General features: G+C 57.3%; 117 protein-coding genes, 3 pseudogenes and 1 riboswitch (2 of these 121 running past the window's edge). Of the genes and pseudogenes, 69 read left to right on the forward strand and 51 right to left on the reverse strand.

Translation table 11 applies throughout. From position 1 onward, the window contains the following. Positions 1 to 830, forward strand: the end of a protein-coding gene (locus ICA16_RS10475; protein ID WP_210700564.1) for a potassium transporter Kup. The gene continues 1,072 nt to the left of window position 1, outside the view; the window shows 830 of its 1,902 coding nt (coding positions 1,073-1,902); its start codon lies beyond the left edge, outside the window; its stop codon occupies positions 828 to 830. Positions 831 to 1,162: 332 nt separating this feature from the next. On the opposite strand, the gene ICA16_RS10480 is transcribed toward ICA16_RS10475, so the two are convergent. Continuing rightward, positions 1,163 to 1,612, reverse strand: a complete 450-nt coding sequence (locus ICA16_RS10480; protein ID WP_228734164.1) for a low affinity iron permease family protein — start codon at positions 1,610 to 1,612, stop codon at positions 1,163 to 1,165. 431 nt (positions 1,613 to 2,043) lie between these two features. Between ICA16_RS10480 and ICA16_RS10485 the strand changes: the two genes are divergently transcribed. The 9 genes from ICA16_RS10485 (at position 2,044) to ICA16_RS10525 (ending at position 7,294) form a co-directional block, all read left to right on the forward strand. Next, complete coding sequence (locus tag ICA16_RS10485) at positions 2,044 to 2,292, forward strand: hypothetical protein (protein ID WP_210700565.1); 249 nt, start codon at positions 2,044 to 2,046, stop codon at positions 2,290 to 2,292. 13 nt (positions 2,293 to 2,305) lie between these two features. Then, positions 2,306 to 2,812, forward strand: coding sequence for a CinA family protein (locus ICA16_RS10490; protein ID WP_210700566.1), 507 nt, complete (start codon positions 2,306 to 2,308; stop codon positions 2,810 to 2,812). After that, the gene (locus ICA16_RS10495; protein WP_210700567.1) at positions 2,812 to 3,330 is read left to right on the forward strand and encodes a hypothetical protein; all 519 of its coding nucleotides are present in this window, start codon (positions 2,812 to 2,814) and stop codon (positions 3,328 to 3,330) included. The genes ICA16_RS10490 and ICA16_RS10495 overlap by 1 nt, the downstream gene beginning before the upstream one ends. A gap of 7 nt (positions 3,331 to 3,337) precedes the next feature. After that, positions 3,338 to 3,784, forward strand: a complete 447-nt coding sequence (locus ICA16_RS10500) for a DUF421 domain-containing protein (protein ID WP_210700568.1) — start codon at positions 3,338 to 3,340, stop codon at positions 3,782 to 3,784. Positions 3,785 to 3,874: 90 nt separating this feature from the next. Next, the gene (locus ICA16_RS10505; protein WP_210700569.1) at positions 3,875 to 4,102 is read left to right on the forward strand and encodes a PLD nuclease N-terminal domain-containing protein; all 228 of its coding nucleotides are present in this window, start codon (positions 3,875 to 3,877) and stop codon (positions 4,100 to 4,102) included. A 132-nt stretch (positions 4,103 to 4,234) separates the two neighbouring features. Continuing rightward, positions 4,235 to 5,119, forward strand: coding sequence for a manganese catalase family protein (locus ICA16_RS10510; RefSeq protein WP_210700791.1), 885 nt, complete (start codon positions 4,235 to 4,237; stop codon positions 5,117 to 5,119). Between the two features lie 220 nt (positions 5,120 to 5,339). After that, positions 5,340 to 6,269 (forward strand): ZIP family metal transporter, encoded by a 930-nt coding sequence (locus ICA16_RS10515; protein ID WP_210700570.1) that lies wholly within the window; start codon positions 5,340 to 5,342, stop codon positions 6,267 to 6,269. Between the two features lie 152 nt (positions 6,270 to 6,421). Next, complete coding sequence (locus ICA16_RS10520) at positions 6,422 to 6,922, forward strand: YciE/YciF ferroxidase family protein (protein ID WP_210700571.1); 501 nt, start codon at positions 6,422 to 6,424, stop codon at positions 6,920 to 6,922. A 138-nt stretch (positions 6,923 to 7,060) separates the two neighbouring features. Continuing rightward, the gene (locus ICA16_RS10525; RefSeq protein ID WP_210700572.1) at positions 7,061 to 7,294 is read left to right on the forward strand and encodes a DUF2934 domain-containing protein; all 234 of its coding nucleotides are present in this window, start codon (positions 7,061 to 7,063) and stop codon (positions 7,292 to 7,294) included. A 162-nt stretch (positions 7,295 to 7,456) separates the two neighbouring features. Here the strand turns inward: ICA16_RS10525 and ICA16_RS10530 are convergent, their stop codons facing one another. Continuing rightward, the gene (locus ICA16_RS10530; protein ID WP_210700573.1) at positions 7,457 to 8,680 is read right to left on the reverse strand and encodes a zinc-dependent alcohol dehydrogenase; all 1,224 of its coding nucleotides are present in this window, start codon (positions 8,678 to 8,680) and stop codon (positions 7,457 to 7,459) included. Between the two features lie 187 nt (positions 8,681 to 8,867). Here ICA16_RS10530 and ICA16_RS10535 point away from each other — a divergent pair, with 187 nt between their 5' ends. Further along, complete coding sequence (locus tag ICA16_RS10535; RefSeq protein WP_210700792.1) at positions 8,868 to 9,569, forward strand: glycosyltransferase family 2 protein; 702 nt, start codon at positions 8,868 to 8,870, stop codon at positions 9,567 to 9,569. 61 nt (positions 9,570 to 9,630) lie between these two features. After that, entirely contained in the window at positions 9,631 to 9,843 is a 213-nt protein-coding gene (locus ICA16_RS10540) for a hypothetical protein (protein WP_414704741.1), read from the forward strand. Here the strand turns inward: ICA16_RS10540 and ICA16_RS10545 are convergent. Continuing rightward, positions 9,840 to 10,091, reverse strand: coding sequence for a YgjV family protein (locus ICA16_RS10545; protein ID WP_210700575.1), 252 nt, complete (start codon positions 10,089 to 10,091; stop codon positions 9,840 to 9,842). The two genes, ICA16_RS10540 and ICA16_RS10545, sit on opposite strands and share 4 nt — an antisense overlap. A gap of 371 nt (positions 10,092 to 10,462) precedes the next feature. Between ICA16_RS10545 and ICA16_RS10550 the strand changes: the two genes are divergently transcribed. From ICA16_RS10550 to ICA16_RS10565, 4 genes are all read left to right on the forward strand, one after another. Then, on the forward strand, positions 10,463 to 10,906 hold the full coding sequence (locus ICA16_RS10550) for a DNA methylase (RefSeq protein WP_210700576.1): 444 nt from the start codon (positions 10,463 to 10,465) through the stop codon (positions 10,904 to 10,906). Between the two features lie 45 nt (positions 10,907 to 10,951). Then, entirely contained in the window at positions 10,952 to 11,782 is an 831-nt protein-coding gene (locus tag ICA16_RS10555; RefSeq protein WP_210700577.1) for an alpha/beta fold hydrolase, read from the forward strand. A 152-nt stretch (positions 11,783 to 11,934) separates the two neighbouring features. Then, entirely contained in the window at positions 11,935 to 12,159 is a 225-nt protein-coding gene (locus ICA16_RS10560; RefSeq protein ID WP_210700578.1) for a DUF2188 domain-containing protein, read from the forward strand. Between the two features lie 651 nt (positions 12,160 to 12,810). Further along, complete coding sequence (locus ICA16_RS10565) at positions 12,811 to 13,053, forward strand: hypothetical protein (RefSeq protein WP_210700579.1); 243 nt, start codon at positions 12,811 to 12,813, stop codon at positions 13,051 to 13,053. A 362-nt stretch (positions 13,054 to 13,415) separates the two neighbouring features. Here ICA16_RS10565 and ICA16_RS10570 read toward each other — a convergent pair whose 3' ends face one another. Further along, the gene (locus ICA16_RS10570) at positions 13,416 to 14,192 is read right to left on the reverse strand and encodes an OBAP family protein (protein ID WP_210700580.1); all 777 of its coding nucleotides are present in this window, start codon (positions 14,190 to 14,192) and stop codon (positions 13,416 to 13,418) included. Between the two features lie 309 nt (positions 14,193 to 14,501). Here ICA16_RS10570 and ICA16_RS10575 point away from each other — a divergent pair, with 309 nt between their 5' ends. Together ICA16_RS10575 and ICA16_RS10580 are read left to right on the forward strand one after the other, a co-directional pair. Next, positions 14,502 to 14,735, forward strand: coding sequence for a hypothetical protein (locus tag ICA16_RS10575; RefSeq protein ID WP_210700581.1), 234 nt, complete (start codon positions 14,502 to 14,504; stop codon positions 14,733 to 14,735). A gap of 89 nt (positions 14,736 to 14,824) precedes the next feature. After that, a complete protein-coding gene (locus ICA16_RS10580) occupies positions 14,825 to 15,082 on the forward strand; it encodes a DUF1652 domain-containing protein (protein WP_210700582.1) in 258 nt (85 codons plus the stop codon). 250 nt (positions 15,083 to 15,332) lie between these two features. Here ICA16_RS10580 and ICA16_RS10585 read toward each other — a convergent pair whose 3' ends face one another. The 6 genes from ICA16_RS10585 to ICA16_RS10610 all read right to left on the reverse strand — a co-directional run bounded on the left by ICA16_RS10585 (position 15,333) and on the right by ICA16_RS10610 (position 18,317). Then, positions 15,333 to 16,457, reverse strand: a complete 1,125-nt coding sequence (locus tag ICA16_RS10585) for a sensor histidine kinase (RefSeq protein ID WP_210700583.1) — start codon at positions 16,455 to 16,457, stop codon at positions 15,333 to 15,335. 179 nt (positions 16,458 to 16,636) lie between these two features. After that, positions 16,637 to 16,852, reverse strand: a complete 216-nt coding sequence (locus tag ICA16_RS10590) for a hypothetical protein (protein WP_210700806.1) — start codon at positions 16,850 to 16,852, stop codon at positions 16,637 to 16,639. Then, the gene (locus tag ICA16_RS10595; protein WP_093543617.1) at positions 16,789 to 16,920 is read right to left on the reverse strand and encodes a DUF2256 domain-containing protein; all 132 of its coding nucleotides are present in this window, start codon (positions 16,918 to 16,920) and stop codon (positions 16,789 to 16,791) included. The genes ICA16_RS10590 and ICA16_RS10595 overlap by 64 nt, the downstream gene beginning before the upstream one ends. A gap of 114 nt (positions 16,921 to 17,034) precedes the next feature. Then, positions 17,035 to 17,574, reverse strand: a complete 540-nt coding sequence (locus ICA16_RS10600) for an SH3 domain-containing protein (protein WP_210700584.1) — start codon at positions 17,572 to 17,574, stop codon at positions 17,035 to 17,037. A 60-nt stretch (positions 17,575 to 17,634) separates the two neighbouring features. After that, positions 17,635 to 18,111 carry a hypothetical protein gene (locus tag ICA16_RS10605; protein WP_210700585.1) on the reverse strand — a complete coding sequence of 159 codons (477 nt, stop codon included), beginning with the start codon at positions 18,109 to 18,111 and terminating at the stop codon, positions 17,635 to 17,637. Beyond that, the gene (locus ICA16_RS10610) at positions 18,108 to 18,317 is read right to left on the reverse strand and encodes a hypothetical protein (RefSeq protein ID WP_210700586.1); all 210 of its coding nucleotides are present in this window, start codon (positions 18,315 to 18,317) and stop codon (positions 18,108 to 18,110) included. The genes ICA16_RS10605 and ICA16_RS10610 overlap by 4 nt, the downstream gene beginning before the upstream one ends. 402 nt (positions 18,318 to 18,719) lie before the next feature. On the opposite strand from ICA16_RS10610, the gene ICA16_RS10615 reads away from it, so the two are divergent. Further along, the gene (locus tag ICA16_RS10615) at positions 18,720 to 19,016 is read left to right on the forward strand and encodes a hypothetical protein (protein WP_228734165.1); all 297 of its coding nucleotides are present in this window, start codon (positions 18,720 to 18,722) and stop codon (positions 19,014 to 19,016) included. Positions 19,017 to 19,687: 671 nt separating this feature from the next. Here the strand turns inward: ICA16_RS10615 and ICA16_RS10620 are convergent. From ICA16_RS10620 to ICA16_RS10630, 3 genes and pseudogenes are all read right to left on the reverse strand, one after another. Next, positions 19,688 to 20,296 (reverse strand): annotated as a pseudogene (locus tag ICA16_RS10620) (histidine phosphatase family protein); the annotation flags it as partial. A gap of 146 nt (positions 20,297 to 20,442) precedes the next feature. Then, complete coding sequence (locus tag ICA16_RS10625) at positions 20,443 to 21,033, reverse strand: hypothetical protein (protein WP_228734166.1); 591 nt, start codon at positions 21,031 to 21,033, stop codon at positions 20,443 to 20,445. A gap of 146 nt (positions 21,034 to 21,179) precedes the next feature. Further along, positions 21,180 to 21,647, reverse strand: a complete 468-nt coding sequence (locus tag ICA16_RS10630) for a transcriptional regulator (RefSeq protein ID WP_210700587.1) — start codon at positions 21,645 to 21,647, stop codon at positions 21,180 to 21,182. Between the two features lie 304 nt (positions 21,648 to 21,951). Here ICA16_RS10630 and ICA16_RS10635 point away from each other — a divergent pair, with 304 nt between their 5' ends. From ICA16_RS10635 to ICA16_RS28175, 5 genes are all read left to right on the forward strand, one after another. Further along, positions 21,952 to 22,506, forward strand: coding sequence for a hypothetical protein (locus tag ICA16_RS10635; protein WP_215731823.1), 555 nt, complete (start codon positions 21,952 to 21,954; stop codon positions 22,504 to 22,506). A 220-nt stretch (positions 22,507 to 22,726) separates the two neighbouring features. Further along, positions 22,727 to 23,128: a hypothetical protein gene (locus ICA16_RS10640; protein ID WP_210700589.1), complete on the forward strand. Its 402-nt coding sequence runs from the start codon at positions 22,727 to 22,729 to the stop codon at positions 23,126 to 23,128. An 83-nt stretch (positions 23,129 to 23,211) separates the two neighbouring features. Continuing rightward, a complete protein-coding gene (locus ICA16_RS10645; RefSeq protein WP_210700590.1) occupies positions 23,212 to 23,676 on the forward strand; it encodes a 3'-5' exonuclease family protein in 465 nt (154 codons plus the stop codon). Positions 23,677 to 23,917: 241 nt separating this feature from the next. Next, complete coding sequence (locus tag ICA16_RS10650; protein ID WP_210700591.1) at positions 23,918 to 24,532, forward strand: hypothetical protein; 615 nt, start codon at positions 23,918 to 23,920, stop codon at positions 24,530 to 24,532. A gap of 475 nt (positions 24,533 to 25,007) precedes the next feature. Then, positions 25,008 to 25,223 carry a hypothetical protein gene (locus ICA16_RS28175; protein ID WP_228734167.1) on the forward strand — a complete coding sequence of 72 codons (216 nt, stop codon included), beginning with the start codon at positions 25,008 to 25,010 and terminating at the stop codon, positions 25,221 to 25,223. 75 nt (positions 25,224 to 25,298) lie between these two features. Here the strand turns inward: ICA16_RS28175 and ICA16_RS10655 are convergent, their stop codons facing one another. Then, positions 25,299 to 25,649 carry a hypothetical protein gene (locus tag ICA16_RS10655; protein WP_210700592.1) on the reverse strand — a complete coding sequence of 117 codons (351 nt, stop codon included), beginning with the start codon at positions 25,647 to 25,649 and terminating at the stop codon, positions 25,299 to 25,301. 144 nt (positions 25,650 to 25,793) lie between these two features. Next, on the reverse strand, positions 25,794 to 26,345 hold the full coding sequence (locus ICA16_RS10660) for a hypothetical protein (RefSeq protein ID WP_210700593.1): 552 nt from the start codon (positions 26,343 to 26,345) through the stop codon (positions 25,794 to 25,796). A gap of 669 nt (positions 26,346 to 27,014) precedes the next feature. Between ICA16_RS10660 and ICA16_RS10665 the strand changes: the two genes are divergently transcribed. The 5 genes and pseudogenes from ICA16_RS10665 to ICA16_RS10690 all read left to right on the forward strand — a co-directional run. After that, positions 27,015 to 28,448: an integrase gene (locus tag ICA16_RS10665; RefSeq protein WP_210700594.1), complete on the forward strand. Its 1,434-nt coding sequence runs from the start codon at positions 27,015 to 27,017 to the stop codon at positions 28,446 to 28,448. Then, positions 28,448 to 30,367, forward strand: coding sequence for a hypothetical protein (locus tag ICA16_RS28180; RefSeq protein WP_228734168.1), 1,920 nt, complete (start codon positions 28,448 to 28,450; stop codon positions 30,365 to 30,367). The genes ICA16_RS10665 and ICA16_RS28180 overlap by 1 nt, the downstream gene beginning before the upstream one ends. Then, entirely contained in the window at positions 30,367 to 32,325 is a 1,959-nt protein-coding gene (locus ICA16_RS28185) for a hypothetical protein (RefSeq protein ID WP_228734169.1), read from the forward strand. Before ICA16_RS28180 ends, ICA16_RS28185 begins: the two co-directional genes overlap by 1 nt. Beyond that, positions 32,322 to 32,720, forward strand: coding sequence for a hypothetical protein (locus tag ICA16_RS10685; protein ID WP_210700596.1), 399 nt, complete (start codon positions 32,322 to 32,324; stop codon positions 32,718 to 32,720). The genes ICA16_RS28185 and ICA16_RS10685 overlap by 4 nt, the downstream gene beginning before the upstream one ends. Positions 32,721 to 33,159: 439 nt before the next feature. Beyond that, a pseudogene (locus ICA16_RS10690) lies at positions 33,160 to 33,918 on the forward strand (cation:proton antiporter); the annotation flags it as partial. A gap of 47 nt (positions 33,919 to 33,965) precedes the next feature. Here the strand turns inward: ICA16_RS10690 and ICA16_RS10695 are convergent. Both ICA16_RS10695 and ICA16_RS10700 read right to left on the reverse strand, forming a co-directional pair. After that, the gene (locus ICA16_RS10695; protein WP_210700597.1) at positions 33,966 to 35,246 is read right to left on the reverse strand and encodes an amidase; all 1,281 of its coding nucleotides are present in this window, start codon (positions 35,244 to 35,246) and stop codon (positions 33,966 to 33,968) included. Between the two features lie 58 nt (positions 35,247 to 35,304). Beyond that, the gene (locus ICA16_RS10700; RefSeq protein WP_210700598.1) at positions 35,305 to 35,718 is read right to left on the reverse strand and encodes a VOC family protein; all 414 of its coding nucleotides are present in this window, start codon (positions 35,716 to 35,718) and stop codon (positions 35,305 to 35,307) included. Positions 35,719 to 35,830: 112 nt separating this feature from the next. On the opposite strand from ICA16_RS10700, the gene ICA16_RS10705 reads away from it, so the two are divergent. Continuing rightward, complete coding sequence (locus ICA16_RS10705) at positions 35,831 to 36,697, forward strand: LysR family transcriptional regulator (protein WP_210700599.1); 867 nt, start codon at positions 35,831 to 35,833, stop codon at positions 36,695 to 36,697. 5 nt (positions 36,698 to 36,702) lie between these two features. Here the strand turns inward: ICA16_RS10705 and ICA16_RS10710 are convergent, their stop codons facing one another. After that, a complete protein-coding gene (locus tag ICA16_RS10710) occupies positions 36,703 to 37,584 on the reverse strand; it encodes a formate/nitrite transporter family protein (protein WP_150601944.1) in 882 nt (293 codons plus the stop codon). Positions 37,585 to 37,806: 222 nt separating this feature from the next. Further along, positions 37,807 to 38,214, reverse strand: coding sequence for an acyl-CoA thioesterase (locus ICA16_RS10715; RefSeq protein WP_150601945.1), 408 nt, complete (start codon positions 38,212 to 38,214; stop codon positions 37,807 to 37,809). 197 nt (positions 38,215 to 38,411) lie between these two features. Continuing rightward, positions 38,412 to 38,510, forward strand: a riboswitch (S-adenosyl-L-homocysteine riboswitch). A 23-nt stretch (positions 38,511 to 38,533) separates the two neighbouring features. Here ICA16_RS10715 and ahcY point away from each other — a divergent pair. The 4 genes from ahcY (at position 38,534) to ICA16_RS10735 (ending at position 44,084) form a co-directional block, all read left to right on the forward strand. After that, entirely contained in the window at positions 38,534 to 39,943 is a 1,410-nt protein-coding gene (gene ahcY / locus ICA16_RS10720; protein ID WP_150601946.1) for an adenosylhomocysteinase, read from the forward strand. A gap of 191 nt (positions 39,944 to 40,134) precedes the next feature. Then, positions 40,135 to 40,980, forward strand: a complete 846-nt coding sequence (gene metF, locus ICA16_RS10725) for a methylenetetrahydrofolate reductase [NAD(P)H] (RefSeq protein ID WP_150593620.1) — start codon at positions 40,135 to 40,137, stop codon at positions 40,978 to 40,980. A gap of 186 nt (positions 40,981 to 41,166) precedes the next feature. After that, positions 41,167 to 41,979, forward strand: a complete 813-nt coding sequence (locus ICA16_RS10730; RefSeq protein ID WP_210700600.1) for a substrate-binding periplasmic protein — start codon at positions 41,167 to 41,169, stop codon at positions 41,977 to 41,979. Positions 41,980 to 42,200: 221 nt separating this feature from the next. Then, entirely contained in the window at positions 42,201 to 44,084 is a 1,884-nt protein-coding gene (locus ICA16_RS10735) for an RNA helicase RhlE2 (RefSeq protein ID WP_210700601.1), read from the forward strand. A 232-nt stretch (positions 44,085 to 44,316) separates the two neighbouring features. On the opposite strand, the gene ICA16_RS10740 is transcribed toward ICA16_RS10735, so the two are convergent. The 3 genes from ICA16_RS10740 to ICA16_RS10750 all read right to left on the reverse strand — a co-directional run bounded on the left by ICA16_RS10740 (position 44,317) and on the right by ICA16_RS10750 (position 47,580). Continuing rightward, positions 44,317 to 44,895, reverse strand: a complete 579-nt coding sequence (locus tag ICA16_RS10740; RefSeq protein WP_414704740.1) for a YceI family protein — start codon at positions 44,893 to 44,895, stop codon at positions 44,317 to 44,319. 32 nt (positions 44,896 to 44,927) lie between these two features. Further along, positions 44,928 to 45,479 carry a cytochrome b gene (locus tag ICA16_RS10745; RefSeq protein WP_150597553.1) on the reverse strand — a complete coding sequence of 184 codons (552 nt, stop codon included), beginning with the start codon at positions 45,477 to 45,479 and terminating at the stop codon, positions 44,928 to 44,930. A 340-nt stretch (positions 45,480 to 45,819) separates the two neighbouring features. Further along, the gene (locus ICA16_RS10750) at positions 45,820 to 47,580 is read right to left on the reverse strand and encodes a flavin monoamine oxidase family protein (protein ID WP_150601949.1); all 1,761 of its coding nucleotides are present in this window, start codon (positions 47,578 to 47,580) and stop codon (positions 45,820 to 45,822) included. Positions 47,581 to 47,801: 221 nt separating this feature from the next. Here ICA16_RS10750 and ICA16_RS10755 point away from each other — a divergent pair, with 221 nt between their 5' ends. Together ICA16_RS10755 and ICA16_RS10760 are read left to right on the forward strand one after the other, a co-directional pair. Next, positions 47,802 to 49,208: an adenosylmethionine--8-amino-7-oxononanoate transaminase gene (locus ICA16_RS10755; protein WP_150617821.1), complete on the forward strand. Its 1,407-nt coding sequence runs from the start codon at positions 47,802 to 47,804 to the stop codon at positions 49,206 to 49,208. A gap of 144 nt (positions 49,209 to 49,352) precedes the next feature. Continuing rightward, the gene (locus ICA16_RS10760; protein WP_150601951.1) at positions 49,353 to 50,072 is read left to right on the forward strand and encodes a 16S rRNA (uracil(1498)-N(3))-methyltransferase; all 720 of its coding nucleotides are present in this window, start codon (positions 49,353 to 49,355) and stop codon (positions 50,070 to 50,072) included. A 93-nt stretch (positions 50,073 to 50,165) separates the two neighbouring features. On the opposite strand, the gene trhA is transcribed toward ICA16_RS10760, so the two are convergent. After that, positions 50,166 to 50,783: a PAQR family membrane homeostasis protein TrhA gene (gene trhA, locus ICA16_RS10765; protein WP_150601952.1), complete on the reverse strand. Its 618-nt coding sequence runs from the start codon at positions 50,781 to 50,783 to the stop codon at positions 50,166 to 50,168. Between the two features lie 214 nt (positions 50,784 to 50,997). On the opposite strand from trhA, the gene ICA16_RS10770 reads away from it, so the two are divergent. After that, on the forward strand, positions 50,998 to 51,912 hold the full coding sequence (locus ICA16_RS10770; protein ID WP_150617823.1) for a LysR family transcriptional regulator: 915 nt from the start codon (positions 50,998 to 51,000) through the stop codon (positions 51,910 to 51,912). A gap of 138 nt (positions 51,913 to 52,050) precedes the next feature. On the opposite strand, the gene madM is transcribed toward ICA16_RS10770, so the two are convergent. From madM to pilG, 16 genes are all read right to left on the reverse strand, one after another. Next, positions 52,051 to 52,815 (reverse strand): malonate transporter subunit MadM, encoded by a 765-nt coding sequence (gene madM, locus ICA16_RS10775; protein ID WP_210700603.1) that lies wholly within the window; start codon positions 52,813 to 52,815, stop codon positions 52,051 to 52,053. Positions 52,816 to 52,820: 5 nt separating this feature from the next. Continuing rightward, positions 52,821 to 53,213, reverse strand: coding sequence for a malonate transporter subunit MadL (gene madL / locus ICA16_RS10780; RefSeq protein WP_150617825.1), 393 nt, complete (start codon positions 53,211 to 53,213; stop codon positions 52,821 to 52,823). A 64-nt stretch (positions 53,214 to 53,277) separates the two neighbouring features. Continuing rightward, positions 53,278 to 54,198, reverse strand: coding sequence for a malonate decarboxylase subunit epsilon (gene mdcH, locus ICA16_RS10785; RefSeq protein WP_210700604.1), 921 nt, complete (start codon positions 54,196 to 54,198; stop codon positions 53,278 to 53,280). Then, on the reverse strand, positions 54,195 to 54,815 hold the full coding sequence (locus ICA16_RS10790) for a malonate decarboxylase holo-ACP synthase (RefSeq protein ID WP_210700605.1): 621 nt from the start codon (positions 54,813 to 54,815) through the stop codon (positions 54,195 to 54,197). Before ICA16_RS10790 ends, mdcH begins: the two co-directional genes overlap by 4 nt. After that, on the reverse strand, positions 54,809 to 55,594 hold the full coding sequence (mdcE, locus tag ICA16_RS10795; protein ID WP_210700606.1) for a biotin-independent malonate decarboxylase subunit gamma: 786 nt from the start codon (positions 55,592 to 55,594) through the stop codon (positions 54,809 to 54,811). Before mdcE ends, ICA16_RS10790 begins: the two co-directional genes overlap by 7 nt. Next, positions 55,591 to 56,442, reverse strand: a complete 852-nt coding sequence (locus tag ICA16_RS10800) for a biotin-independent malonate decarboxylase subunit beta (RefSeq protein WP_210553477.1) — start codon at positions 56,440 to 56,442, stop codon at positions 55,591 to 55,593. Before ICA16_RS10800 ends, mdcE begins: the two co-directional genes overlap by 4 nt. Beyond that, on the reverse strand, positions 56,435 to 56,734 hold the full coding sequence (locus ICA16_RS10805) for a malonate decarboxylase subunit delta (RefSeq protein WP_150601960.1): 300 nt from the start codon (positions 56,732 to 56,734) through the stop codon (positions 56,435 to 56,437). The genes ICA16_RS10800 and ICA16_RS10805 overlap by 8 nt, the downstream gene beginning before the upstream one ends. Continuing rightward, complete coding sequence (locus ICA16_RS10810) at positions 56,734 to 57,606, reverse strand: triphosphoribosyl-dephospho-CoA synthase (RefSeq protein ID WP_150617830.1); 873 nt, start codon at positions 57,604 to 57,606, stop codon at positions 56,734 to 56,736. Before ICA16_RS10810 ends, ICA16_RS10805 begins: the two co-directional genes overlap by 1 nt. Then, a complete protein-coding gene (gene mdcA, locus ICA16_RS10815; RefSeq protein ID WP_150601962.1) occupies positions 57,606 to 59,276 on the reverse strand; it encodes a malonate decarboxylase subunit alpha in 1,671 nt (556 codons plus the stop codon). The genes ICA16_RS10810 and mdcA overlap by 1 nt, the downstream gene beginning before the upstream one ends. A gap of 112 nt (positions 59,277 to 59,388) precedes the next feature. Beyond that, the gene (locus tag ICA16_RS10820) at positions 59,389 to 59,709 is read right to left on the reverse strand and encodes a DUF6124 family protein (RefSeq protein WP_210700607.1); all 321 of its coding nucleotides are present in this window, start codon (positions 59,707 to 59,709) and stop codon (positions 59,389 to 59,391) included. A 660-nt stretch (positions 59,710 to 60,369) separates the two neighbouring features. Then, on the reverse strand, positions 60,370 to 60,840 hold the full coding sequence (locus ICA16_RS10825) for a chemotaxis protein CheW (protein WP_210553476.1): 471 nt from the start codon (positions 60,838 to 60,840) through the stop codon (positions 60,370 to 60,372). Further along, positions 60,833 to 66,745, reverse strand: a complete 5,913-nt coding sequence (locus ICA16_RS10830) for a hybrid sensor histidine kinase/response regulator (RefSeq protein ID WP_210700608.1) — start codon at positions 66,743 to 66,745, stop codon at positions 60,833 to 60,835. Before ICA16_RS10830 ends, ICA16_RS10825 begins: the two co-directional genes overlap by 8 nt. Positions 66,746 to 66,756: 11 nt before the next feature. Then, positions 66,757 to 68,817, reverse strand: a complete 2,061-nt coding sequence (locus tag ICA16_RS10835; RefSeq protein WP_150617834.1) for a methyl-accepting chemotaxis protein — start codon at positions 68,815 to 68,817, stop codon at positions 66,757 to 66,759. Between the two features lie 275 nt (positions 68,818 to 69,092). Then, positions 69,093 to 69,632 (reverse strand): chemotaxis protein CheW, encoded by a 540-nt coding sequence (locus tag ICA16_RS10840; RefSeq protein WP_150601967.1) that lies wholly within the window; start codon positions 69,630 to 69,632, stop codon positions 69,093 to 69,095. 10 nt (positions 69,633 to 69,642) lie between these two features. After that, on the reverse strand, positions 69,643 to 70,008 hold the full coding sequence (gene pilH / locus ICA16_RS10845; protein ID WP_150601968.1) for a twitching motility response regulator PilH: 366 nt from the start codon (positions 70,006 to 70,008) through the stop codon (positions 69,643 to 69,645). Positions 70,009 to 70,068: 60 nt separating this feature from the next. Beyond that, positions 70,069 to 70,473 (reverse strand): twitching motility response regulator PilG, encoded by a 405-nt coding sequence (gene pilG, locus ICA16_RS10850; protein WP_116028398.1) that lies wholly within the window; start codon positions 70,471 to 70,473, stop codon positions 70,069 to 70,071. A gap of 225 nt (positions 70,474 to 70,698) precedes the next feature. On the opposite strand from pilG, the gene gshB reads away from it, so the two are divergent. From gshB to ICA16_RS10885, 7 genes are all read left to right on the forward strand, one after another. Further along, complete coding sequence (gene gshB, locus ICA16_RS10855; protein ID WP_150617836.1) at positions 70,699 to 71,670, forward strand: glutathione synthase; 972 nt, start codon at positions 70,699 to 70,701, stop codon at positions 71,668 to 71,670. A 107-nt stretch (positions 71,671 to 71,777) separates the two neighbouring features. Continuing rightward, complete coding sequence (locus ICA16_RS10860) at positions 71,778 to 72,677, forward strand: energy transducer TonB (RefSeq protein WP_150601970.1); 900 nt, start codon at positions 71,778 to 71,780, stop codon at positions 72,675 to 72,677. A 135-nt stretch (positions 72,678 to 72,812) separates the two neighbouring features. Beyond that, positions 72,813 to 73,385, forward strand: a complete 573-nt coding sequence (locus ICA16_RS10865) for a YqgE/AlgH family protein (RefSeq protein WP_150617864.1) — start codon at positions 72,813 to 72,815, stop codon at positions 73,383 to 73,385. After that, positions 73,385 to 73,822: a Holliday junction resolvase RuvX gene (gene ruvX / locus ICA16_RS10870; RefSeq protein ID WP_042561537.1), complete on the forward strand. Its 438-nt coding sequence runs from the start codon at positions 73,385 to 73,387 to the stop codon at positions 73,820 to 73,822. The genes ICA16_RS10865 and ruvX overlap by 1 nt, the downstream gene beginning before the upstream one ends. 82 nt (positions 73,823 to 73,904) lie before the next feature. After that, entirely contained in the window at positions 73,905 to 74,411 is a 507-nt protein-coding gene (gene pyrR, locus ICA16_RS10875; protein WP_210700609.1) for a bifunctional pyr operon transcriptional regulator/uracil phosphoribosyltransferase PyrR, read from the forward strand. A gap of 27 nt (positions 74,412 to 74,438) precedes the next feature. Beyond that, positions 74,439 to 75,443, forward strand: coding sequence for an aspartate carbamoyltransferase catalytic subunit (locus ICA16_RS10880; RefSeq protein ID WP_007913665.1), 1,005 nt, complete (start codon positions 74,439 to 74,441; stop codon positions 75,441 to 75,443). Further along, entirely contained in the window at positions 75,440 to 76,711 is a 1,272-nt protein-coding gene (locus ICA16_RS10885; protein WP_150601973.1) for a dihydroorotase, read from the forward strand. The genes ICA16_RS10880 and ICA16_RS10885 overlap by 4 nt, the downstream gene beginning before the upstream one ends. Positions 76,712 to 76,895: 184 nt before the next feature. On the opposite strand, the gene ICA16_RS10890 is transcribed toward ICA16_RS10885, so the two are convergent. Further along, positions 76,896 to 77,330 carry an NINE protein gene (locus tag ICA16_RS10890; protein WP_150601974.1) on the reverse strand — a complete coding sequence of 145 codons (435 nt, stop codon included), beginning with the start codon at positions 77,328 to 77,330 and terminating at the stop codon, positions 76,896 to 76,898. Positions 77,331 to 77,578: 248 nt separating this feature from the next. Between ICA16_RS10890 and ICA16_RS10895 the strand changes: the two genes are divergently transcribed. After that, positions 77,579 to 78,196 carry a C40 family peptidase gene (locus tag ICA16_RS10895; RefSeq protein WP_150617838.1) on the forward strand — a complete coding sequence of 206 codons (618 nt, stop codon included), beginning with the start codon at positions 77,579 to 77,581 and terminating at the stop codon, positions 78,194 to 78,196. 112 nt (positions 78,197 to 78,308) lie between these two features. Here ICA16_RS10895 and ICA16_RS10900 read toward each other — a convergent pair whose 3' ends face one another. Next, on the reverse strand, positions 78,309 to 79,343 hold the full coding sequence (locus tag ICA16_RS10900) for a type IV pilus twitching motility protein PilT (RefSeq protein ID WP_007953348.1): 1,035 nt from the start codon (positions 79,341 to 79,343) through the stop codon (positions 78,309 to 78,311). Positions 79,344 to 79,399: 56 nt separating this feature from the next. On the opposite strand from ICA16_RS10900, the gene ICA16_RS10905 reads away from it, so the two are divergent. The 11 genes from ICA16_RS10905 (at position 79,400) to ICA16_RS10955 (ending at position 87,114) form a co-directional block, all read left to right on the forward strand. Continuing rightward, entirely contained in the window at positions 79,400 to 80,086 is a 687-nt protein-coding gene (locus ICA16_RS10905) for a YggS family pyridoxal phosphate-dependent enzyme (protein ID WP_210700610.1), read from the forward strand. A 23-nt stretch (positions 80,087 to 80,109) separates the two neighbouring features. Beyond that, complete coding sequence (gene proC / locus ICA16_RS10910) at positions 80,110 to 80,928, forward strand: pyrroline-5-carboxylate reductase (protein WP_210553469.1); 819 nt, start codon at positions 80,110 to 80,112, stop codon at positions 80,926 to 80,928. A 10-nt stretch (positions 80,929 to 80,938) separates the two neighbouring features. Then, entirely contained in the window at positions 80,939 to 81,529 is a 591-nt protein-coding gene (locus ICA16_RS10915) for a YggT family protein (RefSeq protein WP_042561545.1), read from the forward strand. After that, the gene (locus ICA16_RS10920) at positions 81,526 to 81,816 is read left to right on the forward strand and encodes a DUF167 domain-containing protein (RefSeq protein WP_103304308.1); all 291 of its coding nucleotides are present in this window, start codon (positions 81,526 to 81,528) and stop codon (positions 81,814 to 81,816) included. Before ICA16_RS10915 ends, ICA16_RS10920 begins: the two co-directional genes overlap by 4 nt. A gap of 247 nt (positions 81,817 to 82,063) precedes the next feature. Next, entirely contained in the window at positions 82,064 to 83,203 is a 1,140-nt protein-coding gene (gene metX, locus ICA16_RS10925; RefSeq protein ID WP_150601979.1) for a homoserine O-succinyltransferase MetX, read from the forward strand. 7 nt (positions 83,204 to 83,210) lie between these two features. Beyond that, complete coding sequence (metW, locus tag ICA16_RS10930; RefSeq protein ID WP_210700611.1) at positions 83,211 to 83,831, forward strand: methionine biosynthesis protein MetW; 621 nt, start codon at positions 83,211 to 83,213, stop codon at positions 83,829 to 83,831. 18 nt (positions 83,832 to 83,849) lie between these two features. Further along, positions 83,850 to 84,284: a DUF4426 domain-containing protein gene (locus tag ICA16_RS10935; protein ID WP_210700612.1), complete on the forward strand. Its 435-nt coding sequence runs from the start codon at positions 83,850 to 83,852 to the stop codon at positions 84,282 to 84,284. Continuing rightward, positions 84,281 to 84,877 (forward strand): RdgB/HAM1 family non-canonical purine NTP pyrophosphatase, encoded by a 597-nt coding sequence (rdgB, locus tag ICA16_RS10940; protein WP_042561550.1) that lies wholly within the window; start codon positions 84,281 to 84,283, stop codon positions 84,875 to 84,877. The genes ICA16_RS10935 and rdgB overlap by 4 nt, the downstream gene beginning before the upstream one ends. Continuing rightward, complete coding sequence (gene hemW, locus ICA16_RS10945) at positions 84,874 to 86,079, forward strand: radical SAM family heme chaperone HemW (protein ID WP_228734170.1); 1,206 nt, start codon at positions 84,874 to 84,876, stop codon at positions 86,077 to 86,079. The genes rdgB and hemW overlap by 4 nt, the downstream gene beginning before the upstream one ends. Before the next feature lie 35 nt (positions 86,080 to 86,114). After that, on the forward strand, positions 86,115 to 86,438 hold the full coding sequence (locus tag ICA16_RS10950; RefSeq protein ID WP_150593591.1) for a DUF3392 domain-containing protein: 324 nt from the start codon (positions 86,115 to 86,117) through the stop codon (positions 86,436 to 86,438). Between the two features lie 130 nt (positions 86,439 to 86,568). Further along, complete coding sequence (locus ICA16_RS10955) at positions 86,569 to 87,114, forward strand: RNA 2'-phosphotransferase (RefSeq protein ID WP_150601983.1); 546 nt, start codon at positions 86,569 to 86,571, stop codon at positions 87,112 to 87,114. Between the two features lie 111 nt (positions 87,115 to 87,225). On the opposite strand, the gene trmB is transcribed toward ICA16_RS10955, so the two are convergent. The 4 genes from trmB to ICA16_RS10975 all read right to left on the reverse strand — a co-directional run bounded on the left by trmB (position 87,226) and on the right by ICA16_RS10975 (position 89,611). Beyond that, positions 87,226 to 87,951, reverse strand: coding sequence for a tRNA (guanosine(46)-N7)-methyltransferase TrmB (gene trmB / locus ICA16_RS10960; RefSeq protein WP_210700613.1), 726 nt, complete (start codon positions 87,949 to 87,951; stop codon positions 87,226 to 87,228). Positions 87,952 to 87,959: 8 nt separating this feature from the next. Continuing rightward, entirely contained in the window at positions 87,960 to 88,754 is a 795-nt protein-coding gene (locus tag ICA16_RS10965; RefSeq protein ID WP_150601984.1) for a thiazole synthase, read from the reverse strand. Positions 88,755 to 88,814: 60 nt separating this feature from the next. Then, positions 88,815 to 89,015 carry a sulfur carrier protein ThiS gene (gene thiS, locus ICA16_RS10970; RefSeq protein WP_210553466.1) on the reverse strand — a complete coding sequence of 67 codons (201 nt, stop codon included), beginning with the start codon at positions 89,013 to 89,015 and terminating at the stop codon, positions 88,815 to 88,817. 224 nt (positions 89,016 to 89,239) lie between these two features. Continuing rightward, positions 89,240 to 89,611, reverse strand: coding sequence for a DUF423 domain-containing protein (locus ICA16_RS10975; RefSeq protein WP_210700614.1), 372 nt, complete (start codon positions 89,609 to 89,611; stop codon positions 89,240 to 89,242). A gap of 74 nt (positions 89,612 to 89,685) precedes the next feature. On the opposite strand from ICA16_RS10975, the gene mtgA reads away from it, so the two are divergent. Next, the gene (gene mtgA / locus ICA16_RS10980; protein ID WP_150601986.1) at positions 89,686 to 90,408 is read left to right on the forward strand and encodes a monofunctional biosynthetic peptidoglycan transglycosylase; all 723 of its coding nucleotides are present in this window, start codon (positions 89,686 to 89,688) and stop codon (positions 90,406 to 90,408) included. Between the two features lie 151 nt (positions 90,409 to 90,559). Here mtgA and rpoH read toward each other — a convergent pair whose 3' ends face one another. The 4 genes from rpoH to ftsY all read right to left on the reverse strand — a co-directional run bounded on the left by rpoH (position 90,560) and on the right by ftsY (position 94,679). After that, the gene (gene rpoH, locus ICA16_RS10985; protein WP_042561557.1) at positions 90,560 to 91,414 is read right to left on the reverse strand and encodes an RNA polymerase sigma factor RpoH; all 855 of its coding nucleotides are present in this window, start codon (positions 91,412 to 91,414) and stop codon (positions 90,560 to 90,562) included. A gap of 114 nt (positions 91,415 to 91,528) precedes the next feature. Next, positions 91,529 to 92,554: a permease-like cell division protein FtsX gene (gene ftsX, locus ICA16_RS10990; protein WP_042561558.1), complete on the reverse strand. Its 1,026-nt coding sequence runs from the start codon at positions 92,552 to 92,554 to the stop codon at positions 91,529 to 91,531. Next, positions 92,551 to 93,222 carry a cell division ATP-binding protein FtsE gene (ftsE, locus tag ICA16_RS10995; protein WP_150601987.1) on the reverse strand — a complete coding sequence of 224 codons (672 nt, stop codon included), beginning with the start codon at positions 93,220 to 93,222 and terminating at the stop codon, positions 92,551 to 92,553. Before ftsE ends, ftsX begins: the two co-directional genes overlap by 4 nt. Next, positions 93,219 to 94,679: a signal recognition particle-docking protein FtsY gene (ftsY, locus tag ICA16_RS11000; RefSeq protein WP_210700615.1), complete on the reverse strand. Its 1,461-nt coding sequence runs from the start codon at positions 94,677 to 94,679 to the stop codon at positions 93,219 to 93,221. The genes ftsE and ftsY overlap by 4 nt, the downstream gene beginning before the upstream one ends. Between ftsY and ICA16_RS11005 the strand changes: the two genes are divergently transcribed. From ICA16_RS11005 to ICA16_RS11045, 9 genes and pseudogenes are all read left to right on the forward strand, one after another. Then, positions 94,678 to 94,872 carry a hypothetical protein gene (locus tag ICA16_RS11005; protein WP_150601989.1) on the forward strand — a complete coding sequence of 65 codons (195 nt, stop codon included), beginning with the start codon at positions 94,678 to 94,680 and terminating at the stop codon, positions 94,870 to 94,872. The genes ftsY and ICA16_RS11005 overlap by 2 nt on opposite strands. A 152-nt stretch (positions 94,873 to 95,024) precedes the next feature. After that, positions 95,025 to 96,380 carry a M16 family metallopeptidase gene (locus ICA16_RS11010; RefSeq protein ID WP_115147105.1) on the forward strand — a complete coding sequence of 452 codons (1,356 nt, stop codon included), beginning with the start codon at positions 95,025 to 95,027 and terminating at the stop codon, positions 96,378 to 96,380. After that, positions 96,373 to 97,863 carry a M16 family metallopeptidase gene (locus tag ICA16_RS11015; protein ID WP_150601990.1) on the forward strand — a complete coding sequence of 497 codons (1,491 nt, stop codon included), beginning with the start codon at positions 96,373 to 96,375 and terminating at the stop codon, positions 97,861 to 97,863. Before ICA16_RS11010 ends, ICA16_RS11015 begins: the two co-directional genes overlap by 8 nt. Beyond that, a complete protein-coding gene (rsmD, locus tag ICA16_RS11020) occupies positions 97,863 to 98,462 on the forward strand; it encodes a 16S rRNA (guanine(966)-N(2))-methyltransferase RsmD (RefSeq protein WP_150601991.1) in 600 nt (199 codons plus the stop codon). Before ICA16_RS11015 ends, rsmD begins: the two co-directional genes overlap by 1 nt. Before the next feature lie 111 nt (positions 98,463 to 98,573). Beyond that, complete coding sequence (locus tag ICA16_RS11025) at positions 98,574 to 99,914, forward strand: M16 family metallopeptidase (protein ID WP_210700616.1); 1,341 nt, start codon at positions 98,574 to 98,576, stop codon at positions 99,912 to 99,914. Further along, entirely contained in the window at positions 99,911 to 101,410 is a 1,500-nt protein-coding gene (locus tag ICA16_RS11030) for a M16 family metallopeptidase (protein ID WP_210553459.1), read from the forward strand. Before ICA16_RS11025 ends, ICA16_RS11030 begins: the two co-directional genes overlap by 4 nt. A gap of 851 nt (positions 101,411 to 102,261) precedes the next feature. Next, a pseudogene (locus ICA16_RS11035) lies at positions 102,262 to 103,560 on the forward strand (M16 family metallopeptidase); the annotation flags it as partial. Continuing rightward, positions 103,543 to 104,958 (forward strand): M16 family metallopeptidase, encoded by a 1,416-nt coding sequence (locus tag ICA16_RS11040; protein ID WP_210700797.1) that lies wholly within the window; start codon positions 103,543 to 103,545, stop codon positions 104,956 to 104,958. The pseudogene ICA16_RS11035 and the gene ICA16_RS11040, both read left to right, overlap by 18 nt. Before the next feature lie 185 nt (positions 104,959 to 105,143). Further along, the gene (locus ICA16_RS11045) at positions 105,144 to 106,157 is read left to right on the forward strand and encodes a hydrolase (protein ID WP_224450875.1); all 1,014 of its coding nucleotides are present in this window, start codon (positions 105,144 to 105,146) and stop codon (positions 106,155 to 106,157) included. Positions 106,158 to 106,218: 61 nt separating this feature from the next. Here the strand turns inward: ICA16_RS11045 and ICA16_RS11050 are convergent, their stop codons facing one another. After that, positions 106,219 to 107,073, reverse strand: coding sequence for a sulfurtransferase (locus tag ICA16_RS11050; protein WP_210700617.1), 855 nt, complete (start codon positions 107,071 to 107,073; stop codon positions 106,219 to 106,221). A gap of 30 nt (positions 107,074 to 107,103) precedes the next feature. Further along, positions 107,104 to 107,775: a TetR/AcrR family transcriptional regulator gene (locus ICA16_RS11055; protein WP_042561566.1), complete on the reverse strand. Its 672-nt coding sequence runs from the start codon at positions 107,773 to 107,775 to the stop codon at positions 107,104 to 107,106. A gap of 147 nt (positions 107,776 to 107,922) precedes the next feature. Here ICA16_RS11055 and ICA16_RS11060 point away from each other — a divergent pair, with 147 nt between their 5' ends. The 3 genes from ICA16_RS11060 to ICA16_RS11070 all read left to right on the forward strand — a co-directional run. After that, positions 107,923 to 109,353: a coniferyl aldehyde dehydrogenase gene (locus ICA16_RS11060; RefSeq protein WP_210700618.1), complete on the forward strand. Its 1,431-nt coding sequence runs from the start codon at positions 107,923 to 107,925 to the stop codon at positions 109,351 to 109,353. Positions 109,354 to 109,385: 32 nt separating this feature from the next. Next, complete coding sequence (locus tag ICA16_RS11065) at positions 109,386 to 109,931, forward strand: twin-arginine translocation pathway signal protein (protein ID WP_210700619.1); 546 nt, start codon at positions 109,386 to 109,388, stop codon at positions 109,929 to 109,931. Positions 109,932 to 110,022: 91 nt separating this feature from the next. After that, positions 110,023 to 111,575, forward strand: the 5' portion of a protein-coding gene (locus ICA16_RS11070) for a GMC family oxidoreductase (RefSeq protein WP_210700620.1). Its footprint extends 43 nt past the window's final position; only the first 1,553 of its 1,596 coding nucleotides appear in the window; the start codon lies at positions 110,023 to 110,025; its stop codon lies off the right edge, out of view.

Genomic DNA, 111,575 nt, shown 5'->3' on the forward strand with positions numbered 1-111,575 from the left:
TGGTCGGTGTAGTGCTGCTGGTGATCGGCTTTGAATCGTCCAGTGCTTTGGCTGCTGCCTATGGGGTCGCTGTGACGGGCACAATGCTGATCACCACTATCTTGTCCTCGGCTGTAGTGCTTCTCCTCTGGAAAACGCCGCGTTGGTTGGCCATCCCATTGCTGCTGGGCTTTCTGCTAGTAGACGGTCTGTATTTCGCGGCCAACGCGCCGAAGATTTTTCAGGGTGGTGCGTTCCCCGTGATAGCTGGCATCGGCCTGTTCATCTTGATGACCACCTGGAAGCGAGGGCGGAAGATTATCGTCGAGCGCTTGGACGAGACCGCACTTCCTCTGCCGTTGTTCATCAGCAGCATCCGTTCGCAGCCACCGCACCGGGTACAAGGGACAGCTGTGTTTTTGACGGCCAGATCTGATGCTGTTCCTCATGCGCTCTTGCACAACCTTCTGCATAACCAGGTACTGCACGAACAGGTGGTTTTGCTCACGGTGGTCTCTGAAGACAGCCCGCGTGTGACTGCTGATCGGCGCTTCGAGGTCGAGGCATACGGCGAGGGGTTTTTCCGAGTTAGCCTGCACTTCGGCTTTATTGAGGAGCCTGACGTGCCTGCAGCCCTTAGTCTTTGTCACTTGAGTGAGCTGAACTTCAGTCCGATGCGTACAACCTACTTCCTTAGCCGCGAGACGGTTATCCCGACCAAGCGTATCGGGATGGCTCGTTGGCGAGAGGGCTTGTTCGCTTTTTTGCTGAAGAACGCCAATAGCAACCTTAAATACTTCAACTTACCGCTGAACCGAGTGATCGAACTGGGTACGCAGGTGGAGATGTAGAGATGAACGAGGTCACTGTTCGGTTAGTAAACTGTCAGCCAAACTTACATTCTGCGCACCGGCGGCTCTAGGATCGCTGACCTCCTGCCGCAGTAACCAACCCGCAAATCAAGCTTGTCAAATCCTCTACAGCAACCGGTTTTCCAAGAGATGCATCAAAACGACCTTCCCCTTGGTATTGCGCACCCTCTATCGCGCCAAAGCTTGTAAGAACAATCGCCGGCAGCGTTGTGTAATCCGGCAGTTACGTAACGCCGCGAGGAATTCATGACCATTCATGTTCGGCAGTCCAATGTGACGTCAATGACCTCAGCATTTAACGGAGGAGGCTTTCACCTTTGCAGGCCTCCTGGATCGGATTCAGACGCTTTGGTTTGATGAGATGGTTGAACGGAAAGCACCTCGTTCGTGCGGGCTGTGTCGAGATTGACTTGATCATTTTCACCAAGAGAGCTGTACTTATCCCGGAGCTTTCGAAGGTCTTTTGACCCCATCTTCTCCAAGCACAACGTCGCATTTTGTGCGTCTTTAGTGGTTCGAATCAACTCGTCGATTTTGAGATGCAAAATGTCATTGTCACGGTTTTGCGTGTTCTGGATCAGAAAAACCATCAGGAAGGTGATGATGGTAGTCGACGTATTGATGATCAGCTGCCATGTATCGTTGTAGTGAAAGTACGGCCCCGTGAGCGCCCAAACTCCGATTAAAACGATGGCCAGTAAAAAGGTTTTCGAGCTGCCTGCCCAGTTGGACAGCGCTTGGCAGAAACGTGCGAATTTCATGATTGCGAACTCTCGTTGAAATCATGAAATAGACAACCCATGCGCTTGAAATACTTTATTACATTATGACCTTTCGTCGGATTCTCCTATCACGTGAATCAGCGTCATCACCTGAAAACCAGGAGAAGTTGGCGGCAGTTCTTCACCCCCCGTAACCTCGTTTGGCTCAAAGGGCCGACAAGGTTAAAACCATACAAGTCTTTGTACGCGATACCTTGACGAAGACCAGTGAGCAGTGAGCAGTGAACAGTGAACAGTGAACAGTGAGGATCTGGTAGGTCACCCGCCGCTACGTCTACGAGCGCAGGTCTTTCTCGCAGGGCTAGGCGCCTCCTCCTACTTTTTCGCTCCGGCATTTACTTTTCGTCAGACATTTTGAACCTAACTCGAAATCGGTCGCTCAACTGGAAAATGTTCGAGGGGTGAGCGAGATGAACGTTTTAAAGAACCAGCTGAAATTTGCACAAGAAACCAAATTACTCGCTTTGGATGCGTGGCATCGTGCCCTAGAAAATCTTGAACTGCGGAGTGAATGCCCAGACGCCTATCACGACGAGCTGCTGCGCCAAACGGATGAAATGGATCGCATGGGAATTCTGAACTGGGATGAATGGCGCGACCTGCGAAGGGAAGCAGACAAGGCGTACTTGCGTGCGGTCGCTGGAGACGATTACCACTGAGGTTATTCAGGCCATGTCCATTGCTAGCGACACTGTCCAGTACCTGCGTGACCACGCATTGGTGATCACAACAGCGGAGTCGTGTACGGCGGGCAAGATCGTCACGCTGTTATCCGAGGTAGAGGGTAGTGGTGAATTTATTGAATGTGGGTACGTCGTTTACTCGCCCCAAGCTAAAGAGCGTCTACTCCATGTCAGCCCTCAAACTATCGAAACCTTCAACCTCACCAGCGTCGAGGTGGCTAGAGAAATGGCTACGGGGGCCTTGCGAGATAGCACCGCAAATGTCGCAATCGCAACTACCGGTATACTGGGGCCGGACGATGTGGATGGCATCCCTGCAGGCACAATCTGTTTTGCTTGGGCGTTTCAGGCGGATGATGACTGCCATATCTTCAGTCATGAACACAGGTTCTTCGGAGGACGTTGTCAGGTGCAGGCAGAGGCGACGGAATATGCGTTGCAGTGGCTACCGCATTTTCATCGTCGTGCGCACGCTGGCGAGAAGGCTGAAGCCTGATGAACGAAGACTCCGATAACGCAGACCTGAGAAGCCGTGAACATCCGATTCGCGAGGATATGACCTACCAATTGAAAGTCTGGCGTTTCGAGCGCGTTGGCTGGTACGTATTGGTTTTAGTCGTTTTGATGGGCTTGATGGGTGTCTTTTCCAGAGGCCTGCTCAGTTCAAGAGATGTCCGCAGTGAGGACGGTAAAGTCAGAGTGGAATATGAAATGTTCCATCGCAATGGCTCGACAAATTCGATGAAAATCACTTTGCGTTCGACGCCAGATTCTCAGGCAGAGCTGGAGCTCGCGGGTCAGCTATTGGAGGGCTTCAGTATCGAAACCCTACAACCCGAACCTCTGCGCTCAAGAAGTTCTTCAAAGGGCATCAGGCTCTGGCTACAGACCGACCTTGATGGTCAAGCGACGCTATATATCACTCTGCGAGGGGATGGCCTTGGCTTCTACCGCAGTCAAGTCTCTTCACCGGGCACCAATGGCATAAAACTTGTGCAGTTCATTTTCCCTTAGGTGATTTATGGATTCGGTTTTGCGTGCTGGTGCGATGTATGTGGCCCTCATGGTGCTCTTCAAGATCGCTGGGCGGCGCTCCTTGGCGGAACTGACAACGTTCGATTTCATTCTGTTACTGATGATCGGTGAGGCGACTCAGCAAGCCCTACTGGGCGATGATTTTTCGCTCACTAATTCTGTGATCGTCATCGTCACACTTGTCGCCATCGATGTTGGCTTGTCCCTTCTCAAACAGCGCTCGCGGTGGATCTCACGACTGATTGATGGCGAGCCGACCATAATCGTCGAGAACGGAAAACTTCTCCACGAACGCCTGCGTCGTGCGCGTTTGCTAGAAGCGGATGTGATGGAGGCTGCACGTTCCAGCCAAGGCATTGAGACGCTGGAAGAGATCAAGTTCGCAATCCTAGAGCGCAACGGCAAGATCTCCGTCATTGCCCGAGAAGACTGAATCGCGTGAGTCAATATGGACTTGTGGAATTACTTGAACACCTCTGGACTCGGGGGGCCTAAGCATTATCAATCTGAGGAGGGCTTAACCATGTCGGAAGCTACCAGCTATTTTGCAATTGCCGTCGCGGTGATCATTTTACTCGTTGATCTGTGGGCTATCGTAAGCGTGTTTCGAAGCGACAAGGCGGTGGGAGTCAAAGCCGGTTGGGCTATCGGGCTCATCATCTTCCCAGTCATTGGTCTAATCGTTTGGGGTGTTGCGGGGCCTCGTGGGATCAAGGAAGGCCCCTCGTCGCCAGAACACAGCAAAGGTTAGTCACTATCCGTTTGTCGTTCGCGCTGAAGGTTTTTGAAATTAACCCTGGCGCACTTGATTCAGATGTTTGTGGGCTGGCATTCGGTCTATCACCGAGTGAACCGCAGCCCTTATTCGCCTGAGGAGAATGTCATGTTCCTACATAACAAACGACTTCAATACACCGTGCGGGTTGCCCAGCCAAATCCTGGCTTAGCTAATTTATTACTAGAGCAGTTTGGGGGAGCTCAGGGCGAGCTCGCAGCGGCTTCCCGCTACTTCACCCAAGCCTTGGCAGAAGATGATCCAGGCAGAAAAGATCTGCTTATGGATATCGCCACCGAGGAGCTCAGTCACCTTGAGATCGTCGGGTCGATCATCGTGATGTTGAACAAAGGCGCCAAGGGACGAATGGCCGAAGGTGTCGAGGAGGAAGGCGAGCTATACCGCGCCATCAACGGAGCTGGTAACGACTCTCACATCACGAGTCTGTTGTATGGCGCAGGAGCTCCTTTGACTAACTCGGCTGGCGTACCTTGGTCGGCAGCTTACGTCGATACCATCGGCGAACCCACAGCAGACATGCGCTCGAATATCGCCGCCGAGTCGAGAGCGAAGATTGTTTACGAACGTTTGATGAATGTCACCGACGATCCCGGTGTGAAAGAAGCCTTGGGATTTCTGATGACGCGTGAAATCGCCCACCAGTTGTCTTTCGAAAAAGCACTGCACGCCATCCAACCAAATTTCCCTCAGGGCAAACTGCCGGGCATGCCGGAGTTCACCAACGTCTACTTCAACATGTCACAGGGCGAAGGCAGCACTCGCGGCCCTTGGAACGAAGGGGACGATTGGAACTTCGTGGAAGATCCGACGCCAGCAGTGGATGGTGGAGATGGCACCGCCTCAGTGCAATTGAGCGCTGAGGACGAGGCGCTGCTGATGGATATGAAAGCCCGGACAATGTCCGACCCAGACAGCAACCCGATCACGGGTGCAGATTTAGGGGCCGGGGCACAAGGCGAACCACAACCTTGAGAAGTGACCGCACGCCCTCTGGCGTGCGGTTTTCCATGTGACTCGGAGGGATTCACACCATGGTTATCAAAAAAACTACCCATCAAAATCTAACCGTTCCTGAGATGTTCTACTCCACTTACGTCGCTTTTGAACGTGACGCCCAACGCGTATCCAGGCAGTTCCTGCTGTCGCTTTCCGTATCTACTGAAAAGTACGACTCGAAGAAATAGGAGGTAGCATGCCCGAGCCGTTGACCTCATCAGGCGCACCGCCTCGCTCCTGGTTCACCCGATTCTCAGGAACTGGATGGGGCGGGCGCGCCTTCTGGTCAATCTTAATTTGTGTAACATTTTTCCTACTCATCTGCGGGTATGGCGCCTTTGTCGGCGCTAACAAACAAAATCTGCACTTTGCTTTTCTCGGTGGCATGTCAGGTTTCGCGGCGACGGCCATGGGAGCTGTCATAGCGATTGCGTTACGAGACATCGCCGCCCGCACACAAGACACAATGCTGGGCTTCGCCGCCGGCATGATGCTGGCCGCCAGTTCATTCTCGCTCATTCTCCCAGGGATCGAAGCAGCTCAAGCTCTCTGCGGAAACCAGCTACTCGCAGCATGTGTAGTTGTGGCGGGATTGGGATTGGGCGTAGCGCTGATGGTTGGCCTTGATCGTTTCGTCCCTCACGAACACGAGAAAAGCGGACGCCGGGGGCCGGACGCCCAGCGTATCAATCGTGTTTGGTTGTTCGTGCTGGCAATCACCCTGCATAACCTACCGGAAGGCATGGCCATTGGAGTGAGCTTCGCCAACGGCGATATGAAGGTCGGACTGCCACTGACCACTGCCATTGCCATTCAAGACATTCCCGAAGGTCTGGCAGTTGCCTTGGCATTACGCGTAACAGGCATCTCTGCGCTCCGCGCGGCGCTTATCGCGGTGGGCTCGGGGTTGATGGAACCTATTGGCGCCATCGTCGGATTGGGCATTTCCAGCAGCTTCGCATTGGGCTATCCCATAGCCCTCGGCTTGGCAGCGGGAGCCATGATTTTTGTGGTGTCTCATGAGGTCATTCCGGAGACTCATCGCAATGGTCATGAGACCCCGGCGACCTTAGGACTGATGCTCGGATTTGGCGTGATGATGTTCCTCGATACCGCTTTGGGTTAGCGACAAGCCTTTTATCCGTAACCTTGAAAATTTTCGGAACACCTTTTAAATCAGGCTGGTCAGTTTTTATGCACGGCAAATTTTGCATGCATGTTGATCCAACGCGGACGCTTACCAGGCGCCGTTAATGCTGACCAGAAGGAAGTTTAGAAATGGCTAGAAAAACTGTCGAAGACTTGTTTATCCATGAACTCTCTGATGTTTACAGTGCGGAAAAGCAGATCACCAAAGCCTTGCCGCGCTTGGCGAAAGCGGCGACCAATCCATTGTTGGCTGATGCCTTTACCTCACACTTGGAAGAAACCCAAGGCCAGATTGAGCGCATCGATCAACTGGTCGAGCTGACCGGTATCAAGCTGAAGCGCATGAAGTGCGTGGCCATGGAGGGGCTCGTCGAAGAGTCGAAAGAGCTGCTGGAAGAAATCGACAAAGGCGCCGTACTCGACGCCGCACTAATCGGTGCGGCTCAAAAGGTGGAGCACTATGAAATTGCTGCCTACGGCACCCTCATAGCAATGGCAAAGCATCTAAAGCTCGACGACGCGGCTGCTTTATTAGCAGCAACACTTGCTGAAGAAAAAGGTGCGGACGAGAAGCTGTCCAAGATTGCCGAACAAGGTGGTAATCAAGCAGCGACCATGGAATCTAAATAAAGGGTATCAGCAAACGTGCTGGTCGACGAAAAGGTGAGGTTGCGTCGACCAGCCTGGATAGGGAAATTTTTATCAACCGCAGAGCCATGGTGCTGAATTTTGCTAATGAACTCCAGAACTGCCAAGCAGGAGGAAACGATGATTGATGAATCGTTAATTCGCGAAAGGGCGTACGCACTCTGGGTAAAAGATGCTTGCCCAGAGGATGCTGATCTTTTTTATTGGTTTCTTGCCCGAGAGCAGCTCGAAACAGTGCTCAGGCGAACTCCCTTCGAAGAAGATGGATGCAAAGGAAATAATGAATTTTTTAGTGAAAAAACCAAGTCCGAGAATCAAGTAAACTTACGTTCTAGGAAGCGAGAGTCGGCGTGAGGACAGGCTCAACCAAACTGATACAAACCATTCGATGTCATGTAAATCATGGTGTGGATTAAGCGGGTGCGGGCTACGGCCATTTTTGAAACTAACCATAAACGGAAAGGACGAGAACCCTCGATAAAATCCAGAGTTTCGTCCTTGATACGTAATTTCGGTCTAGGTAGTCAGAACACTTACGCTATCGTCGGTCTCCGGTTTAGATACATGATTAGATCCGGGAGTCAGAATCACCTTTCGGCAATCCTCCTCTTTTTTATCGAAAATTTTATATCCCTCGGCGGCCTGTTCCAGTGACATGCGATGGCTGATGATGACTTCCGGTGAAAGACGACCTGTTTCGATATGGTCGAGGAGCTCAGGTAGGAAGCGATGCACATGAGTCTGACCCATTTTGAAGGTCAGCCCCTTGTCAAATGCGTCTCCGAACAGGAAGCCATGGATGAACCCAGAATAGACGCCTGGTACGCTCACAACGCCTCCGCGTCTGACTGCAGCGATACACTGACGTAAAGCTTTACCGCTGCTTCCCTCAAGCTTGAGTGTCGCGAGAATGGTTTCCGTCGTACTACCTTTTGCTTCAAACCCAACCGCATCCACCACGCCATCAACTCCCCGCATTCCTTTGGTTTGCCGAATGATCGTATCTGCAGGATCGTCGTCCTCATCGAAGTTGATCGGAATTACACCATATGTTTTCTGCGCGTAAGCCAAGCGGTAAGGATGGTGATCGACCATAAAAATTTGGTCGGCACCGAGCATCCTTGCACACGCCGCGCTCAACAATCCGACGGGGCCTGCACCGTAGATGGCGATGCTTGAGCCGTTACCAATCCCTGCGTTCGTTACAGCCTGATAAGCAGTTGGAAGGATGTCTGAAAGGAAAAGAACCTTTTCATCCGACAGCGTCCCCGGCACTTTGAACGGCCCGGTGTTGGCTTTCGGTACGCGCACGTATTCGGCTTGCCCGCCAGCCACACCGCCATACATATGACTGAAGCCGAACAGCGCGGCTCCTGGTGGTATCGCCTTTTTATTTATGATCGCTCCGCGCCCCGTATTTGTTGTTTCGCAGGCCGCAAACAGATCCATCGCGCAGAAGAAACAGCTGCCGCAGGCGATTACAAAGGGAATTACCACGCGGTCGCCTGGTTGTACGGCGGTGACCGCTGAGCCTGCCTCTTCGACGATCCCCATGAACTCATGCCCGAAGATATCGCCATGCTCGACAGTTGGAATCTTTCCTCGATAGAGATGGAGGTCAGATCCGCATATCGCCGTCGCGGTAACTCGAAGAATGATGTCATCACTTTCCTCGATAACCGGATCGGGAACCGTGTCGACTTTGACGCTATGCGCGCCGTGATAGGTGAGTGCTCTCATAACGTCTTACCTACTTTAGCTGGATGGTAAGTGGGAGAGGAGGATCGAGGAAAGTAAGTTCACAGTGATATCGACGCAAATGACTAGCGGTCGCCTATGTTGGTACGTTCGTAATTTTTTAAACCTAATGGAGCGGAAGTGGGTCGACTGCAGGAGTCGGTAACTCAGGTAGTCGGAGGTGACGTTAATGATCGGTGTTGTCATACCTGCCCACAATGAAGAGCATCACATCTCTGCGTGTCTAACATCTGTTCTGTCCGCCGCTGCACATCCTGCATTGGCAGGCCAGCCAGTCTCCGTAGTCGTCGTTTTAGATGATTGCTCTGATCAGACCGGACAGATCGTTGCAGCACACGGTGTCAGCGGGATCGAGGTTTCTTTCCAGAACGTGGGCAAGGCGAGAGCAACCGGTGCAGATCATCTTCTGGCCGCTGGCGCGAAGTGGCTTGCCTTCACCGATGCTGACACCGTAGTCCCACATGATTGGCTGGCGCGTCAGATTGGGTTCAAAGCTGATGCAGTTTGTGGAACAGTCGAGGTGGATAGCTGGAATATCCATGGAGACCTGGTTCGCTCAAAGTACATGGAGCTTTACCAGTTCATCGAGAATCACCGGCACATCCACGGAGCTAACCTTGGCTTGAGTGCCGATGCCTATCGGAACGCAGGTGGGTTCCAGCATCTCACTGCACACGAAGATGTCCATTTGGTCGCTGACCTTAAGAGGATCGGTGCTCATATCGTTTGGACAGCAACGAATCCGGTCATCACCAGCGCCCGCAAGGATTACAAATGTCGTGGAGGGTTTGGAGAGTATCTGGTCAATCTGGGTGCCTCACTGGGATTGCCTGCACTTGATCCACAGCTTAGCGCCGGCGTCTCTCTTTAAAAAAGCGCCGTCTGCAGGAGGGAACAAGTTGGAGTACATCGATTACCTGCAATGGCCAGCCATGGTAGTGACGGTAGCCTCAGCCTGGTTCATCGGGTCGCAACGAGCGTACCGTCGCATGATCGCCTTTTGGGGATTTATCACCAGTAATGCGCTTTGGGTGATCTGGGGGCTTCACGCTGATGCCTATGCCCTGATACTTCTCGAGTGCATCCTTTTGGGGATGAATGCGCGTGGCTTCAAGAAGAATTTCGATGGTCAACGCCAGACCTAAGAGTGCTCTTTTTCTTTACCCTTCGAATTTTTCTTGAGCCCTCGAAGGTTCATCAGGAAAAGACAAACCTGTAATACGATCAATGCATACGCGCCTGCGTAAAATCCCCAAATCACCCACAAAACGTTGCTCACACTGAAGCATACAAATCCGATCATCCGCCGTCTTGGCCGCTGCGATCCGATTAGCCATGCGGCGAGAACGGTAACAACCATTGCTGGCCATTGAACCCAATCCAGATAAGCCAATTTATCCCCCGTTACAGTTCAGTGAAAAGATTCGATATCGATGTCACCCTATTCAATCGGGCTTTTGATGGTTGGATGAAGTTTTCGATTTGCCGAGAATGTAGCAAGGATGAAGATGACCATTGGGATGGGTTGTGACGACCACAGATATCAATGACCAGCCCTCGTGAAGCTTTAGGTTTGCTTCGTTGGCTGATAGCACTTCCATGACTTGGATTGTGTCGGAAATATGCATTTCGTCTATCTCAAATCGTAGGGGGTCAAATATTAGGCGTCGCACAAGAGGAAGGGTTCCTTTATTGGTGCCTCGCTCAGTTGGATCATTCGCGCTAGCGCCGGGTCTACATTGACATTATTTGAAGGTTGATCAAGTGAGCAAAATCATCAGCGCACATGACTTACAAATTGACCTTCAAAGTGCGAACGAACCCGGTTTCTTCAAATGGCTGATCGCCAGTTTCCTGATGGGCAAAAGAATCCAGGGGCCGATTGCCGCCAAGGCGTACCAGGTGATCGTCGTGAAACACCATCGAGATACGCCGCACAAATTGGCGAGTTGCACTCACCGCCAGTTGGTCATGATGCTTGGTGAGGCTCACTACGTCCGTTACGACGAGACCACCGCGTCGCGGTTATTGGCATTGGCTAACAAGATGAATGCTGAATATCACGGCAAGGTCAGCAACATCGTCGCGGCAAGCGCAGATCGTAAGGCCTTCGAAAAGCGGCTATCTGAATTTGAAGGGATTGGGCCGAAAACCATTGAGATTTTTATGAGGGAAGCAGCTGCATTGCTCTTCAGACCCTCCTGCTAACTCTTATCTACACTGCCTCCCAGTTGCGTGCAGCATGGAGAAATCATGGCAAACCACAGGCTAACCACGCAGGGCTTGCAGTTGAACGTTTCGATCTGCGGTCAGGGCTCGCCGCTGCTTTTGCTCAATGGTCTGGGTGGCTTGATTCGTACCTTCGATTCGCTGCGCGATGAACTGGACAACTTCATGACCATCACGCTGGACGTGCCAGGGGTCGGCAAGTCGCAAATGCCCCGTTGGCCCATTCGCCTGCCACGCCATGCCGACGTGATTGCAGAGATGCTCCAGCAATTGGGAATCGACCAGGTCGATGTGTTCGGGGTGAGTTGGGGAGGTGCATTGGCTCAAGAATTCGCTCTTCGTTACCCTAGCATGGTACGCAGGCTGATCCTCGCGGCAACCTCTCCCGGCCCAGTGCTGTTGATGAAGCCTGCTGACGTTATGGATTTTTTCCGTACGAGTAAAAACGCCAAAATGCGCGAGCAAGATAGCTCCCGCAATTCAATTCACACATTGCTGCGGTTCGGTGTGATGAAAGGCAGGCTCTCTGTTAATCCGCAAACCTACTATTTCCAGCTCGCAGCCTTGATCGGATGGACAAGCCTGCTTCGGTTGTCCCGGCTTCCTCAACGCACGCTGGTTCTTACCGGCGACCGCGATCCGTTAATACAGGCATACAACGCCCATATCCTGCGCCGCACAATTCGACGTTCAGAACTTCGCATTCTGAAGGGAGAGGGGCACTTCTTTGTGGTGACCAGCGCTAGCCGAACTGCCGTCTTGATCCGTGAATTTCTTAGCCGGCGGTATGAGGATGAAGAGATGGCACCGAGGTTCGCAAACCGAAACGCCAAGGCTAGCCTGGAGCGCACCTAGGTCAGTTAATCCGCTCGTTAACGTCGTTGTGGGGGGGGGGCGCACACGCAGTCGTAGGCAGCATTAGTTTCTTCGCCAATCCTTTCAAACTCTCCAGTTCGACGATGGTCAACCTTACTAGCTGTTGTCGATTAATCATGTCGAGGTGATCCATGGATAACTACCACATCACGAAAAAAGAAAACGCTTGGGAGCTTGTCAAAGAGGGCTCGCAACGTGCCTCCAAAACGGCCTCTACGAAAGCGGAAATCACTGAAATAGCCAGCGAGTTTTTGCAAGGTAAAACAGCCTCTTTGAAAATCCACAAAGAGGATGGGACGATTCAAGAGGAACGTACCTTTCCTCGTGCCGCTGACCCTAGGAAAACAAAAGGCTGAGTCGAATACTAAACAATGGGCGGCTGTGGAGAAGACTTTCGATCCTTATCAAGGACGTCAGTTTTATCAGGAGTTCGCTTTCCATTCCCGCCAGCGCATGTCTCACCACAGGAACTCTTCAATGGTAATTGCATGTCTAGGATGGGGATCTCTGATTTGGAAACCTGGAGTATTACCGCTCGCAAGCAAATGGTTTCTGGATGGGCCCGATTTGCCCATCGAATTTGCGCGGGTCGGCGATGGTGGAGAGCTCGCAACCGCGATCTGCGCGAATGCGCATCCATGCACCGTTCTCTGGGCAGTGTTGAATGTAAAAAACCTTGAGGAGGCATGCGAGGCCTTGCGTGTCCGAGAGCAAATTCCAGAGGACAGGGAGGATGGAATCGGTGTCTTTACCACCAGCAGCTCCCCAGTGGGAGTAATCGCCGAATGGGCACTCTTTCACCAATTGGACGCAGTCATTTGGACTGCACTACCGCCCAGATTCGAAGACATTGAAGGTTTGATCCCAACCGTTGATGACGCTGTTTCATATCTAGCTGGTTTGAGTGCAGATGCCCTGGAGCACGCGCGGGACTACATTAGGCGGGTGCCGGCTCAGATCGATACGTCCTATCGAAGGGAGATCAATTCAAGGCTTGGGTGGCATCAATGAGTGCACAAAGCCAAGCTCAAATCGGCGCCATCTTTGATCAGCTGTTGGCTCTGCGAGAGAGCGTCAACCTTCTTCAGCAGATGGAGGATGAAAGAGTAGGTACGCTTCGTGGCCACCAGACCGTGGATGTGGACGGCGCTTTCCTGTTGGTTTTTCAGAAGCTTCAAGACAACATCGCCGATATGGAGGAGGCTTTGGCCACCATTGCGGAAGCCACAGGCGATGCGCCGAAGTTCTAGCGGATGGTCATTGGGGCAAAATTACATGCCATAACGATCTTCCCTGACCAACCTAGCTTCATAAACCTATTGCGAGCTTAGCCAAATCTCCATTTTCTGCGGCCTACCTAACCCTGGAATGTTGGGTTCTCCCAGATTAAGGATCGCGAGCAATCTCTATCTTTGTTCCAAGGGTGGCAACCACTCAGCTAGCTATAAATCCCGTAAGCGCGTGGCAGTGGTCGCCATGGCCATCTCGTTGAACGTACACGGACGCAGCGCGAGAGCAGCCCCATCTATCACCCTAGACGGAACCTGTGACTGTTTTTTCTTGCAGTGCTGACTCGCGAAAAATCCAAAGGCTAGCCAGCCAGCTTGATGATTCAGTGCCGATGCTCATTGCCAGTCGGATCTTCGATTTGAATGACCTTTCCATTGCGCCAGGCATCAGCACCTGGGTCAATAGCAGGTACAGGGATGTCGGCCCGAGCTTCCTTTTTCTGGGTGCTATCGACGCCAAATCTTCTGTCCCGATCTGTCACCAGTCGCTGGTCGATCTGGCCATCAGAGGTGAACCCCATCATCAGTTGCGGAACGCCCAACGGTAGATCTTTGTTGAGGTCGGTGTGCCACGTATGCCAGGTCTTGCCATAGGTATGGATGAGCTTTTCCATAAGCGCATGTTCTGCAACGTCCGGAATGCCGGGAGCAATCAGTTGGCCCGACTTCACTTCATGAACATGGCTGTGCCAAAGCGCTCTTTCAGCGTTCGGCAATTTAGAAAATAGCTGCTCATCGATGATGTATTCCACCCCCATGAGCTTCGCATCCTTGCGATTTCCATCATAGATCACGCACTGGATCACCTGCTCATTGAGAATTGAGCAATAGTGATGAGCCTCCATTTGAGCGTCGGGATGGCCACTGTAAAAATGGAAACCATCCAGGTAGGCATTGAGTTCATTGATGGGCGGGCGCGATTGGAGTAGAGCGGCACCGGTATCCAGTGCGCGCGTAGTGGCTGTCTTTTCCTCACCCGGTGCAACGACATAGGACGGTGTAGTGTTAACGGCGCACGCAGTCAGCAAGCAGAGGCCGGTCAGAATCAAAGATGGTCTGAGAGCGGTGAAAAATATTCGCTGGCTATTACCTCTAATCATTGCGCAGATCTTCCTTCTCTTTAGCTTCCAGGCGTCGATAACAAACGACGACTGCCTTGGTTTCCGATGCCCATATACCTAGATAGAAAGCGCTTAAGGGCTTGCGTTCAAATCAATTGTCACTGCAGCCCCTTTTGGCGTGAGCCTCGCCCTGCTTGATCTTAAAGAGAAGGGACGGGTGTAGGTCTAGCTTCGACACCATAAGTCCTCAAGGGAAGCAATATGGAGATCGACTACCGCACGTCGTGTAAAGGGAAACCCTCAATGCGTACGGGCATCCATTGTTCATATCACTGTGGAGATTTGATCATGAACGACGACCCGAAGGTGCAGGCCTTTTCCACGTGGCATGAGTTGTTTGTGAACCCGGAAGCCCGAATGGGTGCGCAGGATCAATACGACGAATTACTGCGCTTAGCTGACAATTTTCGAGAGAAGGGAATCATCGGTACGCAAGAGAGGAAAATTTTAATACAGGTGGCCACGTTGGCTTATACGCGTTCTGTGGAAGATCTAAGTCGCGGAGATTTGTCGCCGGCTTAGGGACAACCTTCGAAACGAATTTAGATTTATAAGTTTTATCCTCATCTCAAATCGCTATGAGCGTAAGGATTAATGTTGAGGGATTTCACATGCTTTCACACTTAGAATTAAGACACATTATTGAGACAGCATTCCTGCCTGCTAAATGCATTTGCTCCATATTCGCGGACAATCGCATGACTGTTCAGTTGCTCGACGCCAGTACAGAAATGGAACAGCTTACGGTCGTCGGTTTAGAATCAACCAAGCTGATCAACAGCCGTGCAATCGCAACCTTGGTGACCGAGTTGAAAGAGGAGGCCAGAATCAGGCGCACCGCCCACTGCAAAACGTACACGCGAGCCTAATTCAGATTGTAAAGTAGCAGCGGTATGTCGCGCAGGATTGAATTCGCAGCGCTGATCTGCGCCTTCACGGCATCCTATGATTCCACAGCGGCTATGCACTGGCGCGATGGTGTACCGCCCTTGGAGGCGCCCCTGCTTGATTATCAACCCTTAACGGTGTCCATAATCCGGGCTGTGACCAAAGCTATCGATGGACAGCAAAGCAGATATATATATTCCCCTGGTCGGGCATAATTCTGAAAATTGACGATCAGCCAAGGGGCAATGTGACGCGGAAAAGCGTTCCTTTCTCCAACGTCGATTCGACCTCGATGGTTCCTCCATGGCCTTCTACAATCTGAGTCGCGATAAACAGTCCCAAGCCGAGCCCTGAAGATACTCCTTTATCATTACTGGAATGTCGGGAATAGCGACCCTCTGGATCGAAAAGCGTGGATAGCTCACTGGAGGGAATCGGTTCACCATGATTTTGCACGCTAAAAAACGTCCTGGTGCTTTCAACACCCAATGAGACATTGATAGGCTGCTGTGAATCGCCGTGGCGGACGGCGTTGCCAATGAGATTTGAGAAGGCTTGAGCGATGCGCTGGGGGTCGTAATGGCCCATTAGGGGGCCCGGCTTGTTGAAAAGGATTTTTGCGTTGGGATGGGCAATTGAGAGTTCATCGACGACAGATTTACAAATGGACGCGAGATCAGCGTTTTCCGGTCGTACCGGGATGCCGGTGCCAAGGTTGCAGCGTGCCAGGTCGAGCAGGTCATTCACCATTTGGTTGGCGTTTTGGGCACTGAGGGAAATCTGGGAAATTAATCTTTTCCCATGGCTACCCAATTCTTCACTCTGCCTCAGCAGATCGGCGCCCAGTGTCACAGCGCCTAATGGAGTGCGCAGATCGTGGCCCAATACACCTAGGACTGTCTTTCGCGTTTTCTCTGCCGCTATACAATAGGCGGTGACTGCCTCTACAAGCGCTTGATCTACAGCTTCGTTGAATTGAATCATGTCCTCAACTTGATGGTCTTCACCCGCGTACCCCCGAGCCAGCCAAAGTCTAAGTACACTCGAACGGAGGGCGCGATATTCGGAGACCATCTGATCAAGCGTGAAACCCGCCATAAGGCGAGTCTGCGCGTGAGCTTGGGCTGCGGAGACATCCTCAGGAGTGGCCTCCAGCTTTTGGGGTTCGACACCCTGTGGCAGCGGAGAATGCGTCCTCCGCATATCACTCGCTACATTCCTCAGAATGTACTCTGCATGATCCCTCAATCCACGCGAGTCCATCGGCGGCATCGGTGTATCTACGGATCTGGCAAATTGCTCCCAGGCTTGCAGAATAAGCTCAAGATTTTTGAGAATAAAATCTGAAAGTCGCATATTCATCCTATGAGGAGCTTTTGTAATCCAACGTAGCAGCTCGATAACATTGGCACACTGAATCAGATCAGCGGGTCTTCTTTGAGGCGATTACGCCGGCTAGGGGTGCAGCTCTTTCGTAGCCTGTAAGCTGCTCGGCACGAACCTGCGCTCCCCGTCATTCCATTTCGGAAGAATACTCAGCGGGAGCGCAGGGGGAAATAATGGCAAAAAGCCGTGACGGGTTTGCTATGATCTTTATAACGAATGATTTGCCATTTGAGAGTATGGGTTTGAACCTCTCGTAATGATTTCCTAGGTAATATCGATCCCTTTAGGGATTTTTGTTTGTTCAGCTTTTGCTGCGCCGGCAGCGCTCCGAGCAGTAGCGAACCTCCTCCCAGCAGCGTGCCCATTTCTTCCTCCACGTAAAGGGAAGGCCGCAGGTAAGGCAGATTTTTACGGGAAGTTCACTCTTTTTCACAGCAGCCCCAAGCTGATCTGCACCGCTGGTTTAGCCGATACCTTGCGGGGCCAAGAAGTAACCGGCGGTACGTAGTTGAAGGCCGTATACCCATGTGCCGTCATAGACATGGAATCAAACGCCGTAGCGTTTGTTTCCTCCAGAAGTGATGCAGTACCTACCCCCCCTCGGCCCTATACAGACGCTTCCAGAAGAGCAAGGGCAAGATGATCCATAACTTGAAGCCGGCCTAGGGATCTGCTGAGGCGTCGGTCGCGCTGTACGGACTGGTTCCGGCTTGGCAGTTGCGTAGCAGCTCGCTCCGTCACAAAGGCTTTTGGACGATAGCCATTTGGCTGGCTGGCCGTCCATGGTGATGCGAACCCAGTCATTTTTCTTTTCGAATACTTGTACCCTGTCGCCGCGCTTCAGGGTCGAGATGACTTTCCCTCCCGGCTGGTTCCGCAGGTTCAGCTTCTCCGCGTTTACGAACTGATCGACTGGAGGGTTTTGTGCTGGCGGGGCCGCTGGTAATGCAGCAGAAGCTAACGTGTTCGGCGTGGTCTGTTGGCTAAGCGGTGCTGTAGCCGGGGGGGTGTCTTTTTTCCCCATGGCCCAGAGGGCTGCGAACAGAATGAGGAGCGGGATAAACCATGACTGAGATTTTTTACGCATATCCGTTGCCCTCTTTCAGCTCGCCCCAGGGCGTCTGTTTTCCATAGTGCTGCAGTGTCGCTACTGCGAGCTTAGCCAAACCTCCAATTTGTGCAGCCTGCCAACCGTGAAGAGCTTGGGTTTTGCCGCGTCCAGTATCTCGAGTAGGCGATGTTTCTCTGATGGGGATGGGAACCACTCATTAATCACAACATTGCAGTGCTCGGACTCGCTCAGTGTCCACTTCGCGATCATGTCGGCGGTGGCTCGATAGTGATCCGCCATGTAAAGCTGCCGACCTTCTACAGACCAGCCAAGCCTCGCCATATGCTCAGTGACGTCAACGATGCCTTCGTCGCTGAAAAAACTGGTGGTGTCAGGATAGTGGATGCCCGCCAGCGACACCTTGGCAACCCCAGCCTCTCGATCAAAGTACGACAAGAAATGCCACCCACCTGTAGTGCTTCCAGCGTGCGGAAAGTTGATCGCAGCCTTGCCAGTGATGTAGTGCGTGCGGGAAACGCGTTTGAGATCAAAATCAAAGAGCGGCGGAGTCATGGGAGCTTTTTGAGGCGGGCCAAGCCCTGTTTTATGTGGCCTGCGTTCTCGCCGATTGTGTAAAGCGCGCCGCGAACGTTGTCGCCAACTTCCGTATGTCCTTGTGCTTCCACCTGGAGGGTTAGCTCCATGAGGGCAGCTTCAAGGGCTAGCTGGTTTTGGTACATCCTTTCCAGTACATCTGATAGCGAATACTCAGCATGCATTTGGCTCACCTCCATGTTCGGAACAACAGCATAGCAACAGGTGAAATTCAGAGTGGTATCGGCTCGCTGCACAAGTCTTGAGCTTGGTCGTTGACGCTGCCCGCATTGGCGGATCAATCGCAACTTTATTGCAGGCAAAAAAAAGCCCGCGATGGGGAGAGCGGGCTGCGAATCTAATAAGGAGCTGGCTCCACCGTACGCCGATGGATGTGAAAAAATTGTAATAGGTACTCGACTGCCTCTCTGTACGAAAATTGGGGCAAGCTTAGCGAAGTTATTCGGTAGGTTCCCCTCCAAGAAGCCAGCATTGACATTGCTAAGATCTAATTTCTCAAATTTGAAACTACTCTAGCCAGAGTCTGTAGCAGGACACGTTCCTCATCGGAAACGGAAGCTTGTCCCTTGCTATGGTGGCAAACAGCCGCTAATAGTGAAGAGGTGACTGATGAGGATATGAAGATGATTTTGAGATTCGTTGTTGTCCCCGCAATCCCAACAGAAACAGGATCGATGCGCAGCGGAGCCCGTTTCTACTGCAAAACCGCTACCACAGGTTTCAACATTTACGACAATGAAGAGAAGCTGCGTATGAAGACCCTCTATCAGGCACGTGCTGAAGCAGAGAGTGCTTGCGCAGAACTTAATCAGGATCGGCTGCAAAGCATGCTCTCAGGGCGGGATTCCATGCCTTCTATCTAGGTGAGGTTAATAAAGCTTTGCGATCCTTGGTTTGAAGCTGACAGTCTAGGTAGACCAAGGCTGCAGATACGGCTCGATTTTTAGCCGATGATTTATGGTCTTCTTCGTTCAACGCCGAGCACTCGGACTCAGGTTCTGGCCTTACGTAGAAGAGGTAGCAGAAACGCTGGCCGGCAAGCACAGAGCGCAGTCGGGAAACTGATTGGCGATTCGAAGATGGAGGCTGAAGGTGCTGGACATCAAGCAGATGGTCGCTGACTAAAACCTATGCCAATACACTGAATAGCGTCCACGTTCGTTAAAGAAAAAACCAGTCGCCGCTCTCGCGATTGGTGCTGCAGCGTTGATCTTGATAATCGCGTTTTTCGTCGTTGAACGTGGAGGAGGTGTCTCCAGCCAGGTGACACCTCCTGCTAACGTCCCTTCCCCTTGCACTTCCGCTACAGTTTTCTACAAGGAGAGTGCGAGGGTAATAAACCTGCAGCCTCTTTTGCCTCGAGCAGCCTTTGCTCAGCGTACATAGCCGGATCATCGTCTAGTTTGAGCGGGTAGCCTGCATCCGATAGGGCGTGAGCCCGCTCCTCAATCAGCAGGCGCTCGGGATCGCGAAACGCTTGGTAGGATCTGCCTGGTACGCGTTGAGTTACGCCAATTCGCAACTCCCCAGGACTTACTCTCCAGCCGGCATCATCTGGGTGCTTGGTAAGCTTGTAACCAGAGCAGTGAGGCACGTGATTAGTGATCTCGTACTCTCGCCATTCGGCCATAGCTTGACCGTCAATCTTCTGTGGCCTGTACTCAATCAGCCAAGCCACCGCATTGATGAGTTGCCCATGTGAAAACACGGCGATGTACTGGGCAGGATGCTCTGCAAGTCTAGCTAAGAAAGACTGAGCTCTAGATATCAAGTCCAGAAATGACTCGGCGCCTTCACCATCCGTGAACGCTGGATCTGACTTGGCCCAGTATCCCTCCACCCAAGCTCGTCTCTGGGCAACGGTCGTGTTGATACACCGTGCAGGTTCAAGGTAGGTGAACTCGTGAATGGGCCATATTTCAAACGGCACTGAAGGGAAAGCAGCCACTGTCTGCATTGCAGTTGCTTGCGCTCGGGAGAACGGCGAGGCAACGATCAGATCTGGGGCTTGAGCGAATGACCCTGCCACTTGGCGCGCTTGCTCGACCCCCTTTGGGGTAAGAGGGATGCTCGCGTGATCAAGGCTGGGTTCGCCTGCGTTGGCCGCGCTTTCTCCATGGCGGATCAGCCTGACGTGTTTCACTAATTGTGAGACTCGCATGGACTCGGACATTCCTTTCCTCCAGGTTTGGCTCAGGGCAGCAGGCGATTTATGGCCTGTGCCCTGTAAATCATTTTTTTGGCGGAGGCGGCGGCGGTGGAGATTTCGGAAGGTCTTTTCCGTGATCTTTAACGAAGCGCATTGGAGGGGGCGGTGGCGGAGGCGGTTTTTGATTGCTCATGCTGGGTTAGCTCCTGCTGGTGGGTGTAGAACGGAATAAATGACAACACCGAAAGAATCATCGTGAGCGTCACGTAATTTGACAACGAGACGAGTTTCGCACCACGCTTATCGTTGTTCACCGTGTTAACGGTCGCACCTTCAATGTAGTAGCTCAAAATGATCGTCTTGAAGTAGGTTTCCGCGTCATCGTCATTTTCACCGTGAACCGCAAAATGAGCCGTCGCATCGGCCCGATACCTTTCCAGCTCAGACAAGGTTGGAAGCCCTCTGTCGAAGTCGCGCAGTTGCCATGACGAGCGAAAATAATATGCTCCACAAAGCAGGCAAAAGACCGCAGATAGGTAAAAAATCCAAAATGAAACGCCTGCAAAACCGTCCTGAGAGCTGGGGGCTTTGCCCAGCATATAGGATAAAAATGAGAGCAGTACGCCTAGGATAGCAAGGGGAAGATTGAGCCTAGAAATGAGCTTTTCTTTACGCTCTAGCTCATAGAAATAGATCTTCTCGTAAAAAGTAAACCTTGCAGCGTAGTCCATGCGAGCTACCTTCTGGCCTGGGGTAGGGCCTCTCGCCGTGTCAGACATCGAGAGATTTTGATAGTGATTCAGCCTCACCCTTCCTAACGTAACTGTTCAGCCGTGGCTCGGCCATACCGGTGTGCATGAATGCAATTCAGCTTGGATCAGGTATTCCAATATTTTTGGACAGTGCTTCGCGCAACCCCTAGCTTTTCCGCGATTGTTTTCCTGTCGAAACCTCGCGCTTTCAAGGCTCGAATGTATTCCGCATTAAGCGGCTGCTTAGGCTTTCCCTGGGAGCGCTTGATGAGCTTTCCTTCACTGAATTGCTCCTCTACCAACTGCCACCCTCCGGACATCTCGAATTCCTTGATTCGCAGGGCAGTACGTTGCAAAGCCTCGGATGGAAGTTCGTCACCCTGCGCAGCAATGACGAGAGTGACCATAGTCAAAAGGTCGAGGCCTAGATAGTCAGCGATCTCGTCCAGTTTTTCCAACGTCGCGTTCGCTCGGGCCTGCTCAAGCCTCCCCACGTACGTTCTGTGCGTTGCCCCCGCCAACTCTTCGTAACTCAACCCCTGATGAGCACGAGCTCCACGCAATGCTCCTGCCAGCGCTTCTTTCAGATGCATGAGTCGGATCCTCAAAACTGAGGATAGAGCCACGGCAAGCGTGTTTCGATAAACAGACCATAGTGATATTATCGTGACATATGGTTTGTCAGGCGGTCGTTTGATCAAGGCAGCGCGATGTCTGGATTGATGATGGATTGGTCATGAGAGAAGCACCTAAGACACGGCCAGGGACGTCTCGATGGGCGACGTGCTCGTCAATTCCGGCGTTTATGGCCAGCTTAAGCCCGCCTGCAATAGTCACTGAACGACGTCTTGGCAAGAACCAGATCCACTTTTAAAGCAAAGGCAGGGATAGTGAGTGATGAAGTTCGATTGCGTTAAAGTTTCAGGAAAAGTTGACTACGTTCGATCTGTTGGTCGAATGAATGGGGGACATAAAGCTAAAGTCAGCATCGATGGTGCAGTTATCCCGAATTTGCAAGTGTCGAACAAGCTTTATGAAGAGTTGGAGGTCGGCGAGAGTGTAACTTTGTATGGCCTGTTTAAAAGAAACAATGACAAAGAAAAAAACACAGGCATCTTGTACGGCTTGGCGAAGCAGAACGGCGAGAAATCATTTGCAACCCAGTATAGATATCAAGTCCCGCTTTTCCTGACGGTCACTGCGGCCATCGCATTTTGCTTAACTTTCGTCGCCGGCTGGATAGCCTCGATATTTCCAGTGTTGTTTTTCTTCGGGGAAAATTCAGATTATATGTATACCACTACGGTATTTGCAGTAATTGAGTCGAGTTTGGTTGCCGCTTTTTTCCTGTGGAGGGCATTGGTTATGTTCAACGCTACGTCTGATCCTGAAGCTTGGGAAACTACCGAAGCTGCAGTGCTATCGAGTCGCTTCAGTAAGCTTCATAAATAATAATCCTGTACGTAGGGGACGGTTACACCTGCCCCGGCTTCGGACTCGCTGCGCCAGACTTTCCTTTCCATGCGAGTATCAGGCAAGCGGAGCGCGCAGGTGTGCAGGATGAGCGCCCAACGGGCTGAGACGCGGCGCAGCCGTGGCTCAGTTCTCGCCAGCCTTCCGCCGCAGGCGGCACGCCATAACCACTGCCCAGCTTTGTGAAAGGGAGGCTTAAATGAGCTGCGATTTACTCTGCGAGCGTGAAAGAACTAGGCGAAGGGTTCTGTGGGCGCTTGCCACCTTCCACCCTGGTGATCCCAACGCATCCGACCTCCTTGCCATTCTCGATGATCTCGACGACCAAGAGCGAAACGACACACTCTGTAGCGATAAACCACTCGAGCTCGTTGAGGTTCGTAATTCTGTCTCGGTAATGCGTCATAACTCCGGAATCGACATCATTTTGGAGCAGACTATTCCGCAACCCTGGAGAGAGCGTTTCCACCAAGCAAGCATCGGGTCGACCAGAGTTCCTGACGGCCCCTACGCCACAGACTGGGATAATTTTTTGGTTGAATGGGAGCGTGAGATGCAGCATTTGCAAGACCATCGACTTGCAAAGGCTGCTAACAGCTAGAACTGCTGGTTCGAGCGATGGCGGCGCAAGCACAAGCAGTCGGTGTAGCTTGGTAAAGTCGCACCCTCAAAACAGGAGCTGCAGTGGAACGGCCTTCTTTTTTTATCGATTTCGAAGCCTCAGGGATAGCCCCGGATAGCTATCCTATCGAAGTCGCCGTCGTGTCGAATAAGACCGTCTACCGTTCGTTGATAAAGCCGGCCCGCTACTGGACGCACTGGTCGTTCGATGCGCAAGACATGCACGGTCTCTCTCAAGATCAATTACATCAGGAAGGTGTTACCCCTAACGCCGTGGCGCAACAAATGAATCAGCTGTTTTCAGGGCAGATGCTTTGCAGCGACTCACCTCAAGACGGGTTTTGGCTAGATGTCCTCTACGAGGCAGCAGATCTGATACCTACCTTCGAGTTGAAGCCTTTGGAGGTGTTAGTGGGCCGGGAGGCGGCTAGTGATATTTATCGCCTACTGCCAACAACCAGGCACCACCGAGCTTTCCATGACGCGACTGCTTTGATGAACGCATGCCGTGCTTTTTTCGAAGCTTGAACAATGAGCACATTTAACTTTGGATGTGGCCTCCCTGCATCTTCAGGGTCGGCACCCTTGAGACTACTGAACACTAACCTATGATTGCGGTAAATGAGCGACCCCAGCATTCCAAAGAGCAGTGTCAATATATAAATAAAAGATTAAGCATGTATTGACAGCTAGTATTTTCAGATGCTTGCAAGTTGGCTTTTTTTGATTATGATGACTGAAAGGAAATGACCAACGAGCATTAGCTAGCATGAATTACACCGTGTACCCGGCGCAGGAAGTCGACATTTCCCTGACTGCGAGAGTTGTAATTGCAAACTTGGGAGATCATCTCCAGGCGTTTCTGAATGCAAATAATATTTCAAGCTGGGCGCCGGCGGATGATTACGTCCTAAGAGAGGACAGACTGGCTGATGTTTTGGTTTGTCTTGGTATGGCTAAAGGAATGAGTATTGCACAAATCAAATACCAAGCAAAAAAACTCCTAAAGTTAGTTAGGGCTTCTGGCAACCCGATGAAGCTGAGCTTTGCTTATAACCTTGTCGCGAATTGCCTCGGATATAAGACCTACCAATTTGCATACACGTGTCGTTCGATTGATCATTATGTCGAAAATCTGTGGCCCCTAGACATCATAGACAACGGGTATCTTTTCAATGAGGGTGAGCTATTGAAGTGGCCATCCTCATCGACTTCAGTGATGCTGCGGGAGAGGATGCAGTTCAATAAGCATCGGGATGATCTTTTTAACGATATTAAGCGGCGAAGTAAAAAAGAAAGGACGCAAAGGGAAAATGAATATTTACAGGTCAGAAGTAAAGCGTTGACGCGTAGAGCCACCCAGCCAATTGATCCTCGCGGGTAGCGGCTTGAGTCAGAGTGTGCCGTTTCGGCCTAGAATGAGCCCCAGCAACTTACCTGCTCCAGGCTGTAAGCTTGTAGCCCAAAAGCGATCATCCTTTCCCGGATTTAATCTGGATCAATCTTCACCCTTCCGCGAGGCTGGTCTGAAGCGCTTCCCAACTGTTCACATCTCCGATAAACGTCCGCTCCACGGCCTGCCCTAGTCAGGGCGTTTATACCTCAAAACACTTGCCCGTCGCGGCCTCATGTTTGATTCGTTAGAGATCAGTATGTGGGAGCTGCAGGCATTGTCAGAGAGGAGCTGATCTCGGAAACACGCAAGCGGAGCGCGCAGGCGTGCGGGATGGAAGCCCGAAGGGCCGAGAGGCAGGCGCTTGCGCCAAGGCTCGGTCTACGACAGCCCCTCCCCGAAGGGGCACGGCCCAACGCCAGGTCGATGGAGCAGAAGACCAAGACCATGCTGCGAGGATTTTCCGATGGGAATGACAGAAGATGACGATACAGTCTATTGCGACGTACAAATGCCCTTGGCGCAAGGCCGGGAGCTGCTCCAGCTAGTGAGCTCATTGAGGGAGTCAAAAGCGCATCCGACTTTAGACCAGGTTTTCGAGAGCATGCAGTACGAGCTGAGCACATCCATAGACATCATCGAAAATCCTCCCTCCTGGGGCCCATGGTGCAAGAAATCTTGATGCCCCTCCCTTACCACGAAACGTTCGACATCAGACCATACCAACCCATGGCAGCGTTTCAAAAGAGGTGGGCCATCAATATCCCAAGGTGTCCTTGGTCTGCTTGCAGGTTCCTAGGCGACCACGAACCTGACCAGTCAACATACGTGTCTGCATGGACTGATAGGCTTTCGTCGAGCCGTACTGCTTCTTCACGAGTTCGAGCTTGTTCTTCGCTTCGGTCATCTGAGTCACGCAGTCATTGATATCCCTCTTCGAGAGAGTCCGCGTGCCCGCCTGATTGGGCGTACCTTGGGGACGATTCTCGTACAGCTTCTGCACCTCGTTCAGGCTTGCCAGTGCAGCCGCCTCATCCGCATTGCTCGCTGCCCCCACTGCACCACACATCACCATCGCGACCATTCCTGCTACATACTGCTTGATCAATGGAATCTCCCTTTGTCATTGATGGGCTCTGCCCAAGTGCATGTGCAGTCAACCAGTGGCTAACGGCACATGGTCATTATCCCCCGCAAGGAGGGAATTAAGACATTGGTTTTGTCAGACTCAGGGAAGGCATCCTTACGGACATCAGAGCTCTGCATCCCATGCATCCATAGCCTCGCTCAGAGTCGAGTACCACTGGAGCTCAACGAGCTGTAGAGCATTCGCAATTTGCCTGCTGGTACTGCCGTCAACCCAACCTGGAAGGCTCTCCTGACCACAGGAGAAGAGACTGGCCGCCGCCACAGCGAAACAACCGGTACTCGTAGATTGAAGGCACACGTAGCGCACAGCAGCGCCACTATGGAGCCGACGCCAAGCCACCACCTCAATACAGTCCTGCAGTTCTACAAAGGCCTCAGCAGCGGGGCCAGCCTTCTGCCCCACCTCGTTCTCTGCCACAGGTTGGAATGGCCTGCTAGGCTTTCCTGGTTGGTGGACAAGGTGCTGCAACTGCTCGCGGGCCGCGATTACCTGATCTCGGAGTTCTTCAGGATCGATGGACATCCCGCCCTCCGGTGTCACCTTGAGGGTCTTCAAGGAGTTCGCCGCCCGAATGAACTCGCGTTCACGCGCTTTCTCACGCTCGGGGCGGCGGTCGGGGAATAGCCAGGCGGCGAGTCGTTGGAAAGTGATCATCAATAATCCGTAGGCAGCAATGGGATGAGCTGTTGTGAGCACAAAGGCTAACACTTCAATGCGGATGAAGGATTAATGGGTCTCATAACGACCAAGCGTGCGCGGTGGCTGTAGACCTCAGTTCGATGTGAAACACAGGCAGATCCCGCCACCGATTAGCGCACGCGCGGGAAAGCTGCAGTGAACCTGAATTATCAATCCTAACTCCTCCGTCATAGGAAAAATAAGCTCGCGTCTCCGACGCTCACTGGTCTATGCCACTAAGCCGCCTTAGGCCGAAACCGCGCAACCCTCCCGGATAGACAATCAATCCAGAAAAAATCTTCATAAATATTAGACATAAACCTTTTCTCATAAATTGACAATACATCTATTAACCCTGAATTCTTAGTTAACAACTATAGATTTTATTACCCCCTCGCGGACATTGAGCCCGCTCGAAGACAAGAAGACAACCACCTCAGAAAACTCCGCCAATCAACGTTACCAGAAGACAATAGTATTATATAAATACTTAATGAATATTGTCATACAGTTATATATTTTCTTAAAAAATCCTATTGCAAAGACCATTACGCGACGCTAGCCTTTTCAAATCACTTGAAACCTTAGCTACTCGCAGCGAGCACTCACTCGACTGCGCACCTTGTGTGTGGAGTTATGAATACTATGAGCAATGCAGGCCTCATCAGAATCGAAAACCGTGCTCCAAGTGGCAAACTTACAATTAAAAAGATCGCCAAGCTCAAACTACTTCAAGCAGTCGAATTGGAAGAGCGTGAGCCTACACACGAGAATTGCAGGATTCAAACAGTCCTGTCTTGCTGCTCAGACACTAAAACTCACGAGAGCTTTTTTCCACTCATGCCTATGGATAGTGTTGAAAAACCGATTTTCAACCACTTTCCATGCTTGCTGCAGGCGGATGGGTCTCCATGGGCACTTGGCAATCTTTACCTGCTCGATCTAGTGGCCACCGGCGCTACAGCCAGCCAGGCGACTGTAGAAAAGCATGCAATAGCTTTAAAAGACTTCTTTGGCATCATGTGGGATCTCGGCCTTAACTTTTTAAACTTTTCCCTAAGAAAGGCCAGAAGACCCACATACGCTTACTCGGACTATTATCGTGATATCATCAAAGAGTTCCCTAAAGAAGGACAAAAAGCCAATGCAATGATTCGAAAAATCATTGCATTCTATCGCTGGTTACTGCACAGAGGATTCGTCCCCGAGCAGGCTATGTGGAAGGAGTCAACAGGATACATACGCATCAAAAACAAAGCAGGTATGTCTTATGACAAGAAAATCACACGCACCGATCTGACGCTAAAAGTTATCAAAAACCTAGGTGCTAAAGCTCTCAGGGCGTATGACGAAATAGAGCAAAAAGCACTCATTGAGACACTGCTCCAGATCGACAATACGGAGATGACCCTAGGTTTTCTTCTCGCAATCCTTACGGGAGCTAGGCTTCAAACAGTATTCACGCTACAAGCTAGTGCTTTGGATGACTATGACGGAAGTGACTACCATCCAGTGGTGGTCGGCGAACGGGGATTCGCAGATAGTAAATTTCAGAAAAGATTTGCAATACTGATCCCTGGGTGGCTGGTGCTAGCCCTCAAAACATATCTTGCTTCCGAGAGATATGCAGCACGCAAGGATATATCCTTTTACTCGAAGACGAAGAGCACTTATATATTTTTGGCGAAAACCGGAGCACCGTATTACGCCAAGGGGGACGACACCTTCGCAAGTGACTATCGAAGTCAACGGCTAGGGAAATCCGTACAGGCTTTTATTTTCCAGCAATTAAATCCTGCGCTAGCGCAATCGGGCCATACATTTAAAGTTCGCTTCCACAACTTGCGCGCTTCCTTTGCTGAGAACGTAGTAATTGAAAATCTCCACCTTCTCAATGCTGGACGTATAACTTGGGCTGAACTGCTGAACATTGTCTGTGAGCGGCTCGCTCATGCGAGTACAGAAGAGACTGAAAACTATGTCAACAGTGTGCGCAAGAAACAAATCAAAGCTATAGCGCAAAGCCAATTCGAGTCTTATTTGGAGTCGCGGATCCGGAACACCTGGGGAGAATCTTAATGCCAGAACATGTTGCGTTCACTCCCCAAAAAATCGACCTAGATGAATGCAGTTATGACCAGTGCATGCGTTTACTTGACCAAACTCCTGTCGAATCATTACAGCTGTCATTTCGGGACGGTGCTAATACTCAACGATTGAATATCGGAGCATATTCATATCGTGTGAGATTAAAACCAAGACCATACACGCCAGCCCGCGTGGATCCCGCCACTATTTCATACAGTAGACTACAGGCATTATTAAACTGGGCCATCAGCATTGTAGAGCTGTTTTTCCGAATACTACGGCCAGCTTCTGTGTATGAGAGTTTTAATCGAACCAGCATGTTCTTGGACTGGAGTGACTCAAATGGTCACCCTAGAGCGCTAGATAGCATCGAGGAATATCACCTCGCACTGGTAAAATACTCTCGCCACCTTTGTTCGAAAGCTAGTCCTGAGCGGCGAAACACTCCACAACGCAACCTCTCTGTAGCAATGCAGTCCGCTGAGAAATTTTATCCAGAACATACCCTGAATATAAGTATAGGCATTCAACATCCTGGATACAGCAAAGAAGAAAAAATAAACACTGAAGTCCCTTCCGAGGATGAGTTATTCCCCACCCTTGCCGCTGCACGTGGGCTGTTTGACTCAATAAGTGAATTCTTGGGCGGATCACAACGTGTACCAGTCGCTCTGAAAGGAGCAGGACATATCTATTGGTTTACGTCCTGCTACTACCCTGTGATGTCAGAGACAGCCATTTTACATTACCAGACCAGTAAAACTCCGGGCAGGATTCTGACCTCGGTAAGACGGGATGTACTGAATCACCTTGGAGCAACGGGTGACGACGTTTCAGACGGATTCCGAACCGTATTTGACCATCTAACCGAAAGGGGCTGGATCCAAGATTCAGCAACCACTGATAAATTCATTTCCCTTGATAGAAAGCTGACCAAGAGGGAGCAACTGCAGCTATGCAAGGTTGCTCACGACTGTTTCCTTTTCATGTTCATTTTGTACACAGAAGGCAACGAGTCACCTGTGGGCACAATACCTTGGGATGCATCATCATCTGTCGATACAGTTATCCAAAGTTTCCGAACAATAAAATGGCGCAGCCATAGCGAGCTAGAATTGTCATTCGAGGCAAAATTTCTAGTTCACTTCCGAGCATATCTGAGAATCAGGGAAATCCTGGTTGACGGTCACCACTTCGGTTTTTTGTTTGGTACATTTGGTCGCAAAGACAGCCCGCTTCCCCTGGACAATGGATACTCATCAATCGTAGGAAGTCAGCTCAAGCGCCTAGTAGATCCCAATCTCATGTCTTTCGGATTTCGAGAGCTCCGGGCGTTCCACCACCATTATAAGACAACCAATCATGGTATCGATGTCGCAGCAGCAGATGCACAGCATACTCTGACCACGGCAATCACCAGTTATCAAGCAGGTAACACCGCAGAAAACATTGCCCAGGCTGGAGCCTTTTTCACCAGCTTGGGGTTAATGCTAGCAACTGTGGAGCAGGAGCGTGCAGCTCAAGCCACCCAAGCAGGATCATGTACTGGTCAACTTATACCTTCAAAGCAACTGGACGAAGACTCATTACAGCCAAATTGCCAAAACTTTCTCGGCTGCTTGTTCTGCGATAGCAATTTAACTCATTTTAACACGGAAGACGCACACAAACTGTTGAGCATGGCTTACATAATTGAGCAGCTCCGGCTCATACAGATCGCCCCAAAAGAGCATGGAAAAGTATTTGACCTAACGCTAAACAAAATCCACTGGATCATTGAAAAAATGGAAGCCAGTCCATCGCTAGCGCAAAAGATATCTGACATTCGGATTGATGTCTACGAACATGAAAATCTTACTCCCTACTGGCAAAACAAGCTAAGAATACTTTCCGAAATAGGGGTTCTGTAATGCCGTTCGCAAGGTTTTTCCTTACTGAGTATTTAGATACCGAGCACTCCCCTTGGTCTGCATTGGTTGAGGATTACGTTTATCCTTCGGATCATTTTGTGGTCGCGCATCTACCTAATGGTACACAAGTCGAATTTAGCGAGGATACCTGGCCAATTCAGGGGCGCGAGCGAGGAATATCCCAAAGAAAAGGCATTTACCTAGGGTACGCTGGAGAGCAAACCGATGTGGATTGGGGAACCAATATTAAGCAATCAAAGAGCATCCTACTTGCATTGCACAGACATGCCTTCAAATCGCCTGGTACACCACTAGGTGTCGATTCAATCAACAGGTACAACCTTGTCTTGCAAAAGACTCGGATGTACTGCTATCAACAAGAAATCTCTGTTTTCCAAGCCCTGTCGTCAGCCAAGCATGTGCAAGGCATCCACCAGCTATGCCTTGAAATGGCTAAAAGCAATGCAGCAGCACTTAAAGATTTGCTGCCGAAAATCTCAATGCTTCCTTTCCGGTATCTAGGCTTTAAGCCTGCGACTGCTCAGTTCAAACCAGCGTCAACGTCTAAAAACACTAAGAATGATCAAACACTGGTGATACCAACTGCCATCTACTTAGAACTGCTATTAGGTTACAAGAAAAAGATTGCTGACTACCTGGAGCATCGCGCTCAGTTACAAGATTTGGCTCAGCTAATATCATGGAATCACCGACCTGGAGAAACCTCTTCAGAAGCTCAGGGAGAAGCCTTTAAAATCGCCGCAGCACGCTACAACGTCACTGACTACTTAGATACCAACAACATTACTGACAAGAAAGAGCTTTTGGGTCATTTCGGCACCATCAATTACTGCGCTGCAATGTTAATTTACGCGTTTACGGGCATGAGGCGGTCTGAGCTTTACTCTTTGCGACTTAGCGCGCTTCGTAAAGACGTCAAGGCTGGAGTAGTAATTTCCAGAAGCCTATATGGATTTACCACCAAGCTGCACAAAAGAAGGAAATATGTATCATGGTATTCTTCCGCTGATATTGAGATGCCTTTCGCAGCAGCATCTCACGTCTGCAAAACAATCCTAACCTGTAATGAAATAATTCCTGACGATCAGTATGTCTTCATCTCAACCGCATATTTTCCATTCAGCAACACGTTACTGGATCCAACAACCATTAACTCGGAAGAACCGGTTGCCGGAAACTATGAACCCTCTCGTTTCCAACGGAGGCTTAGCACCCCGTTTATCAACATTGAAGATATGAAGGAACTGAAGAGTGTCGATCCTTTGCGCATTTGGGATGTATCCAGTGACATCCGCATCGGAAGCGCATGGCCACTCAGCATTCACCAATTGCGGCGGTCTACTGCGGTTTACGCGATCAGGAGCGGAATCGTCACGCTTCCAGCACTCAAGCTCATGCTTAAACACATAAGCATAGTCATGACTAAATACTATAGCGGAGGGTCTATTTACGCACCCGACATCCTCAAAGCCTTTAGCGGTAAAAAAGATAGCATGGTTGCTCTTTTTCAAGAATCAGAGCGTCACGTCGCAACTTGGCAATATACTAATGAGGTGGTTATGTCAGAAGAAACCTTGTATGGCGCTCATGGCGCCTGGGCTCAAATCCATGGCAAGAAAGCAATGCTGAAGCTGAGCTACGCAGAACGCTTCGAGGAAACACTCAAGCGGGTGAAAAAAGGTCAGTTGTCGTACCGCGCCACACCACTGGGCGGCTGCACGTCAAATAGTATTTGTACTAAACGGATCTCCGTTGATCTCCTCGGCTGCGATGGTTGCGCTTCTGCAGTCGTGATCAAGCCAAAACTCCTCAAGCTTATTGCCCTTCAGAACCTGACTGTAGATGCCTGCGCCCAAGGAAGTATGGAGCACACTGCAGAGCTTCAGACGCAGTATGAGCTGTCATCCTTCGCTACTCGCCTGGGGATCCAAGCATGACCGAACTGTGCGACCTAATCATCTTTTGGGATGCCTTAAATAGAATCCTGGCTGGCAAACCGCTGATCGTCACCAGAGACCTGCCCATCACCTATGACCTAGTCGCACTCGAGGCTGGAAGAACTAGGGGTTCGATCAGGGCTGATCGAGCCCAATTCGCCGCGCTCAGGCAAGCCATCAGGGACGCAGCGGCAGCGCAGAAGCCCCCACCAAAGAAAGCTTCCACTCGGCAAGAAAAGGAAAAACTCAAAGCTAAGAACCAGGAAATTGCCAACCTCAAAAATGAGTGCGACGAAGTTCGTAGCCGTGAGCTTATGCTTGTCCGATACATCGACGAGCTTGAAAGGGAGATTGTAAGGCTGCGTAAGCCTAGGTTGGTCAGTTCCATTGGCTGAGTCTCTTGGCAAAGTTTCCGGAGTACGAATGTTGGGATGCATGGTTGCCAACATTTGTTCTCCCGTCAGGAAGCTGGTAATGCCCCTTGTCTCGCAGTCGTCCAGTTCTAAGAAGGTTTAAAATCAACTTCGCATCGGGCAATTCATTACGTCCGGTCGCCGACATCATGTAAGTCCTATTCTGACTCACAGGCTCATTCCTGCTCTGGAACAGTGACCCGAGCCTTGGAACGCCGAGCTGCTAAAGCACTCGCAAAGCCCAATCCCATTGACCCTCATCCTCGTGTGCATAGGATCTCTCCCTATGTTCATGCTTGCGTGAAGCTTTCTGGGGCTGCCCTAACGTGAGCGCAAGGTAGCTGCCACGCTCCCATATAAAGAGTGTCTGTCCATATGGTTACATGTACGGCATAGGTTCTAGGTGTCCATATAGACCGTATCGCTGTTCAACGACGGGACCGCCGTCGTGGTGTTTACCGTGTTGCTGGGCATCGCCCAACTCGGCGAGACCCCGACCGTCAGTGCCACGGCCATGCTATTCGCCCACGAAGCCATTGGCGGCGTGGTGTTCGGTGGGCTGATCGGTTATCTGGTTTACCTGATGATCAAGAGCATCGAGCAGCACCAGATCGAAGTGATGCTGACCCTCGCGCTGGTCATCGGTGGTTCGGCGCTGGCCTCCGAACTGCACGTTTCCGCACCGATTGCGATGGTGGTTGCCGGCCTGATCATCGGCAACCTGGGGCGCAATCTGGCGATGAACGACATGACCCGCAAATACCTCGACGGTTTCTGGGAATTGCTCGACGACATGCTCAATGCGCTGCTGTTTGCGCTGATCGGCATGGAGCTGTTGCTGCTGCCATTCAACTGGCTGCACCTGGCGGCGGCGAGTTTACTGGCGGTGGCGATTCTGCTGTCGCGTCTGCTTACCGTGGCGCCGGCAATCCTGCTGCTGCGGCGCTGGCGCACAGTGCCGCGCGGCACGATCCGGGTGCTGACCTGGGGCGGTTTGCGCGGTGGGGTTTCGGTCGCACTGGCGCTGTCGCTGCCACTGGGCGAGCAGCGTGACTTGCTGCTGAGCATCACCTACATCGTGGTGTTGTCGTCGATTCTGATACAGGGCCTGACCATTGGCCGGGTTGTCCGTGGCGTAACGGGCAAGCAAGAAGTCAGCGCTGAAAACTCGGCACACTGACGCATCACACGGCGCCGTCGTGGAGCTACCTCCACGACGGCGCCCCTTCAATTAGCCCGCAGCACCGCATCAACCTCTTGCGCAGCACGCAATAGCCTGCTGTCGTCTCTAAACCCTCCAATCATTTGCAGGCCAACGGGTAACGCCCCGGCATTGCGCACGAGCGGAATGTTGATTTGCGGCAAGCCAAACGCCATCCAGAACTTGCTGAAATCGGAAGGCCCGGTGGCTTCAAGGCCCAGCGGGGCGACGATGCCACAACTCGCCCCCAGGACAGCGTCGAAAGGCTGGAATATCGGTTCCAGAAAAACGGCCAACTTTGCCAGACGCTTCTTTGCCGCTGACTCTTGCTCCCAGGTTGTCAAACTGGCGCGTTCGATCATGGCTAACAGTTCTTCACTGAGTTTGTCCGGATGCATTTGCAGTTCTTTGGACAGTGATCGGGCGCCCTCGCAATCGTTTATCAGCAGATGGTCATCAAATACGGCCGCAAACTCCTCAGGCAGCAACACCTCGCTCACCTGATGTCCGGCTAAGCGGAGCTCTTCAACCGCAGTTTCCAGAGATCTGGCCACGTCTTCGTCCACCTGATCCCAACGCGCCGTACGACAGAAGCCGAACGAGCATAAATTGCGTTCATGAGCACGCTGCGGGAAACCAGGAATCAAGACCTGAGCCATCAGCTCCAGATCACGAACAGACCTGCCATACCAACCCACCGTGTCAAAGCTCGGCGCTAACGGTTTGACCCCCTCCAGAGAAACCAGTCCATACGAAGGCTTGAAGGCATACAGTCCGCAATAGGCCGCCGGTTTGATCAATGAGCCAGCGGTCTGAGTCCCCAACGCGAGCGGGAAAAACCCGGCCGCCATCCCCGCTGCCGACCCGGCACTCGAACTGCCGGGGGTTCTGCCAAGATCATGCGGATTGCGGGTTGGGCCGGTATGCATGTAAGCGAATTCGGTTGTATGAGTCTTGCCCATGATGACTGCCCCGGCCTGGCGCAGCAGCGCAACGACGTGGGCGTCACGCGAGGGACGGTTTTGCTCATAGATCGGCGAGTAAAAACGGGTGGGATGATCGACCGTGTCATACACGTCTTTGATTCCCACGGGCACACCTGCCAAGAGGCCTTTCGCGCTACCGTTTTTTAATTGGCAAGCCTGACTGCGCACCGCGTCCGGCTCGAACGAAACAAAGGCATTTATGCTGCGCTCGCGCGCTTCGACACATTCAAGAAAGTGCTCGGCTACTGCCTCTGCGCTCACGACATCCGCACGAACCATTTCAGAAATGGCGGTAGCATCCGTTTGATTAAAATTGTGCATATCGCTCCTTGGACTTCCCGTCGAAAGGCACTTGAGGGAAGTGCGCTTTGTGGAAGTTTCAAGTTGCATAAACTGACTGCAAATCAGTGAAGCCTTTTATCTCGATAGGGTTTCCGGCGGGGTCCAGGAAGAACATGGTCGCTTGCTCGCCAGGCTCTCCTGGAAAACGAATGGTGGGTGAAAGAACAAATTTCACCTGGCCTTCGATCAAACGGTCCTTCAAGGCAACCCAGTCCGACATCTTCAATATCACCCCAAGGTGGGGCATCGGCACGTTGTGTTCGCCTACTTTCCCGGTATTGGTTACTGCAAAGGGTTCGCCCAGATGCAACGACAATTGATGCCCGAAAAAATTGAAATCAACCCAGGTCTCAGTGCTGCGCCCTTCCTCACATCCCAGCAAATCACCATAGAACTGGCGGGAAATCTGCAAATCGCGGACGTGAAAAGCGAGATGAAAAATCGACTGCATCGGTAGCTCCTGAACATCGCCGGAAAGTGGAAATAACGGTCAGGGTTGAAGACTGTGCGATTTCCATCAAAAGAGATAGCATGTAATTTTTTCGCTATCGAAAGTATTTCTTATGGATACGCGTTATCTGAAGAGCCTCATCACCGTCGTGGAATGCGGCTCCATCGCCCATGCCGCGCGCGCCGAAGGGTTGACGGCAGCAGCGGTCAGTCAGCGAATTCTCGCGCTGGAACGGCAACTCGGTTTTGAACTGCTGTCTCGCGTCGGGCACGCAGCCAAGCCGAGCCAGGCCTGTCTGGGTTTATTGCCCAGGGCTAAACGCATCGTTCGCGAGATTGAATTGCTGGCGGGAGATGCCGACGTGGGAGGGCTTACGGGGCAGTTGCGAATAGGCGCTATCTCTACTGTGCTGACCGGTCTGCTTCCCGGCGCATTGCGCGCACTGACCGAGCTGGCGCCGGGGCTGACGCCGGTCATCGTGCCGGGAACATCGCGATCGTTGTATCAAGCGCTGCTCTCTGGAGAAGTCGACGCGGCCATCCTGGTAGTTCCACCGTTCGAATTACCCAAAGCCCTGCGGGCGGTATCACTTCGCAAGGAGCCCCTGGTTTTTCTGTCGAAGGAAAAACTCTCGGACAGCATCCCGGCTCAACTGATGACCCAACCGTACATCCGCTACGATCCTGATTCGTGGGGCGGACGGCATGCCGAACATTACCTGGCGGACAACGGCTTGCTGCCGACGCCGCTAGTCGATCTGGATGCACTGGAGACCATTGCCATGCTCGTGACTGAAGGGCTTGGCGTGAGCCTTGTGCCTTATTGGTCTGGCTTCGAACACTGGGGCCACAAGTGTGTGGTGACCCCGGTTGGCAATGATCGCTATGACCGAGAGATTGCCCTGATCAGCCACGTTCAGACTGACCGGCCCAAGATGATGAGCGCTTTGTCCAAAGTGCTTTCACCAGCACAAGCCTGACGGACTCAATCTGGCTTGGACTCGGCTTGATCTTCCTCAGGGCCAGTGGATTTCGGTGTTCCGCTTTCGCTGCGGATCTGCGCATGGCTGATCAGGGCGAAGATAAAACTGCCGCCGATGATATTGCCGGCCAACGTCGGCCCCGCAAACACCGCCCAGAAATCGCTCCACGGCAACTCGCCAGCAAACACCAGATAGGACACCTCCGCCGAACCGACGACGATGTGAGTGAAGTCGCCGAGCGCCATGAAGTAGGTGATGAGGATGATGATCCACATCTTCGCGCTCTCCATCGACGGGATCATCCAGACCATGGTCGCGATCATCCAGCCGGAGACAATGCCTTTGGCGAACATCTGGCTGGCGCTGTGTTCCATCACCTTGCGACCGATTTCGAGGAAGGCGTGGTCGGTCTTGGCGTCGAAGATCGGCAGCTCCAGCATCACGTAAGCCACCAGAATCGTGCCGCACAGGTTGCCGACCAGCACCACCGTCCAGAGTCGGATGAGCCGTCCGAAATTCAGTAGCGTCGGTTTGGTCATGACCGGCAGCACGGCGGTCAGGGTGTTTTCGGTGAACAGTTGCTGGCGGGCGAGGATCACTGCGAGAAAGCCTGCGCAGTAGCCGAAACTGGCAATCACCTTGAATTCGTCGCCGTCGGGCAACCGCGAAGTGAGCAGGCCCATGCCCATCAGCGAAAGGCCCATGGTCAGGCCTGCAGCAAGTGCCGACCACCATAGCGCAGCGATACTGCGTTCAAGTTCCTGATCGCCTTGGGAGCGGATGATTTCATGCAGAACCGCCGCGCGGGGCGGCTGGTTTTTCTCGACTTCGTGTTGCTCTTTGGCCGAGAGGTCGGGGGTCTTGCCGTCGGTGGGCGTGGTCATGGTGTGGGAACCGGTGGGGAGTGTCGTTTACCTACGACATTCGCACCATGAAATACGTTCTGTAGGCGCCGAGCAAATCTTTGGGCGTACGCAGAAAATGTAGGAGCTGCCGAAAGCTGCGATCTTTTGATTTTGATTTTTCAAAAGCAAGATCAAAAGATCGCAGCCTTCGGCAGCTCCTACAGGGTCAGCGTTATGCCTGCGAAGGTAGCGCCGCGGATCTCAATCAGCGATCGCCGCGTCGTCCTGAAACTGGTCTTTGACGTATTTGATCTCGGTCCGCCCGTGCGGTGCCGGCAGGCCGTCTTCACCGAGGTTTACGAAAACCATCTTCTCGACAGTCAGAATGCTCTTGCGGGTGATCTTGTTGCGCACTTCGCAGGTCAGGGTGATGGAGGTGCGGCCGAACTCGGTGGCAGTGATGCCCAATTCAATGATGTCGCCCTGGCGCGAGGCGCTGACGAAGTTGATTTCGGAAATGTACTTGGTCACCACGCGCTGATTGCCCAACTGGACGATGGCATAGATCGCTGCTTCTTCGTCGATCCAGCGCAACAGACTGCCGCCGAACAGCGTGCCGTTGGGGTTGAGGTCTTCGGGTTTTACCCATTTGCGGGTGTGGAAATTCATGTTCACTCCTGAGCGTTTGCCGAAAGATGGGCGGTATCTTGGCAGACCGAGCGGTCATGCTCCATGAGCCTTCTACTATGGTCGCGATTGGCGATCTTCATTTGGCCGACAGAAAGCCTTTGGAAGATCAGTCTAGACGGCTATAATCGCCACCGTTTCAAAACGGTAACTTCCACTTGCTACCGTTTTCCCGCCACCTGTCCGAGGGGCGCTGCAGCAGGTTCAACCTGTCAGGCTCGGATGGGGCGTTGACTGGCCTAGGCCGGACACTAAACGCACAACGGCGCCCATTCGCATACATTACGAATGGAGGCTCTTCATGAGCGCTGTTATCACGCCTGCAGATTTTAACGATTACAAAGTTGCCGATATGTCCCTGGCTGCCTGGGGCCGTCGCGAAACCATCATCGCCGAATCGGAAATGCCGGCTCTGATGGGTCTGCGTCGCAAGTACTCCGGCGAACAGCCGTTGAAAGGCGCGAAGATCCTCGGCTGCATCCACATGACCATTCAGACTGCCGTGCTGATCGAAACCCTGGTTGCCCTGGGTGCCGAAGTACGCTGGTCGTCCTGCAACATTTTCTCGACTCAGGATCAGGCTGCTGCCGCTATCGCTGCTGCCGGTATCCCGGTTTTCGCCTGGAAAGGCGAAACTGAAGAAGAGTACGAGTGGTGCCTGGAGCAGACCATCCTGAAGGATGGCCAGCCATGGGACGCCAACATGATCCTCGACGACGGCGGCGACCTGACTCAACTGCTGCACGACAAGTACCCACAAGTACTGGATCGCGTTCACGGCGTGACCGAAGAAACCACCACTGGCGTACACCGTCTGCTGGACATGCTGGCCAAAGGCACGCTGAAAATCCCGGCCATCAACGTCAACGACTCGGTGACCAAGTCCAAGAACGACAACAAGTACGGCTGCCGTCACAGCCTGAACGACGCAATCAAGCGTGGTACCGACCACCTGCTGTCCGGCAAGCAAGCGCTGGTCATCGGTTACGGTGACGTGGGCAAGGGCTCGGCCCAGTCCCTGCGTCAGGAAGGCATGATCGTTAAAGTTTCCGAAGTTGACCCGATCTGCGCCATGCAGGCCTGCATGGACGGTTTCGAACTGGTTTCGCCGTTCATCGACGGTATCAACGACGGTTCCGAAGCAAGCATCGACAAAGCGCTGCTGGGCAAGATCGACCTGATCGTGACCACCACCGGTAACGTCAACGTTTGCGACGCCAACATGCTCAAAGCTCTGAAGAAGCGCGCTGTTGTCTGCAACATCGGCCACTTCGACAACGAAATCGACACCGCTTTCATGCGCAAGAACTGGGCATGGGAAGAAGTGAAGCCACAGGTACACAAGATCCACCGTACCGGCGCTGCCAAATTCGACCCACAGAACGACGACTACCTGATCCTGCTGGCCGAAGGCCGTCTGGTGAACCTGGGCAACGCTACCGGTCACCCGAGCCGCATCATGGACGGTTCGTTCGCCAACCAGGTTCTGGCACAGATCTTCCTGTTCGACCAGAAGTACGCCGACCTGTCGCCAGCCCAGAAAGCCGAGCGCCTGACCGTTGAAGTACTGCCGAAGAAACTCGACGAAGAAGTGGCCCTGGAAATGGTTCGCGGCTTCGGCGGCGTGGTCACTCAACTGACCAAGCAACAGGCTGACTACATCGGCGTTACCGTCGAAGGCCCGTTCAAGCCGCACGCTTACCGCTACTAAGATAAGAGCAGCTGCGAGCTTTAAGCTTCAAGCGGCAAGCGAGGTCAAAAGCCGGACTTGCCGTGCAAAGCGTGAAGCTCTGCCCCTATTTCAAAACAGTGTCAGGCAGCAGGCTCCAGGCACAAGAGACAAGCGCACCTCCGCTTCTCTTGTAGCTTGAAGCTTGCAGCTTGTAGCTGGAGGTTTCCTCCATGTCCCAAGACCGTCGCTACAGCTTCGAGTTCTTCCCGACCAAGACCGATGCTGGGCATGAAAAGCTGCTCAACGTTGCCCGTCATTTGGCAACGTACAATCCCGATTTCTTCTCCTGCACCTATGGCGCTGGTGGTTCGACGCGTGATCGCACCCTCAACACCGTTTTGCAACTGGAAAGCGAAGTCAAAGTACCGGCCGCACCGCACCTGTCGTGCGTCGGCGACAGCAAGGACGACCTGCGCGGCCTGCTGAACGAGTACAAGGCTGCCGGCATCAAGCGCATCGTTGCCCTGCGTGGCGACTTGCCGTCCGGCATGGGCATGACCAGCGGTGAGCTGCGTCACGCCAATGAACTGGTTGAATTCATTCGTGAAGAAACCGGTGACCATTTCCACATCGAAGTCGCCGCTTACCCGGAGATGCATCCGCAAGCGCGCAATTACGAAGACGATCTCGCCAACTTCGTGCGCAAGGCCCGCGCCGGCGCCGACAGCGCGATCACCCAGTACTTCTTCAACGCCGACAGCTACTTTTACTTTGTCGACCGTTTGCAGGCGCTGGGCGTGGATATTCCGGTGGTACCGGGGATCATGCCGATCACCAACTACAGCAAACTCGCGCGCTTCTCCGATGCCTGCGGTGCGGAAATCCCGCGCTGGATTCGCAAGCAGCTGGAAGCCTATGGCGATGACACTCAAAGCATTCAGCGCTTTGGTGAGCAAGTCGTCAGCGAGATGTGCGAACGCCTGTTGCAGGGCGGCGCACCGGGGCTGCATTTCTATTCCATGAACCAGGCTGAACCTAGCCTGGCGATCTGGAATAACCTGAAGTTGCCGCGCTGAAGCAGCTACAAGCTGAAAGCTACAAGCCAGATCAAAAGATCGCAGCCTTCGGCAGCTCCTACATTGGGATTTAGTTCACCCTGTAGGAGCTGCCGAAGGCTGCGATCTTTTGCTTTTAAAGGCCCGAGACAGAGCTTGTGCAGGCAGTTTCTGGCTCTTTGTGGTTTCTCGTCGTAATCTCAAGCCATGCCTTTGATCACACAGTTATTCGCCGTGCTGGTTTTTGCTTGCCTGAGCTTCGCCGCTCGAGGCGAGAAGCTGCGTATTGTCACCGAGCCATGGGCGCCTTACGTCTATGAAGAGAACGGCAAAAACCTCGGGCTGGATTACGAAACCACCGCCATTGTGTTCAAGCGCCTGGGCATAGAAGTCGAATGGCAGTTCCTGCCTTGGAAACGCTGCCTGTCGATGCTGGAAACCGGCCAGGCCGACGGTGCGCTGGATATTTTTCACAGCGCCGAGCGCGACGCCACCCTGCTCTACCCCAGCGAGCCGCTGTCGGATGTCGAGTTCGTGATGTTCTACGCCAACGACCGACCACACCCGTTCAACAAACTCGACGACCTCAAAGGCCTGACCATCGGCACTTCACCGGGTTATCTGTACAGCCCCGACTTCAGCGAATCGACCCTGTTTACCCGCGAGCCCGCGCCGACCCACGAAGCCAACTTCGGCAAACTAGTGCGCGGACGTATCGATTTGCTGATCACTGATCGCCGCGTGGGTCAGCATTTGCTGGATCAGTTGAATATTCGCGATCTGATCAGTGAAAACCCCATGATTATCAGCCGCCAGAGCCAGTTTTTAGCAGTTCGGCGCAATGCCGGGATGGATTTGCTGGCGCAACGCTTCGGCGCCGAACTCAAGCGCTTCAAGCGCGAACCGGCCTACGCCGAGCTGAGCGCACGCTATGGCGCAGCCCCTGGCCAGACGGCGCCATTGAGTAAAGTGTCGGCGGACAGCAAAACCGTTGAGCAGCAGGAAAGCAGCGCGCAGTGATTGCTCTGTTATACTCCGGCGTTCCCGCCAGGCTCACGCCCGGACGCCCGGAACCTTAACAGGCCTCTCGACCCGCTACAGCGCAGCTTCCAGCCAGCGCGAGCACTCCAGACGTGTCTTTGGAACCGCAGCAGGACCGGACGGGATTGCGTCCTCTTAAACGTGATTCGCGCCAGGCAAGATTCCCATTGGGCCAAGCCCTAACTAAAACAGGATTACTCATGTCCTTTGCTTCCCTCGGTCTCTCCGAGGCTTTAGTCCGCGCCATCGAAGATGCGGGCTATACCGAGCCTACTCCGGTGCAACAGCGGGCTATTCCCGCCGTGTTGCAAGGTCGCGACCTGATGGTTGCGGCACAGACAGGTACTGGTAAAACCGGCGGTTTCGCCCTTCCGATCCTGGAGCGGTTGTTCCCCAACGGTCACCCGGACAAATCCCAGCGTCACGGCCCGCGCCAACCGCGCGTACTGGTCCTGACCCCGACCCGCGAACTCGCGGCCCAGGTTCACGAGAGCTTCAAGATCTACGCCCGTGACCTGAAATTCGTCAGCGCCTGCATCTTCGGTGGCGTTGGCACGAACCCGCAGGTTCAGGCCATGGCCCGTGGTGTCGACGTGCTGGTCGCTTGCCCGGGTCGTTTGCTCGACCTGTGCGGCCAGGGCAGCGTCGATCTGTCCCACGTTGAAATCCTCGTCCTCGACGAAGCCGACCGCATGCTCGACATGGGTTTCGTGCACGACGTGAAGAAAGTCCTCGCACGCCTGCCGTCCAAGCGTCAGAACCTGCTGTTTTCGGCGACGTTCTCCAAAGACATCACCGACCTTGCCGGCAAGCTGCTGCACAACCCGGAACGCATCGAAGTCACGCCGCCGAACACCACGGTCGAGCGCATCGAACAGCGCGTATTCCGTCTGCCGGCCAGCCACAAGCGTGCGCTGCTGGCGCACCTGATCACCGCCGGCGCGTGGGAACAGGTGCTGGTGTTCACCCGTACCAAGCACGGCGCCAACCGTCTGGCCGAGTACCTCGACAAGCACGGTCTGCCGGCTGTCGCGATTCACGGCAACAAGAGCCAGAACGCTCGCACCAAAGCCCTGGCCGACTTCAAGGCTGGCGAAGTGCGCATTCTGGTAGCTACCGACATCGCCGCGCGCGGTCTGGACATCGACCAGTTGCCACACGTGGTCAACTTCGAACTGCCGAACGTCGATGAAGACTACGTGCACCGTATCGGCCGTACTGGCCGTGCCGGTCGTTCGGGTGAGGCGATCTCGCTGGTCGCTCCGGACGAAGAAAAACTGCTGAAAAGCATCGAGCGCATGACCAAGCAGAAAATCGCCGACGGCGACCTGATGGGCTTCGACTCGAGCACCATTGAAGCCGAGAAGCCGGAAGTGCGTGAGCGTCCGGACGTGCGCAACCCGCGCAACCCTCGTGGCCCGCGCGGCGACGGTCCGAATGGCGGCGGCGGTGGCGGCGGTCGTAAAGACAAAGGCAAGGAAAAGAGCAAGGAAAAGCCAGCCGGCGAACGCGGCGAGCGTCCAGCCCGTCAGCAAAAGCCTCGCGAAGGCACTCCGGCCCGTGACCAGCGCCCGAGCCAGCCGCCACGCGCTGCGTCTGATCGCGCCCCGGACGAGTTCCTCGACGACGATGTGGATAACTTCGGTAACCGCGTTGACTACGTGCCAAAGCCAGCCCCTGCCGGCGGTCGCGGCCGTCGTCCAGGCGCACCGGCTCAGGGCGCAGGCGCAGGTTCAGGCGCATCACGCGGCGGTCAGTCGCAAGGTCGCCAGAACGCTCCGCGCAACACCAACGGCTCGAGCACCGGCACCCCGCCAGCCAAGCGTAGCGGTCCACGTAATGGTGCACCACGTGACGGTCAGTCGGGTCGTCGCGACGACTCTTCCTCGTCCTCGCGCAACCGCCGCCCGGCCCGTGACGATCAGCCTCGTAGCGAGCCAGCCGTGCAGGCCCCGCGCAGCAATGGCCCGAAGATCATGCACAAGGAATCGAAAGCCGACCGCTTCCCGACTCCTGAGCAGCTCGATCAACTGCCAAGCCGCCCACGTGGCGAAAAACCGGCCTTGCTGACGCGCAATCGCTGATTTGATGCCGCAATGAAAAATGCCCCGGTTCGCAAGAGCCGGGGCATTTTTTATGGAAAAACACACCCGCACCTGTAGGAGCTGCCGAAGGCTGCGATCTTTTGATGTTGGAAAAGCCAAAGTCAAAAGATCGCAGCCTTCGGCAGCTCCTACAGGGGATGTATGTGTGGCAGGCAATAAAAAACGCCCCCGGCCTTTCAACCGGGGGCGTTTTTGTGTGGCTGGCGAAAAATTACTTCGCTTTCACGCCTTCAAACGAAACGTACAGCTCGACCGCGTCGGACTTGGGACCCAGGTCTTTCTGCTTGCCGAAATCGGAACGCTTGATGCTGGTGGTGCCTTCGAAGCCGGCACGGTAGCCGCCCCATGGATCCTTGCCTTCACCCAGGAAGGTGGCTTTGACAACCACTGGCTTGGTGACGCCCAGCAGGGTCAGGTCGCCAGTCACGTCAGCGGTGTTCGCGCCGGTGGACTTGATGCTGGTGGAAACGAAAGTCGCTTTGCCAAACTTGCTCGCGTTCAGGAAGTCAGCGCTGGCGATGTGCTTGTCGCGTTCGGCGTGATTGGTGAACACGCTGGCGGTGTTGACGTTGAACTCGATCTTGCTGTCTTCAGGCTTGGCCGCGTCGAAGCTGAACTTGCCGTCGATGTCCTTGAAAGTACCGGTGATGAAGCTGTAGCCCAAGTGGCTGATCTTGAAGTCGACGAAGGCGTGCTGGCCTTCTTTATCAACGACGTAGTCAGCAGCCATTACGTTGGCGGACAGAACGGCAGAACCGATTGCCAGAGCGGCCAGAGTCTTTTTCAACATGCTTTGTTTTCCTTTGGAGTCGAGGTTGAACATCAGGCTTTGCGACCGAGCATTCGAGTGAGGGTCGCATCACGATCAATAAAGTGGTGCTTCAATGCTGCCAACGCATGGAGACCGGAAAAAATTACCAGCGCCCACGCCAGCCAGAGATGAATCACCCCAGCGGTATCTGCCTGATCCGGTAGCCCGGAAACCAGTGCAGGAACTTCAAACAGGCCAAACACCGGAATACCGACACCGTCTGCGGTGGAAATCAGGTAACCGGCAAGCATCACAGCGAACAGCGCGAGATACAGAAACCCGTGGCCGAATTTAGCGCCGATACGGGTCATGCGGCTGTAGCTTTGCAGCGTCGGCGGCGGTGGGCTGATAAAACGCCACAACACCCGCAACACCATCACTCCGAGCAGCACCAGACCAATGCTCTTGTGCAGATCCGGCGCGTCTTTGCGCCAGGTGCTGTAGTAATCCAGCCCGACCATCCACAGGCCCAGCGCGAACAGTCCGAAGACCACCAGCGCCACACCCCAGTGCATGAAGATGCTGACCCAACCATAGCGCGAAGAAGAGTTACGTAGCTGCATTGCCCAAATCCTGTGAGAACTGCGAACCAAGACTAGCGAGTTATCTATCGAATTAAAGCGGAAAATTTCGCTTTGAAATATCGAGAAATACGATGAAGAGTCTGAAAGTGGCGTGTTAAGGAAAGATTAACGGGGAAAGTGTGGCGGGATGTTGTTTCTAAGCAATGGATTTTTGTTGGCAGAGCTGGCCCTATCGCGAGCAGGCTCACTCCTACAATTGGCCGTATTCCAACTGCAGAAATGCGATCTCTTGTAGGAGTGAGCCTGCTCGCGATAGCGGTCTTACAGGCAAAAAAAAGCGCGGCATAAGCGCCGCGCTTCTTCATTCACCGCAAGGCTTTTACTGCGCCTTGGTCTCGGTCGTTGCCGCAGGCTTGGCTGCTGGCTTCTTCGCCGGCTCAGCCTTTTTTGCCGCCGGTTTGGCCGCTGGCTTTTTCGCTTCGGTTTTCGCCGCAGGCTTTTTCGCTGCTGGCTTGGCTGCCGCTTTCTTTGCAGGCTCGGCTTTTACCGGTGCGGCTGGCTTCGGTGCTTCCACCGGAGCTGGCGCAGGGGTCGGCGCGGGCGCTGGAGCCACTGGAGCTGGAGCCGGTTCTGGAGCTTTCACAGGCTCTGGCTTCTTCTCATCGTCCGAACCACCGAACAGGTTGCTGAAGAAGTTGCCCTTCTTCGCTGCCACGGCACCGGCCGCGCCCGCCGCTGCTGCCGGGATCACTTTGGCAGGTTCGAATGATTTGCCTGCCGCCAGATCTTCAACCTGGCTGGCCGCACGCTGACCGGTGCGCAGCGCACCTTCCAGAGTGCCCGGGTACAAGGTGTCGGTGTGTTCGCCGGCAAACGCTACGCGCTGCAGCGGACGTTCCCAGATACGCCAGAACTTGCTGATCTGGCCCGGACCGTAAGCCAGGTACGCGCCGCCCATCGACGGGTCGGTGCTGTAGCGACGGATCTCATAACCGGTGAACGAGCCACGGGCCTGTGGATAAAACGCGTGCAGACGAATCAGCACTTGATCGACCATCTGCTTGTCGCCAAATGCCTGCATCACGCGGGCATTGTCGCCGGACAGGTTGATCACCACGTTGGCGCCGCCCTTCAGCGCGGGCTCGATCCACAACATGCCCAGACCGGTGTTGCTGTAGATCTCGCCGGACATGCGCGACTTGCTTTCCCACACCGGCGTCTTGAACTTCAGCATGATCTGGTCGCGCCAACCGTAGTTGGTGCCCTTGATGGCCGCCAGACGCTGGGCGTCCAGTGACGGGGTCAGCTGAATCTTGTTCAAGGCACGCAACGGTACAGCCAGCACGACGTAATCGGCCTGGTAACCGACGCTGCCAACCTTGACGGTCACGCCGTCCTTGTCCTGATTGATGGCCGATACCGGCGAATTGGTCTTGATGACCTTGATCTGTTTGACGAACGCTTGCGCCAGCACCTGGCTGCCGCCGACCAGGCGCGAGGCGCGCAGGTCACGGTCGGACACGCCGCGATACACGCGGTTCTGCTGGGCGAAATACAGCAGCGACAGACGCGAAGGCTCGTCGTAGTGGGTGCGGATGTCCTGGTTGATCAACTGACGCGCAGTGGCTGGCAGATTCTGTTTGTCGAGCCAGCTCGACACGGTGATCTGGTCCAGTGCGTGCAGGGTGTTGGTCGCTGCCGGGTTCTGTGGATCGTCGATCGAGCGCGCCAGATCGTCGAGGGTTTTCTGGTAACGCTTGAGCGCATCGGCGGTGGCCGGTTGCTTGGTCGCCAGGTCGGCAGCGGAAAAATACTCGCCGTCGATCAAATAACCCGGTGTACGCACGAATTCCGGTGCCGGCGTGGTGCCGAGCTTGAACGTCGAGACGTACTTGTTCAGCACCGGCTGGGTTTTGTCGTTGCCGATCCACTCGCTGGTGGCCATGCCCGAGCGACCGCCCAGGCTTGGTTTGGCTTCGAGCAGCGTGACCTGCCAGCCTTTGTTTTGCAGCTCATAAGCAGCGGTCAGGCCCGACAGGCCGCCGCCGATCACGATTGCGGTTTTATCCTTGGCCAGCGCCGTAACGCTGAACAGCCCCAACATCACCAGCGCACAGGCGCGCAGCCAACCGACAGACATTCAGCGAACTCCGGAAATACACAGAAAAAAGCAGTTGTGCGGGTCAGACGACCCAAAGAACCGCGAAGAATACGTTAGCCATCAAAACGCCGCCAGCGACGTCTATCGGCTCATACAAAGTAGCTCAATCGACACAATGGGTTGTTCCCGCGCGATGCATTGCATAGGCTTGCGCGATTGTTTGCCCGCGCCTGTCGCGAGCCGCCTCGAGGAGACTGTAAATGGGCCTTAATAATCAGTGGATGCAACGCGATCTCGCGGTGTTGTGGCATCCCTGCACCCAGATGAAAGACCACGAACAGCTGCCGCTGATCCCGATCAAGCGCGGCGAAGGCGTCTGGCTCGAAGACTTCGAGGGCAAGCGCTACCTCGACGCGGTCAGCTCGTGGTGGGTCAACGTGTTCGGCCACGCCAACCCGCGCATCAACCAGCGCATCAAGGATCAGGTCGATCAACTGGAGCACGTGATTCTCGCCGGTTTCAGCCATCAACCGGTGATCGAGCTGTCTGAACGTCTGGTGAAGATGACGCCAGAAGGCCTGAACCGGGTGTTCTACGCCGATAACGGTTCGTCCTGCATCGAAGTCGCGCTGAAAATGAGCTTTCACTATTGGCTCAACCGCGGCATGCCGGCCAAGAAACGCTTCGTCACCCTGACCAACAGCTACCACGGCGAAACCATGGCAGCGATGGCGGTCGGCGACGTGCCGCTGTTCACTGAAACCTACAAAGCCCTGCTGATGGACACCATCAAGGTGCCGAGCCCGGATTGCTACGGGCGCCCCGAAGGCATGAGTTGGGAGGAGCACTCGCGCAATATGTTCGCGGCGATGGAACAGACGTTGGCCGAGAACCATGACAGCGTTGCGGCAGTGATCGTCGAGCCACTGATTCAGGGTGCCGGCGGCATGCGCATGTATCACCCGGTGTACCTCAAGCTGCTGCGCGAGGCCTGCGACCGTTACGGCGTGCACCTTATCCTCGACGAAATCGCCGTCGGCTTTGGCCGCACCGGAACGATGTTCGCCTGCGAGCAGGCCGGCATCCGTCCGGACTTCCTCTGCCTGTCCAAGGCCCTGACCGGCGGCTACCTGCCGCTGGCCGCGTGCCTGACCACCGACGATGTCTACAGCGCGTTCTACGACGACTATCCAACCCTGCGCGCCTTCCTCCACTCGCACAGCTACACCGGCAACCCGCTGGCGTGCGCGGCGGCGTTGGCGACGCTGGATATCTTCGAGCAGGACAACGTGATCGAGAACAACAAGGCACTCGCTCAGCGCATGGCGTCGGCGACGGCGCATCTGGTCGATCACCCGAACGTCAGCGAAGTGCGTCAGACCGGCATGGTCCTGGCCATCGAGATGGTCAAGGATAAAGCCACCAAAGAGGCCTACCCTTGGCAGGAACGCCGCGGCCTGAAAGTGTTCCAGCATGCGCTGGAGCGTGGCGCGCTGCTGCGTCCGCTTGGCAGTGTGGTGTACTTCCTGCCGCCGTACGTGATCACGCCGGAGCAGATCGACTTCCTCGCCGAAGTCGCCAGCGAAGGCATCGACATCGCCACCCGTGACAGCGTCAGCGTGGCCGTGCCGAAGGACTTCCACCCCGGTTTCCGTGATCCGGGCTGATCTGTTTCACTAAAGCTTCAGCGGTGACCGGACTACCGTCATCGCTGGCAAGCCAGCTCCCACAGGTTCTGCGCAAGTCCTTGTGGGAGCTGGCTTGCCAGCGATAGGGCCGCCAGACTTTTACAATTTCTACAGAGACCCCGCATGAGACTGTCCCGCTTCTTTATCGACGCCCCGCTAAGCACCGGCCAACACGAACTGCCGGAGGCCCAGGCGCATTACATCAGCCGCGTGCTGCGCATGGCCGAGGGCGATGCGGTGCAGATGTTCGACGGTTCCGGCCATGAGTTTCGCGGTTCCTTGCTGGAAGTCGGCAAGAAACGCGTGGTGGTGCAGATCGACGAGCAGTTCGCCGGACAGATCGAATCACCGCTGCACATCCATCTCGGCCAGGGCCTGTCCCGCGGCGAGCGGATGGACTGGGCGATTCAGAAAGCCACCGAACTGGGCGTCAATGAAATCACGCCGATCTTCAGCGATCGCTGTGAAGTTCGCCTCAAAGACGAGCGCGCTGACAAACGCTTGCAGCATTGGCGTCAGGTGGCGATCAGCGCATGTGAGCAATGTGGTCGTTCGCGGGTCCCGGTGATTCATCCACCGGTACTGCTGGCGGACTGGATCAAGCAGACCGAAGCCGAGTTGAAACTGGTGCTGCACCCGGTAGCCGAGCCGCTGGTGAGCCATGCAAAACCTTCGACTCTGGCGTTTCTGATCGGGCCGGAGGGCGGCTTGTCCGAGGCCGAGGTCGAGCAGGCCAAGGGCAATGGTTTTCATGCTGCTCGCCTTGGGCCGCGCGTGTTGCGGACCGAAACTGCGCCGGTAGTTGCGTTGGCGGTGGCTCAACAATTGTGGGGTGATTTCTAGGGTCCCAAAAGATCGCAGCCTGCGGCAGCTCCTACAGGGGCAGCGCATTCCAAATGTAGGAGCTGCCGCAGGCTGCGATCTTTTGATCTTGCTTCACAGGACGTAAAACATAATCGCAACAAAGTGCAGCAAACTCCCGGCAATCACGAACAAATGCCAGATCCCGTGGGCATGTCGTAGCCGATGATCCAAGGCAAAAAAGATAATCCCCACGGTGTACAACACCCCGCCCGTCGCCAGCCACGCGAAACCCGTCGTGCCCAACGCCGCCAGTAACGGCTTCACTGCCACCAGCACGATCCAGCCCATCACCGCATAGATCACGATGGACAGAATCCGCGCCTCGGAACGCGGTTTGATCTCTTGCACAATGCCGATCAGCGCCAGCCCCCAGACAATCCCGAATAGTGTCCAGCCCCACACCCCGCGCAAGGTCACCAGGCAAAACGGCGTGTAGCTGCCGGCGATCAGCAAATAGATCGAAAAGTGATCGACCTTCTTCATGATCTCTTTCTTGCGCCCGCGCACGCTGTGGTACACGGTCGATGCGCTGTACAACACCAGCAGGGTAAACGCGTAAATCGCCACACTGACGATCTTCCATGGACTGCCATCGAGACAGGCGATGACCAGCATCCACACACCGCCGATAAAAGCCGCCACTGCCCCGACCAGATGCGTCCAGGCGTTCAATCGTTCTCCGTGATACATCTATTGCTCACCTCAAAATTCATTACCGCAGCGCGCAAGGCTCGGGCCTTGAGCGTAAAAGCGCAATGTTTCTGTTCAACATGAATCCGTGTAGGAGCTGCCGCAGGCTGCGATCTTTTGATCTTCAAAGGCAAAAGATCGCAGCCTGCGGCAGCTCCTACAAAGGGCCGCGTTTACCGTGCACAATCGGCCGATACCAAAAAGAGTCCGCGCCATGCTGATCGACGAAGAGTTGACCCTGAAAAAACTCGAGGTGTTCCTCGCTTTCATGCGCACCGGCAATCTCGCCCGTGCCGCTGCCGAGCTACAGACCAGCAATGTCAGCGTGCACCGCGCGATTCACTCGCTGGAAAGCGCCCTGCGCTGCCCGCTGTTCAAACACGAAGGCCGCAACCTGACGCCGCTGGAAAGCGCCTATGTACTGGAGGAACGCGCGCAGAAGCTGATTCAGGACGTGGTCGAAAGCGTACGCCTGACCCGCGAGGCCGCAGGATTCTCCGCCGAACGCTTCAAACTCGGCTCGCTGTATTCACTGACCGTGAAAACCGTGCCGCAACTGATCATGGGCCTGAAGATCCGCCGCAGCGAACTCAACATCGACCTGATTCTTGGCTCGAACATCGACCTGCTCTACAAGCTGAAAAACATGGAAGTCGACGCGATTCTGGTGTCGCTGGACGACAGCATCAACGACCCGGATTGCGAGCAGATTGCGCTGTTTTCCGATGACATCTTTCTCGCCACTCCTGCCGATTCAAGATTTGCCCAGCGCAGTGAAGTTGATCTGGCGGACGTACGCGATGAAACCTTCATCACGTTGACCCAGGGCTTCGCGACCCATCAGGACGGCAATCGGGTGTTCAGGCAGGCGGGGTTCGAGCCGAAGGTGGCGATGCAGGTGAATGACATCTTCACGCTGCTGAGCATGGTCAGTTCCGGGGTGGGTTATGCGCTGCTGCCTGGAAGGATTGCGGCGGTGTATGAGAATCGGGTGAAGCTGATTCCGTTGCAGGAAAAGTATCGGTTGCAACAGCACATTGGTGTGGTGTTTCTGAAGGCCAAGGAGCGCGACCCGAATCTGCTGGCGTTGTTGGCGGAGTGTCGGATGTATGCCAATCGCCAGGTCTGAAACCGAGTTGTCTGAATCGCTGGCAAGCCAGCTCCCACAGTGTGTTGCGCCGCACAATAAATCTGTGTTCAACACATCGCCCTGTGGGAGCGGGCTTGCCCGCGATGGCGTCAGCTCAGGTAACAAACAACCAAAGCCCTACCCCACCAACCCCCGCATCACCAAAAACAAAACCGAAGGCCCAAGCAGACACCCAAGCGCGGTATAGAACGCCGCCGTCAGACAACCGTAAGGCACAAGCTTCGGATCCGTCGCCGCCAGCCCGCCAGCCACGCCACTGGAAGTGCCCATCAACCCGCCGAAGATCACCGCACTGCGCGGGTTGTTCAAGCCGATCATCGGGGCCACAAACGGTGTCATCACCATCACCAGAATCGCCTTGATCAACCCCGCAGCAATCGACAGCGCCATTACTTCAGAACTGGCACCAATCGCCGCCCCGGTCACCGGGCCGACAATGTAGGTCACCGCCCCTGCGCCGATGGTGGTCAGGCTCACCGCATCGGTATAACCGAACGCCATCGCCACACCAACGCCGGCGACAAACGACGTGCCCACCCCGACAAACAGCGCCAGCACACCGACAAACCCGGCGCGTTTGAGCTCTTCAACACTCACGCCAAACGCCGTGGCAACGATGGCGAAATCACGCAGCATCGCGCCACCGAGCAAACCGATACCCGACAACAAAGGAATATCCACCACGCCTTTCTGCCCGCCGGTCAGCGCACCGCCAACGTAGGACAACACCAGCCCGAGCAGAATGGCGATCGCCGAACCGTGCAACCGGCCCTTGGTGAAGGTATTGGACATCCAGTAGGACACCCACATGGTCAGGCCGACAATCAGGAAACCGCTGATCAGGCCGTAGCCAGTGATGACTTTCATCATTGATTCGTACATGGCGATTACCCCGCAGTCTTGGCTGGAGCAATCGGCGCCGGATCCTTGTTGCCGAGGCGCACCAGCACCGGCACCATGGCAAAGGCGATCACCACCGCAAGTGTCCCGGCGAGAATCGCCATCGGCCCGCCCTTCAGCGCGCCGTAAACATTCTGCTGCGCCGCCATGGCGACCACGATCGGAATGTAGATCGCACTCCAGAACTCGACACCCTGTTCAGTCTTGCCCTTGAGCCAGCCGGTTTTGTTCAGATAACTGCCCAGGCCGATCAACAGCAGCATCGCAATGCCGACGCCGCCGACGTTTGCCGGCACGCCGATCAGCTTGCCGAGCAGTTCACCGACCCAGATACCCACCAGCGTACAAAAGGCGAGAAACGCCACACCGTAAATAATCATTGTTGTAGTCCTCAAAGTGCATCGTCGAATGTTGTTTTTGTTGTTCGAAGCTTGAGTCGGCGTTTTAGGTTCGGCGGCTTCCCTCCTCACGCAACAGCGCCTGCAAGGTGTCGAGGCGAGCACTGTGGAAGGCAGTGACAGTGCCTGATTCGAACACCCGGCGCGCCAGCCCGGTCAGCACCGCACCCGGCGGCAGTTCGATCTGTAGCCGCACGCCGCGCTCGTAGGCGCTTTGCACGGTGCCGCGCCAGTCCACCACGCGGCACATGTTGAAAGCGAGGTCGTCGCGCAGGGCTTCAACCTTGATGACCGGCCGAGCGCGACTGCCGCTCAGGTAAGCGATTTTCGGAGTTTGCAGCTGTATTTTGGCGAAGGCTTCAGCGAGGGCCTGAGCCGGTTTTTCCAGCAGCGGACAATGCGACGGCACGCTGACCGCCAGACGTGTCGCCAGCCCCGCGCCACGACTGCGCGCCAGTTCGGCCACCTCTTGCATCGCCTTGTCACTGCCAGCAATGACCACTTGGTTATCGGCGTTGATGTTGGCCAGATAAACCGGCGTTTCGGCGCTGTGAACTTGCACCAGCAACGCTTCGACTGTGGACAACTGCAAACCAATAATCGCGGTCATGCCAAAGCCCTGTGGATAAGCCTGCTGCATCAACTCACCGCGCAGGCTGACCAGATGCAGTGCATCGCTGAAGCTCAAAGCACCCGCCACCACCGCTGCCGGGTAAGCGCCGATGGACAAACCTGCGACGTAATCCGCCGTCAGTCCGCCCTGCAGCAACTGCCGCGAAGCTGCTGTGCCTGCGATCAACAGACACAACTGAACCGCCCTCGTCGTGCGCAACGCCTCGGCAGAGTCGAGCAGCAAAACGTCTTCGCCGAGCACATCGCTGGCCTCGACCAAGGTTTCCCGAGGCAACCGCTGGAGCATGCCCGGTTGCTGCGCGCCTTGGCCTGGGAACACCAAAAGGCTGCTCACGCTGCCAACTCCTGCGGGTTCCACGGATCTGTAACCAGACACGCCTGATGGGCGTTTTTCAGCAGCACCCGCGCTGAGGGGCCAGCCCATTCGCGCAGTGCCACCGCGCCGAATGGCGTCTGCAATTGCATGTCGACCCGGCAGGCTGCCTGATCGAAAAGCGCTACCAGTTTGCGCGCCTGATTACGCGCCAACAGGTGCGGCGTACGCAGGATCAGATCGAGATCGCTACCCTCATGCACCGCCGCAAAACCACTGGCCAGTTCAAACCCGGCACTGCCACTGACGCCCCAGACCCAACCGCAATCATCGAGCATCGGCCGCAACTGTTCGAGCGCGCGCAGGGCCGGCACGTCGCGATCACTGTCGACCTGACAAAGCGCTTCCGGACTGACCCGACAGGCAATCGAATCGACCGCCATGAACGCCGCCAACCGCTGCTCGCGCAAGACACCACGAATGCCAACGGCAACAAAACCATCAGCGCTCAATGCTCGGCGCACCACCACCGGTTGCCCTGCGCTGAGCGATTCAACCGCCCAGCGCGGCGCATCCGCCGGCAATTGCGCCGGCGTCATGCCCCAAAGCAGATCGTGCGCCAGAGGCATGTTCACCACTGCGCCCTCAGCAGTTCGCGTACGCGGCTGGACGCTTCACGATTGTTCGCACCGAGACGACCGCTCAGATCATTGCTGCTGACATCGTTGATCGCTTGGCTCAGGCATTCAGTCACCCGGGCCAGATCCTCGGCTGTCGGCTGTTCGATCTGCTGCACCGAAAGGGTTTCCCAGAGCAAGCCGAGGCTGGCGTAGCTGTCGATGTCATAAGCCATCGGCGGCACGCTGGCGGCCAGTGCTTCGAGTTCTTCGACGCTGCGCAACGTGACCCGCGCCGCCGACGCCTTGCCCATCGCGTGCACCATCACGCCGGGATCGCGCAGGGCAATCAAGCGGTTGGCCTGATAACCGTGGGCAAGAAACGCCCCGGACATCGCTTTGCCCACCAACAGTCCAATCACCGGATGCCCGGCCAAACGTGCGCGGGCATAACTGTCCGCCGCACCGGCCAAAGCCTGATGAATGCCAAGCGCTTCTTCGCGACGACCATAGGCCTGGCTGGGTACATCGACGATGGCGATGAGTGGGCGCTTCTGTGATTTGTCGCGGTCAGCCGTGATCGCGTCATCCACAGCCTTGGCCAAACCCCAGCCTTCCAACAGCCCGACTTCACCGTTTCGAGCACGGGGAAAACGATTGTCCGGGTCAGCGACGACGGCGATAAAACGCCCGAGTTGGCCATCGGCAACCTTCAACGATGACGGCAGCCCTTCGACCTCTACGGCGCCAGCGCTCAACGCGTTGAACCAGTTCAAACCGCGCACGGAATAGCCACTCATGAGCGCTCTCCTTGATACAGATCGCGAACCACCGAAGGCTCGATTTGCTTGTCAGTGTCGAGGCTGGCCAGACGCTGCAGGAACCACTCGGCACGCTGACTGCGCGGTTGCGTCGGCAAACCTTGCTGCAACAGTTCACCGACCTGCTGACGAATCTGCGCCACATCGTCGGCGACATAACGATCCACCAAGCCACTGGCGAAACGCTGCTCGCCACCGGTCAGGCTCCAGATAAATGGCCGGTCGCGAGAGTCGTATTCTTCTATCCCGGCTTCCTGCTCGATCACTTGCGGGCCGTTCAGGCCAAGGCGTGCTTCCTGGGTCACCAGCAAATAGCTGCAAAGCGCAGCGGCAATCGACATGCCGCCAAAGCAACCCACGCTGCCCGCCACCACACCGACGATCGGTTGGTACTGCTGCAAATCGACAATTGCCGCGTGAATATCGGCAATCGCCGCCAAGCCGAGATTGGCTTCCTGCAAACGCACACCACCGGTTTCCAGCAGCAATATGGCGCAGGTCGGGATGCCTTTGCGGTTGTCTTCGGCGGCCAGTTCCAGCGCGCCGGCAATCTTCGCCCCGCCGACTTCGCCGAGGCTGCCGCCCTGAAACGCGCCTTCGATGGCGGCGATCACCACCGGCAAACCGTCGACGCTGCCCTTGGCGATCACCACGCCGTCATCGGCCTGCGGCACCACGCCCTGGCGTTCGAGCCACGGCGACATGATGCGTTGAAACGGATCGAGCAATTCGCGGAAGGTGCCGGCATCGAGCAAGGCTTTCGCCCGTTGCCGCGCGCCGAGTTCAACGAAGCTGTGTTTGTGCAAAAGCGCTGCGCTGTCAGTCATGGCCGATCTCCTCGAAACCTTGCTCCAGACGCAAACGCACCACACCCGGCGTCGCGCCGAAATCGTGGATATCGATGGCCATGGCGGGCGGCGTGGTGCCGTCGAACATCCGCGCAAACAAGTGCTGCCAGCGCTGCTGCGCGCCGTTGACCGAGGTCTGCACGTTGATCGTCAACTTGCCGGCCAGTCCCGGTTCGATCAGCACTTCCAGATCGCCCGAGCCAACACAACCGACCAGCGCGCGACCGCGTGGCGGCGGCCCGGCGGGGAATTCAAACGATAGGGTTTCCATCAAAACGCTCCCTGAAGAATGCCGTCGCGCTCGATTCGGTCGAGCAGTAGCGTGGCGGCGAGCAAGTCGGCGGCGCCACCGGGCGAGGCATTCAATGCGATGAGTTGTTGATCCAGTTCGTGCAGTCGACGGCGGCCGGTGAGGCTGGCGCTACCGCCGGCATCCAGCACCGCTTGCGCGCCTCGCTGCATGGCTTGCAAACCCGCTTCGCCGGCGCGATAGAGCACGCAGGTGTCGGCGAGGTCAGTCATGATCGCCAGCAAGGCGTCGAGCCGGGCGTTCTGTTCGCCGTGACCACGGGCGCGACTGCTTTTGAGTTGCGGCAAGCCGCGTTGCAGCACCGACGGAAAACCCAGTTGCGCTTCTTCGCGAGCACCGCGTGCGCCGTAGCGCAGGGCGACTTGCGCGCCGTGACTTAGCGGGCGAGGTGCGTAGCGATCATCGAGCAGCGCCAGACGTGCGGCCCTGACGCAAACAGCACCGACAGTGCTGGATTTCGCGTCCAGTGCCGCCGCTGTAACGATCAGGCCCAACGCCCAGATCGCGCCGCGATGGGTGTTCACACCGTTGGTGGTGGCGAGCATGGCTTGCTCGCCTTCACGGCCGATGCAGCCAATGCTTTCACGCAGCACCGGATTGATCTCGCCGATTTCAATGGCGGCTTCGGCCATCTCCTTGAACGCTGGCCACAACGACAGCGCCGAAGCGTGCATCAGGCCCAGGTGCAGATCGGTATGTGCGCCGTTGCCACGACGATCCACCAGCGCCGGTTTCGGTGACAGATCCGCTTCGTCGATCAATGCGTCGACCGCCAGATCCGCCAGTCGCTCGGCCAGGCTCAGAGGTTTCGTTTGCAGGTTGAATGCGTGCATTACCAGCTCCTGAACTTGGCGGGCGGGTTGTAGAGGCCGCCGGACCACTCGACCAGATCGGCCACGCTCTTCGCCGCCAGCAGTTCGCGGGTGGCGTCGGTGCGGCGGATACCGAGGTCTTCGGGCAAGGCGATCAAGCCTTCGCGGCGCATGCGCTCGGTGTCTTTGGGGTTGTGGCGCAGGCCGATGGCGGTGACGCCCGCGACCGCAGCGATCATCGCTTGGCGCTCTTCCAGCGAACGCGCTTTATAGAGGTAAGCGATGCCTTCTTCGGTCAGCAGGTGGGTCACGTCGTCGCCGTAAATCATGATCGGCGCCAGCGGCATGCCGCTCTTCTTCGCCACTTCCACCGCATCGAGCGTTTCGACGAAGGTCGGTTTGCCGCCCTCCTGAAAGGTCTCGACCATTTGCACCACGAGTTTCTTGCCGCGTTCGAGCATCGGTTGCTGCGAGTCGTCGTGGCGCATATCGAGCCATGCAGGCGTGCCGTGGCGGCGGCCACGCGGGTCATGGCCCATGTTCGGTGCACCGCCGAAACCGGCGAGGCGGCCACGGGTAACGGTCGAAGAATGGCCATCGCCATCGACCTGCAACGTCGCGCCGATAAACAGATCCACCGCGTACTGCCCGGCCAGTTGGCAGAACATCCGGTTGGAACGCAGCGAGCCGTCGCGACCAGTGAAGAACACGTCTGGCCGGGCGGCGATGTAATTTTCCATGCCCAGTTCGGTGCCGAAGCAATGCACGCTTTCAACCCAGCCACTTTCAATCGCCGGGATCAGCGTCGGGTGCGGGTTGAGCGTCCAGTTGCGACAGATCTTGCCCTTGAGGCCAAGGGATTCGCCGTAGGTCGGCAGGATCAGTTCGATGGCTGCGGTGTTGAAACCGATGCCGTGGTTGAGCGACTGCACGTTGTGTTTTTCGTAGATGCCGCGGATCGCCATCATCGCCATCAACACATGCACAGGCTTGATGTGACGCGGGTCGCGGGTGAACAGCGGTTCGATGTAGAACGGCTTGTCGGCCACCACCACAAAATCGACCCATGACGCTGGAATGTCCACGCGGGGCAGCTCGCTGACGTCGTCGACCAATTGATTAACCTGGACGATGACGATGCCGTCACTGAACGCTGCCGGTTCGATCAGCGCCGGGGTGTCTTCGGTGCTTGGGCCGGTATAGATGTTGCCGGCGCGGTCGGCCATGAACCCGGCCGAGAGCACGACGTTGGGAATCAGGTCCACCACCAGCCGTGCGTAGAGTTCGATGTAGGTGTGGATCGCGCCGATTTCCAGAAGGCCGTCTTCAAGCAACTGGCTGATGCGCAGGCTCTGGGTGCCGGCGAAGGAGAAATCGAGTTTGCGGGCGATGCCGCGTTCGAACAGGTCGAGGTGCTCGGAGCGACCGACGCTGGGCATGATCATGTGCAGGTCGTGGAGCTTCTCGGGATCAGCCTTGGCGAGAGAGCGAGAGAGGAAATCCGCCTGCTTCTGGTTATTGCCCTCCAGCACTACACGGTCGCCGGGCAGGATCAGCGCTTCAAGCGCCGCGACGATCTTGTCGGTGGGCAACACCACACCGTCGGCCAGCCCACGCACCTTGTCGAGGCGGCGCTGCTTCTCATCGCGCCGCCGCGTCCAGCGCGAGTCGGGGGAAATTGTTGTTGTCATGCTCACTCCACGGGGTTCGCTGTCGTGGAGCTAAGTTAGGCGTGTGGGGTGGGTGCATCAATCAAGCAGGGCGGTGAATCATTACGCTTGGCGTAACGATCAAGAGCTGCCCTCACCCCAGCATCACCACTTGAGCAATGCCTTGCAGGGTTTTGCGGTGCGTGCCTTCAACCATTGCCACATGGTTGTGGAGCATGACGGTGGCCGAGCCGAGGGTTTCGCTGGCGTCGGCCAGCAGTGACTCGGTATCGGCTTCAGGGTCAGTCATGTACAGCTTGTTGGTTTTGTAGGGTGCGGCCATGATTTCGGCGGTTGGCGGGCCGAGGTAGTGATCGAGCGCGCGCTCGGCGGCTTCGTGAAATTTCCTGGAATCGGGCGATTCGTAGGGGGATGCCGGGTCTGTGACCGGCGGGTTAGGCGTTGGTTTAATCATCTTCAGGTTCCGAAATAAAGCTGGAACCGCTTCTCTGCTAAAAGAAGGGGTGGCAGCTGAACGCAGGTTAGCAGACCGGGGAACCTAAGGAAGCCGGCGCGCCGAAGCGCCCTGCGCACAGCCGCCATCGAAATCAGACACTGAGCCTGACTGATGATGTATGTGCACCCTTAGATTAACCACGGGCTGCTAAACCCGATCACTGCGAATCAGTGACCCGATCCAAGTTACGCAGCCAGCCAAAGGCGCACAAGCCGGCGGATTCTGGTGCATGCGTAGGCAGCGGCGCAAGGATTTGTAGGCCGTCGGACGTAACACTGAGTGTCTTTAAACAGCTGCACTGATAGGTGTTTATTGCACTACAGACATTGGGGATTTGCCTGTCGGATTTTAGTGCTTCCACTGGCCCCATCGCTGGCAGGCCAGCTCCCACAAAGTTTTGGGTTGATCGCCATATCCTTGCCCAACATAAAACCTGTAGGAGCTGTCGAGTGAAACGAGGCTGCGATCTTTTGATCCTCAGCATCGAGATCAAAAGATCGCAGCGTGCCGCAGCTCCTACAAGGGGTTGTATGCCTCACAACATTTCGGGTACGACTCGGGCAATGTGGGAGCTGGCTTGCCAGCGATGGGGCCAGTAAGGGCACAGCGAATCATGGATCAGCGGACCAGGCCAGCCTCCACTAACAACCTCTCCAACCCCAACAAATCCGGCACCTTCGCCACTTGCTCGCCGACCTGCACCGCCGCCTGCTCCAGCGCACACAACGGCACGTCGACATAGCTCAACTGGCTATCGAGCTTGTAAGAACGCGGAATCCCCTGCACCAACAGCGCAATAAACTTCAGCTCCGGCAACCCGCCCAGCGCATTGAGAATCACGATCCGCGCCCGCTCGCCAATCACGATTTTTTGCCCGCAGGCGGACTCAAAACTCAACAGCGGAATCTGCCGCTCGCGCCACGTCACGCGCCCCAGATACCACGGTGGCGTATCCAGATCGAAGGCGCTGGCCTGATAGTCGATCAGCTCGGCCACCGCCACGTTGGGCAGGATCAAATTGCGATCTGCAAGCGGCAGCAGCAGCCCGGTGAGTTGGCTGGTGCGCGCGTTGTGCCGGCGCTCATACATGCTTCTTGCTCCAGTGGGCAATGCTTTCGAGCAGCACTGATTCCTGATACGGCTTGCCGAGGTAGTCGTTGACGCCGATGGCCATGGCGCGGTCGCGGTGTTTCTGACCGGTGCGCGAGGTGATCATGATGATCGGCAGGTGTTGCAGACTTTCGTCGTTGCGCACCTGGGTCGCCACTTCGAAACCATCCATGCGCGGCATTTCGATGTCGAGCAGCATCAGGTCGGGCATGTGTTCTTCGAGCAGGAGCATGGCGTCGACGCCATCCTTGGCGGTCAGTACGTTCATGCCGTGGCGCTCAAGCAAACGGCTGGTGACCTTGCGCACAGTGACCGAGTCGTCGACCACCATCACCAGCAGCGGTTTCTGCGGTTCGCTGTCGATTTCCGGGAGCGTCGGATGCTGCCTGATCCGCGCCTGCATCGCGCGGATCGGCGCCAGCAAATCAAGAATCAGCACCACCCGACCATCACCGAGAATCGTCGCGCCGGACACGCCCTGCACCGCCGCGAATTGCGCGCCGAGGCTTTTCACCACAATTTCGCGAGTACCTGCCATGGCATCAACCTGCACCGCAATGTGCCGGTCGTTGTAATGCACCAGCAGTACCGGCAACGGCAGGTTCTGGCCAAGCAGTTTCGGCCGTGGCGCAGTTTTCAGCAGCTCACCGAGATAGCACAACTCATAACGTTGACCGCCGTATTGATAAGTCGGCGGGTCGAGACGGAAATGCCCATCAAGGTCATTCGGCAAGACGCGGACGATGCCTTCAATGGTGTTGAGCGGAATCGCGTATTGATCCTCTGCGCACTGCACCATCAACGCGCGATTGACCGACACCGTGAACGGCAAACGAATGCGGAAATGCACGCCCTGTCCCGGCACCGAGTCGATGCTCATGCTGCCGCCCAGTTGGCGCACTTCTTCGTGAACCACGTCCATACCGACGCCACGCCCGGAAATCTGGGTGATTTTTTCGGCGGTGGAAAACCCCGGCTGAAGGATGAACTGCAACACATCGCGGTCGCTGATCTCGGCGTTGGGGGCCAGCAAGCCACGTTTTATCGCCTTGCGCCGCACGGCTTCCAGCGGCACGCCAGCGCCATCGTCGCGGATGTCGAACACGATGTCGCCACCCTCGCGCGACAGGTCGAGGCTGATCTGTCCTTGCGCCGGTTTGCCCGCCGCCAACCGCACTTCGGCAGATTCCAGACCATGGTCGACGGCGTTGCGCAGCATGTGTTCCAGCGGCGCGGCCATGCGTTCGAGGACGTTGCGATCCATCTCGCCTTCGGCATTGCCGACAACGAACGCAACGTCCTTGTTCAGCTCTTCAGCCACCTGACGGACGATGCGTTTGAGGCGCGGCAACATGCGTTCGAAAGGCACCATGCGCGTACGCATCAGGCCTTCCTGCAATTCGGTGTTGATCCGGCCCTGTTGCTGCAACAGGTTCTCGGCGTCGTGGTTGCGTCGGTCGAGGGTTTCCTTGAGGTCGAGCAAGTCCGAGGCGGATTCGAACAGCGCTCGCGACAGTTGCTGCAATTGCGAATGGCGGTCCATTTCCAGCGGATCGAATTCTTCGTAACCGAGGCGCTCGGCATCGACCTGCTGCCGGCTGAGAATCCGCCCCTGGGTTTCGGTGTCGAGGCGGCGCAACTGATCGCGCATACGCTCGATGGTGGTTTCCATCTCGTTGAGCGCTATCTGCGCGTCGTTGACTTGCTGTTCGATACGCCCGCGAAAAATCGAGGTTTCCCCGGCCAGGTTGACCAGCTCGTCGAGCAATTCGGCGGAGACCTTGACCATGTCCGCGCTGGCGTCGACGGCAGTCGGCGCGGTCTCGATCTTGAGTGGTAGAGGCAACGGCGGCGGGGTTTCCTGCGTCGCTGGATGACTGAAATTCTGAATCGCATTGATCAGCCGATCCGCTGGCGGGCACGGTTGCCCGGCGCGCACGGCATCGAGCATTTGCGCCAGTCGGTCATGCCCGCGCTGGACCAATGCGAACAACTCGGTCGACGCTTGCAGCGTGCCGGCGGAGAGACTTTCGTAAAGGTATTCCAGCTCATGGGCAAGGTCGCCGATGGGGCCGATCTCGACCATCCGCGCGCCGCCCTTGAGGGTGTGCAGATCGCGCAGCAGGGTTTCCACTTCTTGACGATTGCCCGGTTCGGCCTGCCAACGCAGCAGCGCGGCGCCGGAGTTTTCGATGATGTCGAAACCTTCTTCGAGGAAGATTTCCAACAACTCCGGATCATGCGCGGCGCCTTCGTGTTCGGCGGCCGGTTGCGCCGTTTCGACAGTGGCGGACGAACCTTGGCGAAACTGCCGGATCGCCTCAATCAGAGCCTGCGCCGGGTTCAGCGGTTGATGGTTTTGCAGCTGTTCAAGTTGTAACGCCAAAAGGTCATGACTCTGGTGCAGCAGCCCGCCAAGCATTTCGTTGTGGCTGTAGCGACGATCGACCAGACCTTCGTAAAGGCTCTCCAGCTCTTGGGCCAGATCGCCAATGGCTTCGACTTCAGCCATCCGCGCGCCACCCTTGAGGGTGTGCAGATCGCGCTGCAACGAGGACAACGGCGCGACGTTGTCCGGGTCGTTCAACCAGCGCTGCAAGGCTTGCCCGGCGCTGTCGAGAATGTCCACGGCCTCTTCGAGAAAGATCTCGACGATCTCGTCGTCCGGCGAAGGAATAGACGTGGATTGCGCAAGCTCTGCGGTCGCGGCGCCAAGTTCGCGGATGCTTAAGGTGCGGCTGCCGTCGCTGCGGATCAGGCCCATGGACGAAGGATCGAGACTCTCATCGAGCAGGTCGTGCAATGCACGAATGCGCGCAGGCTGCGGCGTGACTTCCTGGCCGGCGGCCAGTTCGTCGAGCATGTTGATCAGTGCTTCGTGGGCGTTCTGCGCCTCGTGGAAGAACCGGTCGCTGACCGCCAGGCTGCTTTCTTCCACGGCGCCATACAGGTCGAGCAAGGCTTCGCACAACACATCGACCGGCAGCAGATCCGCCAGGTGCGCGCCTTCACCGAGGGTGGTCAGTTCATCCAGCAGCGCGCTCAATTCTTGCCGTTCGCCGGGGTGTTGCTGCCAGCGCTGCAAGAGGCTTTCGGCGTCGAGCAGGATGTCCATGCCTTGCGCGAGGAAGTTGTTGATCAGTTGCGGATCACGCTTGATCCGCAGGCCGGTGTTCGGCGCATTGAGGATCGATTCCAGACGCTCGGCGAGCAGCGCATCGGTGCGTTTGATCAGTGACTGCGCGCCGACAATCGGCGCCAGCGGATCATGCTTGAGCTGACGTAATCCGACACGGAACAGGCCCTCGGCTTCGAGGAGCAATTCCACTTCATCGAGGTCGAGCGGCAGTTGATGCGCCTTGAACTCTCGGGCCAGTTGATCGAGCGGCGCGGCCAGTTCGGCAATCGGCAACACACCCGCCATCGACGCGCTGCCCTTGAGCGTATGCAAGGCGCGCTGCAGTTCGTCGCTGGCCTGCAGCGGCACGTGTTCAGCGGCCTGATCGAGAAAGCGGTTGAGGCTGGCGAGATGGGTTTCGGCTTCGTTGCGGAAGATCTCCAGCAACAATGGATCGAGCGCCGCGACGTCATCAACGTCCTCGGCGGCCAGTGGTTCGTCGCCCTTGGCCAAGGCATGGGCGCGCGCGGCGAGTTGATCGACATCGCTGCGCTGACGCTGGCGGTTGGTGGCGAATTCGCTGATCAGTTCCGGCAGCAACAATACCGTGTCGGTCAGCAGTTGCTGGACCACTGAGCCGGGTTCGACGCTTTGTTCCAGCACGCGGTTGAGCAGGTTTTCCACGGCCCACGCCAGTTCGCCGAGAATCAGCGCGCGCACCATGCGACCGCTGCCTTTCAAGGTGTGGAAGGCGCGGCGCAGTTCGGTCAGCGCGGCATGATCCTGCGGATTGGCCGACCAGCGCGGCAGGTATTCGTGAAGGACGTCGAGAACCTCGTCGGTCTCTTCGAGGAACACTTCGCGCAGTTCGTCATCCACCGGCTCTTCATCCGCCGGTGGCGGCATCAGGCTGCCGGGCGTGATCCGCGCGGGCGGGTTGAGCACCGACACCGGGCTGGCCAGGACCTCGGCCAGCGACTGCACGACTTCAGGATCGTCCAGCGCCTGTGCGTCCTGCATCACCAGTGCTTCGCTGGGGCTGAGCACGTCGTCGAGCACCGGTACAGGTACCTCGCCGGGCTGCTCGCTGGGAAAGAAACCGAGGCTGGCGAGGCTCTTCTGGGCGATATCCAGCAGTTGCTCGCCGGGCGCCAGCGGATCGTCGGTCAAGCGTTCCAGATAGTACTCAAGACTGCTGATGACATCGGCCAGATTGTCCAACTGCTCCCAGCCCGGTTCATGCGGATCGAGCAACAGATGTTCGCGGATAAAACCGTTGCAGGCCTCGACCAGACTCGCCGCGCGGGCGAGCGGAATCATCGCCAGCGCCCCACGCACCTGAGTGAGCAGCTCCGGCAGCGGTTGCAGGTGCTGGCGGTCCCAGTCAGCGTCGATGTAGTCGACGATCATGTCCTTGGCCTGTTGCAGGCAGATGCGTGCTTCCCTGATCACGATCTGATGGATCTGCGTCAGGTCGGTGGTCGGCAGGCGCGCGTCTTCCGGACTTTCCGGTTCGACGGTGCCGACCATTCCGGCCAGGGTCGCTTCGACGTAGAGCAAGGCACCGGCGACGTCCATCAGAACGGCGTCGTTCGGTTCGCGCTGGCCTTGGGCGATGCTCAAGACCACCGCCAGTTGATCGATGATGACTTTGCGCGGCTGGCCGAAGCCGAGCACTGCCAAGGTGTCGGCGATCTGCCGCAGCGGCGCCAAAAGACTTTCCAGATCGGACGTATGTTGGCGGTCGCTGCGCACGAACAGGTCGAGCCGCTCCTTGACCCGCACCAGTTCTTCGCACAGCGCCGCCAGCACCGAGCGCATCGCATCGCGGTCGGGACCGGCCAGGCGCGCGCGTTCTTCGTCGACCATCGCGCTGTCGGGCAAGGCATCGTCCAGCGAGTAGCGATCTTTCATGGTCAGCATCTGCCCGGTGGGATGTTCGGCTTTGGCAATATAGAACAACAGGCTTTTCAGCAGCTCTGCCGGCGGCGGTTGATTGAGCCCGTGCAGGCCTTGTTCGAGCAGGCGCTTGAGCTCTTTGTCGGCATCCTTGAACAGGCTGCGCAGCGCCGGGCTGTTGGCGATCACCCCTTCGCGCATGCCTTCGACCAGCGCCGATGCGACTTGCCACAACGGACTCAACGGCGCATCGCCGCTCAGTGCTTCGAGGCGGCTGAAGACCTTGGCCAGATAATCGAGGTGAGTGTGATCATCCTGCTCGCGCAGCAACCCGACCAAAGCCATTTGCAGCATCTGACGCAACTTACGCAGTACGTTCGGCAGTTCGGCCGGCTCCAGCAGCGCCAGCGCTTCTTCACTCAGCGGCGCCAGTTCCGGCAATTGCGGGCTGAACAGGCTGGTTTCCGAGAGCAGGCTTTCACCACGGGCGCTGCGCAGATCATTGATCAACGGCAAGACCACCAGTGGCAGATCGCGACGGGCGTTCTGCACACGGTCGAGGTAAATCGGCAATTGCCCCAAGGCTTGCAGCAACAGGTGCAAAGCTTCGTCACGATGGCTGACGCGCTCGTGCATGAGGGCTTCGACCAGATGCTCCATTTCTTCGGCGAGCAACGCCGCGCCGTAGAACTCGACCATCTGCAAACTGCCGTGGACCTGATGGATGTAATCCAGGCACTCGTCGAGCCCGGGAAAGGCCTGCGGATCATCGAGCACGGCTTCTATCGCCTGATGCGCCTGTTTCAGCGTTTCGGCAATTTCGCCTTTGACCCACTCGAGGGCCACATAGTCGTGCCGATCACCCATAACCGCTCCAATCACACTTTATCCGTCGCCGACGCGGATGCCGCCGGCAAGGTGAAACCGGACACCGAACGGCGCAACTGACTGGCCATTTTCGCCAGATTGCCAATGCTTTCGGCGGTGGCCGTGGAACCGGACGACGTCTGCGACGTGATCTGCTGGATCACGTTCATGGTCAGGGAAATCTGCCCCGCCGAAGACGTCTGCTGCTGCGCCGCGTTGGAGATGCTTTGAATCAGCGCCGCAAGGGTCTTGGATACGCCTTCGATTTCTTCCAGCGCCACACCGGCATCCTGCGCCAGTCGCGCGCCGCGCACCACTTCGGTGGTGGTCTGTTCCATCGAAATGACGGCTTCGTTGGTGTCGGTCTGAATCGCCCGCACCAGGGTTTCGATCTGGCGTGTGGCGGCGGATGAACGCTCGGCCAGACGCTGCACTTCGTCGGCGACCACCGCAAACCCGCGCCCGGCATCACCGGCCATCGACGCCTGAATTGCCGCGTTGAGGGCGAGGATGTTGGTCTGGTCGGCAATGTCGTCGATCAGGCTGACGATGTCGCCGATTTCCTGAGACGACTCACCGAGGCGCTTGATGCGTTTGGCCGTGTCCTGAATCTGTTCGCGAATGTTGTCCATGCCATGGATGGTGTTGTGCACCACCTCATTGCCCTTGTTGGCGATTTCCACGGAACGCTCGGCCACCGCCGAGGATTCGGCAGCGTTGGCCGACACCTGATCGATGGACTGGGCCATGTCGCTGATCGCCGTCGAAGCCTCGGAAATCTGCTGGGCCTGATGTTCCGATGCTTGCGCGAGGTGCATGGCAGTGGCCTGGGTTTCCTGCACGGCGGCGGCGACCTGGCCGGCGGTGAGGTTGATGGTCGCCACCAGATCGCGCAGTTGGTCGACGGAATAGTTGATCGAATCGGCAATGGTGCCGGTGAAGTCTTCAGTCACCGAAGCGGTCACGGTCAGGTCGCCGTCAGCAAGGTCTTCGATTTCGTCGAGCAGACGCATGATCGCGTTCTGGTTGCGCTCGTTCTTTTCCGCGGTTTCGCGCAGTTGCCGATTGGTCTCGCGCACCATCACCAGACCGATGAGGATGATTGAGGCCAGCGCCAGCAAACCAAGCACATAGCCACCGATGGTGTCGGTGCTGCGCCCGCCGGCGAGATTTTCGAAACCGTTGGCCAGGTGCGAGGCTTCGTCGAGCAGAGTTTGCGAGAGGCTGAAAATATTGCTTGCCGACTCACGGACCTTGAACAGCTCCGGCGAGGTTTCGAGGATTTCATCCACCGAGCCGGAGACAAACTGGAACAGCTCGGAGATTTCACTCAAGCGCGCACGGGCATCGCGGTCTTCGACCTGGCTGATTTTCAGCGCTGAGTTGCCTTGGAGCATGCCATTGAGCACCTGACCGAAACGCGTGGCATCACGGCCAAAGGCATCGGCGGCTTGCTGCGAATTTTCGTCGCCGGCGAGCACGGTGTTGACCGCGCCGAGGATGCGTTCAGCCAAAAGCGATTGGCGCTGGGCCATCGCCACTTGCGCTGCGGGAGCGCCGCGCTGCAAGAGAATTTCCACGACTTTCTCGTATTCGATCTGCAACTGCGGCACGGTTTCGGCCAGGGTTGCGGCGACCTGATGCAGCGACAGCACGGTCTGTTCGCTGGTGAGAATGGCGTCGGTGTTTTTCAGCAAGCGCTCCCAATCGAGCTGCACGGCGCGCATTTCCGGGCGCACGGTGGACGGCGCCGGCGGCAGGCCGGTGACCGGGTCACCCTTTTTCAGGTAACCCCAGCGCTGGGCGAAATCGTTGCGCGCGTCACTCAGCAATTTGAACGCGGCAGCCTTGCCGGCGGCGGCTTCGGTGGCGTTCTTGGCGATGCGTTGCGAAAGCACGCGCAGTTCACCGGCATGGCCAATGTACTGTTTATCGTAATTCGCCTGGGTGTTGAGGTAAGCGAAGTTGGCGAACAGCAGCATGATGAACACGATCAGTGCGATAAACAGCACGATGATCTGCGAGCGACTGCGCGATCCTTCTGCTGACTTGCCTGTTTTTGCTTTTGTCATCGGTCCTCGCCTGTTTGAAGCTCACCGAAGAACCTGTGGGAGCTAGCCTTGTGTGAGGAGGTTGGTGGTGAGGGGAACCTGTGGCGAGGGGATTTATCCCCGATGGGTCGCGCAGCGGCCCCAAAAACCTGAGTTGTATCGCCTACATCTCAAATCTAGGTTTTGGGTCGGCTTCGCCAACCATCGGGGATAAATCCCCTCGCCACAGGGTTATCTCACCCGCAAACTTCCTCACCCCATGGCCCATTCCCACTATGGGTTCTCTGTTGTAACGGTTATATCGCAACGCTCATGAACACCGGGGATCTGGCCAGGGCAAACAAACTGAACACCCGCCAGTTCTGCTCGCGCCGGAAATAGCCTTTGACGAACTCGGCCTTGGAGCCCTGGCGCTTGCTGATCGAAATCGGTTCGAAGCTGTCTTGCTCGAAGTGCTGCAAGCCGATCACTTCATCGACCATCAACCCGGCAAACACATCCTCATGCTCGACCACCAACACCCGTCGCTGTTTGCGCAGCGGCGACAGTTCATGCCCGAAAAAACCGCACAGGTCCATGATCGGCAGCAAGCGCCCACGCAGGTTGGCCACACCCTTGACCCACGGTTTTACCCCGGGCAATTGGGTGAAGCGCGGTTCGTGCAACACCTCGCTGACTTCGCCCATCGGCGCGACATACCAGTGCTCGCCGAGGCGAAAACCAATACCGCTCCAGCGATCCTGGCGCGCCGGTTGCGACGGCAGGTCCGCCGCCAGCAAGCGGCAGCGCTGGTCGATCTGCCACAGCAGTTCGAACGCAGTCAGTGTTTCGCTCATGGCTGCGCGATCAACCGTTCAGCACGTTGTTCAGGGTCTTGATCAGGGTATCTTCGTCGACCGGTTTGGTCAGGTAGTCCTTGGCGCCCTGGCGGGTGCCCCAGACCTTGTCGGTTTCCTGATCTTTGGTAGTGATGATGATCACCGGGATGTGCCCGGTTTCCGGGTCCTTGGTCAACTGCCGGGTCGCCTGAAAACCGTTGAGGCCAGGCATGACGATGTCCATCAGCACCGCATCGGGTTTTTCCTGACGGGCCAGTGCCACGCCGTCGGCGCCGTTTTCGGCTTTGAGCACTTGATGGCCGTGCTTTTCGAGCATGCCGGTCAGTTTGTACATTTCAGTCGGCGAATCATCGACGATCAGGATACGTGCCATGGTCTTCCCCATTTTTCTTGTCGACACCTGGCCCGCTGGCCGAGCGTCTCAGTGCGTTTCTTACTGCGGCAAAACGGCGGCGAAGCCCGGAACATGGGCCTGGATCGCGCTGAGCAGCTCTTCCTTGCTGAACGGCTTGGTCAAAAATTGATCGGAACCGACAATCCGCCCCTTGGCCTTGTCGAACAACCCGTCCCGGGACGACAGCATGATCACCGGCGTGGCCTTGAACGCACTGTTGTTCTTGATTAAAGCGCAGGTCTGATAACCATCCAGACGCGGCATCATGATGTCGACAAAAATGATCCCGGGGTGGTTGTCGGCGATCTTCGCCAAAGCGTCGAAACCGTCGATTGCCGTGATGACCTCGCAACCGACATTCTTCAACAAGGTTTCGGCGGTACGGCGAATCGTTTTCGAGTCGTCGATCACCATGACCTTCAAGGCGCTGGACTGCTGTTCCATAAGAGGGCTCTACCGTCGCCTTTGCGAATCAAATTGTCCGTTTTGCTATCAGTAATGGCCGGAAACCCTTGATGTTCAAGGGCCGGCACTGCATGGCAGCCTTTTTAGCACAGTCTCCAGATGCAATCTATCGACGGGTTTTCCCTTGACCGAAAACCCTGCCGGCGCCACTCTGGCGGCACTTTTTTCATACCGATCCGGTAGCCAATTTTCGAGGAAAACCCAATGAGCGTTCGCGTCGGGATTGTCATGGACCCTATCGCCAGCATCTCCTATAAAAAGGATAGCTCGCTGGCCATGTTGCTGGCCGCGCAGAAGCGCGGCTGGGAACTGTTCTATATGGAACAGCGCGACTTGTATCAAGGTGAAGGTCAGGCGCGGGCGCGCATGAAGCCGCTGAAAGTCTTCGCCAACCCGGAAAAATGGTTCGAACTGGACGCCGAGCAGGACAACCTGCTGAGCGATCTGGACGTGATCCTGATGCGCAAGGATCCGCCGTTCGACATGGAGTTCGTTTACTCCACCTACCTGCTTGAACAGGCCGAAACCGCCGGCGTGCTGGTGGTCAACAAGCCGCAGAGCCTGCGCGACTGCAACGAAAAGCTGTTCGCCACGCTGTTCCCGCAGTGCACGCCGCCCACCGTGGTCAGCCGCCGCGCCGATGTGTTGCGCGAATTTGCCGCGAAACACGGCGACGTCATCCTCAAACCGCTGGACGGCATGGGCGGCACTTCGATTTTCCGTCACCGCGCCGGCGATCCGAACCTGTCGGTGATTCTGGAAACCCTGACCGCACTTGGTGGCCAGCAGATCATGGGCCAGGCCTATCTGCCGGCGATCAAGGACGGCGACAAGCGCATCCTGATGATCGACGGCGAGCCGGTGGATTATTGCCTGGCGCGGATTCCGGCCCAAGGCGAAACCCGTGGCAACCTGGCGGCTGGCGGTCGCGGTGAAGCCCGTCCGTTGACCGACAAGGATCGCTGGATCGCCGCTCAAGTCGGCCCGACCTTGCGTGAGAAAGGCCTGCTGTTCGTCGGCCTGGACGTGATCGGCGAGAGCCTGACCGAAATCAACGTCACCAGCCCGACCTGCATCCGTGAAATCGACAACGCCTTCGGCACTGACATTGGCGGGATGTTGATGGATGCGATCGACAAGAAGCTGCAAGCGGCCGGCAAAAAGCCGCAAGCTTGATGCACGTCACATGCAGCTTGTCGCTTGAAGCGTGAAGCCCAAGGCGTGAAACCAACATTGCGTTATGATGCGCAGCCTCTGAAAAGCGCGATGTTGGTTTTTTTGTCATGACCCTCCCGTCCGATCTGCCCGCTGAACTCGCCCATCGTGGCGTGCGCCCGGCCGATCGCCTCGGATTTACTCTATTCCTCGCCGCGCTGATTCATTTGGCGCTGCTGCTCGGCGTCGGTTTCACGATGGTCGAGCCGAAACAGATCAGTAAAACCCTGGAAATCACTCTCGCCACCTTCAAAAGCGAGAAGAAGCCCGAGAAGGCTGACTTTCTGGCTCAGCAACATCAGGAAGGCAGCGGCACGCTGGACAAGAAGGCGATCCCGAAGACCACCGAGATCGCGCCGTTCCAGGACAATCAGGTCAAAAAAGTCACGCCGCCACCGGCCGCCAAGCCGCAAGTGCAGGAAGCCGCGCCCAAGGCTGCCGTGACTACGGTTGCGCCGAAGCCGAAAAAGGCGCCGACCAAAAAAGAAGAAGCCAAGACTGAAATCAAACCGTCGGTCGACGCACCGACGTTCGACAGCTCGCAGTTGTCCAGCGACATTGCCAGCCTCGAAGCGGAACTGGCCAAGGAACAACAGCTGTACGCCAAGCGCCCGCGAATCCATCGCTTGAGCGCCGCTTCGACCATGCGCGACAAGGGTGCCTGGTACAAGGACGACTGGCGCAAGAAGGTCGAACGCATCGGCAACCTCAACTACCCCGAGGAAGCACGACGCAAGCAGATCTACGGCAATTTGCGCCTGATGGTGTCGATCAACCGCGATGGCTCGCTGTATGAAGTGCTGGTGCTGGAATCGTCCGGCCAGCCGCTGCTGGATCAGGCCGCGCAGCGCATCGTCCGACTGGCGGCGCCGTTTGCACCGTTTACCGGGGATCTGTCGGATATCGACCGACTGGAAATCATCCGCACCTGGAAATTCGCCCGGGGCGACAAGCTGTCCAGCAATTAAGAGCAAGATCAAAAGATCGCAGCCTTCGGCAGCTCCTACAATTGCCCCGCATTCCCATGTAGGAGCTGCCGAAGGCTGCGATCTTTTGGCGGCTTCAGCTTGTCAGTTCGCCCCTTGAACGCCACACTAGCGCACATGAAAAACGTCAGCCCCAGCTACCTCAAGCATCAATTCCTGATCGCCATGCCACACATGGCCGACCCGAACTTTGCCCATACCTTGACCTACATCGTCGAGCACACGGCCAATGGCGCCATGGGGATCGTGGTCAATCGACCGCAAGAGCTGAATCTGGCTGACATCCTCGAGCAATTGCGTCCGGACATCGATCCGCCGGCCCTCTGCCAGCACGTGCCGATCTTCATCGGCGGGCCGGTACAGACCGATCGCGGTTTTGTCCTGCACCCGGCGGGCAAGACGTTCCAGGCCACCGCCGAGCTTGAGGGCGACCTGGCACTGTCCACCTCCCAGGACGTGCTGTTCGCCATCGCTGACGGCATGGGGCCGGCAAAAAGCCTGATCGCGCTGGGTTACGCCGGTTGGGAAGCCGGGCAACTGGAGGCCGAAATGGCCGACAACGCCTGGCTGACCTGCCCGTACGACGCCGACATCCTGTTCAACACCAGCAGCGAACTGCGCCTCGAAGCGGCGGCCAGGCACTTGGGGATCAACCTCAACCTGCTGACCAGCCAGGCAGGGCACGCCTGATGGCCCTGCGCCTGATTCTCGGCTTCGACTACGGCACCAAACAGATCGGCGTAGCGGTCGGCCAGGTGATCACCGGCCAGGCCCGAGAGCTGTGCACCTTGAAAGCGCAGAACGGTGTTCCCGACTGGAACCAGGTCGAAGCGCTTATAAAGGAATGGAAACCCGACGCCGTCGTCGTCGGCCTGCCGTTGAACATGGACGGCACACCCAGCGACATGTGCGTGCGCGCCGAGAAATTCGCCCGCCGCCTCAACGGCCGCTACAACCTGCCCTTCTATACCCACGATGAACGCCTGACCACGTTCGAAGCCAAGGGCGAGCGCCTGGCGCGTGGCGGTCAGAAGGGCAGTTACCGCGACAACCCGGTGGACGCCATCGCTGCCGCTCTGCTGTTGCAGGGCTGGCTCGATGAAAACACTGCTTTATTTGAATCCTGACAAGCGCTACGGCGCTTTTCTTTTGGCTAAAATCTCGAGCCACCTCCGGCAGGATGGAGCTCGGGTCGAAGAAGGAGCAACCATGAGTCTGCCCAATCCCGCCGATCTGATCAGCCAGATGGCGATCCGCCTCAAGGCGCACCTTGCACTGCGTGAAATCAGCGAGCCGCGTTACATCGGTATCCGTACCGGCGGCATCTGGGTCGCGCAGGCGCTGCTCAAGGAACTGGGCAGCGACGCGCCGCTGGGCACGCTGGATGTTTCCTTCTACCGCGACGACTTCAGCCAGAACGGCCTGCACCCACAAGTGCGCCCGTCTGCCCTGCCCTTCGAGATCGAAGGCCAGCATCTGGTGCTGATCGACGACGTACTGATGAGCGGCCGCACCATCCGCGCCGCCATGAACGAATTATTCGACTACGGCCGCCCGGCCAGCGTGACGCTGGTGTGCCTGCTCGACCTCGACGCCGGCGAGTTGCCGATCCGCCCGAACGTGGTCGGCGCGACCCTGTCGCTGGCCGCTCACGAGCGCGTGAAGCTGTCCGGGCCCGAGCCGCTGACACTCGAACTGCAAGATTTCACCCTTTAATCCGCCCTATTGAGAGTCCCCCTCGCGATGACGCCTCTAGATACCAAGCGCCCGCTGCAGCTCAATGATCAGGGCCAGCTGCGCCACTTCCTCTCGCTCGACGGTCTGCGCCGCGAGTTGCTGACGGAAATCCTCGACACGGCCGACTCCTTCCTTGAAGTCGGCGCCCGGGCGGTGAAAAAAGTCCCGTTGTTGCGCGGCAAGACCGTGTGCAACGTGTTCTTCGAAAACTCCACCCGCACCCGCACTACCTTCGAACTCGCCGCCCAGCGACTGTCGGCGGACGTGATCACCCTGAACGTGTCGACCTCGTCGGCGAGCAAAGGTGAAACCCTGCTCGACACCCTGCGCAACCTGGAAGCCATGGCCGCCGACATGTTCGTCGTGCGCCACGGTGATTCGGGCGCTGCGCACTTCATCGCCGAACATGTTTGCCCACAGGTGGCGATCATCAACGGCGGCGACGGCCGTCACGCGCACCCGACGCAGGGCATGCTCGACATGCTGACGATTCGTCGGCACAAGGGCGGTTTCGAAAACCTCTCGGTGGCCATCGTCGGCGACATCCTGCACTCGCGGGTGGCGCGCTCGAACATGCTCGCCCTGAAGACCCTCGGCTGCCCGGACATTCGCGTGATCGCGCCGAAAACCCTGCTGCCGATCGGCATCGAGCAATACGGCGTCAAGGTCTACACCGACATGACTGAAGGCCTCAAAGACGTCGATGTGGTGATCATGCTGCGCCTGCAGCGTGAGCGCATGACCGGCGGCCTGCTGCCAAGCGAAGGCGAGTTCTATCGCTTGTTCGGCCTGACCACCGCGCGTCTGGCCGGGGCCAAACCCGATTGCATCGTCATGCACCCGGGGCCGATCAACCGTGGGGTGGAAATCGAGTCAGCGGTGGCCGATGGCCCGCACTCGGTGATCCTCAATCAGGTGACTTACGGCATCGCGATTCGTATGGCCGTGCTGTCCATGGCCATGAGCGGGCAGACTGCCCAGCGCCAATTCGAGCAGGAGAACGCCCAGTGAAGCTCAGCATTCTCGGCGCACGCGTCATTGATCCAAGCAGTGGCCTGGATCAAATCACCGACATTCACATTGAAGCCTGCAAGATCATCGCCCTCGGCGCGGCGCCGGCCGGTTTCAGCGCAGTAGAAACCATCGACGCCACCGGTCTGGTGGCCGCTCCGGGTCTGGTCGACTTGAACGTCGCCCTGCGCGAGCCGGGCTACAGCCGCAAAGGCTCGATCGCCAGCGAAACCCGCGCCGCCGCGGCCGGCGGTGTGACCAGCCTGTGCTGCCCGCCGCAAACCAAACCGGTGCTCGACACTTCAGCTGTGACCGAACTGATCCTCGACCGCGCCCGCGAAGCCGGCAATACCAAGGTCTTCCCGATCGGCGCGCTGAGCAAAGGTCTGGACGGTGAGCAGCTCGCCGAACTGGTTGCCCTGCGTGACGCCGGTTGTGTGGCTTTCGGCAACGGTCTGGAGAGTTTCCGCAACACCCGCACCCTGTGCCGGGCATTGGACTACGCGGCGACGTTCGACCTGACGGTGATCTTCAACTCGCAGGATCACGATCTGGCCGAGGGTGGTCTGGCCCACGAAGGCGCCGTCGCCAGTTTCCTCGGCTTGCCGGGCATTCCGGAAACCGCTGAAACCGTGGCACTGGCCCGCGACCTGTTGCTGGTCGAGCAGACCGGCGTGCGCGCGCACTTCAGCCAACTGACCAGCGCTCGCGGTGTTGCGCTGATCGCTCAGGCTCAGGCCCGTGGTTTGAAGGTGACGGCGGATGTGGCGCTGTATCAGTTGATTCTGACCGACGAAGCGCTGATCGACTTCAGCAGCCTCTATCACGTGCAGCCACCGCTGCGCACCCGCGCTGACCGCGATGGTCTGCGCGAAGCAGTGAAGTCCGGGGTGATCTCGGCGATTTCCAGCCATCACCAACCGCACGAGCGTGACGCCAAACTGGCACCGTTTGGCGCGACGGAACCGGGCATCAGCAGCGTTGAACTGCTGCTGCCGCTGGCGATGACGCTGGTTGAGGATGGTTTGCTCGATCTGCCGACCCTGCTGGCTCGCCTGAGCGCCGGCCCGGCCGAAGCGCTGCGCCTGCCGGCGGGCAAACTGGCGGTGGGGGGTGCGGCGGATATCGTGCTGTTAGATCCGAAGGCATCGACGGTGGCCGGTGAACACTGGCGGTCGAAGGGCGAGAACTGCCCGTTCATGGGTCACAGCTTGCCGGGTGTGGTTCGCTATACGCTGGTGGATGGGCGGATCAGCCACCAGGCCTGAAAGCAAAAGATCGCAGCCTGCGGCAGCTCCTACAAGTTGGAACGCATTCCATTGTAGGAGCTGCCGCAGGCTGCGATCTTTTGATCTTCACTCAGCGTTGCCCCAATCGCCAGCAGGCTGGCTCCCACATTGGATCGGTGAACGACACAAATCCCCTGTGGGAGCTGGCCTTGCCAGCAATGGCTTACTGAAAGGTGCCGCGATTCTGCGCGTTGCGCACCGAGACCTGATCATTCAGTGTCCAGAAGTCATACAGCACGCCAATAAAGAACAACCCGCCGGTCAGCAGGTACAACAAGCCGCTGATCCACTTGCCCTGGTACATCCGGTGCACGCCCAGCACACCGAGAAACGTCAGCAGAATCCACGCCACGTTGTACTCGATCGGCCCGTCGGCAAAGCGCAGATCTGCCTCGCGATCCATTGCCGGGATCAGAAACAGGTCGATCAGCCAGCCAATTCCCAGCAAACCGAAGGTGAAAAACCAGATCGTCCCGGTCACAGGCTTGCCGTAATAAAAGCGGTGGGCACCGGTAAATCCGAAGATCCACAGCAGGTAACCGATGATTTTGCTGTGGGTGGTTTTTTCCTTCACACGGGGTAGCTGATAGCTGTTCATGAAGACCTCGATGCACTCGATAGATAAATATTCTTGAATTCTTTGTGACTTTTTTACAGGTAGCCGACGTATGGCAAATGTTACCGTCGCTACCGTGAAAGCCTTATAGCACCGGACCTCTGTCCGACAATCGCGTCAATTTGCCGCTTATTTGGTTCCGTAGCCTCCCGTTTGAATCGACCAACGGCCTCGGAAGTCACAAAAAAGCTGTTATAAAGTTGCGCGCTATCACTTAAGAGCCACGCCGAATGCGACCATTTTTCAAGACATGGCTAACTATTTGCCTATTAATGCCACTGGCCGCCCACGCCACCAATCGTGAGCAACGTCTTCCTAACGTTAACGGCTTTACCCCTAAATCCCACGCTTCTGCCCCATCGAGCAAAAGCAAACAAAGCAAAATCACCACGCTGAGCAGCAAAAGCCGCAGCAGTCTGGTGCCGCCGATGGCGAGCAAGGAAAGCAGCAACGTCCTGAGCCGCGCGGTAAACGTCCTCGGTACTCCTTATCGTTGGGGCGGCAGCAGCCCAAGTAAAGGCTTTGATTGCAGCGGCCTGGTGAAATACGCGTTCAACGACGCCACATTTGACCTGCCACGCACTTCCAATGCCATGGCCAGCGGCCACGGTGAGAAAGTCGAGCGCAAGGACCTGAAACCGGGCGACCTGATTTTCTTCAAACTCAAGAGCCGTCGGGTCAACCACGTTGCTATCTACATGGGCAACGACCGCTTTATCCACGCGCCACGTCGTGGCAAGTCGGTGAGCATCGATACGCTGAACAAGCCGTACTGGCAGAAGCATTACGTGGTTGCCAAGCGTGTATTACCGAAAGAGCAAAGCCAGATGCGCGTCGTTCAGCGCTAAAAGTCAAAAGATCGCAGCCTTCGGCAGCTCCTACACAGGGTCATGTTCGTCCACATATCGCGGATGAACACGAAATCCTGTAGGAGCTGCCGAATGCTGCGATCTTTTGCTTTTAAAAGTTATCCGGCGTACGCGCCTTCTCCCGCGCATGCTCGCGACTGATCAAGCCCTTGGTCACCAGATCCTTCAGGCACATATCCAGTGTCTGCATCCCCAGCGACCCACCGGTCTGAATCGCCGAATACATTTGCGCCACCTTGTCCTCGCGGATCAGGTTACGGATCGCCGACGTTCCCAGCATGATCTCGTGCGCCGCCACTCGCCCGCCGCCGATCTTCTTGATCAGCGTCTGCGAGACCACTGCCAGCAGTGACTCCGACAACATCGAACGCACCATGGATTTCTCGTCACCGGGGAACACGTCCACCACACGGTCGATGGTTTTCGCGGCAGACGTCGTGTGCAATGTGCCGAATACCAGGTGCCCGGTCTCGGCCGCGGTCAGCGCCAGGCGAATGGTCTCCAGGTCGCGCATCTCGCCCACCAGAATCACATCCGGGTCTTCACGCAGCGCTGAACGCAGAGCCGTAGCGAAACTGCGGGTATCGCGGTGGACTTCACGCTGATTGATCAGGCATTTGCGCGACTCGTGAACAAACTCGATCGGATCTTCGATGGTCAGGATGTGATGGTGGCGATGGGTGTTGAGGTAATCGATCATCGCCGCCAGCGTGGTCGATTTACCGGAACCGGTCGGCCCGGTGACCAGCACCAGCCCACGCGGAGCATCGGTGATCTTGCGGAAGACGTCGCCCATGGCGAGGTCTTCCATGCTCAGCACTTTCGACGGAATGGTGCGAAACACCGCCCCCGCGCCACGATTCTGATTGAAGGCATTGACCCGAAAACGCGCCACGCCGGGGACTTCGAAGGAAAAGTCGGTTTCCAGATGTTTCTCGAAGTCGACCCGCTGGGTGTCGTTCATGATGTCGTAGATCAATTCGTGCACTTGCTTGTGGTCCAGCGCCGGCAGATTGATCCGCCGCACATCGCCATCGACGCGGATCATCGGCGGCAGACCGGCCGACAAGTGCAGGTCGGAAGCGCCCTGTTTGGCGCTGAAGGCCAGCAGTTCAGTGATATCCATAGCGCTCCTCAATTCCAGTAGAATGCCGCGAACCTTCAGACTCACGGCGCCTCTTGATGTCCACGATAGCAGACAACATCCTTCAGGTTAGTTCGCGCATCCAGGCCGCCACCGCTGCTGCCGGACGTGCTGAAAACAGCGTGCAGTTGCTGGCCGTGAGCAAGACCAAACCCGCCGACGCCCTGCGTGAAGCCCACGCCGCCGGCCTGCACAACTTTGGCGAGAACTATCTGCAAGAGGCCCTGAGCAAACAGCTGGAACTGGCCGACCTGCCCTTGATCTGGCACTTCATCGGGCCCATTCAATCGAACAAGACTCGCGCGATTGCCGAGCATTTCGAATGGGTGCATTCCGTGGACCGTCTGAAAATTGCCCAGCGCCTGTCCGAACAGCGCCCGGCCGAGCTGCCGCCGCTGAACATCTGCATTCAGGTCAACGTCAGCGGTGAAGCCAGCAAGTCCGGCTGCACCCCGGCCGACCTGCCGGCGCTGGCGCATGCCATCAGCGCCTTGCCACGCCTTAAGCTGCGCGGCTTGATGGCGATTCCCGAGCCGACTGAAGATCGCGCCGAACAGGACGCCGCATTTGCTGCCGTGCAACGTTTGCAGGCCAGCCTGAATCTGCCGCTCGACACACTTTCCATGGGCATGAGCCATGACCTTGAGTCGGCCATTGCCCAAGGCGCCACCTGGGTGCGGATTGGTACCGCCCTGTTTGGCGCACGCGACTATTCCCAATCTTGAAACTTTCCAGATAAGGACCTGACATGAGCGACACACGTATTGCCTTTATCGGTGCCGGCAACATGGCCGCCAGTTTGATCGGCGGCCTGCGGGCCAAGGGTCTGGAAGCTGCACACATCCGTGCCAGCGACCCGGGCGAAGAAACCCGCGCCAAGGTCAGCGCCGAACACGGCATTGAAACTTTCGCCGACAACGCTCAGGCCATCGAAGGCGTCGATGTCGTCGTGCTGGCGGTCAAGCCCCAGGCGATGAAAGCCGTTTGCGAAGCGCTTCGCCCGAGCCTCAAACCCGATCAACTGGTGGTCTCCATCGCCGCCGGCATTACCTGCGCGAGCATGACTGCATGGCTCGGCGAGCAGCCGATCGTACGCTGCATGCCCAACACCCCGGCGCTGCTGCGTCAGGGCGCCAGCGGTCTGTACGCCACCAGCGAAGTAACCGCCGAGCAACGCCAGCAAGCCGAAGAGCTGCTGTCCGCCGTCGGCATCGTGCTGTGGCTGGATGAAGAACAACAACTGGACGCGGTGACTGCCGTTTCCGGTTCCGGCCCTGCGTACTTCTTCCTGTTGATCGAAGCCATGACCGCCGCTGGCGTCAAACTCGGCCTGCCGAAAGAAACCGCTGAGCAACTGACCTTGCAAACCGCGCTAGGCGCCGCGCACATGGCGGCTGCCAGTGACGTCGATGCTGCCGAACTGCGTCGTCGCGTGACCTCGCCGGCCGGCACCACCGAAGCCGCGATCAAATCATTCCAGGCCGGGGGCTTTGAAGCCCTGGTCGAAAAAGCACTCGGCGCCGCCGCGCACCGCTCGGCCGAAATGGCCGAACAACTGGGCAAATAAGGAGCCTTACATGATTGGATTGAACACCGCAGCGGTTTACGTGCTGCAAACCCTCGGCAGTCTGTATCTGCTGATCGTGCTGCTGCGCTTTGTCCTGCAACTGGTGCGGGCGAACTTCTACAACCCTCTTTGCCAGTTCATCGTCAAAGCGACTCAGCCGCTGCTCAAGCCGCTGCGCCGGATCATCCCGAGCATGTTCGGTCTGGACATGTCGTCGCTGGTGCTGGCGATTCTGGTGCAACTGGCGCTGATGGCGCTGACCCTGCTGCTGACTTACGGCACCATCGGCAACCCGCTGCAACTGCTGATCTGGTCGCTGATCGGCGTGACTGCGCTGTTCCTGAAGATCTTCTTCTTTGCCCTGATCATCAGCGTGATCCTCTCGTGGGTCGCTCCGGGCAGCCACAACCCGGGCGCTGAACTGGTCAACCAGATCTGCGAGCCAGCCCTGGCGCCGTTCCGCAAGTTCCTGCCTAACCTCGGCGGTCTGGATCTGTCGCCGATCTTCGCCTTCCTCGCGCTGAAGCTGATCGACATGCTGGTGATCAACAATCTGGCGGCGATGACGATGATGCCGGAAATCCTCCGTCTGTTGATGTGAGCTGGTTTCGTTGGGACGGTGACGACCTGATTCTGGAGTGTCACCTGCAACCGGCAGCCCGTAGCGATGATTTCTGCGGGCTGCACGGTGATCGCCTGAAAATCCGCCTGACTGCGCCACCGGTCGAGGGCAAGGCCAATGCGTATCTGATGGGCTTTCTGGCCAAGGCGTTTGGGGTATCCAAGAGCCAGGTCAGTTTGCTCAGTGGCGAGTTGAACCGGCAGAAACGGGTGAAGATTTGCTCGCCGAAGAAGTTGCCGGATTTGCCTGACCTGGTGCGCCCATGACCGACTCAACAAGACAACCCCTGTGGCGAGGGGATTTATCCCCGATGGGGTGCGCAGCAGCCCTGTGCGATCGTCTGGTGCGCCAGGTAAATAGCGTTGGCAGGATTTGGGGCCGCTTCGCGACCCATCGGGGATAAATCCCCTCGCCACAGGGTGCGGGTTCAATGAACGATCAGGCCCGATCGTTGCTTGCCGCTAACCCCCCCGGTCTTTAGACTTACGCCTCATTTCAACGAGAGCAGGGTCGATGCCAACTGCCTTTCCCGCCGATTCTGTTGGTCTGGTGACGCCGCAAACGGCGCACTTCAGCGAACCTCTGGCCCTGGCCTGTGGCCGCTCGCTGCCAGCCTATGACCTGATCTACGAAACCTACGGCACGCTGAACGCACAGGCGAGCAATGCCGTGCTGATCTGCCACGCCTTATCCGGCCATCATCACGCCGCCGGTTATCACAGCGTCGACGACCGCAAACCCGGTTGGTGGGACAGCTGCATCGGCCCTGGCAAACCGATCGACACCAGCAAGTTCTTCGTGGTCAGCCTGAATAATTTGGGTGGCTGCAACGGCTCCACCGGCCCGAGCAGCATTAACCCTGAGACCGGCAAACCGTTCGGTGCCGATTTCCCGGTGCTCACCGTGGAAGACTGGGTGCACAGCCAGGCGCGTCTGGCGGACCTGCTCGGCATCGGCCAGTGGGCAGCGGTGATCGGCGGTAGCCTCGGTGGTATGCAGGCGCTGCAATGGACCATCACTTACCCGGATCGCGTACGTCACTGCCTGGCCATCGCCTCGGCACCCAAGCTGTCGGCGCAGAACATCGCCTTCAACGAAGTGGCACGCCAGGCGATTCTCACTGACCCCGAATTCCACGGTGGTTCGTTCCAGGAAGCGGGTGTAATCCCCAAGCGCGGCCTGATGCTGGCGCGCATGGTCGGCCATATCACCTACCTGTCCGACGACTCGATGGGCGAGAAATTTGGCCGTGGCCTCAAGAGCGAGAAGCTCAACTACGACTTCCACAGTGTCGAGTTCCAGGTCGAAAGCTACCTGCGTTATCAGGGCGAAGAGTTCTCCGGACGCTTCGACGCCAACACCTATCTGTTGATGACCAAGGCGCTGGATTACTTTGATCCGGCGGCGAACTTCGACGATAACCTGGCGAAAACCTTCGAGAACGCCACGGCCAAGTTCTGCGTGATGTCGTTCACCACCGACTGGCGCTTCTCCCCGGCGCGCTCGCGTGAGCTGGTGGATGCGCTGATGGCGGCGCGCAAAGACGTCAGCTATCTGGAAATCGACGCACCGCAGGGCCACGACGCCTTCCTGATTCCGATCCCTCGCTACTTGCAGGCGTTCGGCAATTACATGAACCGCATCACGCTGTGAGAAAGCCATGAGAGCTGATCTGGAAATCATCCAGGAATGGATCCCCGCCGGCAGCCGCGTCCTCGACCTCGGTTGTGGTGACGGCGAACTGCTGACCTGGCTGCGCGACAACAAGCAGGTCACCGGTTATGGCCTGGAAAACGACGCGGACAACATTGCCCAGTGCGTGGCCAAAGGCGTCAACGTCATCGAGCAGGACCTGGACAAGGGCCTCGGCAACTTTGCCAGCAACAGTTTCGACATCGTTGTGATGACCCAGGCCCTCCAAGCGGTGCACTACCCGGACAAGATCCTCGACGAAATGCTGCGGGTCGGTCGTCAGTGCATCATCACCTTCCCCAACTTCGGCCACTGGCGCTGCCGCTGGTATCTGGCGAGCAAGGGACGCATGCCGGTGTCGGAATTTTTGCCCTACACCTGGTACAACACGCCGAACATTCACTTCTGCACCTTCGAAGACTTTGAAGCACTTTGCCGCGAACGTGACGCGAAGGTCATTGATCGGCTTGCCGTGGATCAACAGCACCGCCACGGGTGGGCCAGTAAGCTATGGCCTAATCTGTTAGGTGAGATTGGTATCTACCGCGTGAGTAGCCCGGTGCTAGCAGATCACCAAATCGCGGTCTGACATTCGAGGAGAACGATCATGGGACGTTTGATTGGCACGCTGTTGGCGGCATGCCTGAGCTTTTCGGCAGTCGCCGCCGACGCGATCAAGGGCGCGCGCAAGGAAGTGTTTGGTGATGTCACCGTTCACTACAACACCTTCAATTCCACCTTTCTCACGCCTGACATCGCCAAGGCTGCCGAACTGATCCGCAGCAAGAACCAAGGCGTGATCAATGTCTCGGTGATCAAGGACGGCAAACCACTGGTCGCCAACGTCACCGGCACGGTCAAAGACCTGACCAGCAAAAGCGTGCCGCTGAACTTCCGCCAGGTCACCGAACAGGGCGCGATTTATTACATCGCCCAGTACCCGGTAGACCAGCAGGAAACCCGCACCTTTGAAATCAAGGTGCAGAGTGGCGACAAGATCAACACCATCAATTTCAACCAAGAACTTTTCCCCGGCGAATGATGAACCTCAAGCAGCTCGTACTGGCCAGCCACAACGCCGGCAAACTCAAGGAACTCCAGGCCATGCTCGGCGAATCGGTGCAACTGCGCTCGATCGGTGAGTGGAGCAACGTGGAGCCGGAAGAAACCGGTCTGTCGTTCGTCGAGAACGCGATCCTCAAGGCGCGCAATGCCGCACGCATTTCCGGGCTGCCGGCGCTGGCCGATGATTCCGGGCTGGCGGTGGATTTCCTCGGCGGTGCACCGGGCATCTACTCGGCACGGTACGCCGATGGCAAGGGCGATGCGGCGAACAATGCCAAACTGCTCGATGCCTTGAAAGACGTTCCTGAGGCCGAGCGCGGCGCGCAATTCGTTTGTGTTTTGGCACTGGTGCGTCACGCCGACGATCCGCTACCGATCCTCTGCGAAGGCTTGTGGCACGGACGCATGCTGACGGCTGCCAGCGGCGAACATGGCTTTGGTTACGACCCGCTGTTCTGGGTGCCGGAGCGCGATTGCTCCAGCGCCGAGCTGACGCCTGCCGACAAGAACCAGATCAGCCACCGCGCCCGTGCAATGGATCTGCTGCGCCAGCGTCTGGGCTTGAAATGACCCGCGACTCTTCTGCGTCGTCGCTGATAGTCGGCGGCGCCGCTTCTTCGCCTCGCGCTCCGCTGCCGACATTGCCGCCTCTTTCGCTATACATCCACATCCCGTGGTGTGTGCGCAAATGCCCGTATTGCGACTTCAACTCGCACACCGCCAGCCCGGTGCTGCCGGAGCAGGAGTACGTCGACGCGTTGCTGGCCGACCTCGATCAGGATTTGCATGCGGTCTACGGTCGCGAGATCAGCTCGATTTTCTTCGGCGGCGGTACGCCGAGCCTGTTCAGCGCCGAGGCGCTGGGGCGTTTGCTGGAGGGCGTCGAGCAGCGTATTCCGTTTGCTCACGACATCGAAATCACTCTGGAAGCCAACCCCGGGACGTTCGAGCAAGAGAAGTTCGTTGCGTATCGCAAACTGGGGATCAATCGCCTGTCGATCGGTATCCAGAGCTTCCAGCAGCAGAAGCTTGAAGCCCTCGGCCGCATCCACAACGGTGACGAAGCAGTGCGCGCCGCCGGCATGGCCCGTCAGGCCGGGTTTGATAACTTCAACCTCGACTTGATGCACGGTTTGCCCGATCAGTCGCTGGACGATGCGCTGAGCGATCTGCGCCAGGCCATCGAACTGAAGCCGACGCACATTTCCTGGTATCAACTGACGCTAGAACCGAACACGGTGTTCTGGAACCAGCCGCCGGTGCTGCCGGAAGACGACACGCTGTGGGACATTCAAGAGGCCGGACAGGCATTGCTGGCTGAGCACGGTTACGCGCAATACGAAGTGTCGGCTTACGCCCAACCCGGTCGCCCGGCGCGGCATAACCTCAATTACTGGAGTTTCGGCGACTTCATCGGCATCGGCGCCGGCGCGCACGGCAAGCTCAGCCACCCGGACGGCCGCATCGTACGGACGTGGAAGACGCGGCTGCCGAAGGACTATCTGAATCCGGCGAAAAACTTTCAGGCTGGCGAGAAATCGCTGACGAATGATGAACTGCCGTTCGACTTTTTGATGAACGCGTTGCGTCTGACTAATGGTGTGGAGTCGCGCCTGTATCCGGAGCGCACCGGGCTGTCGCTCGACAGTCTCGCCGAGGCCCGCGCGGACGCCGAACAAAGCGGCCTGTTGCAGGTCGAACCGTCACGTCTGGCAGCCACCGAGCGCGGACAATTGTTCCTCAACGATTTGCTGCAGAAATTTCTGAGCTGAGCCCAACGCCCAATGGCAGCCCTAAGGAAAAACCCATGGATTTGATACTCGACCTGCTCGCCACCGTCTCCCGCTGGAGCCGCAGCAACCTCTCGGAAATCGCATTGGCGCTGGTGGGCTGCCTGCTGGTGCTGTTCGGCGCTGACTTCAAAGGCTGGGTCGAGCAACGTCTGGGCAGCATTGCCGGCGCCCTGCGCGTCCCGCTAATGGCGCTGCTGTGCATGGTCGGTAGCGGCGCAGCACTGATCTACGCCACACCATGGGTGATCAAAGGCCTGAGCCAGTTCAACAACTACAGCCTGGCGCCGGTGTTGTTGGTGGTACTAGTGCTGATCGGCGTAGTCGCTGACCGCCGCTGAACTTCAATACATACAAAACAACTGTAGGAGCTGCGGCACGCTGCGATCTTTTGATCTTGAAAAACAAAATCAAAAGATCGCAGCGTGCCGCAGCTCCTACATGGGAATACGTCGAGAATCAGGGAAGTTCATGAGTAAGAAACTGCTGGACGAAACAAGTAAGTTTCTCAGTTTCGTGTTGCGTCACGAGCCTCAGGCAATTGGCCTGACGCTGGACTCCGAAGGCTGGGCGGATATTGAAGCGCTGATCAGCGGCGCGGCACGCAACGGTCGCACTCTCGATCGTGCGCTGATCGAAACTGTCGTGGCGAGCAGCGACAAGAAGCGCTTTTCCATTTCCGAAGACGCCCAGCAGATCCGAGCTGTGCAGGGGCACTCGACCAAGAGCGTCGAGCTGCAGCTTGAGGAAAAGCAGCCACCAGAAACGCTGTATCACGGCACGGCAACGCGCTTCATGGACTCGATCAACCAGCAAGGCTTGATCGCCGGATCGCGCCATCACGTGCATCTCTCGGCAGAAACCGACACTGCCTCAGCCGTAGGCCAACGCTACGGCACCGTGGTCATTTTGAAAGTCGCCGCGCAGCAGATGCAGGAACAAGGTTTCAAGTTCTATCAGGCCGAGAATGGCGTCTGGCTGACAGCACACGTGCCGGTCGACTTCATTTCCTCCTGACCACACCCAAAAACAACTGTAGGAGCTGCGGCACGCTGCGATCTTTTGATCTTGAAAAACAAAATCAAAAGATCGCAGCGTGCCGCAGCTCCTACAGTGGACGTACAGGTTTCAGGACTGCTTTTCGAACTTCAGATCCCACACGCCATGCCCAAGACGTTCGCCGCGGCGTTCGAACTTGGTGATCGGGCGTTCGGCCGGGCGTGGTACGCATTTGCCGTCTTCGGCGAGGTTGCGGTAGCCCGGGGCGACGCTCATGACTTCCAGCATGTATTCGGCGTACGGCTCCCAGTCGGTGGCCATGTGCAGAATGCCGCCGACCTTCAACTTGCTGCGCACCAGCTCAGCGAACGACGCCTGAACGATACGACGCTTATGGTGACGGCTCTTGTGCCACGGATCCGGGAAGAACAGCATCAGGCGGTCGAGGCTGTTGTCGGCGATGCAGCGGTTGAGCACTTCGATCGCATCGCAATCGTAGACCCGCAGGTTGGTCAGGCCCTGCGTCAGTACGCCATTGAGCAGCGCGCCGACACCCGGACGGTGAACTTCAACGCCGATGAAATCCTGATCCGGTGCAGCAGCGGCCATTTCCAGCAGCGAATGGCCCATGCCGAAACCGATCTCCAGCGAGCGCGGTGCCGAGCGGCCGAAAACCTGATCGTAATCCACCGGCGCATCGGCCAATGGCAGCACAAACAGCGGCGTGCCTTGATCCAGACCTTTCTGCTGGCCTTCGGTCATGCGCCCTGCACGCATCACGAAACTCTTGATGCGGCGGTGTTGGCGCTCGTCGCCCTCTTCCGGCTGGATAGGCGTGTCGTTCGATTCAGTCATCTTGGCTCTTACTTGATCAGACCATCCAGCGGCGAAGAGGCGCTGGCATAGAGTTTTTTCGGCATGCGACCGGCGAGGTAGGCCAGACGGCCCGCGACGATCGCATGTTGCATGGCTTGGGCCATCATCACTGGTTGACCGGCGTGGGCGATCGCCGAGTTCATCAGTACGGCGTCGCAGCCCAGTTCCATGGCGATGGTGGCATCGGAAGCGGTGCCGACACCGGCGTCTACCAATACCGGAATCTTTGCTTCTTCGAGGATGATCTGCAGGTTGTATGGATTGCAGATACCCAGGCCAGAGCCGATCAGGCCGGCCAGCGGCATGACGGCGATGCAGCCGATTTCCGCCAGTTGACGGGCGATGATCGGGTCATCACTGGTGTAGACCATCACGTCGAAGCCTTCCTTGACCAGCGTTTCGGCGGCCTTGAGGGTTTCGATCACGTTGGGGAACAGGGTTTTCTGGTCGGCCAACACTTCCAGCTTCACCAGATTGTGGCCATCGAGCAGCTCACGGGCCAGGCGGCAGGTGCGCACGGCTTCGATCGCGTCGTAGCAACCGGCGGTGTTCGGCAGGAAGGTGTAGCGATCCGGCGACAATACATCGAGCAGGTTCGGTTCGCCTTCGATCTGGCCCAGGTTGGTGCGGCGCACGGCGAAGGTGACGATCTCGGCACCCGAGGCTTCGATGGCCTGGCGGGTTTCATCCATGTCACGGTACTTGCCGGTACCGACCAGCAAACGCGACTGGTAAGTACGACCGGCCAGCACAAAAGGCTTGTCGCTACGAACGATGCTCATGGGGAATCCTCTTTAGGGGTGAGGGTCTTGCAGAATTCTGTGCCCTTGCGGGCCGCGCGACTAGCCGCCGCCGATGGCGTGCACCACTTCTACGTTGTCGCCTTCATTGAGCGTGGTGCTGGCATGCTGGCTGCGCGGGACGATATCCAGATTGAGTTCCACTGCTACCCGGCGTCCGGTCAGTTCCAGACGGGTAATCAGGGCCGCAACGGTTTCACCGTCGGGCAGTTCAAGGGATTCGCCGTTCAACTGAATGCGCATGCGCAATGCCGCCATCATTTTTAGGGGCTGGCATTCTAGCCCGATCAGACAGGGCGACCCAAGCCATTCGTCTTGAAACCCGCTGCCCCGGTGAATTGGCCAGGCCCCTGTAGGAGCTGCCGCAGGCTGCGATCTTTTGATGTTGTTTTTCAAGATCAAAAGATCGCAGCCTGCGGCAGCTCCTACAGGGAGCGGTTTCCGATCAGTTCAGGTCGGAGGGTGGGTCAGGTCAGGCGCCAGGCGGCGACGCCCAGGCACAGCCAGCCGACGAGAAACGCCAAGCCGCCGAAGGGGGTGATGATGCCCAGCTTACTGATGCCGGTGGTGGTCAGCAGGTAGAGGCTGCCGGAAAACAGCAGGATACCGACAGTGAACGAGATTCCGGCCCAGGTGACCAGTCGCCCCTGAATCTGCGTCGCCAGCAAGGCCACGCCGAATAACGCCAGCGTATGCACCAGTTGATAGGTGACGCCCGTGTGGAAAATCGCCAGATACTCAGGTGTCAGACGGTGTTTCAGGCCATGGGCGGCGAACGCACCCAATGCAACGCCCGTGAAACCAAAAAAAGCGGCCAGCATCAAAAAGCCACGCAGCATTGGGAACTCCAGTCAGACTCGATCGGCAGGGTCTGTATAATGGCCCGCTCCACGGGTTCGGCCAAGCCATCTCTATGTTGCGTTCAATTTTCCGTCGTCTCACGAAGGCCCTGCTCTGGTTCGCGGGGGGCAGCGTATTGCTGGTGCTGATATTTCGCTTCGTACCGCCGCCGGGCACCGCGCTGATGGTCGAGCGCAAGGTCGAATCCTGGATCGACGGCGAGCCGATCGACCTGCAGCGCACCTGGAAACCGTGGGACGAGATTTCCGACGATCTCAAGGTGGCGGTCATGGCTGGCGAAGATCAGAAGTTTCCCGAGCATTGGGGCTTTGATTTCAGCGCAATCCAGGCTGCTCTGGCGCACAACGAACTCGGCGGCTCAATTCGCGGCGCCAGTACGTTGAGCCAGCAAGTGTCGAAAAACCTGTTTCTGTGGGCCGGGCGCAGCTATCTGCGTAAAGGCCTGGAAGCCTGGTTTACTGCGCTGATCGAGGTGTTGTGGCCCAAGCAGCGGATTCTCGAGGTGTACCTGAACAGTGTCGAGTGGGATGACGGCGTGTTTGGCGCCGAAGCCGCAGCGCGTCATCATTTCGGCGTGAGCGCGAAGTCGTTGTCCCGACAGCAAGCGAGTTATCTGGCGGCGGTATTGCCCAACCCGCGGGTGTGGAGTGCGAGCCATCCGACGGCTTATGTCGCGCGCCGGGCTGGCTGGATCCGGCAGCAAATGAGTCAGTTGGGTGGGACGAGTTACCTGCTGAGTCTGAATGATTCGCGGCGGGTGCCGTGGGCGCAGTGACTTCAAGATCAAAAGATCGCAGCCTTCGGCAGCTCCTACAGGTAAATGCGGGGCCAGTGTAGGAGCTGCGGCACGCTGCGATCTTTTGATCTTCAAACAAAAACGCCCCGATCATCGCTGATCGGGGCGTTTTTTATTGTCGAGGCGCCGGTTATGCGGCAATCGACAACTTGAGCTTGTTCATCGCGCTCTTTTCGAGCTGACGGATTCGCTCGGCCGACACGTTGTACTTCTGCGCCAGGTCGTGCAGCGTGGCTTTCTCTTCTGCCAGCCAACGCTGGTAGAGGATGTCGCGGCTGCGTTCGTCCAGCACTTCCAGTGCTTCGTGCAGGTTGTTGTTGGAGTTGTCGCTCCAGTCGGCATCTTCCAGTTGACGCGCCGGGTCGTACCGGTGGTCTTCCAGATAGTTGGCCGGCGACTGGAAAGCGCTGTCGTCGTCCGCTTCCGCAGCCGGGTCGAAAGCCATGTCATGGCCGGTCAGGCGACTTTCCATCTCGCGCACTTCCCGCGGCTCGACGCCGAGGCTTTCCGCCACACGGTGGACTTCCTCATTGTTCAGCCACGCCAGACGCTTCTTCTGGCTACGCAGGTTGAAGAACAGCTTGCGCTGGGCCTTGGTGGTCGCGACTTTCACAATGCGCCAGTTGCGCAGGATGAACTCGTGAATTTCCGCCTTGATCCAGTGCACAGCGAACGACACCAGGCGCACACCCATTTCCGGGTTGAAGCGCTTTACGGCCTTCATCAGGCCGACGTTACCTTCCTGGATCAGGTCAGCCTGAGCCAGACCGTAGCCGCTATAGCTACGGGCAATGTGTACGACAAAACGCAGGTGGGCGAGCACCATCTGCCGAGCCGCCCCCAAATCCTGCTCATAATAGAGACTCTCGGCCAGTTCACGCTCCTGCTCCGGCGTCAGCAATGGAATGCTGTTCACGGTGTGCACATAGGCTTCCAGGTTTGCGCCTGGAACCAACGCGTACGCAGGTTGCAAAGAATTGGTCATACGAAAAAACCTCCGACTTACATACTCGTGCTTCTCAGCACTGCGAAAAATTGACCGGGAACTCAAGTGCAAGTTCCCAAAAAACCGCAAGGTCAATCACGCGCAAAAAAGATTCTACTTCGGCGCCAGCTCCCTGAGATGACGTGCGACTGCAATCCATGCACCGATATAACCCAACAGCACCGCGCCAAGCAAGAGCGACAGACCATCGGCGACTGGCACTCCGGCCAGCGCGAAATCACTGCCGTACAAGCCGGCCAGCCCAACCACCGCGTCGTTCAGCCAGTCGAGGCCGAACGCCAATACGCCCCAGGACAACAGCCCCGCACCGAAGCCATACAGCGCGCCCATATAAAGGAAAGGACGCCGTACATAGCTGTCAGTGCCGCCGACGAGTTTAATCACTTCTATCTCTGTGCGGCGGTTTTCAATATGAAGACGAATGGTATTGCCTATCACCAAAAGTAATGCAGAAACCAGCAGCACTGTCAGACCGAAGACAAAACGATCGCCGAGCTTGAGGATGGCGGCCAGACGCTCGACCCAGACTAGATCAAGTTGCGCCTGTTGTACCTTGGGCAGCTCGGAAAGTTTTTGTCTTAATGCTTCCAGCGTGGTCTTGTCGACCTCGTTCGGCGTCACCAGCACCACGCCCGGCAACGGGTTTTCCGGCAGTTCGCGCAGGGCTTCGCCCAATCCCGACTGCTGTTGAAACTCTTCCAGCGCCTGATCGCGCCCGACATATTCAGCATCAGCTACGCCGGGCATGCCTTTGATCTGTTCGCGCAACGACTCGCCCTGCTCCGGGCTGGCGTCGAGTTGCAGGTACAGCGAGATCTGCGCCGCACGCTGCCACGATCCGCCGAGACGCTCGACGTTATTGAGCAACAGCGAAAGACCCATCGGCAGGCTCAACGCCACCGCCATGACCATGCAGGTGAAGAAACTGCCAATCGGCTGCTTGCCGAGACGACGCAGGCTGTCGAGCAGGCTGGCGCGATGGCTTTCGACCCAGGCGCGAAACAGCGTAGCGAAGTCAGGGCCGTCGTCATCGTCGTGTTTTTTCTTCTTTGCCGGTTGCGGATCGGCGGCCTTCGGGGCCACGCGCTCGGAAACCTTCGGACTGCGAGTGGCACTCATACCCCGGCCTCCCCGTCGCCGATCAATCGGCCACGTTGCAGGGTCAGCATGCGGTGACGCATCCGGGCGATCAGCGCCAGGTCGTGACTGGCGATCAGCACGCTGGTGCCCAAACGGTTGATGTCTTCGAACACGCCCATGATCTCGGCCGCCAGACGCGGGTCGAGGTTACCGGTCGGTTCGTCCGCCAGCAGCAGGGCCGGACGGTGGACGATGGCGCGGGCGATGCCGACGCGCTGTTGCTGACCGGTGGACAAGTCGCCTGGGTACAGACTGGTTTTGTCCGACAGCGCCACGCGCTCCAGCGCCGAATCGACCCGCTTGGCGATTTCGGCCTTGGACAGCCCGAGAATCTGCAACGGCAACGCGACGTTGTTAAACACCGTGCGATCGAACAGCAACTGATGGTTCTGGAACACCACGCCGATCTGCCGACGCAGGAACGGAATCTGCGCATTGCTGATGGTGCTCAGGTCTTGCCCGGCGAGCAGCAGCTTGCCGCTGCTCGGACGCTCCATCGCCAGCAACAGGCGCAACAACGTGGATTTACCGGCACCAGAATGGCCGGTCACAAACAAGAACTCGCCACGACGGACTCGAAAGCTCAGCTCATGCAAGCCGACGTGACCGTTCGGGTAGCGTTTACCGACCTGTTCGAAACGAATCATGAACGCTCCCGCTCGGCAAAGAGTGCCTGGACAAAGGGTTCGGCTTCAAAAGTACGCAAATCGTCGATGCCTTCGCCAACGCCGATATAGCGAATCGGCAGACCGAACTGCTTGGCCAGGGCAAAGATCACCCCACCTTTGGCGGTGCCGTCGAGTTTGGTCAGCGCCAGGCCAGTCAGTTCGACGGTCTGGTTGAATTGCTTGGCCTGGTTGATGGCGTTCTGACCGGTACCGGCGTCGAGTACCAGCAGCACTTCGTGCGGCGCGTCGGCGTCGAGCTTGCCGATTACGCGGCGAACCTTTTTCAGCTCTTCCATCAGATTGTCTTTGGTGTGCAGACGACCGGCGGTGTCGGCGATCAGCACGTCGATGCCACGCGCCTTGGCGGCTTGCACGGCGTCGAAGATCACCGAGGCGGAATCGGCGCCGGTGTGCTGGGCAATCACCGGGATCTTGTTGCGTTCGCCCCAGACCTGCAATTGCTCCACCGCAGCAGCGCGGAAGGTGTCACCGGCGGCCAGCATGACTTTCTTGCCTTCCAGCTGCAGTTTCTTCGCCAGTTTGCCGATGGTGGTGGTCTTGCCGGCACCGTTGACGCCGACCACAAGGATCACGAACGGCTTGTTCTGCGACACGATTTTCAGCGGCTGCTCAACCGGTTTAAGCATCGCAGCCAGTTCGGCCTGCAGGGATTTGTACAACGCATCGGCGTCGGCAAGTTCCTTGCGGGCGACTTTCTGGGTCAGGCGCTGGATGATCTGTGTGGTGGCTTCGACGCCAACGTCGGCGGTCAGCAGACGGGTTTCGAGGTCGTCGAGCAGCTCGTCATCGATGGTTTTGCGACCGAGGAACAGGCTGGCCATGCCCTCGCCAATGCTGGCGCTGGTTTTCGACAGACCTTGCTTGAGGCGGGCGAAGAAACCGGCTTTGGTTTCTTCGGTGCGCGGGGCTTCGACGGGGGCTTCGGTAACCACTTCGACCGGCAAGACCGGGGCAGCAACGACGGGGGCAGGTACTGGCTCGGGCTGTTGAACGATTGGCGCAGACTCGCCAACCGGCTCAACCACAGGCACCGGAGCGACCTCTGGAACAAACGCAGCAGGCGCAGGAATCTGCGGGGTGATATGCGGCGCAGCCTCTTCAACCAACGCCACCGGCTCTTCCGCCACTGGCAAGGTCAGCCATGGCTCAGCCGCCGGAGTCAGCGGCAGCTCAGCCGCCACAGGCGCTTCAGGCTCTGGTTCTGGCTCAGCCGGTTGCAACACCGGCTCGGCAATCGGCAGCACAATCGGAGCCGGCTCTTCTTCTATTGAAGGAGCAGGCGCCGGGGCCGGTTCAGGAATTGCGGGCGGCTGTTCGACGACGGGTTCCTGCGGTTTCTTACGCAGCCATCCGAACAGGCTTTTCTTCTCGCCAGCCGCAGCTGGGGTCTTCTTGTCGTCGTTGGAACCAAACATGGAGGACGGCTATCTCACGGTAGCGACGCGCCATAAGGGCGCCCCGGCAAATAAATATTCGATGCAGAACAGACTGTGTTTAGCCCAGCTTGTTCACGCGCAACATTTTGTCGAGGCGCCAAAGACGCCTCAAAGGTCGATTAACACGAAGGACTGGAACGGCATCGTCGGCGAAAACGCAGAGTTTAGCTGACAAACTCAAAGCTTCTGCCGGGAACCCATACAACCTATCGACCGATCAAAGGCCTGATAGGCGTGGCCGCCAGTAAAACGGATCAGTATCCTAGCACCTCCTCGCCCGCCTAGGCTAAGACCAAGCGGGCAGCCCAACAGGTTAAAAAACGAATGAATGCTCTAGCCCGCCGCGCTGCAGGCCTGCTGTTCAGCACAGTCTGCCTGCCCCTTTCGGCCCTGGCGGCCGACCCGCAACCGACCCACGAATTCACCCTCGACAACGGCTTGAAGGTCGTCGTGCGCGAAGACCATCGCGCGCCGGTGGTGGTGTCGCAGGTCTGGTACAAGGTCGGTTCCAGCTACGAAACCCCGGGCCAGACCGGCCTGTCCCACGCGCTTGAGCACATGATGTTCAAGGGCAGCGAAAAAGTCGGCCCCGGCGAAGCCTCGCTGATCCTGCGCGACCTCGGCGCCGAAGAGAACGCTTTCACCAGCGATGACTTCACCGCTTATTACCAGGTGCTGGCGCGCGACCGTCTGGGCGTGGCCTTCGAACTGGAAGCCGATCGCATGGCCAACCTGCGCCTGCCGGCCGACGAGTTCGCCAAGGAAATCGAAGTCATCAAGGAAGAGCGCCGCCTGCGCACTGATGACAAGCCGATGTCCAAGGCTTACGAACGCTACAAGGCGATGGCTTACCCGGCCAGCGGCTACCACACGCCGACTATCGGCTGGATGGCTGACCTCGACCGGATGAAGGTTGAAGAGCTGCGTCACTGGTATCAATCCTGGTACGTGCCGAACAACGCCACGTTGGTGGTCGTCGGCGACGTCACTCCGGACGAAGTCAAAACCCTCGCCCAACGCTACTTCGGCCCGATCGCCAAACGCGACGTGCCACCGGCGAAACAACCGCTGGAACTGGCCGAACCCGGCGAGCGCAAGATCACTCTGCATGTGCAGACACAACTGCCTAGCCTGATGCTCGGTTTCAACGTGCCGAGCATCGCCACTGCCGAGGACAAACGCTCGGTTAACGCGCTGCGGTTGATTTCGGCGCTGCTCGATGGCGGTTACAGCGGACGCATCCCCACCCAACTGGAGCGCGGTGAAGAGCTAGTGTCCGGCGGCTCGTCGAGCTACGACGCCTACACTCGCGGCGACAGCCTGTTTACCTTGTCGGCCACGCCCAACACCCAGAAGAAAAAGACCATGGCGCAAGCCGAGGCTGGCCTGTGGAAGCTGCTGGAGCAGTTGAAAACCACTGCGCCGTCCGCCGAAGAACTGGAGCGCGTCCGCGCTCAAGTGATTGCCGGTCTGGTCTACGAACGTGATTCGATCACCAGTCAGGCCACGGCCATCGGTCAGCTTGAGACCGTCGGCCTGTCGTGGAAACTGATGGACACCGAACTGGCCGATCTGGAAAGCGTGACCCCGCAAGACATCCAGAACGCCGCCAAGCTGTATTTCACCCGCGAACGTCTCAGCGTCGCCCACGTACTGCCACTGGAGACGACTCATGAGTGAGCGCAAAACCCCACGCCTGTTGTTGCTTGGTCTGATCGCGGTCGCGGTGATCGGCGCCACTGCTTTCTATCTGTCGCCAAGCGCTGACAGCAAGGCGAGCGAAGCACTGGACAACGCCAAGTCCACGCAAAAGCTGCAATCGCTGGCCGAACTCGACGGCAAGGCCCCGGCCAGCCGCAAACTCGACGTGCAGACCTGGAACACCGCCGAAGGCGCCAAGGTGCTGTTCGTCGAAGCCCACGAGCTGCCGATGTTCGACATGCGCCTGATCTTCGCCGCCGGCAGCAGTCAGGACGGCAATGCGCCGGGTCTGGCGGTGCTGACCAACGCGATGCTCAATGAAGGCGTGGCTGGCAAGGATGTCGGTGCAATCGCCCAGGGTTTCGAAGGCCTCGGTGCGGATTTCGGCAATGGCGCTTTCAAGGACATGGCATTGGCTTCGCTGCGCAGTCTGAGCGCCGCTGAGCAGCGCGAACCGGCATTGAAGCTGTTCTCGGAAGTCGTCGGCAAACCGACCTTCCCTGCCGACTCGTTCGCGCGTATCAAGAATCAGATGCTCGCCGGCTTCGAATACCAGAAACAGAACCCCGGCAAACTTGCCAGCCTGGAGCTGATGAAGCGCCTGTACGGGGATCACCCGTACGCGCATTCGAGCGACGGCAACGAGCAGAGCGTACCGAAGATCACCCTTGCGCAACTGCGTGAATTCCACGCCAAGGCCTACGCTGCCGGCAACGTGGTGATCGCGCTGGTCGGTGACCTGTCCCGCGCTGACGCCGAGGCGATTGCCAATCAGGTTTCCGCTGCCCTGCCGAAAGGCCCGGCAATGGCCAAGATCGCCCAGCCACAGGAACCGCAAGCCAGCGTCGGTCACATCGAGTTCCCATCGAAGCAGAGCAACCTGATGATCGCGCAGTTGGGCATCGACCGTGATGATCCGGACTACGCGGCATTGTCGATGGGCAACCAGATCCTCGGCGGCGGGGGTTTTGGCACCCGGTTGATGAGCGAAGTTCGCGAGAAACGCGGGCTGGCCTATGGCGTATATTCCGGCTTCAGCCCGATGCAGGTTCGCGGCCCGTTCCTGATCAACCTGCAGACCCGCGCCGAAATGAGCGAAGGCACGCTGAAACTGGTGCAGGACGTGCTTGCCGACTACCTGAAAACCGGCCCGACCCAGAAAGAACTCGACGACGCCAAACGCGAACTGGCCGGCAGCTTCCCGCTGTCCACCGCGAGCAACGCCGACATTGTTGGCCAACTTGGCGCCATGGGCTTCTATAATCTGCCGTTGAGCTACCTGGATGACTTCATGCGTCAGTCCCAGAGCCTGACCGTGGAACAAGTCCGCGACGCTCTGAACAAACATTTGAGCACGGACAAAATGGTCATCGTCACCGCTGGCCCGACCGTGCCGCAAAAGCCGTTACCGGCCCCATCTGATAAACCTGCCGAGCAACCGCTCGGGGTTCCGGAGCATTAATGGCTACTCGTCCGAAAAAACCTGTTCACAACGTGCACAACGGCGTGAATCAACTGCGCATCATTGGTGGTGAATGGGGCAGCCGCAAGCTGAGCTTCCCTGACGCGCCGGGGCTGCGCCCAACGCCGGACCGCGTGCGTGAGACCCTGTTCAACTGGCTCGCGCCTTACGTGGAGGGCGCCAAGGTATTCGATCCGTTCGCCGGCAGCGGCGCGCTGTTTCTCGAAGCACTGTCCCGTGGCGCCGCCATGGGCCAGGCGCTGGACGCCAGTAACATCGCGGTCTCCAGCCTCAAGGAGCATCTTGGCACCCTGCGCTGCACCAACGGTCAGGTACAGACCGCCGACGCCCTGCGCTATCTGGAAACGCAAACTGCCACCGCGTATGACCTGGTGTTCCTAGACCCGCCGTTCAACCAGAACCTGCTGCCCGCCGTGTGCGCACTGCTCGAAGAGCGTCAGTGGCTGGCCGACGATGCCTGGGTCTACACCGAAAGCGAAACCGCACCTTCGACTCTCGGCTTGCCAGGCAACTGGCGCCTGCACCGCGAGCAGAAATCCGGTCGCGTTTATTACTCGTTGTGGCAGCGCAGCGTCTGAGCCCTGGGCTCATGGGCGCTGACGTGCGATAGATAGATACCGCACGCAGCCCTACGAATCTCGCCACAGTGGCTAGCACAATTTGCGCTAACCACTGAGGACGATTCACGTATGGACACGCTATGCAGCCGGATGCTGCTTTTTCTTTGCCTGGCGCCATTGATGACGCTGGCCGCCCCGCCCCCGCCGACTCATCAATTCACTCTGCAAAATGGCCTGAAAGTGCTTGTGCGCGAAGACCATCGCGCGCCATTGGCAACCTCGCAACTGCGGTTCCAGGTTGGCTCTGCCGACGAGGCGCCGGGTCAGACCGGGCTCTCCCACGCGCTCGAGCACATGCTCTACAAAGGCAGCAGCAAAACCTGCGCAGGTGAGGCGGCGGCGATTCTTGACACGCTGGGCGCCCGACATAACGCCTCAACCTACAAAGATGCCACGGTTTACTACCAGACCCTGGCGCCAAAGTATCTGGGCGTCGCGTTCGAGCTGATGGCTGATCTGATGTCGACCGCCCACTTGCGTGATTCCGATCTGGTCCCGGAAATGGCGGTCATTCGCGAAGAGCGTCGCTTGAGGATTGACGATGATAACCATAGTCTGGCCCAAGAGCGCCTGCAGAGCGTGGCACACCTGGCAAGCAGCTATCGCACACCGATTATCGGCTGGATGCATGACTTGCACCGGTTAAACGCCGAAAACCTGCGCAAGTGGTATCACCTCCACTACGTACCCGGTAACGCCACGCTGGTCGTCGTCGGTGATGTGACAGTAGACCAGGTCAAGACGCTCGCAGAGCGCTACTTCGGCCCGCTCGCCACGCGGCCGGCTCCCCGATTATTGCGACCCACCGAGCTGGCAGCGCCGGGTGAACGCAAGTTGAAGCTTTACCTTCCTGTGCCCGCGCCTCAACTGATCCTGGCCTTTAATGTGCCAGGGCTGGTCACCGCTCAAAACCCGCGATCAGCACACGCACTACGTCTGCTCAACATATTGCTGGGCGGTACGAACAGTTCACCTCTGCAAAAACGCCTGCGTTACGCTGATCAGGTTTTCAGCGAGATCGACACCTCGTATGCCTACCTGACCCGAGGTGACTCGCTACTGACAGTGACAGCCGTACTTGCCGGTACCCATGCCAATGATATCGACGCTGCCGAGGCGCGGATCTGGAAAATCATCGAAGAACTGCGAACCACTGCACCTGCTCCCGAGGAGCTGGAACGCGCGCGAACTCAGTTGATTGCCAAGCAAGTGTATGCGCAAGACTCCATCATGGCTCAGGCCAACAGGCTGGCCACACTTGAAAGTATTGGCCTGTCATGGCAATCGATGGATCGGGATGCCGACGAACTCGCACAGGTGACACCCACTGATATCCAACAGGCTGCCGAGCGCTATCTGACACGAGAGCGTGTGAGCGTCGCCCATGTATTGAAGAAGGTGGCACCATGATTAGCTACCTTCGTCGACCATGGCGCGTTTGCCTTGTGCTCGGACTAATCGCCTGCCTGACCTGCGCCCGGACATTGGCATCCACGGTCTCCATTACGCCGGCAAACTTCCCCACGCCGCGCCTGGAATCATTGAAAGAGCTGACACCTGAGCCCATAACGCCACGGGCGACGTCAATCAAGGGCTGGAAAACGCAGACCGGCACCAAAGTGCTGTTCATCCGCACCACAGAGCTGCCGATGTTCGATCTGCAAGTCAGCTTCACTGCCGGCAGCGCCCGGGACAGCAGCCTGCCGGGACTCGCCGCAACGACGCTGAGGATGCTCATTGAAGGCGTGCCGGGTAAAGACTTTCCCGCGATTGTCCAGACATTCGATGATCTCGGTGCGCAGCTTGATTTGAGCATTGAGCATGAACGCGTCACGCTGTCGTTGCGCAGCTTGAGCAATGCACAGAAAAGTGCACCGGCACTGCAGTTGATTACGCAGATGCTCGGCGAATCGCTGTTGACCGACGACGCGTTGAAGAAGGTCAAAAAAGCACTAAAAGACCGTATCGCCAGCGCATCCCGGGACGATGACAAACTGGCGGAGGACCTGGTCAGGAAACTGCTGGCCCCGAACAGTCCCTACTCAGTGCCGCTCTATGGCACGAATGAGGGTCTGACAGCGATAACACGCACAGACGTGGAGCAATTTCACCAGCGCTTCTATACCGCCAGTCAGGCACAAATCACTTTGGTGGGGGATTTGACGCTGGCACAGGCCAAGACGATCAGTCTGCAAATCAGCAATGCCCTGCCGGTCATGCCTATGGGCGGCACTCCCCCACCGCCTATGCCTGTGCAAACAGCGGACGGCACCGACCTGACCCGTCATGAGGAACGGCCACTGACCCAGACCCATCTGAAGCTTGCCCAGCGCAGCGTGTCGCGCCAGCACCCGGACTATGCAGCGTTGTACGTGGCCAATCTGATTTTTGGTGGCACACCCAGCAGTCGACTGATGAGTGAACTGCGGGAAAAGCGCGGGCTGGTGTACAACGTACACGCAGAAAACTCCAATTGGGCCACGGCAGGCGTGATGACCATTTCCCTGCAGGTCAGTCCGTCACTGAGCCAGGCGACGCTGGCATTGACCCGGTCAATGTTCAGTGACTATCTGCGCGACGGGCCGACACAGCAGGAGCTCGACCAGATCAAGATTCGGTTGGCCAACAGTCGCGCCCTGCAGAGCGCCAGCAACGGACAAATACTCGCCCGACTGGAGGCAATCAACCAACATGACCTGCCACTCGACCTTGATTACACCGTGCAACAGATACAGCGTCTGACGCTCAAGCAAGTCCACGAAGCAATGAAGCGACACTTGTCCGCCGATCGCTGGCGCGTCGCAACGGTGGGGGCGACTGTCGTTCAGCAGCCATTGCCGGAGCCACCGCTCGCACCGTCCAGCACCTCATTGCCGAGCATGTGTCGCGCCGAGGCAGCGCTGTAACGTGAGCACAAATCCGCTCGCGCGTATTACGGTTGCGGCAACGCAGTGCTGCAATATCAGCTTAACAAAACGCCTGGGCCGGCCTTACTGCGTGTCCAGGTAGTTTTTGCCGACACTTCTCGAACAGCAACACTTCGAAGTTCGCGTTATTCAGTTTGGTTCAACGATAGCTTGAAGGGGCAATCAAAGACCATCGCCCGACTGGTCACCAATGGTTGCCCATGGCAATTAATGGACCTTGACGTTCCGCCGCTGAGAGAGCTGACCCCTGCTGATATTCAGGGTGCCGCGAAGGCGTTCCTTAACCGTGAACGGGCAAGCGTCGGGCGCTCTTACCCTGTCGAGAAATAAAGCGTCGACACAGGCGCAAGAATCCGCCGAAAATCTACTGGGCCGAACGCTCGGACCCAGCAAGAATTTCGGCGGATATACCATTCGTATGCAGGTGTAATAGATCGCCTGCCTAACACTCAACACACCCCGCATCGTTGAATTTGAAGTATCAGGCTCCTTGTTTTAAGGGAATCCACTTTCACCTATTACCGTCGCGAACTATAAAACTCATACAACTAGCAGTCCGACTTTCAAACCATCCAATACAGCATTACTCCGCCTGTTATTTAATCGCCACCATCGACCCTCCACCTACCGCACGGGCTTATTACTCACTGCAACAACGAGGCTCTGCAACATTTCTTCAAGGTATATCCGGACAGGTTAATTCCCAGCCCGGCCGGACATCACATCAAGCTCACTCAAATAGTAATACATGAAGATTAACGCGAACTTCCATTCGCAGTTCATTGTGTCTAAGCGAAATAACTCGCTTAAACATTACGGACTATTCACGGATGAATGTAACAACTGAATCACCCTCCAAGGCAACTCATGTATTCACACTCGACAATGGTTTGAAGGTCGTCGTGCGCGAAGATCATCGTTCGCCGGTAGTAGCCTCCCAGGTTTGGTATAAAGTCGGCTCAAGCTACGAAGCGCCGGGGCAGACAGGCTTGTCCCACGTCCTGGAGCACATGATGTTCAAGGGCAGCAAGACACTCGGCCCAGACGAAGCTTCGCAGATACTGCGCAACCTTGGCGCAGAAGCAAACGCATATACCGACGCCGATTTCACCGTTTATCACCAGGTACTGGCGCGCGACCATCTGGGCGTGGCTCTGGAACTGGAAGCAGACCGCATGGCCGGCCTGCGTCTGCAGGCAGACGTGTTCGCCCGCGAGATCGAAGTCGTCAAGGAAGAACGTCGTTTGAGTACTGACGATGTTCCGTTCGCCAAGGCCTACGAACTTTTCGCGGCCATGGCCTACCCGACCAGTGGATACCACACGCCCACTATCGGCTGGATGGCTGACCTTGACCGTATGACGGTCGAAGATCTGCGTGGCTGGTATCAATCCTGGTACATGCCCAACAATGCCATATTGGTTGTGGTCGGCGACGTGACGCTGGATGAAGTCAAAACCCTGGCCCAGCGTTACTTCGGTCCGATTGCCCGACGCAACGTGCCGCCAGCGAAAATCCCCTTGGAGCTTGCCGAACCTGGCGAACGTCAGCTCACCCTGCACGTGCAGACCCAATTTCCAAGCCTGATACTGGGCTTCAACGTTCCGAGTATCGTCACCGCTCAAGACAAGCGCGCGGTCACCGCATTGCGCCTGATCTTAGACCTTCTCTCCCTTGGACTCAGCAGCCGTATTCAGAGCCAACTGGTTCGTGGCGAAGAGTTGATTTCCTCCGGATCCGTCAGCTACGACGCTAATAGCCGTGGCGACAGCCTGTTCACCCTGACGGTTACGCCGAACGTTCTGAAAAACAGAACTGTGGCACAAGTCGAAGCCGGCTTGTGGAGGCTGCTCGATGAGCTGAAAACTACCCCCCCGTCCACGACTGAGATTGAACGGGTGAGCGCGCAAATAATTGCGCGGGAGACCTTCCAGCGAGACTCGATTACCAGCCAGGCCCAAGCCATCGGTGTACAAGAAGGTATCGGACGTTCCTGGACGTTCATGGAATCCGATCTGCTCGCCTTGCAGAGCGTAACGCCGCAAGACATCCAGCAGGCCGCGCGCACTTATTTCACTCGCCAGCGCCTTAGCATCGGGCACGTGCTACCTATGCACGCAAAATCTGAAAGTACCTCTGAAACTACTGTTCCAACCACACCTGAAATCACTCCCGGCGACAACTCCAGTCCCGACCGTACATTGCAGTCATTGGCGGAACTCGAAGGAAAAGTCCCGAGCAGTCGCACGCTCGACGTGCAGACCTGGAACACTGTCGAAGGCGCCAAGGTGATGTTTCTCGCGGCTCCCGAACTGCCAATGTTCGACCTGAAGCTGACCTTCGCCGCAGGCAGTAGCCGTGATGGCGATGCTGGCGGCTTGGCGATACTGACTAACGGCTTACTCAACGAAGGAGTGGCGGATAAGGATGCTGGCCAAATCGCTGACGTTTTTGAAAGCGTGGGTGCTTCGTTCAAAAACGGCGTTGAAAACGACACAGCCGTTGCCTCGCTTCGCAGCCTGAGCGCGCTGGATAAACGCGAACCCGTCCTGGCAATGTTTGCAGAACTCACAGGAAAACCGACTTTCCCGGACGATGCGGTTCTGCACATCAAGGATCAGGTACTCGCTCGCGTCAACTACTTCAAACAGAACCCTGACGCACAGGCCAACGCAGAACTTCTCAAACGTGTATATGGCAATCACCCCTACACGACATCCAAATACGGTACTGCGCAATCCGTTGCTGCGATCACACGATCGCAAATCAAGGCGTTTCATGAGAAAGCTTACGCTGCGGGTAATGCGGTGATTGCGCTGGTGGGCGATCTCTCCCGCGAGGACGCCGAAGCGATTGCAGCACAAGTTTCTTCCTCATTGCCAAAGGGCCCAGCTCTGACAAAAATCGAACAACCTGTTCAACACGAGGCCAGCACCGTCCACCTCGAGTTTCCAACCAAACAGACCATCCTGCGTCTCTCGCAGCTGGGCGTCGAGCGCGACGATCCGGACTATGCTGCGGTGGTGATGGGCAACTGGATACTTGGCAGTGGTCCAGGGAGTCGATTGACCACCGAGGTACGTGAGAGGCGTGGTCTGACTTACGATGTAAGGTCATCGCTGGAACTGTTGCAGGTGCGCGGTCGGTTCTTGATCGAATTGAAAACACGCGCCGACGTTAGCGAGGCTACGCTGCAACTGGTGAAGGACGTGATCGCCAGCTTCCTGGAAAACGGCCCAACCGAGAAAGAACTCGCCGAGGTCAAGCGCGAACGGACAGGACGGCTCCTGCGGTCCGCTGCCAGCAATGCCAGCATTGTCAACAAACTCGCCGGCATTGGATTCCGAAACGGGTCTTTGAGCGAAGATGAGGACTTCATTCGGCAGATCCAGAGTTTAACGGTCGAGCAAGTCAAAACCGCGATGAACAAGCACCTGAGTCTGGATGAAATGGTCATCGTGACCGCTGGCCCGACCGTGCCGCAAAAGCCATTGCCGGCCCCCATTGCCGAGCCTGCCGCGCAATAAATCGGAGATCCGCTGGTAATGGCTGACTAATAAGGCTTGCGCGACCTGTCATGGCGTCAGACGACGGTTAGACCCGGAACACGTGTCGCGCAGACACGAGCTTTGTGGCAAGTTAGGTTTTCATTGAATTTGGCAGTCGCAACAGCGCGCCTGCCGTTTCATGCATCATTCTTACGAGATTTGCCGTGCGCGCATTTACCCCTTCCATCGGTCCCGATTTCCGCTTTACGCCCGCCTTCGGTCTCGGCAACCCGCACCTGCAAACCTTGTGGGGACCGCTCTGGCGCAAAACCACCCACCTGGACCGCGAACGTGAACGCTTGTGGCTTGCAGACGGCGACTTCCTCGATCTGGACTGGCATGGCCCGCACACCGCCGATGCGCCATTGGTGCTGGTGTTGCACGGCCTGACCGGTTCGTCCAATTCGCCTTATGTCGCCGGCCTGCAAAAAGTGCTGGGAGCTCAAGGCTGGGCCAGTGTCGCGCTGAACTGGCGCGGCTGTTCGGGCGAGCCGAATCTGCTATCGCGCAGTTACCACTCCGGTGCCAGCGAAGACCTCGCCGAAGCCATTCGGCACCTGCGCGCCAAGCGACCGATGGCACCGCTGTATGCCGTCGGTTATTCCCTGGGCGGTAATGTGCTGCTCAAGCACTTGGGCGAAACCGGCAGCGCCAGCGGCGTACTCGGTGCCGTGGCGGTGTCGGTACCGTTTCGGCTCGATCAATGCGCCGACCGTATCGGCCAGGGTTTTTCGAAGATCTATCAGGCGCATTTCATGCGTGAGATGGTCGGCTACATCAAGAACAAGCAACGGCAGTTTCAGCACGATGGCCGCGAGGACAGCCTGGCGGAGCTGGCCGCGCTCGGCTCACTGGAAAACATGCGCACGTTCTGGGATTTCGATGGCCGGGTGACGGCGCCGCTGCACGGATTTACCGATGCGCACGATTACTACCGCCGTGCATCCAGCCGCTATTTTCTCGGTGAGATTCGTACGCCGACCCTAATCATTCAGGCAGCGGACGATCCTTTCGTCTTCCCGCACAGCTTGCCGAGCGTTGAAGAGTTGTCTGCCTGCACGCAATTCGAATTGCAGCCCAAAGGCGGACATGTCGGTTTCGTCGACGGCTCATTGCGTCAGCCGGGCTACTACCTCGAACGTCGCATCCCGCAATGGCTGGCACGCCTGACGGCTTGAACGATCAGGGCGATACTCTTACCTGACGCCATCGCCAGCAGGCTCGCTCCCAAAAGGGGGGTTATTCGCCAGTGGCGATACCGCGCGAAGGCTCGTTGATCCACTCGCTCCACGACCCGGCATACAGCGAACCCAACGGGTACCCCGCCAGACACAGCGCAAACAGGTTGTGACACGCCGTCACGCCTGAGCCGCAATAGGCAACCAGTTCGGACGGTGAACGCTCGCCAAGCTTCGCGGCAAAGCGCTGTTTGAGCTGATCGACCGGCAGGAAGCGCCCATCACTGCCCAGGTTGTCGGTAAACGCCGCGCATTGTGCGCCGTGGATGTGTCCGGCAATCGGGTCGATAGGTTCCACTTCGCCCTTGAAACGCGGCAAGGCCCGCGCATCGATCAGGGTCAACGCGGGTTGACCGAGGCGTTGCTGCAATTGCTCGGCATTGAGCAGCAGGCTCATGTCCGGCTGACCGCTGAAATGACCAGGCGTTAGCGTCGGCGCATCCAGACTCAGCGGCAGACCCGCCGCATGCCAGGCCTTGAGCCCGCCATCGAGAATGAACACGCCCTCGCGCTTGCCCAGCCATGCCAGCAACCACCATGCGCGCGCCGCGTAGGCACCGGGGCCGTCGTCATACAGAACCACGTCGCTGTCGGCATTGATGCCCCAGGCTTGCAGGCGCTCGACCAGCGCTGTCGGCTCGGGCAAAGGATGACGTCCGGTCACGCCTTTGACCACTTTGCCACTGAGGTCGCGCTCCAGATCAGCGAAACTCGCCCCGGCAATGTGCCCTTCGGCGTAGCTGCGCTGACCGTAATCCGGGTCTTCGAGGGCAAAACGACAATCGAGAATCACCAGCCCCGATTGCTCCTTGCGGGCATCCAGTGCGTTGGGACTGATCAGTTGCGCAATCGGCATAACGGGCTCCTGTGAATTCAACGAAACGGTTTACTTCACGTCATCGAGGGCCTGGGCCAGCGGCACGTAGAATTCCTCGAACAACGCATTGACCTCTTCACGTGCCTGTTCGGTGACAAACCCGGCCTCCAGTACCAGCACCTGGTACACGCCACGCTTGATGGCTTGCTCGCTGAGGTGGTTGGAGTTCTCCCGGGTGGTGCACAAAAAACGCACCCAGGACGTCAGGATGATCCAGGCATTGAGGGTCAGGGATTCGATCTGCACGCGGTCCATGTCGAGGATCCCGGCGGCAACAAAACCTTCGTAGATCGCCCCGCCCTGGATCAAGCAGCGCTGGGAGAACCGTCGATAGCGCGCGGCCAGCTCCGGATCGCTGTCGAGCAGATGTTCGAGGTCGCGGTGCAGAAAGCGATATCGCCACATCGCCGAGAGCAGCTCCTTGAGATAAAAGCGCTTGTCTTCCACCGTCGCGGCGCGCCCCTGCGGCGGGCGCAGGAAGCTGTCGACAAGGCTCTCGTACTCACTGAACAACACGGCGATGATCGCCTGCTTGTTGGGGAAGTGGTAGTAGAGATTGCCCGGAGAAATCTCCATATGGGCAGCAATGTGATTGGTGCTGATGCTGCGCTCGCCCTGCTGATTGAACAGTTCGAGGCTGTTCAGCACGATACGCTCGCTGGTTTTTATTCGTGGGGCCATGGCTTGGGCTTTAATTCAGAGTGCGTTGAGGGGCATCTTACGACCTAACCGGAAATGGATAAAACACTGCTGTGCATGGAAGTCATTTGACTTTATAGAGCATAGACTCTAAAAAGTGCCTCATTACAATAAAATCCGGAGCCAACAATGACTGCCGATATTGCCTACCTGCAAACGCTACAAGAGCCACTGCAAGCACTTGATCGGCAGTTCGATGCGCAACGGGCCGCGTACGCCGCCAATCCGATGCCACCTGCCGCCCAGCGTCAGCAATGGCTCAAGGCCCTGCGCGATTTGCTCAGCAACGAGCGTCAGGCCTTGATCGAGGCAATCAGTGCCGATTTCAGCCATCGCAGCGCCGATGAAACGCTGCTTGCCGAATTGATGCCAAGCCTGCATGGCATTCACTACGCCAGCCGTCACCTCAATGGCTGGATGAAGCCTTCGCGGCGCAAGGTCGGCATGGCTTTCCAGCCAGCCTCGGCGAAAGTTGTTTACCAGCCACTGGGCGTGATCGGCGTCATCGTGCCGTGGAATTACCCGCTGTATCTGGCCATCGGCCCACTTGTCGGCGCGTTGGCGGCGGGCAACCGAGTGATGCTCAAACTCAGCGAGTCGACCCCCGCCACTGGCCTGTTGCTCAAGGAGCTGCTGGCGCGAATCTTCCCCGAAGATCTGGTCTGTGTGGTGCTTGGCGAAGCTGACATCGGCGTGGCGTTTTCCCGTCTGCGCTTCGATCATATGCTGTTCACTGGCGCCACCAGCATCGGCAAGCACGTGATGCGCGCTGCGGCAGAAAATCTCACACCCGTCACGCTGGAACTGGGCGGCAAATCCCCGGCCATCGTCTCCCGTGATGTGCCGCTCAAGGATGCCGCCGAACGCATCGCCTTCGGCAAAACCCTCAACGCCGGGCAGACCTGCGTCGCCCCCGATTACGTGCTGGTGCCGGAAGACCGGGTCGGCGGCTTCGTCGAAGCCTATCGCCAGGCCGTGCAGGGTTTTTATCCGACCCTCACCGACAACCCGGACTACACCGCAATCATCAACGAACGCCAACTGGCCCGACTCAACAGCTACGTCAGTGATGCCACCAGCAAGGGCGCGCTGCTGATTCCGCTGTTCGAGCAGGGTCAAGGCCGGCGCATGCCGCACAGTGTTTTGTTGAATGTCAGCGACGAAATGACGGTGATGCAGGATGAAATCTTCGGCCCGCTGTTGCCAATCGTGCCGTATCGAGATCTGGAGCAGGCATTCGCTTACATCAATCAGCGGCCTCGACCTCTGGCTCTTTACTACTTCGGCTACGACAAACGCGAACAGAACCGCGTGCTGCACGAAACCCATTCCGGCGGCGTGTGCCTGAACGACACGTTGCTGCATGTGGCGCAGGACGACATGCCCTTTGGCGGCATCGGCGCTTCGGGGATGGGCCATTACCATGGTCACGAAGGGTTCCTGACCTTCAGCAAAGCCAAAGGCGTGCTGATTAAACAGCGCTTCAATGCGGCCCGACTGATTTACCCGCCTTATGGAAAATCGATTCAGAAACTGATCCAGAAGCTGTTCATCCGCTAAACATTCGTCATCGCCGCCGGGTAATAAAAACAATGCACCCAAGCCTGACCGATACACCTGCACTGTCGCGCCGTGGCCTGCTGAAATTCAGCCTCGGCGCCACGGCATTCCTCGCCACCGCGGGACTCGGCGCCAGCCTCAGCGGCTGCTCGTCGAGCGTCGCGGCCAACGGTTTCATCTCGTTGCGCGACGGCGACCTGCTGTTTCTGCGCGCACTGGTTCCGGTAATGCTCGACGGCGCCGTGGCTCCCGAAAAGATGCCGGACGCGGTGGCTGGCACGCTCAAGTCGCTGGACTACAGCCTCGATCACCTGTCGCCGGAAATGCTCAAACTCACTCGACAGCTGTTCGACGTGCTGGGCATGACCGTGACGCGCGGGCCGCTCACCGGGATCTGGGGCAGTTGGGAAAACGCCACTCCCGAAGCAATGCGCAGCTTTCTCGATCGCTGGGAAAACAGCTCGTTGAGCCTGTTGCGTATGGGTCATAGCTCTTTGCAGCAGATGGTACTGATGGCCTGGTACAGCCGCGGCGAATCCTGGGCGCACTGCGGTTATCCCGGCCCGCCCACGGTCTGAACATCACGCGAAACCTGTGGGAGCGGGCTTGCCCGCGATAGCGTCAGTCGCCTCACAATCGAATTAAAAAATAATAAAGAGAGCCTGATCGATGCCCGTACCCGACCCCTTCCGCGAAGGCCTCGCCCGAGGCTGGAAAACCTACAACGGCGCGCAGTTGCCTGCCGATCTGACCCTCGAAACAGATGTCGCGATCATCGGCAGCGGCGCGGGTGGCGGTACCACCGCGGAAATCCTCAGCGCCGCCGGCTATAAAGTGCTGCTGATCGAAGAAGGCCCGCTGAAAACCAGCTCCGACTTCAAAATGCTTGAAGACGAGGCCTACAGCAGCCTCTATCAGGAAGGCATCGGCCGCATGAGCAAGGACGGCGCGATCACCATCCTGCAGGGCCGCGCGGTCGGCGGCACGACGCTGATCAACTGGACATCGAGCTTCCGCACGCCAGAGCCAACCCTCCAACACTGGGCCACCGAGCACAACGTCAGGGGCCACAGCCCTGCCGACATGGCGCCATGGTTCGAAAAAATGGAGCAGCGCCTCGGCGTCGCGCCGTGGATGGTTCCACCGAACCCCAACAACGACGTGATCCGCAAGGGCTGCGAGCAACTCGGCTACAGCTGGCACGTGATTCCGCGCAATGTGCGTGGCTGCTGGAACCTCGGCTACTGCGGTATGGGCTGCCCGACCAACGCCAAGCAATCGATGATGGTCACGACCATTCCGGCGACCCTGGAAAAGGGTGGCGAACTGCTGTACCTGGCCCGCGCGGAAAAGCTGCTGATCAACGGCGACAAAGTGACCGGCCTGCAATGCGTGGCCATGGATGAACGCTGCGTCGAGGCAACAGGACGCAAAATCACCGTCAAGGCGCGGCATTACGTTTTGGCCGGCGGTGGCATCAACAGTCCTGCCCTGCTGCTGCGCTCCGATGCGCCGGATCCGCATCAGCGAGTGGGCAAACGTACTTTTCTGCACTTGGTGAACATGTCCGCCGGACGCTTCGACGAGGTGATCAACCCTTTCTACGGAGCGCCGCAATCGATCTATTCCGACCACTTCCAATGGAAGGACGGTGCCACTGGGCCGATAGGCTACAAACTGGAAGTGCCGCCGCTGCACCCGGCGCTGGCGGCCACGCTGCTGGGCGGGTTTGGTCAGGAGAGCGCGCAGCACATGGCCGATCTGCCACACACACACGCGATGCTGGCGTTATTGCGCGACGGTTTTCACCCGGACAGCCCGGGCGGCAATGTCGAGTTGCGCAGTGACGGCTCGCCGGTGCTCGACTATCAGGTTTCGCCTTACACCTGGGAAGGCTTGCGCCGCGCGTTTCACCACATGGCCGAGATCCAGTTTGCCGGCGGTGCCAAAGCGGTGATGCCAATGCACGCCGACGCGCGTTATGTGAAGACGCTGGCGGAGGCGCGGAGCCTCATCGATGGCTTGAGCCTTGAGTTGTATCGCACGCGGCTGGGCAGCGCCCACGTCATGGGCGGCTGCGCGATGGGTGAAGACCCGAAAACCGCAGTCACCGACAGCCTTGGCCGCCATCATCAACTGAGCAATCTGTCGATTCATGACGGCTCGCTATTCCCCACCAGCATTGGCGCCAATCCACAATTGTCGGTGTACGGTCTGACTGC

The organism is Pseudomonas anatoliensis, assembly GCF_017976235.1.
GTDB classification, from domain to species: domain Bacteria; phylum Pseudomonadota; class Gammaproteobacteria; order Pseudomonadales; family Pseudomonadaceae; genus Aquipseudomonas; species Aquipseudomonas anatoliensis.

Bases quoted from the DNA above. Each gene is read 5' to 3' on its own strand.
- ahcY (WP_150601946.1), top strand. From the start codon at position 38,534: ATGAGCGCTGTTATCACGCCTGCAGATTTTAACGATTACAAAGTTGCC.
- ICA16_RS11065 (WP_210700619.1), top strand. From the start codon at position 109,386: ATGCACCCAAGCCTGACCGATACACCTGCACTGTCGCGCCGTGGCCTG.
- ICA16_RS10860 (WP_150601970.1), top strand. From the start codon at position 71,778: ATGACCCTCCCGTCCGATCTGCCCGCTGAACTCGCCCATCGTGGCGTG.
- mdcE (WP_210700606.1), bottom strand. From the start codon at position 55,594: ATGAGTGGCTATTCCGTGCGCGGTTTGAACTGGTTCAACGCGTTGAGC.
- pyrR (WP_210700609.1), top strand. From the start codon at position 73,905: ATGAGTCTGCCCAATCCCGCCGATCTGATCAGCCAGATGGCGATCCGC.
- ICA16_RS10510 (WP_210700791.1), top strand. From the start codon at position 4,235: ATGTTCCTACATAACAAACGACTTCAATACACCGTGCGGGTTGCCCAG.
- ICA16_RS10955 (WP_150601983.1), top strand. From the start codon at position 86,569: ATGAGTAAGAAACTGCTGGACGAAACAAGTAAGTTTCTCAGTTTCGTG.
- ICA16_RS10660 (WP_210700593.1), bottom strand. From the start codon at position 26,345: ATGATCACTTTCCAACGACTCGCCGCCTGGCTATTCCCCGACCGCCGC.
- ICA16_RS10915 (WP_042561545.1), top strand. From the start codon at position 80,939: ATGATTGGATTGAACACCGCAGCGGTTTACGTGCTGCAAACCCTCGGC.
- ICA16_RS11025 (WP_210700616.1), top strand. From the start codon at position 98,574: ATGGACACGCTATGCAGCCGGATGCTGCTTTTTCTTTGCCTGGCGCCA.
- ICA16_RS10745 (WP_150597553.1), bottom strand. From the start codon at position 45,479: ATGCAGCTACGTAACTCTTCTTCGCGCTATGGTTGGGTCAGCATCTTC.
- ICA16_RS10540 (WP_414704741.1), top strand. From the start codon at position 9,631: ATGGTAGTGACGGTAGCCTCAGCCTGGTTCATCGGGTCGCAACGAGCG.
- gshB (WP_150617836.1), top strand. From the start codon at position 70,699: ATGAGCGTTCGCGTCGGGATTGTCATGGACCCTATCGCCAGCATCTCC.
- ICA16_RS10750 (WP_150601949.1), bottom strand. From the start codon at position 47,580: ATGTCTGTCGGTTGGCTGCGCGCCTGTGCGCTGGTGATGTTGGGGCTG.
- metF (WP_150593620.1), top strand. From the start codon at position 40,135: ATGTCCCAAGACCGTCGCTACAGCTTCGAGTTCTTCCCGACCAAGACC.
- ICA16_RS10580 (WP_210700582.1), top strand. From the start codon at position 14,825: ATGCTTTCACACTTAGAATTAAGACACATTATTGAGACAGCATTCCTG.
- ICA16_RS10625 (WP_228734166.1), bottom strand. From the start codon at position 21,033: ATGGACTACGCTGCAAGGTTTACTTTTTACGAGAAGATCTATTTCTAT.
- ICA16_RS10900 (WP_007953348.1), bottom strand. From the start codon at position 79,343: ATGGATATCACTGAACTGCTGGCCTTCAGCGCCAAACAGGGCGCTTCC.
- ICA16_RS10705 (WP_210700599.1), top strand. From the start codon at position 35,831: ATGGATACGCGTTATCTGAAGAGCCTCATCACCGTCGTGGAATGCGGC.
- ICA16_RS10535 (WP_210700792.1), top strand. From the start codon at position 8,868: ATGATCGGTGTTGTCATACCTGCCCACAATGAAGAGCATCACATCTCT.
- ftsX (WP_042561558.1), bottom strand. From the start codon at position 92,554: ATGAGTGCCACTCGCAGTCCGAAGGTTTCCGAGCGCGTGGCCCCGAAG.
- ICA16_RS10575 (WP_210700581.1), top strand. From the start codon at position 14,502: ATGAACGACGACCCGAAGGTGCAGGCCTTTTCCACGTGGCATGAGTTG.
- ICA16_RS11010 (WP_115147105.1), top strand. From the start codon at position 95,025: ATGAATGCTCTAGCCCGCCGCGCTGCAGGCCTGCTGTTCAGCACAGTC.
- rpoH (WP_042561557.1), bottom strand. From the start codon at position 91,414: ATGACCAATTCTTTGCAACCTGCGTACGCGTTGGTTCCAGGCGCAAAC.
- ICA16_RS28175 (WP_228734167.1), top strand. From the start codon at position 25,008: ATGGGAATGACAGAAGATGACGATACAGTCTATTGCGACGTACAAATG.
- ICA16_RS10585 (WP_210700583.1), bottom strand. From the start codon at position 16,457: ATGCGACTTTCAGATTTTATTCTCAAAAATCTTGAGCTTATTCTGCAA.
- ICA16_RS28185 (WP_228734169.1), top strand. From the start codon at position 30,367: ATGCCGTTCGCAAGGTTTTTCCTTACTGAGTATTTAGATACCGAGCAC.
- ICA16_RS10665 (WP_210700594.1), top strand. From the start codon at position 27,015: ATGAGCAATGCAGGCCTCATCAGAATCGAAAACCGTGCTCCAAGTGGC.
- ICA16_RS10820 (WP_210700607.1), bottom strand. From the start codon at position 59,709: ATGATTAAACCAACGCCTAACCCGCCGGTCACAGACCCGGCATCCCCC.
- madM (WP_210700603.1), bottom strand. From the start codon at position 52,815: ATGTACGAATCAATGATGAAAGTCATCACTGGCTACGGCCTGATCAGC.
- metX (WP_150601979.1), top strand. From the start codon at position 82,064: ATGCCAACTGCCTTTCCCGCCGATTCTGTTGGTCTGGTGACGCCGCAA.
- ICA16_RS10640 (WP_210700589.1), top strand. From the start codon at position 22,727: ATGAGCTGCGATTTACTCTGCGAGCGTGAAAGAACTAGGCGAAGGGTT.
- ICA16_RS10975 (WP_210700614.1), bottom strand. From the start codon at position 89,611: ATGCTGCGTGGCTTTTTGATGCTGGCCGCTTTTTTTGGTTTCACGGGC.
- trmB (WP_210700613.1), bottom strand. From the start codon at position 87,951: ATGACTGAATCGAACGACACGCCTATCCAGCCGGAAGAGGGCGACGAG.
- ICA16_RS11030 (WP_210553459.1), top strand. From the start codon at position 99,911: ATGATTAGCTACCTTCGTCGACCATGGCGCGTTTGCCTTGTGCTCGGA.
- ICA16_RS11040 (WP_210700797.1), top strand. From the start codon at position 103,543: ATGCACGCAAAATCTGAAAGTACCTCTGAAACTACTGTTCCAACCACA.
- ICA16_RS10935 (WP_210700612.1), top strand. From the start codon at position 83,850: ATGGGACGTTTGATTGGCACGCTGTTGGCGGCATGCCTGAGCTTTTCG.
- ICA16_RS10710 (WP_150601944.1), bottom strand. From the start codon at position 37,584: ATGACCACGCCCACCGACGGCAAGACCCCCGACCTCTCGGCCAAAGAG.
- ICA16_RS10600 (WP_210700584.1), bottom strand. From the start codon at position 17,574: ATGCGTAAAAAATCTCAGTCATGGTTTATCCCGCTCCTCATTCTGTTC.
- ICA16_RS10500 (WP_210700568.1), top strand. From the start codon at position 3,338: ATGGATTCGGTTTTGCGTGCTGGTGCGATGTATGTGGCCCTCATGGTG.
- ICA16_RS10635 (WP_215731823.1), top strand. From the start codon at position 21,952: ATGAAGTTCGATTGCGTTAAAGTTTCAGGAAAAGTTGACTACGTTCGA.
- ICA16_RS10755 (WP_150617821.1), top strand. From the start codon at position 47,802: ATGGGCCTTAATAATCAGTGGATGCAACGCGATCTCGCGGTGTTGTGG.
- ICA16_RS11015 (WP_150601990.1), top strand. From the start codon at position 96,373: ATGAGTGAGCGCAAAACCCCACGCCTGTTGTTGCTTGGTCTGATCGCG.
- ICA16_RS10810 (WP_150617830.1), bottom strand. From the start codon at position 57,606: ATGCACGCATTCAACCTGCAAACGAAACCTCTGAGCCTGGCCGAGCGA.
- ICA16_RS10515 (WP_210700570.1), top strand. From the start codon at position 5,340: ATGCCCGAGCCGTTGACCTCATCAGGCGCACCGCCTCGCTCCTGGTTC.
- ICA16_RS10530 (WP_210700573.1), bottom strand. From the start codon at position 8,680: ATGAGAGCACTCACCTATCACGGCGCGCATAGCGTCAAAGTCGACACG.
- ICA16_RS10560 (WP_210700578.1), top strand. From the start codon at position 11,935: ATGGATAACTACCACATCACGAAAAAAGAAAACGCTTGGGAGCTTGTC.
- ICA16_RS10650 (WP_210700591.1), top strand. From the start codon at position 23,918: ATGAATTACACCGTGTACCCGGCGCAGGAAGTCGACATTTCCCTGACT.
- ICA16_RS10840 (WP_150601967.1), bottom strand. From the start codon at position 69,632: ATGAGCGAAACACTGACTGCGTTCGAACTGCTGTGGCAGATCGACCAG.
- pilG (WP_116028398.1), bottom strand. From the start codon at position 70,473: ATGGAACAGCAGTCCAGCGCCTTGAAGGTCATGGTGATCGACGACTCG.
- ICA16_RS11050 (WP_210700617.1), bottom strand. From the start codon at position 107,073: ATGCCGATTGCGCAACTGATCAGTCCCAACGCACTGGATGCCCGCAAG.
- ICA16_RS10490 (WP_210700566.1), top strand. From the start codon at position 2,306: ATGTCCATTGCTAGCGACACTGTCCAGTACCTGCGTGACCACGCATTG.
- ICA16_RS10505 (WP_210700569.1), top strand. From the start codon at position 3,875: ATGTCGGAAGCTACCAGCTATTTTGCAATTGCCGTCGCGGTGATCATT.
- ICA16_RS10760 (WP_150601951.1), top strand. From the start codon at position 49,353: ATGAGACTGTCCCGCTTCTTTATCGACGCCCCGCTAAGCACCGGCCAA.
- metW (WP_210700611.1), top strand. From the start codon at position 83,211: ATGAGAGCTGATCTGGAAATCATCCAGGAATGGATCCCCGCCGGCAGC.
- madL (WP_150617825.1), bottom strand. From the start codon at position 53,213: ATGATTATTTACGGTGTGGCGTTTCTCGCCTTTTGTACGCTGGTGGGT.
- ICA16_RS10700 (WP_210700598.1), bottom strand. From the start codon at position 35,718: ATGCAGTCGATTTTTCATCTCGCTTTTCACGTCCGCGATTTGCAGATT.
- ICA16_RS11055 (WP_042561566.1), bottom strand. From the start codon at position 107,775: ATGGCCCCACGAATAAAAACCAGCGAGCGTATCGTGCTGAACAGCCTC.
- ICA16_RS10730 (WP_210700600.1), top strand. From the start codon at position 41,167: ATGCCTTTGATCACACAGTTATTCGCCGTGCTGGTTTTTGCTTGCCTG.
- ICA16_RS11005 (WP_150601989.1), top strand. From the start codon at position 94,678: ATGGAGGACGGCTATCTCACGGTAGCGACGCGCCATAAGGGCGCCCCG.
- ICA16_RS10825 (WP_210553476.1), bottom strand. From the start codon at position 60,840: ATGTATGAGCGCCGGCACAACGCGCGCACCAGCCAACTCACCGGGCTG.
- ICA16_RS10630 (WP_210700587.1), bottom strand. From the start codon at position 21,647: ATGCATCTGAAAGAAGCGCTGGCAGGAGCATTGCGTGGAGCTCGTGCT.
- ICA16_RS10480 (WP_228734164.1), bottom strand. From the start codon at position 1,612: ATGAAATTCGCACGTTTCTGCCAAGCGCTGTCCAACTGGGCAGGCAGC.
- ICA16_RS10890 (WP_150601974.1), bottom strand. From the start codon at position 77,330: ATGAACAGCTATCAGCTACCCCGTGTGAAGGAAAAAACCACCCACAGC.
- ICA16_RS10905 (WP_210700610.1), top strand. From the start codon at position 79,400: ATGTCCACGATAGCAGACAACATCCTTCAGGTTAGTTCGCGCATCCAG.
- ICA16_RS10485 (WP_210700565.1), top strand. From the start codon at position 2,044: ATGAACGTTTTAAAGAACCAGCTGAAATTTGCACAAGAAACCAAATTA.
- ftsY (WP_210700615.1), bottom strand. From the start codon at position 94,679: ATGTTTGGTTCCAACGACGACAAGAAGACCCCAGCTGCGGCTGGCGAG.
- ruvX (WP_042561537.1), top strand. From the start codon at position 73,385: ATGGCCCTGCGCCTGATTCTCGGCTTCGACTACGGCACCAAACAGATC.
- ICA16_RS10880 (WP_007913665.1), top strand. From the start codon at position 74,439: ATGACGCCTCTAGATACCAAGCGCCCGCTGCAGCTCAATGATCAGGGC.
- rsmD (WP_150601991.1), top strand. From the start codon at position 97,863: ATGGCTACTCGTCCGAAAAAACCTGTTCACAACGTGCACAACGGCGTG.
- ICA16_RS10610 (WP_210700586.1), bottom strand. From the start codon at position 18,317: ATGCATGCTGAGTATTCGCTATCAGATGTACTGGAAAGGATGTACCAA.
- ICA16_RS10525 (WP_210700572.1), top strand. From the start codon at position 7,061: ATGATTGATGAATCGTTAATTCGCGAAAGGGCGTACGCACTCTGGGTA.
- ICA16_RS10605 (WP_210700585.1), bottom strand. From the start codon at position 18,111: ATGACTCCGCCGCTCTTTGATTTTGATCTCAAACGCGTTTCCCGCACG.
- proC (WP_210553469.1), top strand. From the start codon at position 80,110: ATGAGCGACACACGTATTGCCTTTATCGGTGCCGGCAACATGGCCGCC.
- mtgA (WP_150601986.1), top strand. From the start codon at position 89,686: ATGTTGCGTTCAATTTTCCGTCGTCTCACGAAGGCCCTGCTCTGGTTC.
- ICA16_RS10570 (WP_210700580.1), bottom strand. From the start codon at position 14,192: ATGATTAGAGGTAATAGCCAGCGAATATTTTTCACCGCTCTCAGACCA.
- ICA16_RS10495 (WP_210700567.1), top strand. From the start codon at position 2,812: ATGAACGAAGACTCCGATAACGCAGACCTGAGAAGCCGTGAACATCCG.
- ICA16_RS28180 (WP_228734168.1), top strand. From the start codon at position 28,448: ATGCCAGAACATGTTGCGTTCACTCCCCAAAAAATCGACCTAGATGAA.
- ICA16_RS10950 (WP_150593591.1), top strand. From the start codon at position 86,115: ATGGATTTGATACTCGACCTGCTCGCCACCGTCTCCCGCTGGAGCCGC.
- ICA16_RS10565 (WP_210700579.1), top strand. From the start codon at position 12,811: ATGAGTGCACAAAGCCAAGCTCAAATCGGCGCCATCTTTGATCAGCTG.
- pilH (WP_150601968.1), bottom strand. From the start codon at position 70,008: ATGGCACGTATCCTGATCGTCGATGATTCGCCGACTGAAATGTACAAA.
- ICA16_RS11060 (WP_210700618.1), top strand. From the start codon at position 107,923: ATGACTGCCGATATTGCCTACCTGCAAACGCTACAAGAGCCACTGCAA.
- ICA16_RS10715 (WP_150601945.1), bottom strand. From the start codon at position 38,214: ATGAATTTCCACACCCGCAAATGGGTAAAACCCGAAGACCTCAACCCC.
- hemW (WP_228734170.1), top strand. From the start codon at position 84,874: ATGACCCGCGACTCTTCTGCGTCGTCGCTGATAGTCGGCGGCGCCGCT.
- ICA16_RS10735 (WP_210700601.1), top strand. From the start codon at position 42,201: ATGTCCTTTGCTTCCCTCGGTCTCTCCGAGGCTTTAGTCCGCGCCATC.
- ICA16_RS10895 (WP_150617838.1), top strand. From the start codon at position 77,579: ATGCGACCATTTTTCAAGACATGGCTAACTATTTGCCTATTAATGCCA.
- ICA16_RS10805 (WP_150601960.1), bottom strand. From the start codon at position 56,734: ATGGAAACCCTATCGTTTGAATTCCCCGCCGGGCCGCCGCCACGCGGT.
- ICA16_RS10740 (WP_414704740.1), bottom strand. From the start codon at position 44,895: ATGTTGAAAAAGACTCTGGCCGCTCTGGCAATCGGTTCTGCCGTTCTG.
- ICA16_RS10685 (WP_210700596.1), top strand. From the start codon at position 32,322: ATGACCGAACTGTGCGACCTAATCATCTTTTGGGATGCCTTAAATAGA.
- ICA16_RS10555 (WP_210700577.1), top strand. From the start codon at position 10,952: ATGGCAAACCACAGGCTAACCACGCAGGGCTTGCAGTTGAACGTTTCG.
- ICA16_RS10770 (WP_150617823.1), top strand. From the start codon at position 50,998: ATGCTGATCGACGAAGAGTTGACCCTGAAAAAACTCGAGGTGTTCCTC.
- rdgB (WP_042561550.1), top strand. From the start codon at position 84,281: ATGATGAACCTCAAGCAGCTCGTACTGGCCAGCCACAACGCCGGCAAA.
- ICA16_RS10590 (WP_210700806.1), bottom strand. From the start codon at position 16,852: ATGGGCACGCTGCTGGGAGGAGGTTCGCTACTGCTCGGAGCGCTGCCG.
- ICA16_RS10865 (WP_150617864.1), top strand. From the start codon at position 72,813: ATGAAAAACGTCAGCCCCAGCTACCTCAAGCATCAATTCCTGATCGCC.
- ICA16_RS10830 (WP_210700608.1), bottom strand. From the start codon at position 66,745: ATGGGTGATCGGCACGACTATGTGGCCCTCGAGTGGGTCAAAGGCGAA.
- ICA16_RS10965 (WP_150601984.1), bottom strand. From the start codon at position 88,754: ATGAGCATCGTTCGTAGCGACAAGCCTTTTGTGCTGGCCGGTCGTACT.
- ftsE (WP_150601987.1), bottom strand. From the start codon at position 93,222: ATGATTCGTTTCGAACAGGTCGGTAAACGCTACCCGAACGGTCACGTC.
- ICA16_RS10835 (WP_150617834.1), bottom strand. From the start codon at position 68,817: ATGACAAAAGCAAAAACAGGCAAGTCAGCAGAAGGATCGCGCAGTCGC.
- thiS (WP_210553466.1), bottom strand. From the start codon at position 89,015: ATGCGCATTCAGTTGAACGGCGAATCCCTTGAACTGCCCGACGGTGAA.
- ICA16_RS10695 (WP_210700597.1), bottom strand. From the start codon at position 35,246: ATGCACAATTTTAATCAAACGGATGCTACCGCCATTTCTGAAATGGTT.
- ICA16_RS10520 (WP_210700571.1), top strand. From the start codon at position 6,422: ATGGCTAGAAAAACTGTCGAAGACTTGTTTATCCATGAACTCTCTGAT.
- ICA16_RS10800 (WP_210553477.1), bottom strand. From the start codon at position 56,442: ATGACTGACAGCGCAGCGCTTTTGCACAAACACAGCTTCGTTGAACTC.
- trhA (WP_150601952.1), bottom strand. From the start codon at position 50,783: ATGTATCACGGAGAACGATTGAACGCCTGGACGCATCTGGTCGGGGCA.
- mdcA (WP_150601962.1), bottom strand. From the start codon at position 59,276: ATGACAACAACAATTTCCCCCGACTCGCGCTGGACGCGGCGGCGCGAT.